Genomic DNA, 93,450 nt, shown 5'->3' with positions numbered 1-93,450 from the left:
AAGCGTTTATTTTCGCTTTCGTCTGACTGACTACCGGGTTGTTAAGCCGCTTTCGAAGCCGCTTCGCCGTGTCAGTGGAGGCGCATTATAGGGAGTTCTCAGAGCCTGACAACCCCTAATTTGAAAAAACTTTCTGACCGCGTACTTTTTAATCGTAACGCTTATTTTTGGCGCTGTTTAATGGCTTTTGGCAGGTCTGCAAGGCTATTAATCACCAAATCTGCAGTCGCCTCCCCCTCTTCGGTCACTGATTTGCCGCTGCGAACCAGAACTTTTGTTCCTACCATTGCCGCAGCCGCTGCCTGCATGTCTTCGATTTTGTCGCCAACCATATAAGAAGAAGCCATATCGATGTGCAGGAAGTCCCGTGCAGAAATCAGCATCCCCGGCTGCGGCTTACGGCAGTCACAGTTCTGGCGGAACTCTTCCACGCTTCCTTCCGGGTGGTGCGGACAATAATAGATACCGTCGAGATCGACACCACGGTCAGCCAGCGACCAGTCCATCCACTCGGTCAGGTTTTCAAAATCTGCCTCAGTGAACATCCCGCGAGCAATGCCGGACTGGTTGGTTACCAGTACCAGAGCGAAGCCCATCTCTTTTAACTCACGCATTGCTTCTATAACACCATCAATAAACTCGAATCGGTCAACTTCATATACATAGCCATGATCGACATTAATGGTGCCATCGCGGTCGAGAAAAATAGCGGGTACGGACTGTGCCACTTGAGAACTCCTGAAACGGGTTAATTGCGTCTAGTATCGCATGATTTAGTAATAAGGAGAGAGCTGTCCTTCACTCCCTGATTGATTTAGACGTCTGGATGCCTTAACATCCAGATCGATTACGGTAACTTTGGTTACCGGTAGCAGATAATTCCACGGCGTATACATAAACGATAATAAATAACTCAATGATTAAACTTTCAAATATCACCAAGGTGTTCAAGCAGGGCAACCGCAGCATACAGGCATTAAACAATGTCAGCCTGCATGTGCCTGCCGGGCAAATTTATGGCGTGATTGGCGCATCCGGGGCCGGTAAAAGTACCCTGATCCGCTGCGTAAACCTGCTCGAGCGCCCAACGGAAGGCTCGGTGCTGGTTGATGGCCAGGACCTGACCACGCTTTCTGAAAGCCAGTTAACCAAAGCTCGTCGCCAGATTGGCATGATCTTCCAGCACTTTAACCTGCTCTCTTCGCGCACCGTATTTGGCAACGTGGCTTTGCCGCTGGAGCTGGATAATAAGCCAAAGGAAGAAATTCAACGTCGCGTGACCGAGCTGCTTGATTTAGTCGGCCTGGGCGAGAAACATGATGCGTGGCCAGCAAACCTTTCCGGTGGTCAGAAACAGCGTGTGGCGATTGCCCGTGCTCTGGCAAGCAACCCGAAAGTTCTGCTGTGTGATGAAGCCACCAGCGCGCTCGATCCGGCAACCACTCGCTCCATTCTCGAATTACTGAAAGACATTAACCGCCGCCTGGGGCTGACGATTCTTCTTATTACTCATGAGATGGACGTCGTTAAGCGTATTTGTGACTGCGTTGCGGTTATCAGTAATGGTGAGCTGATAGAACAAGATACGGTGAGTGAAGTCTTCTCTCATCCTAAAACGCCGCTGGCGCAGCAGTTTATTCAGTCCACGCTGCACCTGGACATTCCCGAAGACTATGCGCAGCGCCTGAGCGCAGAGAATAAGGATAAAGCAGTACCTTTATTACGCCTTGAGTTTACCGGCCAGTCGGTCGATGCCCCACTGCTCTCAGAAACCGCACGTACCTTCAACGTGAACAGCAACATTATTAGCGCGCAGATGGATTATGCCGGCGGCGTGAAATTCGGCATCATGCTGTGCGAAATGCACGGCGAGCCAAAAGATACGCAAGCGGCTATTGCCTGGCTGCAGGAGCAACACGTCAAAGTAGAGGTGCTGGGTTATGTCTGAAGCAATGATTTGGTTACTGGCCCGCGGCGTGTATGAAACGCTAGCCATGACCTTTGTTTCTGGTTTCTTCGGGTTCGTGCTCGGTTTGCCTGTTGGTGTACTGCTCTATATCACTCGTCCGGGGCAAATCAGCGCCAACGCGAAGCTTTATCGCAGCCTCTCAGCGATAGTTAACATCTTCCGTTCCATTCCGTTCATTATCCTGCTCGTCTGGATGATCCCCTTTACCCGCGTCATCGTAGGAACCTCTATCGGCCTGCAGGCCGCGATCGTTCCGCTGACCGTGGGCGCCGCGCCGTTTATTGCCCGTATGGTTGAAAACGCCCTGCTGGAAATCCCAACCGGCCTTATTGAAGCCTCACGCGCGATGGGTGCTACGCCGCTGCAAATCATCCGTAAGGTATTACTGCCGGAAGCGCTTCCAGGCCTGGTGAATGCCGCCACCATTACCCTTATTACCCTGGTAGGCTATTCTGCTATGGGCGGTGCCGTGGGCGCAGGCGGTCTGGGTCAGATCGGTTATCAGTACGGTTACATCGGCTACAACGCTACCGTAATGAACACCGTACTGGTTCTGCTGGTTGTACTGGTTTACTTAATTCAATTCTCTGGCGATCGCATCGTCCGGGCTGTTACACATAAATAAACACAACTGCATTCATACAAGGAAAAGGACATGGCTTTTAACTTTAAAACGTTCGCTGCGGTCGGCGCTCTGATTGGCTCTCTGGCCCTGGTGGGTTGCGGTCAGGAAGAAAAAGATCCAAACCACATTAAAGTCGGCGTGATCGCCGGTGCAGAACAGCAGGTTGCCGAAGTGGCTCAGAAAGTCGCCAAAGAGAAATATGGCCTCGATGTTGAGCTGGTGACCTTTACCGACTATGTGCTGCCAAACGAAGCGCTGAGCAAAGGCGACATCGACGTTAACGCCTTCCAGCACAAACCTTACCTGGATCAGCAGATCAAAGATCGCGGCTATAAGCTGGTTTCCGTAGGCAATACTTTTGTTTACCCAATTGCCGGTTATTCCAAAAAAATCAAATCTCTGGATGAACTGCAGCCGGGTTCTCAGGTCGCGCTGCCAAACGATCCGACGAATCTCGGCCGCTCTCTGCTGCTGCTGCAGAAAGAAGGTCTGATTAAACTGAAAGACGGTGTTGGCCTGCTGCCAACCGTTCTGGATGTGACCGAGAACCCAAAAAATCTGAAGCTGGTTGAGCTGGAAGCACCGCAGCTGCCACGTTCTCTGGATGACGCGCAGATTGCCCTGGCAGTCATCAACACCACTTATGCCAGCCAGATTGGCCTGACGCCAGCGAAAGACGGCATCTTCGTTGAAGACAAAAACTCTCCTTACGTGAACCTGATCGTTTCTCGTGAAGACAACAAAGATGCAGAGAACGTGAAGAAATTCGTTCAGGCATATCAGTCTGACGAAGTGAACGAAGCGGCCAACAAAGTCTTTAACGGCGGTGCGGTTAAAGGCTGGTAAGTTTCCATTCTTCAGTTTTACGTAAATAATTTAAGGCGGGCGCAAGCCCGCCTTGTTATTTTGGTTCGAGCTTGCTTCAATGTTCCCCGTTTTACATTCATTGAGGAAAAATTATGCGTGCTTTACCGATCTGTTTATTAGCATTCATGCTGAGCGGCTGTTCAATGCTAAGCAGATCTCCAGTAGAACCCGTTCAAAGCACGGCAGCTGCGCCGAAGACAGAAACCGAGAAACCTAAAGCCCCTCGCCCTGCCCCTGTCAGAATCTACACCAACGCAGAAGACTTAGTGGGTAAACCGTTCCGCGATTTAGGCGAAGTCAGCGGAGAGTCTTGCCAGGCCAGCAATCAGGATTCGCCTCCGAATATCCCGACCGCACGTAAACGCATGCAGATCAACGCTTCCAAAATGAAAGCCAATGCGGTTCTGCAGCACAGCTGTGACATCACCACGGGTACGCCGGGGTGCTACCGTCAGGCCGTTTGCGTAGGCTCCGCGCTGCAAGTTTCGGCGCAATGACCCCTTTTCAGTTTGCGCAAATAGGCGTAGTCCGTTCTCCTTATAAAGAAAAGTTCGCCGTCCCGCGTCAGCCAGGTCTGGTAAAAGATGGCGGCGGTGAACTGCATCTGCTCGCCCCCTACAACCAGGCCGATGCGGTTCGCGGGCTGGAAGCTTTTAGCCACCTGTGGCTGCTGTTTGTTTTCCATCAGACAATGGAAGGTGGGTGGCGCCCGACGGTACGCCCTCCGCGGCTTGGCGGTAATGCGCGAATGGGCGTGTTTGCAACGCGCTCAACTTTCCGTCCCAGCCCTATTGGCATGTCGCTGGTTGAGCTGAAAGGCATTCGCTGCCAGAAAGATGAAGTGATTTTGCAGCTTGGCAGTCTGGATTTGGTAGACGGCACGCCCATTGTGGATATCAAACCGTATCTACCCTTTGCGGAAGCCTTGCCGGACGCGCGTGCCGGCTATGCGCAGCAGGCCCCTCAGGCGGAAATGAACGTGACCTTTACTCCCGAGATTCAGCACCAGCTGGCCGGACTAGAAGGTCGCTATCCGCATATTGCGCGTTTTATCGGCCAGGTACTTGCTCAGGACCCTCGTCCTGCTTATCGTAAAGGTGAGGATGTCGGGAAGACTTATGCGGTTCTGTTGCTGGACTTTAACGTCCGCTGGCGCATCACAGAGCAAGGCTTTGAGGTGTTTGCGCTCGAAGCGCGTTAATTTAGCCCCCCTCTCTTTTGACATCTCTGCCACACTGGTAAACTAAACCACTTTTTTTGAAGCAGGCCGTCTATGGCCTGTTATCCGCCGTTCAAATGGAACCGTAACAACATGCGTACTAGCCAATATCTGCTCTCCACCCTGAAGGAGACACCTGCCGACGCCGAAGTGGTCAGCCACCAGCTGATGCTGCGCGCCGGGATGATCCGTAAGCTGGCCTCCGGTTTATACACCTGGCTGCCGACCGGTTTGCGCGTCCTGAAGAAGGTCGAAAACATCGTGCGTGAAGAGATGAACAACGCCGGTGCTATCGAAATGTGCATGCCGGTGGTTCAGCCAGCAGACCTGTGGCAGGAGAGTGGGCGTTGGGAGCAATATGGTCCAGAGTTGCTGCGCTTTGTTGACCGCGGCGAGCGTCCTTTCGTCCTGGGTCCAACTCACGAAGAAGTGATCACCGACCTGATTCGCAACGAGCTGAGCTCCTACAAACAGCTGCCGCTGAATTTGTTCCAGATCCAGACCAAATTCCGTGACGAAGTGCGCCCACGCTTTGGCGTGATGCGTTCCCGCGAATTCCTGATGAAAGACGCCTACTCGTTCCATACGTCTCAGGAATCCCTGCAGGAAACCTACGACAAAATGTATGAGGCTTACAGCAAGATCTTCTCCCGCATGGGTCTGGACTTCCGTGCGGTGCAGGCGGACACCGGCTCTATCGGCGGCAGCGCCTCCCATGAGTTCCAGGTGCTGGCACAAAGCGGTGAAGATGATGTGATCTTCTCTGACAGCTCAGAGTATGCAGCAAACATTGAGTTCGCTGAAGCTTTAGCGCCGGCAGCAGGCCGCGCAGCGCCAACCGCTGAAATGAGCCAGATTGATACCCCGAACGCCAAAACCATCGCCGAGCTGGTAGAGCAATTCAACCTGCCGGTTGAGAAAACGGTTAAAACTCTGCTGGTAAAAGCGACCGAAGGCAGCGCTTATCCGCTGGTTGCTTTGCTGGTTCGTGGCGATCACGAGCTGAACGAAGTGAAAGCCGAGAAGCTGCCACAGGTAGCAAGCCCGCTGACGTTCGCAACCGAACAGGAAATTCGCGATATCGTGAAAGCTGGCCCTGGCTCCCTGGGTCCGATCAACCTGCCGGTTCCGGTTGTTATTGACCGCAGCGTTGCCGCTATGAGCGATTTCGCCGCTGGCGCAAACATCGACGGCAAACACTTTGTCGGTATTAACTGGGAACGCGACGTTGCGCTGCCGGAAGTTGCGGACATCCGTAACGTGGTTGCCGGCGATCCAAGCCCGGACGGCAAAGGCACATTGATGATCAAGCGCGGTATCGAAGTCGGCCACATCTTCCAGCTCGGCACCAAGTATTCTGAAGCGCTGAAAGCAGCCGTTCAGGGCGAAGATGGCCGTAACCAGACGCTGACAATGGGCTGCTACGGTATCGGTGTTACCCGCGTGGTAGCCGCCGCTATTGAACAGAATTTTGATGACCGCGGTATTCTGTGGCCGGATGCTATCGCCCCGTTCCACGTTGCGATTCTGCCAATGAACATGCACAAGTCCTTCCGCGTGCAGCAGCTGGCCGAAGAACTGTATACCACGCTGCGTGCGCAGGGTATCGATGTGCTGTTGGACGATCGTAAAGAGCGTCCAGGCGTGATGTTTGCCGATATGGAGCTGATGGGTATTCCTCACACCATCGTCATCGGCGACCGCAATCTCGATAACGAAGAGATCGAATACAAACATCGCCGCGCCGGCGAGAAGCAGATGATCAAGGTCAACGAAATCGTTGATTTTTTAGTCAAAAGTATCAAGAGTTGATACTCTCTATGCCGTAAATCAACGCCCTGTAAAACAGGGCGTTTTGCTTATTAAAAGCCGACATAAAGGATTATGTTATGAAATGGTGCGCCTGGATTGCGACACTCTCTTTACTCGTTTCGGGCTGTAGTATGGATATTGCCCTTCCTTCTAAAACAACAAACAAAATCACAAACACACCTCCCTCAGTACTCAAACTTCAGCGCATCAGTTCAGCACCCAATGAAACATTGAAAGAAATTTATCAGCAGGATTTGCAACCAGGGGATCTATTGCTGTCTTCAACGATCAGCCTGACCTCTGTCGGTATTCGCCTCTTCAGTACTTCAGCGGTAAGCCATGTTGCAATTTATATTGGCCAGGGCGAAGTGGCTGAAGCCGTTGGATCTGGCGTGCAGATAGTCACGCTTGAAGAAGTCATGCAGCATAGTGATAAGCTTCTGGCTTTGCGTTTTCCTGAACTCACGACGGCACAGGCTGCCAGCATCAGAGAATTTGCCCACAGCAAATCTGGTAAGGGTTATAACTATAAAGGGATTATTGAAATGGCTCCCTTCATGGTGACAAAACAGCTTTGCTCGCTAAATCCGTTTTCGAAAGAGTTTCGCCAGCAATGTATAAAAGGTCTCGCTGCTTCTCAACTCAGTACCCCGGATGGCAATAAAGCGAACTACTTTTGCTCCGAGTTTGTTCTTGCCGCCTATGAGCACGCAGGCACACCGTTGACGCAAGCCTCTCCTGGCTGGGTAAGCCCGGCAGATTTGCTTCATATGCGTGAGGGAGATGTTGCAACGTTGGCACCAACGATGCCGCTCAGCTACGTCGGGCACATTAAACCCGGCATTTACCTGAAGGCTCGCAGGCTGGCAACGCTGTAAAAAAGCCCTGCAATTGCAGGGCTTTTCGTTTTAGTCGTTACAGTCTTTGCCGGGCTTAAACTTCGCGCCCTTGTCGGCCACCAGCGCTTTTTGCAGCTCACCGCTGTCTGGTGAAGCCTGAAGCGTAAAGTGCCCTTCTACTACCAGCAAAATTGGCGCATTGTTCTTACCGCGCGCCGCCGCATAGCCTTTTTCCAGCTCGGCGTTATCCGCTATGGCAAAAGTTTTACCGGTGGCGCAATCTTCGAATACAGCGGCGTCAGCCATGTATTTGTACTTACCTTTCATCGGCATTGGCGTTGAAGGCAACTTCGCATCCACCGCTTTCAGCGTGTAGTTGAACTGCGATTCGATCGGGTTGCCTTCGCGATCCAGCATCACCAGGCTGTCGCCCTTTGGATGGAAGTACTGCTTTTCACCTTCGCTGTCGGTTAAGACCAGCTTATCGGCCGTACGTGCCCATTTACCGTAGCTGGCAAACGAGGCTCCCTTACCCTGGTAAGTCTGGTTCATCACCCAGGTGCCGTCCTTTTCCAGGAACAGAGAGGTTTCAATCCCTTCACAGTCTGCGCAAGGCACTACGCCGCGATAGCTTTGCTGCATTGGTTTCAGTTCCGCCGCCTGAGCCGGGATCAGGGTCTGCGTTTCCGTACGATTATTACAGCCAAATAGCGTGAACAGGCTAAGCGCTGCCAACGCTGCCAGAAGACTCTTCTTCATGCTTTATTCCTTATGCCGTTGTCCCAATATTCGCCGCTAGTCCGGATGACGGCGAACTTTGCCGCGTAGTGCCTTGGTTGTCGACTTCTGCGCCTTTGAGGCCAGACGCCGCTCTTTAGAAGCCCGCGTCGGCTTTGTCGCGTAGCGGCTCTTCTGCACTACGGTGAGTTCTTGTATCAGTGAAACCAGGCGAGCAACCGCGGCTTCGCGGTTCATCTCCTGGCTTCGGTATTCCTGGGCCTTAATCACCACCACACCTTCAGGCGTGATTAAGTGATGGCTTACCGCCAGCAGACGTATCTTATACGACTCCGGCAGGCTGGAGGCAGGGATATCAAAGCGTAAGTGAATAGCCGTTGAGGTTTTATTCACATGCTGCCCCCCGGCCCCCTGGGCGCGGATAGCGCTAATCGTCACTTCATTGTCCGGGATGGATACCGTCCGCGACACCGAAATCATCGCTGCTGCCAGGCCGTAAAGTGGATTTCCAGATTATTCTCGCTGTCCGACAGCCAAATCGCGCCATCCTGAATGGTCGCCTGCAGGTTCATGGTGCGTGTGCCAAACTCGCTTAGCTTCGCCAGCTGAGCATCATCCAGATACCAGATAGACAGGTTTTTAAACTGGCTCAGGCGATTCTGGTTTTGCTGCCACCAAATTTCCGCCGCCCGACTATTATAGGTAAACAATGCCACCTCAGCTGCCTGGCTGCAGGCTTTTTTCACGCGGCGCTCTTCCGGCAACCCAAGCTCTACCCACAAATCAATGCCAAGATGGTCATTTTTTCGCCAGATCTCCGGCTCTTCTTCCGCGCTGAGCCCACGCGTAAATTCCAGACGTTCATCCGCATATTTAATCCACGCCAGCAGGCGAAGCATCATGCGTTCCTGCGTTTCCGAAGGGTGGCGTGCCAGTGTCAGGCTGCTGTCCATAAACCGATTACGATCGAGATCGGCTACATTCACCGTCGCCTTATAAATTGTCGCTTTTAACGCCATCACACTTCTCCATACACAATTGCGCGCTATTGTAGCGAAATAACACACCTGCGGCTCGAAGTATGGCGGGTATACCCTAAATAATTCGAGTTGCAGGCAGGCGACAAGCTCGTGAATCCCCAGGAGCTTACACAAAGTAAGTGACTGGGGTGAGCGAGTGCAGTTAACGCACCTGCGGCTCGAAGTATGACGGGTATATTTGCGTGGCTGATATCGGTTACATTGCTGTGGTATAGTCACCTTGCTAAACAGAGTTTATCTTCGTAGGCTTAGACTTGACCCCACGAATAGGTCTGAAGTCGGGACTCTGAGAGGAGGGTATGTGGAAAAGTATTGTGAATTGGTACGACAACGCTACGCGGAAATTGCCAGCGGTGATTTAGGCTACATTCCTGATGCCTTAGGATGCGTATTGAAGGCTCTGAACGAAGTTGCCTCCAGCGAGGCCGTCTCGGAGTCGGTCAGGGAACAGGCGGCTTATGCTGCCGCGAACTTACTGGTGAGCGATTATGTCAATGAATGATGCGTATCAACCCATCAACTGTGATGATTATGACAATCTCGAGCTCGCCTGCCAGCATCACTTGTTACTTACGCTGGAATTAAAAGACGGGGAGATTTTCAAGGCCAAAGCGAGCGATCTGGTTTCTCGTAAAAACGTTGAATACCTGATTGTCGATGACGCCGGCGCCTCGCGTGAATTACGCCTTGATAAGATTAACAGCTTCAGTCACCCTGAAATTGGCACCATTGTAGTCAGCGTTGAATAACGGTTGTCACCGCATATAACACAAAACGGGCAGCCAGGTTGGTTGCCCGTTTTGTTTACGGCTTCATTGAGGCGTAGTACGCCGCCAGATTACTGATATCCTCATCCGAAAGCCCGCTGACGTAAGCCTTCATGATTTCTGCCTGCCCACCGCTCCGCTCCCCTTTTTTGTAAGCCTGAAGCGAGTGTTCGAGATAGGCTTCGCTCTGCCCGCCGATGTTTGGATAGAGCGGCGCAGACGCTTTACCGTTCATCCCATGGCAGGCGACACAGGTCATCGCCTTCGCTTCTCCAGCTTGGGCATCTCCTTTAGCGAGAGCGGGTAAACTGCAGGCCATTAGCCCAAGCAGCAGTACGATTTTTTTCATTGCTCAACTCCCTTTTGCCAGTCTATATGCCAGCATGAATGATCCGTTGCCTGTCCTTCACGGGTGACAAAAACGCCTGGTGCAGCAATAAGCTGTTCGCCATAAAACAGCAGCGGCGTGGCATCACGCTGCCACGGTGGAATACGCAGTTCCTGCCAGATTTTTTTCAGCGTTCGGCCTTTATCTCTGCCGACAATATGCAGCAGACCTGAGGCCTTAAAGCGAACGCTAACAGCCTCATCCGCCAGAGGTTTTCGCACCGCAATACCGTTTTCGCTAACAGACAGGGTTCCCATGCCTGGAAGAGAGAGCGGTTGATACGGTACGAGCCATGAATAAACGGTCTCTTTGTCTATTTCCTGCAGGGGCACCCAATACAACGCCCCCTGGAAACGCCTGATTTCATGAGCCCCCAGGCGCAGGCGAGGGTTTGCATCTTCCCGGCTCAGGGCAACTTCCTGCCAAAGACGCTCGAGCGCCGCGCGCGAAGGCATTGCCGCACGGTGATAAGCCAGCCAGCGGCGCAGTAAAGCAAAACGTCGGGCCTCGCTCACCTCCGCCAATGGCTCAATACGCAACGCTCCCTGCCGCGACATCAGTCCGCCGAGCTGTTCAGCTAAAAGTTCATCCAGCAGTTGTTCCTGCTCGCCACACAACTCAGCGCTCCGGGCAACGCTTCGTGAAAAGTGAGGCCACCTCTGCAGCAGCAGGGGAACCACCCTCAGGCGCAGGAAATTCCGGTCATATTTATCATCCTGATTACTTTCGTCTTCAATCCAGTTTAACTGGTGAACCCGCGCCCACTCTTCAAGCTCAGAACGGGACGTCGCCAGCAGTGGGCGCAATAATGAGGTATCGCCAAAAGGTAAGATAGAGGGCATCGACGCCAGCCCCGCCGGGCCGCTTCCGCGTTTAAGCGCCAACAGGAAGGTCTCACACTGATCGTCCAAATGCTGTGCCGTCAGCAGGACTTCACCTGCCAGAAGCGAACCTGATAGCGCCTGATAGCGAGCGATTCGCGCTTCCCCTTCGATACCCTGCCCACCGGGTGGAAGCTGCACATGAGCCACATCGAACGGCACGCGCCATGCCACACAAAGCGCCCGGCAGTGCTCCACCCAGCTATCCGCCCGCGGGCTAAGCCCATGATGAATATGCATCGCCCGGATCTTAAGCGCAGGTTGCAGCGTATCGCGAAGGGTCACCAGCTGATGCAGCAGAACGGTCGAATCCAGCCCACCGCTAAACGCCACCAGCAACTGGCGGTGAGGATGCAGAAAGGACTGAAGTTCGCGGATAGTCATAGTTCGCCATTACAAAGGGTTTGCCCGGCAAATTACCGGGCATTAACCACGCTGGCAAGGCTTACTGCTGATAAAGTTCCAGCGGTAGGCCGTCAGGATCGCTGAAGAAGGTGAAGCGTTTATCCGTGTAGGGGTCGATGCGAATGGGTTCGCATTTTACGCCATGGCTTTCAAGGTGAGCGATCGCCTGGTCGATATTCTCCACGTTGAATGCCAGGTGGCGAAGCCCGCAGGCCTCCGGGCGGCTTGGCCGCGCTGGCGGGAACGGGAAAGAGAACAGCTCAATAACGTACTGCCCGTTCAGCGCAAGGTCACCTTTCCAGGAGTCTCTCTCCTTGCGATAAACTTCCGCTTCGAGCGTAAACTCCAGCACATCACAATAGAACTGCTTACTGCGCTCGTAGTCCGACGCGATAATCGCGACGTGATGAATTTGCTTTAAACCCAGCATAAAATCTCCTTAGTCACTGCAGGCAAGGTAATCACCGTTTCCCCGCAAAGCAAGCACTCAGGCTTCTTTTAGGACTCGTACTCTGTAGATCCCATCCTCACCGAGTTTTGCCCCGTGAATATCCGTTTCAAAGCCCGGATAATGCTCCCCGACCGAACACAGCATCAGCAGGAAGTCGAGCACCGCACGGCTCTCCCTGGCGATCACTTCTCCGGGCATCACCACCGGCACGCCGGGAGGATAAGGCAGGATCATGTTAGCCGAGACTCGCCCAAGCAGCTCTTCAATCTCCACCGTTTCTACATTGCCTTTTACCTGCTGCTGATAAGCTTCGTGCGGCGTCATACGCATTTCCGGCAGCACATCAAAGGCGCGCAGCATCAGATCCGGCAGGTTATGCTGTTTGATCAGTTTATGGATCCCCTGCGCCAACGTTTGAATACGCATGTTGCGATAAAAATCAGGATCTTCCGCGTACAGATCCGGCAGCATGTTCTTCACCCGTAGGTTAAGATCGTAAGCGCGTTTGAACTCCGTCAGCCCGCGCAACAGGCTTAGTGCTTTGGTTTTATCAATACCGATACTGAATAAGAACAGCAGGTTATACGGGCCTGTTTTTTCTACCACGACGCCGCGCTCGTCCAGGAACTTAGCCACCAGCGCTGCCGGGATCCCCTCCTCCGCCATCTCCCCCAGCTCGCTCATTCCCGGCGTCAGGATGGTCACTTTGATCGGATCGAGGAACATATGATCGGCATCCGCGTCCCGGAAGCCGTGCCAGTCTTCCTCACCGGGCGCTATTGGCCAACACTCGGCCTCGTCAACACGATCGGGCTACCAGATATCGAAGAACCAGTCTTCTGACTCTTCGCGTAAACGCTGTACTTCACGACGGAAATGCAAAGCCCGCTCCACGGAACGATTAATCAGCCGTTTTCCCGGATTGCCTCGCAGCATGGCGGCCGCGGTTTCAATCGAGGCCACCAGCGGGTAGCTTGGCGACGTTGTGGTATGCATCATGTAGGCTTCGTTAAAGGTCTCTTCGTCGTAGTCGCCTTTAATATGGATAAGCGAAGCCTGAGAGAATGCCGCCAGCAGCTTGTGGGTCGACTGGGTTTCATAGATAACCTTGCCCGGTACACGATCGCCGCTCATGCCGCTTTTCCCCTGATAGATCGGGTGAAAGTTGGTATAGGGCACCCAGGCAGAATCAAAATGAATAGACGGCACATCCAGCGTTTTCTTGATGAAGTCGGTGTTATACAGCAGACCGTCATAGGTTGAGTTGGTGATCACAGCGTGTACCGGCCACCGGGCATCTGGCGTCGCCGCCACTTTCTGCTCGATAATTTCACGAGTGAACTCACGCTGAGGAATTCCACCGAGAATACCCAGCGCGTTGCGCGTAGGCTTCAGCCAGATCGGCACCAGGTTAGTCATCATCAGCAAGTGGGTCAGCGATTTATGGCAGTTGCGGTCCACGAGGATCGTACTGCCGGACGGCGCGGCATACATGCCGACAATCTTGTTGGACGTCGAAGTGCCGTTGGTCACCATATAGCTTTGCTCAGCGCCAAAAGTGCGGGCGATATACTCTTCCGCCTCAAGATGAGGGCCGGTATGGTCAAGCAGCGATCCCAGTTCCGTGACCGAAATCGATACGTCAGCCTTCAGCGTATTGCCGCCAAAGAAGTCGTAAAACAGGCAACCAACAGGACTTTTTTGGTAGGCGGTACCGGCCATATGTCCTGGCGTACAGAAGGTATATTTCCCCTCTTTAACATAGGTGAACAGCGCTTTGGTCAGCGGCGGCGTAATCGTATCCAGGTACTCATCGGTGTACTGGCGAATACGCAGGGCGATGTCGTCGGCGGCGCTAAGCGCATATTCGAAGAACCACAGCGCCATGCGCATTTCATTCACGCTAACGTTCAAAGAGGAGTGAGTATTGATAAACGCATACAGCGGCAGGTTTTCATTTAGCAGGTTAATTTCACTGCACAAATCGAGGCTGTATTCGTCCCAGTCAAAGACAACGCCGCAGATGCGTGGATTGTGTTCAATCAGCTTGAGAAGATCGGTGCTGTTAGTCGGGTAGATGAGCTGAAAGCCTTGCAGCTCCAGGGCGCGGTGAAGTTCCTTGATGGGCTCGTCTTTGTAGAAAACGCTGTGCGGCCCCATGATCGCAATAGTATTCAATGTTCACCTCCTGGAAAAAGACTTTGCTAAGCATAGCGCAATGGGGTTTTCCAGGAAGCGATAAATGCAAAAAGGGCCGGAAAATCCGACCCTTATCGCTATTTTACAGCATAAAATCAGGCGTAGCCGTAGCTCATCAGGCGCTGATAGCGACGGTTTAACAGCTCGTCTTTATTCAGCACATCGAGGTCAGCCAGGTCAGCCAGAAGCTGTGCACGCAGGGAAGCAGCCATCACTTCCGGATTGCGGTGTGCGCCGCCAAGCGGTTCTGGAATAACGGTATCGATAAGCTTCAACTCTTTCAGACGAGGAGCAATGATGCCCATCGCTTCTGCCGCCAGCGGAGCTTTATCTGCGCTTTTCCACAGAATGGACGCGCAGCCTTCCGGAGAGATAACCGAATAGGTGCTGTACTGCAGCATATTCACTTTGTCGCCCACGCCAATGGCCAGCGCACCGCCGGAACCCCCTTCACCAATCACGGTGCAGATAACCGGCACTTTCAGACGAGACATTTCACGTAGGTTACGGGCGATCGCTTCTGACTGGCCACGCTCTTCAGCGCCAACGCCAGGATAAGCACCCGGCGTGTCGATGAAGGTAATGATTGGCATATTAAAGCGTTCAGCCATTTCCATCAGACGCAGCGCTTTGCGGTAGCCTTCAGGCGCCGGCATCCCAAAGTTACGACGGATCTTCTCTTTGGTTTCACGCCCTTTCTGATGACCAATGATCATCACCGGACGGCCGTCCAGACGAGCGGTCCCCCCGACAATGGCTTTATCGTCAGCATAAGCGCGGTCACCCGCCAGCTCATCGAACTCGTCAAAAGCCAGGCGCAGATAATCCAGCGTGTACGGGCGCTGCGGGTGACGCGCCAGTTGCGCGATCTGCCATGCGCCTAAATCAGCGAAGATCTTGCGGGTCAGCTCAACGCTTTTCTCGCGCAGACGCTGCACTTCTTCGTCCAGATTAATATCCAGTTTTTCATCCTGGCGGCTAACGGCCGTCAGGGAATCGATTTTCGCTTCCAGCTCTGCAATCGGCTGTTCGAAATCAAGGAAATTCAGACTCATAATATTCCTGTTTTAGTCAAACTCCAGTTCCACCTGCTCCGAACCAATCAGCGTTCGCAAATCGTTAAGTAACCGATCGCTAGGGGAAACACGCCATGCTGCGCCAAAACGCAAACGAGCGCGTGCATCCGCCCTCTGATAGTAGAGATGTACTGGAATTGTCCCCGAACGATGGGGTTCCAGAGACTGACGGAGACGGTTTAAAAGCTGGTCATCAATTTGCCTGTCCGTCAGCGAGATAGCAAGCCCACGCGCGTACTTTTCACGGGCTTCGTCGATGTCCATCAGCTCGCGGGCCGTCATTTTAAGCCCTCCGCTGAAGTCATCAAAGCTGACCTGTCCGCTGACGATCAGGATACGGTCTTTTTCCAGCAGATGCTGGTATTTTTCTAGTGCATCTGTGAATAACATCACTTCCAGACGACCAGAACGGTCATCCAGCGTACAGATGCCAATGCGATTACCCCGCTTGGTGACCATAACCCGCGAAGCAATCACCAGACCCGCAGCCGTGGTCACTTTACCACGATCTGTCGGGTGCATCTCTTTCAGGCGCATGCCACCGACATAGCGCTCAATTTCTTTCAGGTACTGGTTAATTGGGTGACCGGTAAGATACAGTCCAAGAGTTTCACGCTCCCCTTCCAGCACCACCTGTTCCGGCCATGGGATCACGCTGGCATAGGACTTTTCGACCTGCTCAGGCTCTTCAGCCAGGACGCCAAACATATCCGCCTGGCCGATAGCCTCCGCTTTCGCATGCTGGTCGGCCGCTTTCAACGCATCAGCCAGCGCGTTCATCAGCGCAGCACGGTGCGGCCCGAGGCGGTCGAATGCCCCGGACATAATCAGTTTTTCAAGCACCCGGCGATTTAGCTTTTTGATATCGGAACGCGCGCACAAATCAAAGAGATCGAGGAAATGCCCGCCCTGATTACGCGCCTCGATAATGGCTTCAATTGGGCCTTCACCCACGCCTTTGATCGCGCCGATACCGTAAACAATTTCCCCGTCATCGTTGACGTGGAAATGATAAAGACCAGAGTTAATATCCGGCGACAGGACTTTCAGCCCCATGCGCCAGCACTCATCCACCAGGCCAACCACCTTTTCGGTATTGTCCATATCCGCGGTCATCACCGCCGCCATAAACTCGGCCGGATAGTGAGCCTTGAGCCAGAGCGTCTGGTAAGAGACCAAAGCATAGGCGGCGGAGTGAGATTTGTTAAAGCCGTACCCGGCAAACTTCTCTACCAGGTCAAAGATTTTCATCGACAGCTCGCCGTCGACGCCGTTATTTATCGCGCCCTCTTCAAAGGTGCCGCGCTGCTTGGCCATCTCTTCCGGTTTCTTTTTACCCATCGCACGACGCAGCATATCTGCGCCGCCGAGGGTATAACCTGAGAGCACCTGAGCAATCTGCATAACCTGTTCCTGGTACAGGATGATGCCGTAGGTTGGCTCCAGTACCGGTTTAAGGCTTTCGTGCTGCCATTCCACGTCCGGATAAGAAATCGCTTCACGGCCGTGCTTACGGTCAATGAAGTTATCTACCATCCCTGACTGCAGCGGGCCCGGACGGAACAGGGCCACGAGGGCGATCATATCTTCGAAGCAGTCGGGCTGCAGACGCTTAATCAGGTCCTTCATGCCGCGGGATTCAAGCTGGAAGACTGCGGTGGTTTCCGAGCGCTGCAGCATGTCGAAGCTTTTCTTGTCGTCGAGCGGGATGGCGGCGATATCAATCGGCTCCAGCCCTTGTTTTGCCCGACGCGGGTTGATCATTTTCAGCGCCCAGTCGATGATCGTCAGCGTACGCAGCCCCAGGAAGTCAAACTTCACCAGGCCGGCATATTCAACGTCGTTTTTATCGAACTGGGTAACCGGATGCTGCCCCTGATCGTCACAGTAAAGCGGCGCAAAATCGGTAATTTTGGTCGGCGCAATAACTACGCCCCCGGCATGCTTACCGGCGTTACGCGTGACGCCTTCCAGCTTGCGCGCCATGTCGATCAGTGCTTTAACTTCTTCGTCAGCGTCGTAGATCTCCGGCAGCTGAGGCTCTGCCTCGAAGGCTTTCGCCAGCGTCATGCCAGGATCCGGTGGTACCAGCTTGGAAATACGGTCGACAAAACCGTAAGGGTGGCCGAGCACGCGGCCTACGTCACGAATAACCGCTTTTGCCGCCATCGTACCGAAGGTAATGATCTGTGAAACGGCTTCGCGACCATACATCTCTGAAACGTGGTCGATAACCTGGTCGCGTTTCTCCATGCAGAAGTCGACGTCGAAGTCGGGCATGGAAACACGTTCCGGGTTAAGGAAACGTTCGAACAGCAGGTCAAATTCCAGCGGATCGAGGTCGGTAATTTTTAGCGCATAGGCCACCAGCGAGCCTGCGCCGGAGCCACGGCCCGGCCCTACCGGCACGCCGTTATCCTTCGACCACTGGATAAACTCCATTACGATCAGGAAGTAGCCGGGGAACCCCATCTGGTTGATAACCTGCAGCTCGATATCCAGACGCTCGTCGTATTCAGGGCGTTTTTCAGCGCGAACTTCAGGATCCGGGAACAGGAACTCAAGACGCTCCTCCAGCCCCTCTTTGGATTTCATGACCAGGAAGTCTTCAGTGGTCATTTCACCGGTAGGGAACTGCGGCAGGAAATACTCGCCAAGGCGCACGGTGACGTTGCAGCGTTTGGCAATTTCAACGCTGTTTTCCAGCGCTTCAGGGATGTCCGAGAACAGCTCGCACATCTCTTCTTCGCTACGCATATATTGTTGAGCTGAATAGTTGCGCGGACGTTTAGGGTCGTCGAGCGTAAAGCCATCGTGGATCGCTACGCGAATTTCGTGCGCGTCAAAGTCACCCGGTTCGAGAAAACGAACATCGTTGGTTGCAACGACCGGCAAGCCTCGTTCATCGGCGAGCGCCACTGCGGCGTGAAGGTAGCTCTCTTCATCAATCCGCCCGGTGCGAATCAGTTCCAGATAGAAGCGATCGGCAAAATGCTGCTGATAGAACGCCAGACACTGATCGACCAGCGGCTGGTTCCCACGAAGCAGGCTTTTGCCAATATCTCCCATGCGCCCGCCGGAAAGCAGGATCAAACCGTCATTGAGCTCGACCAGCCATTCACGATCGATAATCGGGCCCGCTGCGCCGTAGCCGCGCTGGTAGGCGCGAGAAATCAGTAAGGTAAGATTCTGATAGCCTTCATTGTTCGTGGCCAGCACCGTCAAATGACTCAATTCGTCACCCAACAGCTCGTTAGCCACGTTGAAGTCAGCACCGATGATAGGCTTAATGCCGGCGCCATGGCCGGAACCGTAGAATTTCACCAGGCCGCAAAGGTTGGTGAAATCGGTGATAGCGAGAGCAGGCATGCCCAGCGCCGCGGCTTTTTTTACCAGCGGCCCGGTTTTTGCCAGCCCATCAATCATGGAATAGTCACTGTGCACCCGAAGGTGAATGAAACGTGGTTCAGCCATCTCTCACCAATTACTCTGTATCAGCTACTTGCGGGTCAGGACAGCAGTCCAAGCGCGCGTTTAACAGGGGCAAAGCTGCGGCGATGGTGCTCAGTAGCCCCATGCTCGGCAAGCTTCTCAAGATGAAAAGCGGTCGGATAGCCCTTGTGTTGGGCAAAGCCGTATTGTGGGAAGCTAACGTCCAGCTCGGCCATTTCACGGTCGCGCGTAACTTTGGCCAGTATTGACGCCGCGCTGATTTCTGCCACCCGGCTGTCGCCTTTTACTACCGCCAGCGACGGCACAGGTAACGCAGGGCAGCGGTTGCCGTCGATCAACACATATTCCGGAACGACGCTCAGGCCCGCAACCGCACGCTGCATTGCCAGCATCGTGGCGTGCAGAATATTGAGTTGATCAATCTCTTCCGGCTCGGCGCGGCCCAGACTCCAGCTTAATGCCTTGTCGATAATCTCGTCATACAGCGCCAGCCGACGCTTTTCTGATAATTTTTTCGAATCCGCCAGCCCCACGATCGGCCTTGCTGGATCAAGGATCACCGCCGCGGTGACAACCGCGCCGACTAACGGGCCACGGCCAACCTCATCGACGCCAGCGACCAAATGAGTATGGGGATAAATAAAGTCCATCATTCTGCCAGCTCCAGCACGGCATCCGCCGCCTGTTTATCCGCGTTGCAACGGATCTGCCGGTGCAAATCCCGAAAAGTATCATGCACCTGGTGACTGACCGCGCCGTCTTCCAGCAGCGGCTCCAGCGCGCATGCCAGTCCAACAGGCTCACACTCGTTCTGCAGCAGCTCTTTGACCAGTTCGCGCCCGGCCAGCAGATTCGGCAGCGAGACATAATCGGTTTTCACCAGGCGCTTCGCCAGCCAGAAGGTGAAAGGCTTCATGCGGTAGCCTACAACCATCGGGCATTTCGCCAGCATACATTCAAGCGCAGCTGTCCCGGAGGCCAGAAGCGCGGCATCGCTGGCGATCATTGCTTCACGCGCTTTTCCATCAAGCAGATGGACGTGAAGCTCTGGGGCAACCTCAGCCTTAATCTTTTCAAACTGCTCGCGGCGCTTTGCATTCACCAGCGGCACGACAACGTCAAGTGCGGGCCAGCGTTTACGCAGTAGCTGTGCGGTTCTCAGGAAGTCTGCGCTTAGCATTTCGACTTCAGCCCCACGACTGCCAGGCAGCAGCGCCAGGCATTTTGCATCAGGCGCGATGCCTAATGCTGCACGAGCAGCTTTTTTATCCGGATCGAGCGGCATAGCGTCCGCCATGGTATGCCCGATGAAGCGACACGGTACATTAAACCGGTCGTAAAACGCTTTTTCGAAAGGCAGAAAAGCCAGCACCAGATCGGTCGCTCTGCCAATTTTGAAAACGCGTTTTTGCCGCCATGCCCAAACAGACGGGCTGACGTAGTGGATCGTACGGATCCCCTGCTTTTTAAGGTTGCCTTCGAGGGTAATGTTGAAATCCGGGGCATCGATGCCGACAAAGACATCGGGCTGCAGTTCGGTGAAGCGCTTCGTGAGGTCACTGCGAATATGCAGCAGGCGACGCAGGCGACCGAGCACTTCAACAATGCCCATGACCGCAAGCTCTTCCATCTCATACCAGGCTTCGCAGCCTTCGGCCTGCATAAGTGGCCCTGCCACGCCAACAAACCGCGCGTCGGGAACGCGAGCTTTCAGTTCGCGAATAAGACCGGCACCAAGAATATCGCCGGAAGTTTCTCCGGCGACCAGGGCAATCGTAAGGGGACGACCAGGCTTCATTTAGCGAATCAAGCCGCGCGTTGAGCGCGCAAAGAATTCAACAAATGCATTTACTTCCGGATGCTGAGCTGCAATTTCAGCGATTTCCGGCTTCGCCTCTTCAAGCGTTTTGCCACTGCGATAGAGGATCTTATAGGCGTTACGAATCGCGTGCAGCGCCTCTTTGCTGAAACCACGTCGCTTCAGGCCTTCAATGTTCACGCCAAACGGTGTCGCATGGTTACCCTGTGCGATAACGTAAGGAGGAACGTCCTGCGCGACGCCGGAGCAGCCGCCAACCATAACGTGAGCACCGATGATGCAGAACTGATGCACCGCGGTCATTCCACCAATGATAGCGTGATCCCCAATTTGTACGTGACCCGCGAGCGTTGCATTGTTCGCGAGGATAACGCGATCGCCAATCTGGCAATCATGCGCAACGTGCGCATTGATCATCAGCAGGTTGTCGCTACCCACCTTCGTCAATCCCTCGTCTTGCACCGTACCACGATGGATGGTGACGCTTTCGCGAATGCGGTTGCGATCGCCAATTTCCACACGAGTAGGCTCGCCCGCATATTTCAGATCCTGGTTAACTTCACCGATAGACGCGAACTGATAAATCTCGTTATCACGGCCAATTTTAGTATGGCCATTCACGACAACGTGAGATTTCAGTACCGTGCCTTCGCCGATTTCAACGTTTGGACCGACGAGACAAAACGGACCAATGTGGACGTTAGCACCAATAATGGCACCCTCTTCCACGATAGCGGTTGGATGAATAAAGGCGGACTTATCAATCACGTATTAGGCCTCCCGGCTGCGTGCGCACATCATGGTTGCTTCGCAGACAATTTTTCCGTCAACGGTCGCAACGCCTTTGAAACGCGTCAGACCACGACGAGTTTTCTCAAAGGTCACTTCCATAACCATCTGATCGCCAGGCACCACCGGGCGCTTGAAGCGCGCTTCATCAATGCCGGCAAAGTAGTACAGTTCACCCGGTTCAAGTTTACCCACGCTTTTAAACGCCAGAATACCGGTAGCCTGCGCCATCGCTTCCAGAATCAGCACGCCAGGGAAAATCGGCTTGCCCGGGAAGTGGCCCTGGAAAAACGGCTCATTTACAGAGACATTTTTTACTGCGCGCAGAAAACGACCTTCTTCAAAATCCAGCACGCGGTCAACCAGCAAGAACGGATAACGGTGCGGCAGAAGCTCTAAAATCTCTTCAATGTGCAGAGTATGAGTGTCAGTTGTCAAAATACTCTTCCTGTCTAAATATTCTAAATGACAATAATAACACGGCCTGCGGCTATCTTAAGGAAAGCCAGCAGGCCGCAAATCAAATCGCGCGGCTCACGCTTCAGCCCTTATGGCTGGAAGCACGGCAGCGCAGGGAGCAGGCGACGATCAGTCTTGTTGATTGACCTTACGTTCGATGGTTTTTAAGCGTTTGCTCATTTCATCGATGTTCATCACCAGGGCAGCGGTTTTACGCCACGCTTTATTAGGCTGCAGCGGAATACCCGAGGAGTAAACTCCCGGTTCGGTGATAGGACGCATCACCATACCCATGCCGGTCACAGTCACCTTGTCACAGATTTCCATATGACCATTGATCACGCTGGCACCGCCAATCATGCAGTAACGGCCAATTTTCAGGCTGCCTGCCATGATAACGCCACCCGCAACCGCAGTATTGTCGCCAATCACAACGTTATGTGCAATCTGGCACTGATTATCAATGATAACACCATTGCCAATAATCGTGTCATCCAGCGCACCGCGATCGATAGTTGTACAGGCACCGATCTCAACCCGATCGCCAATAATCACCCGGCCAAGCTGGGGGATTTTCACCCAGTTGCCACGATCGTTAGCGTAACCGAAACCGTCTGAGCCAATCACCGTGCTGGATTGGATCAGGCATTGAGCACCGATCTCGATGTCGTGATAGATGGAGACGTTCGCCCATAGACGGCTACCGGCACCAATTTTGGTATTTTTGCCAACAAAGCAGCCAGCACCGATAACGACGTTATCGCCGAGCACAACGCCGGATTCGATAACGGCATTCGCACCGACAGAAACATGCGCACCCAGCTTCGCCGAGGGATCGATCACCGCACTTGGGGCGATGTCACTTGCAGGCTGAGGCGTGGTATCGAGAATTTGTGCCATACGAGCATAGGTCAGATAGGGATTCTTCACTACCAGCGCTGCGCTTTTAGCGTATGGAAGGTCGGCTTCGGTCATAACGACGGCAGAAGCCTGGCAGGCCGCCAGATGTTCACGATAGCGAGGATTAACCATGAACGTAATGTGGCCAGACTGGGCAGTTTGCATAGATGCAACGCCGGTGATGACGATATCGCCATCACCGTGCAATTCTGCATCCAACTGCTGGGCTAATTCAGCCAGTCGAATCGAAGACATTACTTATTTAACCTGTTTCAGTACGTCTGCAGTGATGTCTTTCACGTCGTTACCTGCGTAAGCAACGGTGTTTGCATCCAGAACAACATCGTAACCTTTATCATCTGCAACTTTCTTCACAGCGGCCTGGATACGGGTAACCAGTTTGCTGCGCTCTTCGTTGGAACGACGGTTGCGATCCTGCTCAAAAGCCTGTGCTTTTTCGGAGAACGACTGGCGCTGAGCCATCACGTCTTTTTCCATTTTGCTGCGATCTGAAGCTTTCATGGTTGAACCATCGCGCTGCAGGCGCTGCATTTTGGATTGCAGATCGTTTTCCATGCCCTGCAGTTCGCCGGCACGGCCTTTGAACTCATTTTCCAGGGTTTTAGAAACACCGGTGTTTTGTGCTACCTGTTGGAACAGGTTGCCCATGTTAACTACTGCGATGCTGGAGGCAGCCTGAGCGCCGGCTGAAGCAACCATAGCAATCCCGAGACCTGCGGCAACTAACCACTTTTTCACAATAAACTCCTTACCATCCCATAGGTGTCCGAAGACACTGTTTTTTTGCGAGCACCCGCAAACTGGCTAAGCGGCTAACAGGTGCAACGCCTCACTGCTGTTGCGTTCCGTCGCGCAGAACAAATTACCAGGTTTTACCAATGTTAAACTGGAACTGTTCTGCCTTGTCTCCATCATATTTCTTAAACGGCTGGGCATAAGAGAACACCAGCGGCCCCAGAGGAGACATCCACTGCAATGCCAAACCTGCAGACATACGAATATTACTTGGGTTGCTGTAATCAGGTATACCGGCAGCTCTGGTGTCGGCGGTATTCTGCCATTTGGTATCCCAAACGGTACCCGCATCGACGAACAGAGAAGTACGAACAGAGTTCGAGTACTTCTCGCTCAGGAACGGCGTCGGGGTGATCAGCTCAAAGCTGGCAACGCCCATGGCGTTACCGCCCACCGCATCGTTAGAGTTACACAGGTTACCGGTTCCACAGTTACGCTGGTTCGGACCGAAGTAAGCGGCTTTCGGGCCGATGTTGTTCGACTGGAAGCCACGCACGGTACTTGAACCACCGGCGTAGAAGTTCTCGTAGAACGGCAGCTCTTTGCCCCCCAGACCATCACCATAGCCCCAACGGGTACGGCCAAGCATTACCCAAGTGTGATCGTCGTTGATCGGGAAATAGGTCGCCGTATCTAACGTCACTTTATAGAACTCATTATCAGAGCCTGGGATGGTGACTTTACCATTCAGGTTGACGCGAGAACCATCCGTCGGGAAGTAACCGCGGTCGAGGTTGTTGTATGTCCAACCATAGTTCAGAGTGAAGTCATCCGCCGAGAAACTGTTGTCACTGGCGTTCATATTCGGGTGTTGGCCCACAGAATCCAGATAACGCCACATTGCTATCTGCGGTTGCATATTCGACAGGTCGTTATGCACATAACCCACACCAAGACGCAGCGTGTTGTACTCATTCACCGGGAAGCCCAGCGTGGTATCTACACCGTAGCTTTTGTTGGTGTAGTCGGACAGGTCCGCATCATCCGCTTTAAAGTCGTTGTAGAAGATACGTCCACCGAGACTCACACCATCAACCGTGAAGTATGGATCGGTCGCGGAGAGTTCTGCATACGTTTGGTAGTCGTTTTTGGTTCCGCTGATACCAACAGAATAGCCGGTGCCCAGCCAGTTGTCCTGCTGAACCCCAACCTGGAAGCTGACGCCACTTTCAGTACCGTAACCGACACCAAAGTTGAAGCTACCGGTGTTACGTTCTTTAACCTTATAGACTACGTCAACCTGATCCGGGCTACCGGATACGCGCTGGGTGTCCACATCAACGGTTTCGAAGTAGCCGAGACGGTTCAGACGCTCTTTACCGGCATCAACCAGGTTGCTTCCCAGCCAGGCCCCTTCCATCTGACGCATTTCGCGACGCAGAACGGAATCCTTACTGGTATCGTTACCTTCAAAGCGGATCTTACGCACGTAGTAACGGTTGCCGGAATCGACGTTAACGTGCAGCTTAACGGTCTTATCGCTGTCGTTAATTTCTGGCTGAGTCTGTACGCGCGGATAAGCATAGCCATAGCGACCCAGCAGTTTCTTAATGTCGTCTTCCATTTTGGTGACTTTGGTGCCGTTATACAGCTCACCCGGCTTTAGCTTGGTCAGGCTCTCGATTTCCGCCGAGTGGCCTGCCAGATTGCCTTTCACATCCACGCCAGCAATCTTGTACTGATCGCCTTCGGTGATGTTGATGGTCACATAAATGCTTTTCTTGTCCGGCGTCAGGCTAACCTGCGTGGAATCAATGTTGAAACGCGCATAACCGCGATCCAGATAGTAGCTACGCAGGGTTTCAAGGTCACCCGCCAGCTTCTGTTTCTGGTATTTGCGATCGCCCACTACGTTCCACCACGGCACTTCATCACGTAACTGGAAGTGGGAGATGAGCTCATCCGTGGTAAACGCATGATTACCGACGATGTTGATCTGCTGGATTTTCGCGGAGACCCCTTCCTGGAACACCAGTTTCAGGTCAACACGGTTACGCGGCAGCGGCGTGACGACAGCTTTAACGCTGGCGCTGTATTTACCGACGCTGTAGTAGAAATCTTCCAGCCCTTTTTCGATGTCGCCAAGGGTAGTACGGTCAAGGGATTCCCCTACGCGTACGCCTGAAGCTTCAAGGTTCTGCTTGAGCATGTCATCTTTCACCGACTTGTTGCCGGAGAAGGTGATGCTGGCAATGGTTGGACGCTCTTTTACCTGCACCAGCAGCGTATTGCCATCACGCAGAACCCGCACATCTTCAAAGTTGCCGGTGGCAAACAGTGAGCGGATAGTATTACTGATATCCTCGTCAGAGACGGTGTCGCCTACGCGCACCGGCATACTGAGGAGGGCCGCACCGACGGCGACTCGCTGCAGGCCTTCGAAATGAATGTCTTTCACCACGAACCCGTCTGCACCGTATACGGTGGCGCTGCTAAACAGCAGCGACGCTATGAGGAGCTTTTTCATCGCCATCGTTGTTATGCGTTCTTCCTAACCTAATTCTCTCTATAAACGAGAGAAATCATTGAAAAGTGCAAGCCCCATTAATAGCACCAGCAAGATAGAGCCAATGCGATAACTGAAGTCCTGAACTCGCTCGGAAACCGGTGTGCCTTTCAGTTTCTCAACCGCCAAAAAGAGCAGGTGTCCACCGTCAAGGACGGGGAGTGGAAACAGATTGATAATCCCTAAGTTGACGCTGATAAGCGCCAGGAACATCAGGAAGTAGATCAATCCATATTCCGCCGACATACCTGCACCTTGAGCTATGGAGATTGGCCCACTGAGGTTGTTCAGTTTTACATCACCGGTTATTAATTTCCCCAGCATATTGACCGTCAGCTTCATCAGTTGCCAGGTTTTATCCGTGGCTTCTGCTACAGCGGTAAACGGCCCATACTGGCGCACTGTTTTATACTCATCGGGCAGCGGGATAATTTTGGGAACAACCCCTGCAAACCCTTCAGCCTTCGCTTTACCCGGTTTTGTATCCGGTATCAGCGTCAAAGACAAGGGGCTACCCTGCCTTTCAATTTGTACAGCCAGCGCTTGCCCTGGATTATCACGAACCAGGTTAACAAACGTGCTCCATTGAAGGAGCGGCTGATCGTTGACTTTAACGATCCTGTCCCCGGCTTGCAAACCGGCCTTACTTGCCGCTGATTGCGGCTGGACTTCATCCAGCACATTTTCAATCTGCGGGCCACGAGGCCTGAACCCCAGCGATGTTACCGGATCCTGCTTGTCCGGCTCAAACTGCCAGTGGCTCAGATCAAGGGTGACGTCACGCGTTTGATTAGTCCCAAACGGAGCATAAGACACTCGCGCGCTGGCATCGCCAATCTTGCCGATGAGCGCCAGGCGAACCGCATCCCAATCAGGCGTTTCGATGCCATCTATCGCTTTTAGTTCCATGCCGGCGGTAATTTGTGCTTCGGCCGCGATAGAGTTGGGGGTTATTTCACCGATCACCGGGCGCAGGCTCGGTATACCGATGATAAACACCAGCCAATAGGCAAAGATAGCGAAGATAAAGTTGGCAATCGGGCCAGCGGCAATGATGGCTGCTCGCTGGGAAACCGTTTTATTATTGAACGCAGCATGACGCATTTCCGGCAGCACCGGCTCAACGCGTTCATCCAGCATTTTGACGTAACCGCCCAGCGGTATCAGAGCAATGACAAACTCGGTTCCCTGGCGGTCAGTACGACGCCATAGCGCCTTACCAAACCCAATAGAAAAGCGTTCCACGCGAACGCCGCAGCGGCGAGCAACCCAAAAATGGCCGAACTCATGCACGGTAATCAAAACACCCAGTGCAACGATAAACGCAGCCAAATTCCACAGTATGCTCAGCATAAAACCTTCCGTTAAATCGTCCTGAATACCAGAAGCAGCAGACACGCAAACACCGGCACCGCCGCTGTCAGACTGTCAATGCGGTCAAGAATACCACCATGTCCTGGGATCAGGTGACCACTATCTTTAATACCTGCCTCGCGCTTGAACATACTTTCGGTTAAATCACCCAAAACAGAGGCCAGCGCGGCAACAATGGAACAGGTTAACAGAACCGCGGGCGCAACGTTTAAATCCGCCCACATGCCAAACAGCAAAGAGATAACCGCAGAGGTTGCCAGTCCGCCAATAAAGCCCTGCCAGGTTTTACCCGGGGAAACTTTCGGTGCCAGCTTATGCTTACCAAACATCTTCCCAAAGATATAAGCGCCTGAGTCCGCGCCCCATACCAGGAACATCACATACAGTAGCCATACCGAGCCGCTGTAGTGATTGATATCATAATGCCAGCTGCGCAGCGCCACCATTCCCCAGAAAAAAGGGATAATGGTCAACAGACCAAAAACCAGACGTATCGGCTTAGAATTGCGCCACAGCGCCGCAGAAGAGGGATAAAACAGCACCAGCAGTAGTGCAGCAACCCACCAGCCCAGCGAGGCCCAAAGCGACATCTCTATCACCGGCAAATGAACCGTGTGACGATACTCGGGCAACGTAAACAGCATCACGGCCAGCAGCAGGCCACACAGGACGGCAAGCCAAATACGCTGTGAACGAGCAACGAAACCAGCAAGTTGCCCCCATTCCCACGCTGCCAGCATGCAAATCACCAACGTAGCAATCGCAAATCCTGGTGGCGGAAGCCAAAACAGCGCCGCGATAACAATGGGAATCATAATAAACGCGGAAATCAGGCGATACTTCAGCAAAAGTGACCCCCAACAGGCTTATTCACCACCAGGTGCTGTGCCACCAAAACGACGCTCTCGGTTTGCAAAAGCATTTAGTGCACCTTCAAAGTCTTGTTCATCGAAATCAGGCCAAAGAACATCGGTAAAATAAAGTTCCGCATAGGCAATTTGCCAGATGAGAAAATTACTGATGCGATGCTCTCCCCCTGTCCTAATTACTAAATCTACGGGAGCCAGTTCATGCATGCAGATCTGCTGACCGAGCAGTTCTTCATCTATCTGTTCCGGGCGCAATGAGCCTTCCTGCACCTGCGACGCAAGCTGTCGCACTCCCTGAATGATATCCCAACGCCCGCCATAATTCGCGGCGATATTGAGCGTCAACCCGGTATTGTCACTGGTTAATGCTTCGGCTTTTTTGATACGTTCTTGTAGGCGTGAGTTGAATCGGCTGGTATCACCAATCACCCGTAGACGCACATTATGACGATGTAAGCTTTTGACTTCGCTGTCTAATGCCCACACGAATAGCTCCATCAACGCGGTCACTTCCTGAGCCGGGCGATTCCAGTTTTCGCTACTAAAAGCGTAAAGCGTCAGCGCATCGATACCGTTATTTGCTGCAAAAGTAACAGCACGGCGGACCGATTTTGCTCCAGCCTTATGACCGAAAACCCTCATTTTCCCTTGTCGCTTAGCCCAGCGGCCATTGCCATCCATAATAATGGCAACATGGCGGGCGCCATGAGCAGGTAAGGATTCGCTTAATTGTTGATTAGCAGACAACATAACGCGTAATGATTCCCTGAAAAGAATTAAGCGGTACTCAGGAATACTGAAGCCTTTCGCATAAAAAAGCCGTGTTGTGACACGGCTTTCCACTTAACGCTCAGTCACATCTGGCGATTAAGTGGCGCAGACTATATCACTGAAGCACAAAGCGAACAAATGGCGGCACTTCAGCCGACTGAATTATCACCGGCTTGCGAGTTGCATCACTTGTTTTTTGGCGATTTCACGAGCAATTGCATCCACGCGGAGCACCTCTTCCACACTTTGAGGTTCGGTTAAGTTCATTTGCTCAAGTACACTGCGATTTAGCACCGCAATGTCGGTAAAACGCACCTGCTGATTCAGGAAGGCCTCAACGACCACTTCGTTAGCCGCATTCAGCGCGGTGGTGGCCGCCTGCCCTTGCTCACTGGCATCAATGGCCAGCTTGAGGCATGGATAGCGCTCAAAGTCCGGCTGCATAAAGGTCAGCGTGCCGATTTTGCAGAAATCGAGCGGCGCAACACCTGATTCAACACGCGCAGGATAGGCCATGGCATGCGCAATCGGCGTGCGCATATCGGGAGCCCCCAGCTGCGCCAGTACGCTGCCGTCACGGTAGCGCACCATTGAGTGAATGACCGACTGAGGATGAATCAGCACTTCCATCTGTGCCGCAGAGGCGTTGAATAACCAACGCGCTTCAATATATTCGAGACCTTTATTCATCATGGTGGCTGAATCAACGGAGATTTTACGCCCCATTGACCAGTTCGGGTGGCTGCATGCCTGATCGGGCGTCATTGCCGCTAAATCCGCATAAGCCGTTTCCCGGAACGGGCCACCCGATCCGGTGAGGATAATTGACGATACGCCATTATCTTCAAGGCTAGCGTATCCCAGGTTCCGCTGAATTGTTTCCGGTAAACTCTGAAAAATAGCGTTATGTTCGCTGTCAATCGGCAACAATTGTGCTTTGCTGCGCGCTACTGCTTCCATAAACAGACGCCCGCAGGTAATCAGCGACTCTTTGTTAGCCAGCAACACCTGCTTACCCGCAGAGATAGCGGCAAGCGTGGACGGCAATCCTGCTACGCCGACAATGGCCGCCATAACCTGATCCACTTCACTCAGCGCCGCCACCTCACAGGCCGCCTGCACACCTGCCAGTACCTCGGTTTTCCCGCCCTGCTCTCTTAACGTACGACGCACTTCTGAAGCCGCTGACTCAGTGGCCATTACCGCAAATCGCGGTGAGAACGCCAGGCATTGCTCCACCATTTTCCCGACGTTGCTGCCCGCAACCAAAGCCGTTACGGAAAATTTTTCAGGATTATGACGAACGACGCTCAGCGTGCTGACGCCAATAGAGCCGGTGGAACCAAGAATAGTGAGCTGCTTCATGAGTTACTCAGGGTCGTAAAATGAGGGATTAATGACGCATTAGTTTGCGGCGACGGGGGCGTATTGTCTACGCCTTTGCTCTGTGTTTATCAAAGCAAAACGCCGCACAGCAAACGCCACGCTTCACGCGAGGGCTTGCTGTGCGGCGTATTATCCACCAATGGGTGGATTAGAACTGCATCAGCTCGGCTTCTTTTTCAGACAGAGCCGCATCCACTTTCTTGATGGCTGCATCAGTCAGCTTCTGAACGTCGTCCTGGGAACGACGATCGTCATCTTCGCTGATCTCTTTGTCTTTGAGCAGGGCTTTTACTTTGTCGTTTGCGTCACGACGAACGTTACGTACCGCTACCCGAGCGCCTTCTGCTTCACCGCGCACAACTTTGATCAGGTCTTTACGACGTTCTTCGGTCAGCGGAGGCAGCGGAACACGGATATCGGTACCCGCAGAGCTTGGGTTCAGACCGAGGTCAGAAGCCATAATCGCTTTTTCAACCGCCGGGCCCAGAGAACGATCGAACACGTTGATCTTCAGAGTACGGGTATCTTCAACCGTGACGCTTGCCAGCTGACGAAGCGGAGTTGGCGTACCGTAGTATTCCACTACGATGCCGTCCAGCAGGCTTGGGGAAGCACGACCGGTGCGGATTTTGCTGATTTGGTTTTTAAACGCTTCGACGCATTTATCCATACGTACTTCAGCATCTTTTCTGATATCGCTAATCACGTTACGAATCCTTGAAAACGGGTTTAAGGCAGACCACGCTTATTCTCTGCAGCGTTTACGCTGCTGGCTAAGTATAGTCCTGTTTATTCCTGGCTGTAGATAAAGCCAAATCTTACCCTGATTAAGGGGTAACTGAAATTATTCAGTAATTAAAGTGCCTTCTTTCTCACCCATTACTACGCGACGCAGCGCACCCGGCTTGTTCATGTTGAACACGCGGATCGGCAGTTTGTGGTCGCGAGCAAGCGTGAATGCGGCAAGATCCATAACTTTGAGTTCTTTATCAAGAACTTCAGTGTAGGTCAGCTGCTCGTATAAGGTGGCAGCAGGATCTTTTACCGGATCGGCGGTAAATACGCCATCCACTTTGGTGGCTTTCAGTACCACGTCTGCTTCAATTTCAATCCCACGCAGGCAGGCTGCGGAGTCGGTGGTAAAGAACGGGTTGCCGGTACCGGCTGCGAGGATAACGACGCGGTTAGCGCGCAGGAGGCTAATTGCTTCTGCCCAGCTGTAGTTATCGCAAACGCCATTCAATGGAATAGCGGACATCAGGCGGGCGTTCACATAGGCTCGGTGGAGCGCATCGCGCATCGCCAGGCCGTTCATGACGGTTGCCAGCATGCCCATGTGGTCGCCCACGACGCGGTTCATACCGGCTTTTGCCAGGCCTGCGCCACGGAATAAGTTGCCACCGCCGATTACCACCCCGACCTGGATGCCAAGTTCCACCAGCTCTTTAATCTCCTGAGCCATACGGTCCAGAATACTCGCGTCAATACCAAAGCCTTCTGTGCCTTGCAGAGCTTCGCCGCTCAGTTTGAGCAGAATACGTTTGTAGACGGGTTTTGCATTGGTAGCCATGTTTCTTTCCTGAGAACAGTCAACGAATGGGGGATGGTTAATTCTGGCGACATTCTGTCGCATTTCAGCTACTCGCCAATCGGAGATAACTGAAACTATAAGGCTGGATAAAAAGGAACCGCCGGTTGGCGGTTCCTTTTAAACCATTAAGACTGCTTGGACATCGCAGCAACTTCTGCTGCAAAGTCAGTCTCAACTTTCTCGATACCTTCACCCACTTCGAAGCGGATGAAGTTAGTCACGTCAGCGTTGTGCTCTTTCAGCAGCTGAGCAACAGTTTTGCTTGGATCCATCACGAACGGCTGACCGGTCAGAGAAACTTCGCCGGTGAATTTCTTCATGCGGCCTTCAACCATTTTCTCTGCGATTTCTTTCGGCTTACCGGATTGCATCGCGATGTCCAGCTGAACCTGGTACTCTTTCTCTACAACTTCTGCAGACACGTCTTCAGGCTTAACGAACTCAGGCTTGCTTGCTGCGATGTGCATTGCCAGCTGCTTAACCAGCTCTTCGTCAGCGCCTTTAGCGGCAACCAGAACACCGATACGTGCGCCGTGCTGGTAAGAACCCAGAACTTCGCCTTCCAGGGAAGCAACGCGACGGATGTTGATGTTCTCACCGATTTTAGCAACCAGTGCAACGCGCTCTTCTTCGAACTGCGCTTTCAGAACGTCAACATCAGTGATTTTGCCTGCAACTGCTGCGTCCAGAACTTTATTAGCAAATGCCTGGAAACCGCCATCTTTAGCAACGAAGTCGGTCTGGCAGTTAACTTCCAGGATCACGCCGTAGTTGCCGTTGATCTTAGTGATGATCACGCCGTCAGCAGCAACGTTGCCTGCTTTTTTAGCTGCTTTGATCGCACCGGATTTACGCATGTTCTCGATTGCCAGCTCGATGTCGCCGTTGGCTTCGGTCAGCGCTTTTTTACAATCCATCATGCCAGCGCCAGTACGCTCACGCAGCTCTTTTACCAGGGATGCGGTAATTTCAGCCATTCTAAAATCCTCGGAGATGTTGCCTGCCCGGCGCGTTGGCCAGACGGGCTTAAAAGTGAAAAAGGGGCCATAAAAAGGCCCCTAACCAAACGAGATACTACCTGGTTAAATAAGGGCTTTCCCCTTTATATTTCGAGCCGCAGGTGCGTTACCTTCACTCGCTCATCCTGGTCACTTACTGATGTAAGCTCCCAGGAATTCTCGAGTTTGCCGCCTTGCTGCAACTCGAACTATCTTGGGGAATCATCAAACCTTATTATTCTGCTTCTACGAAGCTTTCTTCCGCCTGGGAAGCCAGATCCTGAGAACGGCCTTCACGAACGGTTGCAGCTACAGCGCCCAGGTACAGGCTAACAGCACGGATTGCGTCGTCGTTACCAGGGATAACGAAATCAACACCGTCCGGATCAGAGTTGGTATCAACGATAGCAAATACTGGGATACCCAGGTTGTTTGCTTCTTTGATAGCGATGTGCTCGTGATCGGCATCGATAACAAACAGTGCGTCCGGCAGGCCGCCCATGTCTTTGATACCGCCCAGGCTGTTTTCCAGCTTGTCCAGCTCACGAGTGCGCATCAGCGCTTCTTTCTTAGTCAGCTTGTCGAAAGTACCGTCCTGAGCCTGAGTTTCCAGGTCTTTCAGACGTTTGATGGACTGACGAACGGTTTTCCAGTTAGTCAGCATGCCGCCCAACCAGCGATGGTTCACGAAGAACTGGTCGCAGCTGTTAGCAGCGTCTTTCACCGCTTCGCTTGCAGCGCGTTTAGTACCAACGAAAAGGATTTTGCCTTTACGAGAAGAAATCTTGTTCAGCTCAGCCAGGGCTTCGTTGAACATTGGTACAGTTTTCTCAAGGTTGATGATGTGAACTTTGTTACGTGCGCCGAAGATGAAAGGCTTCATTTTCGGGTTCCAGTAACGGGTCTGGTGACCGAAGTGAACACCAGCCTTGAGCATGTCGCGCATGGAAACAGTAGCCATGTTTTAAAACCTCTATATAAGTATGGGGTTATGCCTCCACGTATCCCATATTGCCGACCCCAAAGGGCACCCCGGAATATGTGTCGATACGTGTGTGTTATTTACACAAAGTGAGCGTATTTGGCTGTACCCGAAAAATCGGAATACAAGTCCGGCGCGCTTTATACCATAAACAGCGCCTGGACTCCAATAGTTGTTGCCTTACTGCGCGCTTGATGATTCTCAATTTTGCAGGGAGACGCCCCCCCTGATACCATTACAGCAACTTCCCTGCTCATTTCATGTCGACGTTAACGACATCTGCGGATCTGATATGGCTATCTCAATTAAGACACCTGAAGAAATCGAAAAAATGCGCGTCGCCGGCCGCCTGGCTGCCGACGTGCTGGAAATGATCGAACCCCACGTTAAACCGGGTATCACCACCGGCGAGCTGGATCGCATCTGTAATGATTATATCGTGAATGAACAGCAGGCCATTTCCGCCTGTCTGGGCTATCACGGCTTCCCAAAATCCGTCTGTATTTCCATCAATGAAGTGGTTTGCCACGGTATCCCTGACGATGAAAAAGCGCTGAAAGATGGCGACATCGTCAATATCGATGTCACGGTCATTAAAGACGAATACCACGGCGACACCTCAAAAATGTTTATCGTCGGCAAGCCGACTATTCTCGGTGAGCGTCTGTGCCGCATCACCCAGGAAAGCCTCTACCTGGCGCTGCGCATGGTGAAACCAGGCATCCGTCTGCGCACCCTTGGCGCGGCTATCCAGAAGTTCGTTGAAGCCGAAGGTTTTTCCGTTGTTCGCGAGTACTGTGGCCACGGCATCGGCCGTGTATTCCATGAAGAACCGCAGGTTCTGCACTACGATGCAGACGACGGCGGCGTGGTACTGCAACCGGGGATGACTTTCACCATCGAACCGATGGTCAACGCCGGTGACTACCGCATTCGTACCATGAAAGACGGCTGGACGGTGAAAACCAAAGATCGCAGCTTGTCTGCTCAATACGAGCATACTATTGTGGTGACGGAGAACGGCTGCGAGATTATGACCCTGCGTAAAGATGACACCATCCCTGCAGTGATTTCGCATAACGAATGATGCCCTGACGAAAGTCAGCAATCTAAGCCGGCCCTGAGCCGGCTTTTTTTATGGGTAGCGTACAATGAGTCCAGCTTTACCAGAGCAGTTTGCCAACACCACAGAACCCGAGATCGCCGGCCAGCCGGACTATCCCAACAGTTGGCAGGAAGCCGAACTTAATTGCGCGGACATCAAGTCGCACTTAGACACCTTCCAGAAATGGCTGGGCACGGCCTTCGATAGCGGCATTTCCGCTGAACGGCTCATTGAAGCCCGTACCGAATTTATCGATCAACTGCTCCAGCGGCTGTGGATAGCCTACGGCTTTGCCGATGTCCCGGAAGCCGCGCTGGTTGCCGTGGGCGGCTATGGCCGCGCTGAGCTACACCCGCTGTCGGATATCGACCTGCTTATCCTGAGCCGCAAGCGATTGACCGACGCCCAGGCGCAGAGAATTGGCGAGCTGTTGACCCTGCTCTGGGACGTGAAGCTGGAAGTGGGCCACAGCGTACGTACGCTGGAAGAGTGCCTGCTGGAAGGATTATCAGACCTGACGGTCGCCACCAATCTTATCGAATCACGCCTGCTGATTGGCGATGTTGCCCTGTTCCTTGAGCTACAAAAGCATATCTTCAGCGAAGGTTTTTGGCCGTCAGCGAAGTTCTTTGCCGCCAAAATTGAAGAGCAAAACGAGCGTCACCAGCGCTACCACGGTACCAGCTACAATCTTGAACCCGATATTAAAAGCAGCCCCGGCGGCCTGCGTGATATTCACACGCTGCAATGGGTTGCCCGCCGTCACTTCGGCGCAACCTCAATGGGTGAGATGGTCGACTTTGGCTTTCTGACCGAGGCGGAGCGCAAAGAGCTCGACGAGTGCCAGCACCTATTGTGGCGCATTCGCTTTGCCCTGCATCTTGAGGTTAATCGCTACGATAACCGCCTACTGTTTGACCGCCAGCTTAGCGTGGCCCAACGCCTGCACTACAGCGGCGAAGGCAACGAGCCGGTCGAACATATGATGAAGGATTTCTATCGCGTAACCCGCCGCGTAGGAGAGCTGAATCAAATGCTGCTGCAGCTGTTCGACGAGGCGATTCTGGCGCTGGATGCCAGTGAAAAACCTCGCCCGCTGGACGATGATTTCCAGCTGCGCGGCACGCTCATCGATCTGCGGGATGAAACCCTGTTTATGCGCGAGCCGCAGGCCATCCTGCGCATGTTCTATATGATGGTGCGTAACCGCGACATCACCGGTATTTACTCGACCACGTTGCGCCATCTGCGCCATGCCCGTCGTCATCTGACCCAGCCGCTTTGCTACATTCCGGAAGCCCGCGAGCTGTTCCTGGTCATGCTGCGCCATCCCGGAGCGGTAAGCCGTGCGCTGGTGCCAATGCACCGCCATAGCGTGCTGTGGGCCTATATGCCGCAGTGGTCACATATCGTCGGCCAGATGCAGTTCGATCTGTTCCACGCCTACACGGTTGACGAACACACCATCCGCGTCCTGCAAAAATTAGAAAGCTTCTCCAAAGAAGAGACGCGTTCGAAGCACCCACTGTGCGTCGATCTCTGGCCTCGCCTTTCACACCCGGAGCTGATTTTAATTGCTGCCCTGTTCCACGACATCGCAAAAGGGCGAGGCGGCGATCATTCAGTACTTGGTGCTCAGGACGTGCTGAAGTTTGCCGAACTTCATGGACTCAATTCACGAGAAACCCAGCTCGTTGCCTGGCTGGTTCGTCAGCATCTACTGATGTCGGTTACCGCCCAGCGCCGTGATATTCAGGATCCGGAAGTCATTAAGCAGTTCGCTGAAGAAGTTCAGACCGAAAACCGGCTGCGCTACCTGGTCTGCCTGACGGTTGCCGATATTTGCGCGACTAATGAAACGCTCTGGAACAGCTGGAAGCAAAGTCTGCTGCGCGAGCTCTATTTCGCCACCGAAAAACAGCTGCGTCGGGGCATGCAGAACAGCCCGGATATGCGCGAGCGCGTGCGCCATCACCAGCTTCAGGCACTTGCGCTATTGCGGATGGATAATATTAATGAGGAAGCCCTGCACCACATCTGGGCGCGCTGCCGCGCCAACTATTTTGTGCGCCATACGCCAAACCAGATTGCCTGGCACGCAAGACACTTGCTGAAGCACGATCTCAGTCAACCGATGATCCTGCTTAGCCCGCAGGCGACGCGTGGCGGCACCGAGATCTTCATCTGGAGTCCGGACAGGCCTTATCTGTTTGCCGCCGTTTGCGCCGAACTGGACAGGCGTAACCTCAGCGTTCACGACGCGCAGATCTTTACGACGCGCGACGGCATGGCGATGGACACCTTTATCGTGCTTGAGCCTGACGGCAGCCCACTGTCTATCGACCGGCATAATATTATTCGCCACAGCCTCGAGCAGGCGATCACCCAGACAACCTGGCAACCGCCTCAGCCTCGCCGCCAGTCGGCAAAACTGCGTCACTTTACCGTCGATACCGAAGTCAACTTCCTGCCAACCCACACCGACCGGCGTACGTTCCTTGAGCTGATTGCGCTCGATCAGCCAGGCCTGCTGGCGAGGGTGGGTGAAGTGTTTGCCGACCTCGGGATTTCGCTCTACGGGGCGAGAATTACAACAATTGGTGAGCGAGTAGAAGATTTATTTATAATCGCGACCGCAGACCGGCGTGCACTTAATAATGTGCTCCAGCAGGAAGTGCAGCAACGGTTGACAGCGGCCCTTAATCCAAACGATAAATAACGGTCTTTTATTTTTTACCTTTTTAGCCTGTGGGCGGCAGTCAAGTTGATTGTCGCCCAAAAGTTGAAAGGTAAGTCACAATCAGGAAATATTCATCATGCAGCAGCTACAAAATGTAATCGAATCCGCTTTCGAGCGTCGCGCCGAGATCACCCCGGCAAATGTTGATACCGTCACCCGTGAAGCGGTGAATCAGGTGATTGCCCTGCTCGACAGCGGTGCGCTGCGCGTTGCTGAAAAAATTGACGGCCAGTGGGTCACTCACCAGTGGCTGAAGAAGGCCGTACTGCTTTCTTTCCGCATTAACGACAATAAAGTCATCGAAGGTGCTGAAAGCCGTTATTTCGATAAAGTTCCGATGAAATTCGCCGACTACGACGAAGCCCGCTTCCAGAAAGAAGGCTTCCGCGTTGTGCCACCTGCTGCGGTGCGCCAGGGCGCTTTCATCGCACGTAACACCGTGCTGATGCCTTCCTACGTCAACATCGGCGCCTACGTCGATGAAGGCACGATGGTCGATACCTGGGCGACCGTTGGCTCCTGCGCGCAGATTGGTAAAAACGTTCACCTGTCCGGCGGCGTCGGCATTGGTGGCGTACTTGAGCCGCTGCAGGCTAACCCAACCATCATCGAAGACAACTGCTTTATCGGCGCGCGCTCTGAAGTGGTAGAAGGCGTGATCGTCGAAGAAGGTTCCGTTATCTCCATGGGCGTTTACATCGGCCAGAGTACCCGTATCTACGATCGCGAAACCGGTGAAGTGCACTACGGCCGCGTACCTGCAGGCTCGGTTGTTGTTTCCGGCAACCTGCCTTCTAAAGACGGTTCTTATAGCCTGTACTGCGCGGTAATTGTGAAGAAAGTGGACGCAAAAACCCGCGGTAAAGTGGGCATCAACGAACTGCTGCGCACCATCGACTGAGTTTTTTGCACCAAAAGGCGGGTTACCCCGCCTTTTTTGCATCTGGCACTAGCGGAAAAGGAATTTTCCGTTAACGCTCTAATGGTTATTGATATTTAAGGGTACCGCTTATGTACGATAATTTAAAAAGCCTGGGTATTACCAATCCTGATGAAATCGATCGTTACAGCCTCCGGCAGGAAGCCAACAACGATATCCTGAAAGTCTATTTCCAGAAGGATAAGGGCGAATTTTTTGCCAAAAGCGTGAAGTTTAAATACCCACGTCAGCGCAAAACCGTGGTGGCCGATGGCGTAGGCCAGGGTTACAAAGAAGTGCAGGAAATCAGCCCAAACCTGCGCTATGTCATCGACGAACTTGATCAGCTCTGCCAGCGCGATCGTACCGAAATCGATCTGAAGCGTAAGATCCTCGACGATCTGCGCCATCTCGAGTCCGTGGTGACCAACAAGATCAGCGAAATTGAATCCGATCTGGAAAAACTGACCCGCAACAAGTAAGCCAGTCAGCAATAAAAAAGGGCCGCTCTTGCGGCCCTTTTTCTTTTCAGGTTAACGCTTACTGCATCAGCAGGTAAATCTGCGAATCACCACGCTGGATGCTTAGCGCCATAACAGACGGCTTGCTGTCCATCACTTTACGCAGCTCGGCGATGTTGTTCACCGCCTGCTGGTTCACACCGACGATGATGTCACCTTTTTTCAGGCCAATACGCGCTGCCGGAGTGTTCGGCTTCACGCTGGTAACCTGCACGCCTTTCTGGTCCTTACCGCCGCGGTTGCTCATCTCAGCACCTTCAATACCGGTAAAGATAGTGGCAGCATCCACCTGGTTCTGAGTGCTTTGCTGCAGCTCCAGGCTTACCGTAACCGGTTTACCATCTCGCAGCAGGCCCAGCGAGATTTTGCTGCCTACAGGCATAGAACCGACTTCCGCACGCAGCGCCGCGAAGCTGCTAATAGGCTTATTATTCAGGGATGTAATCACATCTCCGGCCTTAATGCCCGCTTTTGCCGCGGAGGAATTAGGCATGACCTGGCTGACAAACGCCCCGCGCTGAGCGTCGACCTTCATCGCTTTCGCCAGCTCGGAGTTCAGCTCGGTGCCCATAATCCCCAGCTCGCCACGGCGAACCTGGCCATATTGAACCATCTGAGCGGTCAGGTTTTTCACCATGTTGCTCGGGATAGCGAAGCCGATACCGATGTTGCCGCCGTCCGGCGCCAGAATCGCGGTGTTGATCCCGATAAGCTCGCCGTTCAGGTTAACCAGCGCGCCGCCGGAGTTGCCGCGGTTAATTGCCGCATCGGTCTGGATAAAGTTCTCGTAGTTTTCCACGTTCAGGCCGCTACGACCCAGCGCCGAAACGATACCGGAGGTTACGGTTTCACCCAGGCCATACGGGTTACCAATAGCCACGGTGTAGTCCCCTACGCGCAGCGCGTCGGAGTCGGCAATTTTAATCGCCGTCAGGTTTTTCGGATCCTGCAGCTGGATAAGCGCGATATCGGAGCGTGGATCTTTACCGACGACTTTGGCATCAAACTTACGGCCATCGCTCAGCTGAACTTTGATCACGCTGGCGTTATCTACCACGTGGTTGTTGGTGACGACATAGCCTTTCGCGGCGTCAATGATGACGCCAGAACCCAGCGCCATAAATTTCTGCTGTTGGCTTCCGCCGTCGGCTCCGCCTTGACCACCGCCCTGACAGAACGGCGAACTCTGGAACGGTGAACCGTCCTGGCAGAATGGCGAGTTATCGCCGAAGAATTGCTGGAAATTACGCCCCATACGCGGAGTATTTACCGTTGTGCTCCCTTCAACGTTGATACTCACCACTGAAGGCATTACCTGTTCCAGCATCGGCGCAAGGCTTGGCAGCGGCTGCGCAGCAGATGCAGAAGAGGCCGTCTCAGCGGCGGAGGCAGACATCGGACTCAGCGCCAAACCCAGACTAAGAGCCAGCGCACTCATTGCTAACGTGGTTTTTTTCATGGAATCATCTCAACTTTCAAATAACGCAAAATTGCTGTGTTGGTACACCATTCAGAGTGAAGTTTACGCGCTAAGTTCAGCGCTTAAGTGCATGGAAAAAGTAAAAATTTATTGGTCATCTTTACAAAACTCGCGAAAACCTCACTCCACCGCCATCAGGCGTCGATACTCATCCCAGGCATATAAATCGGTCATTCCGCTGATGTAATCCTGGATAAGCCTTGCACGGAAATAGTATTCCCAAACGGAAAAATCAAGGCTAGCCGGGTGCAAAGCGTTCACCGCTTCCACATAGGCAAGCCTATGTTTGGTTGAGAGTTTGTGGAACAGGCGCGACGCGATTGGCAGGCGGCGCAAGCTCTCTTTGCTGACCAGTTCCGAGAAATCCTCGGTTGAAAGCTCAAGTAAGGGACTGTAAATATCCAGTAAGCCACTGATAACCCGATAGCCCTGCAGTTCCAGCTGTTCCACATCAGGATGGCTGAATACCTGGCGTACGGCCACCTGCTTATACAGCTCCAGCAGCCGGGCAAACGGGCTATCGTCCTCCAGCAACGCATGGTTAAATTCGCCGGAATAGATTTCGGACAGATTGTCGATAAAGCGCTGGGCAGCGTACGGTGCCAGCTTATTTAGCGTGTTGACGCGCAGGTACATAAAGAACTGATCTTCTGCGCTGCGGCGCATTTGATTGGTGCGGGATTTATCCCAGGCATCTTTTACCACCAGCTCAAAGAGATCGCCCTTCTCCTCTTTGCCCCAGGACTCACACAGATGCTGATACAGCTGCTCAACGCTGAAAATGCGTTTCTCGACGGCGTCTTCGAGATCCGCCACGCAGTAAGAAATGTCGTCTGCTGCCTCCATGATCCAGGTGAGCGGAAAACGACTGTATTCGCCAAGATCCAGCTCTTTACGCAAACGCGCAATGTATCCTTCCTCAGAGAGATAAAAACCCGGTTTTTTCATTAAATAAGCATGGCTGGCCGGCGGTGTTTCGGCAAACCAGGCCGGACGGGTGTACTTGAGGATGCAGCCGACCTGCGCCCAGGTCAGGTTCATCCGCAGCAGGCTATGTACCAGTCGAATACCCTGCGCGTTTCCCTCAAAGTGACAGAGATCCTGACGGACTTTGCTGCGTAACGTATTTAATGACTCTTCGCCTTCACGCAACCGCAAAACGTCGACCTTACAGCGATCGTCGCTGTGGGGCAGGCTACCGCTATCTTTCGGCCGCAGGCGCTGGCGAAACCAGTCATTAATCGCTGACTCACCAAAATGGCCAAACGGTGGGTTGCCAATGTCATGCATCAGGCAAGCCATTTCCACTATGCTTTCAAACGGGCCGGTCAGCTCATCCAGACCATATTTTTCCAGCGCCTTTTGCTCTTTCAGGCGGCTGAGAATCTCCTTGGCAATGTAGCGCCCAACCTGCTGCACCTCCAGCGAGTGGGTGAGACGGGTGCGCACGGCGGCATTACGCTCAAGCGGGAAGACCTGGGTTTTCTGCTGCAGGCGGCGGATGGCAGGAGAATTGATGATCCTGCCGCGGTCGCTTTCAAAGATGCGCAGGATCTCATGCTCGTTCTTCTCCCCTTCGGGCGAGCGGAAGCGTCGATGCCAGTTAATTTTTTTGCGGAAGTCTATTTCGCTCATGCCCACTCCTGTTCCGTTGATAAGGAGACTGCTTGCCATGATAGACTATGCCCCGAAAATTGAGTCATGTTCCACCACATTAGCGAGTATCTCTATGAAAGCAGGCATTATTGGTGCAATGGAAGAAGAAGTTACGCTGCTGCGTGACAAAATCGAAAACCGTCACACTCTGAGCATCGCCGGTTGCGAAATTTATACCGGTACGCTGAACGGCGTTGAGGTAGCGCTGCTGAAGTCCGGCATCGGCAAAGTTTCTGCCGCCATGGGTGCTACGCTGCTGCTGGAACACTGCAAGCCGGACGTCATCATTAACACCGGCTCAGCTGGCGGCCTGGCGCCAACGCTGAAAGTGGGCGATATCGTCGTTTCGGATGAAGTGCGCTACCACGACGCGGATGTTACCGCCTTCGGTTATGAATATGGCCAGATGGCGGGCTGCCCGGCAGCTTTCGTTGCCGATAAAAAGCTTATCGACGCAGCGGAAACCTGCATCAAAGAATTGGATCTGCATGCGGTTCGCGGCCTGATCGTCAGCGGCGATGCGTTTATTAACGGCTCCGTTGCGCTGGCAAAAATTCGCCACAACTTCCCACAGGCCGTTGCGGTAGAAATGGAAGCGACGGCTATCGGCCACGTATGCCATAACTTCAACACGCCTTTTGTGGTGGTACGCGCCATCTCCGACGTTGCCGATCAGCAGTCTCATCTCAGCTTTGAAGAGTTCCTGGTCGTCGCTGCCAAGCAATCCACCCTGATGGTGGAGAAACTGGTTCAGCACCTGGCCCGTGGCTAAGGTCATCCCTTGGCGCGGGGTAACTGCCCTGCTCCTTTGCCTCCCGGCGCTGCTGTTTGCAGCGCCTCGGGTAATCTCCCTCTCCCCCGCGAATACTGAACTGGCGTTTGCTGCCGGTATCACTCCCATTGCGGTGAGCGCTTACTCTGATTATCCGCCGCAGGCAAAGCAGATTGAACAGCTGGCCAACTGGCAGGGCATGAATTTCGAACGCATCGTAGCGTTGAAGCCGGATGCCGTACTGGCATGGCGTGGCGGCAATCCGGACAGGCAGGTTAACCAGCTTATTTCGCTGGGGATCAAGGTCATCTGGCTGGATCCTAAAAGCGTGGCCGACGTAGAAGCCGCCCTGCGCCAGCTGGCTCCGCTAAGCCCTACGCCAGAAAAGGCGCTGAAGGCAGCAGATACGCTATCTCGCCAGTATGCTGAGTTGAAAGCTCACTACGGCCACGCTCAAGCTAAGAAAGTGTTTCTGCAGTTCAGCCAGCAGCCGCTTTTTACTACCAGTAAAGATTCGATTCAGAACGAGGTCGTTGAGCTATGCGGTGGGCAAAATATCTTTGCCGACAGCCGTGTGCCCTGGCCGCAGGTGAGCCGTGAACAGGTTCTGACGCGCCAGCCGCAGGTTATTATTATTGCTGGCGATGCGAGCAATATTCCGTCGGTTCGGCAGTTCTGGAGTAATCAGTTGAAAGTTCAGGTTATTGCCGTCAATGATGACTGGTTTACTCGCTCTGGCCCGCGTATTATCCTCGCCGCAAAACAGCTCTGCGAAGAGCTGGCAAAAGCTTAACGTCACGCTCTGAGGGTCATGAATGCTGGTCTATTGGCTGGATATTGTCGGTACCGCCGTGTTTGCTATTTCCGGCGTTTTATTGGCCGGAAAGCTGCGTATGGATCCCTTTGGCGTACTGGTGCTTGGAGTAGTAACCGCAGTAGGCGGCGGTACAATCCGCGATATGGCGTTAGCTAACGGTCCGGTGTTTTGGGTGAAAGATCCTACGGACCTGGTCGTCGCCATGGTGACCTGCATGCTCACCATTGTACTGATACGTCAGCCGCGCCGTTTGCCTAAATGGGTACTCCCGGTGCTGGATGCCGTTGGCCTGGCGGTATTTGTAGGTATTGGCGTCAATAAAGCCTTTCTGGCCCACGCCAGCCCGCTGGTCGCTATTTGCATGGGCGTGGTGACCGGCGTAGGCGGTGGGATTATCCGCGACGTGCTGGCACGTGAAATTCCAATGATTTTGCGCACTGAGATTTACGCCACCGCCTGTATTATCGGCGGTATTGTCCACGCGACGGCTTACCATACCTTTAACATACCGCTGGAGCAGGCCAGTATGATTGGCATGGTGGTAACGCTGGGGATTCGCCTGGCGGCCATCCGCTGGCACCTCAAATTGCCCACGTTTGCGCTAAATGACCGACAATAGCGATAAAAAAAGCCGCGTACTAAACGCGGCTTTTTTGTTTCAGCAGCTCATCAGATGCTGAAGGAGGAACCACACCCGCAGGTGCTTTTCGCGTTCGGGTTGGTCACCACGAAGCGGGAGCCTTCCAGGCCTTCGCTGTAATCTACCGCGCCGCCGACCAGGTATTGCAGGCTCATCGGATCCACAACCAGAGCAACGCCCTGTTTCTCGATGGTCATGTCGCCGTCGTTGATCTGGTCGTCAAAGGTAAAGCCATACTGGAAGCCGCTGCAACCACCACCGGTGATATAGACGCGAAGTTTCAGATCAGGGTTCTCTTCGTCTGCAATCAGACTTTTCACTTTATTGGCGGCCGCTTCGGTAAACTGCAGCGGCAGCGCTACGTCATCACTCATTTTTTGCTCCCAACAATTAACAAGTCGGGCAGAAAATAACCCGCACTTTAGCGGCATTATCTAATACCCTGGTAAATCGTTCAAGTATTCTGCCCGGCCGCCGCACGCTCTGCTTCCTGCGCCTTCATAGCTTCTTGTTTTGCCAGCGTTCTGGCCAGGATCACAGAGTATAACGGTTTTCCTCCCAGGAATTGTGCCAACAGTGTCGCCCCGAGGCAGGTGATTATCATTGGCAGAATGAGCTGGTAATTATCCGTCATCTCCAGAACCAGTACGATGGCGGTCAAGGGCGCGCGCAGTGACGCAGCCAGCAGCGCCCCCATACCGGCAATAGCAAAGGTTCCCATATCCAGATGGTATGCAGGAAACCACGCGGCGCAGGCCGTGCCGAATGCCGTTCCCAGCAGCGTACCCAGTGCAAGCATCGGAGCGAAAATACCGCCCGGTGCGCCGGAGGAAAAGCAGAGCAGCGTCGTAATAACGCGAGCCACAAACAGAAACAGCAGCATGCCGATGGTGTAGTTTCCCATTGCCGCAATCGGGATCAGGCTAAAGCCACCGCCGGACGCCGCCTGCTGGATAAGCCCCAGCACGCCGCACAGCCCACCAATGAGGCCGCCAATCAGCACCCACTTCTTCAGGTTACCGCCGTGAATACGCTGGAACATATCCTGAGCGCCAATCACCAGCCGGTTAAACGCCACGCCGACGATGCCAAACACCATGCCCAGGATCAGATACAACCACAGCGTGTTGACCGGCGCATCCGCCAGCTTGCCCACCTGAATCACCGTCGTTTCGGTATTAAAAATGCGAAACACGATGCTCGACATAATCACGCCAATAAACACCGCTTTTATCGAAATCAGGTTGTAGCGAAACTGGGTACGCATCTCTTCGATGATAAACAAAATCCCGGCCAGCGGCGCGTTAAACGCGGCGGACAGCCCGGCAGCGGCACCGGTGGCCAGTAGAGAGTGGCGAGCCTCCGCCCCGCGCTGGCGAAAGAGATCGCTAACCATGCGCCCAATATTGCCACCGAGCTGGACGGTTGGCCCCTCGCGTCCCAGCACCATTCCCGCGCCGAGCGTGCCCATCCCACCGATGAATTTAACCGGGATAACGCGCCACCAGCGCACCGGCCGCAAATCTTCCAGCGCGCCTTCTATTTCCGGGATACCCGAACCACCGGCCTCTGGCGCAAAGCGGCGCACCAGGAAGTAACCGACCATCGCCAGCAGCGCCGAGCTAATAAACGCCAGCGGCCACACCAGCCAGGCACTGTCGGCGACCTGTGCCAGCATGCCGATACGGTGCTGAAGCACCCAGTTGACGGATTTTTCAAACGCCACGCCGACCAGGCCCGCCAGCGTCCCGACGATGGCCGCCATTAATAAAATCATCAACGGCATTTTATCCTGGCCAATCAGGCGACGCAGGATAGCACCGCGGCGTTGGCGTACGCTTTGCGGCGTTTCACGTGTAGAGTTTGCGGAGTTCATGGGCTCAAATTGTTTAGTCATACAAATAAGGCGGGCATTTTACCCACGGATCTCACCGACGTCCTGTTAATTTCATAAATAAACCGTAACGTTTGAATTTGGGCAAATATTTCAACCCTGCGTGGGTTTCACATAGAATAGCCCGCTGTCACCATTTCCACGAATCAGGAGCCGATTCATGAGTAAGTCTGAAAACCTGTACGCTGCAGCCCGCGAAGTCATTCCCGGTGGCGTTAACTCCCCGGTACGCGCCTTTACCGGCGTCGGCGGTGTGCCGCTGTTTATTGAGCGTGCGGACGGGGCTTACCTGTATGACGCGGACGGTAAAGCCTATATCGATTACGTTGGCTCATGGGGCCCAATGGTTCTGGGACACAACCATCCGGCAATCCGCAACGCGGTCATTGAAGCCGTGGAACGTGGTCTGAGCTTTGGCGCGCCGACCGAAATGGAAGTAAAAATGGCTCAGTTGGTGACCGAACTGGTGCCGACCATAGATATGGTCCGTATGGTTAACTCCGGTACCGAAGCCACCATGAGCGCTATCCGCCTGGCCCGTGGCTATACAGGCCGCGATAAAATTATCAAATTTGAAGGCTGTTACCACGGCCACGCGGACTGCCTGCTGGTAAAAGCCGGTTCCGGCGCGTTGACCCTCGGCCAGCCGAACTCTCCGGGCGTGCCGGCAGACTTTGCAAAACATACTCTGACCTGTACCTACAACGATCTGACCTCCGTGCGTGAAGCCTTTGAGCAATATCCGCAGGATGTGGCCTGTATCATCGTTGAGCCGGTTGCCGGCAACATGAACTGCATTCCGCCTCACGCAGACTTCCTGCCGGGCCTGCGCGCGCTGTGCGACGAATTCGGCGCACTGCTGATAATCGATGAAGTGATGACCGGCTTCCGCGTGGCGCTGGCTGGCGCTCAGTCTTACTATGACGTCGAGCCAGATTTGACCTGCCTCGGCAAAATCATCGGCGGCGGAATGCCGGTAGGTGCTTTCGGTGGCCGCCGTGAAATCATGGACGCGCTGGCGCCCACTGGCCCGGTTTACCAGGCGGGTACGCTGTCCGGTAACCCGATTGCGATGGCCGCAGGCTTTGCCTGCCTGACCGAAGTGTCACAGCCGGGCGTTCATCAGACCCTGACTGAATTGACGGAGATGCTGGCAAATGGCCTGCTGAATGCAGCGAAAGCAGAGAACATTTCTCTGGTGATCAACAATGTCGGCGGCATGTTCGGCCTGTTCTTCACCGATGCAGAAACCGTAACCTGCTATAAAGAGGTGGTTGCGTGTGACGTTGAGCGCTTCAAGCGCTTCTTCCACCTGATGCTGGAAGAAGGCGTTTACCTGGCACCGTCTGCGTTTGAGGCGGGCTTTATGTCAGTTGCCCACAGTAAAGAAGATATCCAGAGAACCATCGACGCGGCACGCCGGGTGTTTGCGAAGCTGTAATCTTTCCCCTCACCCCAACCCTCTTCCTGAAAGGGAGAGGGGGAAAACAGCTGATTTATGTTCGTTCCGGTTCCCTCTCCCCTTTGGGGAGAGGGACAGGGTGAGGGGTTATCGCCCCTGCTTTCTCAGCAGATAAACGAAGTAAGGCGCACCGATAAACGTTGCCAGCAGCCCCGCAGGCACCTGATTCGGGAACAAAATCATCCTGCCGCACCAGTCAGCCAGAATCATTAGCACCCCGCCCAGAATCCCGGCAATCACTATCTGCGGCATCGCCTTGCGGAACCCAAGCATGCGCGCAATATGGGGCGCCATCAGCCCGACAAAGCTTAATGGGCCAACGATTAACGTTGCCGTAGCGGTCAGCGTTGCTGCCAGCAACAGCAGCGCAAAGCGCGAGGGCGTTAACGCCATACCAACCGCTCTCGCCGTCGCACCACCCAGCGGCAAAATCACCAGCCAGCGGCGCAGCAGCGGCGTGATGGCTAACAGCACAACCATCACCACCAGCGTCCTCACGGCCTGCTCACCGGTTACGTTATAAGTCGAGCCTGAAATCCAGGTCAGCAGCGTCGCCATACGCGGATCGCCGCTTGCCATCAGCATCATCAGCAGCATGGTAAAGGCGGTGCTTAGCGCCATCCCGGCCAGCAGCATACGCTGAGGTGAAAAGCCCCCGCGCCCGGCGGCAAGCATGATAATCAGTAACGTCACCGCTGCGCCAAGACTGCCTGCTGGCAGAAGCCAGACAAAGGCATTCCCCGGCACGATAAACAACATAAGTACAACGCCGAACGCCGCACCGGAGCTTATTCCCAGCACTTCCGGGCTGGCCATCGCATTGCCGGTTAACCGCTGGATCAGGCAGCCCGCAACCGCCAGCATCACGCCTGCGGTCAGAGCAGCCATAACTCGCGGCCAGCGCCACGGCAGGACGTCATCAAAAAGCGCGCCGCTCAGCCAGCGCCAGCCATGAGCATCGCGCCCCAGAGCCAGCGCGGCGGTAATCACCAGCAGCAGAACGCCAAGGCTTATCGCCACCCACAGCAGAACGCGCTGACGTTCGGCCTGCACGTGGTCTCCCGCACTCATTGACGGCGCACCGCTGGTACGCAGGCGAGGCAGCAGCCACAGCAGGATAGGTGCGCCAATCAGCGCGGTGATGGTACCGGTTGAAACCTCACCCCACACGCCGGAGAGCCAGACCACAACCTGGTCGGAAAGCCAGAGAATCAACGCGCCAATCAGCGGCGCCAGGAATAAACGAGCAGCCAGGCGACGAGCGCCCAGCATTTTTGCCAGCAGAGGCGCGAATAGCCCGATAAAACCGACAATACCGACCGCGTTAACCAGCTGGGCGCTGAGAACAATCGCCAGCGCCAGCGTTGCCAGCCGTACAAGAGAAAGCGCCAGGCCGAGGTTGCGGGCTACGCCATCATCCAGCCCCATCAGCGTCAACGGGCGTAGCAACAGCAACGTTAGCAGCAGCCCGCCCAGCAAACGTGGCCACAGGCTTTCAACGCTGCTCCAGTCCTGCTGGTTGAGCGAGCCGGTGCTCCACAGGAACATATTCTGCAGCTGGTCATGATGGAAAATAGCCAGCAGCTGGTTGACCGCGCCGCAGTAGAGGCTCAGTACCAGCCCCGCGAGAATCAGCGTGACCGGCGACATACGCTTGCTCCAGGCTACGCCGAAAACCAGCAGGCCAACCGCCGCCGCGCCAATCAGCGCCGCAAACGGCTGGGCCGCCTGAGGAAGCACCCAAAGCGTGGCGACCGTGACGCCAAGCTGAGCGCCGCTGGCTACGCCAAGCGTTGTCGGCTCCGCCAGCGGATTTCGCAGCACCTGCTGGAATAACACGCCAACGAGTCCCAACCCGGCACCGACCAGCAGCGATATTGCGAGGCGCGGCAGCAGGCTGAAGTGAAAGAGCATCTGTTGAATATTGTCGATATCCGGCGCGACAAAGGCACTACTCCATTGCCCGGAAGGCAGCACGCCGCTCATGTTATGCAGCGTCAGCCAAAACGCACCGACAAACAGAGCCAGCAGCAGGCAGGCCGGGAAGATGACGTGGCGTCTGTTCATGCCAGGCTCCTCAGGCCGTCATCCAGCACGCGGGCAAAGTGCATCGCCGACATCGTCGTGCCATAGAGCCAAACGGCGGGAACCTGCTGGAAACGGTTCTGGCGGATAAACGGCATCGCTTTCCACAGCGGCGTCGCGGCAACCTGGCGGGCTATCGCTTCGTTTTTATGATCAAAGCACAGCACATCGGCGTCTTTAATCGCCGCCAGACGCTCAATCCCCACCACTGCGGTTCCCCAGAAATTGGTCTCTTCCTGCCAGGCATTCTTCACCCCCAGCAGATCCATCACCTGCTGGAACAAACTGTGTTTGCCCACCACCAGCGCATGGCGATTATCCAAAAATGACATCAGCAGTACCGGGCGGCTACCGCGAGCGGCAAAGCGGGGCTTCATGCCGGCAATAAAGGCATCAAACCCGGCCAAATGTTGGCTGGCGGCCTGCTGCATGCCCAGCGTGTCGCCCAGCTGAATTAACGATTTACGCGCGATGTCCAGCGGTTTGCCGGAACCGTCGTTGAAATTGAAACCCAGTCCGGGCGCAATACGAGTGATTTTTTCCGGCGAAGGCCCGTAGCCAGCAGAATAGAGAATCAAGGACGGTTTTAGCTGCGCCATCAGCTCAAGATTGGGCTCGGTGCGCAGGCCAACGTCAACGACATCTTCCGGCAGCTTAGGCTCGTTAACCCAGATCTGGTAATTAGGAATATCGGCGACGGCCATCGGCGTCACGCCCAGCGCCATCATCAGCTCAACGGGCAGCCATTCCAGCGCGATGATGCGTTTTGCATCCGGTACCGCCGCCTGCGCCGCTGGAAGCTTCAGCAGCAGCGGTGAAAGCGCCATCGCCGCCAGAAGGCGGCGACGGGTCAAAAGAAAGTCATTCATACGGCTCATCAATAAACAAAACTTACCGGCGCAGCCCCCGCCGGGTGCGGCAGGATGCCCATCGGAATACCGTAGATGTGTTCCAGCGTATCGCTTTGCATCAGCGCCTCTGGCGTACCCTGGGCGATCATTTCCCCGCCGCGTAGCGCAACCAGGTTATCGCAATAGCGTGCGGCCATATTGATATCGTGCAGAACAGCAATCACCGTCAGACCACGCTCCTGGCTCAGGCGATGAATCAGCGCCAGCACGTCCACCTGATGGGCAATATCCAGCGCGGAGGTGGGTTCATCGAGCAATAAACAGCGGCTATCCTGCGCCACCAGCATCGCAATCCACGCCCGCTGACGTTCACCGCCGGACAGGCTATCCACCAGACGATGCGCAAACGGCTTCAACCCAACCAGGCTAATTGCCTCATCGACCAGCTCGCGGTCAGCCACGCCAAAGCGCCCTAATGCCCCATGCCACGGATAGCGGCCAATCGCTACCAGCTCGCGAACCGTCATACCCTCAGCGGCCGGGAGCTGCTGGGGAAGATAGGCGACCTGACGGGCAAAAGCTTTGCTGCTCCAGCTGTCCAGCGGCTGCGCGTTAAGCAGGATCTCACCGTCCGACGGCTTCTGGTGGCGACCCAGCATTTTCAGCAGCGTCGATTTACCAGAACCGTTGTGGCCAATCAGACCGGTCACTTTTCCCACCGGGAAGGTGATGGAAAGCGGATGAAGCAACGTGCGACCGGGCACGCGGAAGGTCACATCAGTGAGGCTAAAAGTGGTGTCGGGCTGAAGGTGTTTATCCTGCATGGTAGCCATCTTAGTGAAGGGCACGGCGAACCGTGCCCGGGAGACAAGTTAGAAGCGGAAGGTCGCGGTAGCGACCACCTGACGTTCAGCGCCCCAGAAGCAGCCATAAGTTTCGAAGCAGCTGGCAACGTATTCACGGTCAAGCAGGTTATTCACGTTGACTGCAATACTGGAACCGTTCAGGCCAAAGCGACCGAGGTCATACTTCACAACTGCATCCATAACGGCCGCGCTACCCACCTTGAAGGTGTTCGCCGGATCGCCATAGCTTGAGCCGATGAATCGACCACCGGTGCCCAGAGTCAAGCCGCTCAGCACGCCGCTGTTGAAGGTGTAATCCCCCCACAGGGAAGCCATGTGTTTAGGGACCTGAACCGGGCTATTTCCCTGAAGGGTTGTGTCTTTGGTGTACTGCGCATCGGTATAAGTGTACGACGCCGTTACGTTGATATTGGCGTTAACCGCCGCCTTCGCTTCCAGCTCTACGCCGCGAGCGCGAACTTCACCGGCCGGAACCTGGTTAAGCGCGTTTGTCGGGTCCGTCATCAAGGTATCAGTTTTGGTCAACTGATAGACCGCACCGGTAACCACAACTGGCATATCCTTCGGCACATATTTCACACCAGCTTCGTACTGTTCACCTTTAGATGGCTTGTAGGCCACACGAGGCGTGCTGTAGAGGCTAAATGCGTTAGGCTCAAAGGATTGGCTGTAGCTGACGTATGGTGAAATACCATTTTCAAACAGATAGTTAACACCACCACGCCAGGTAAACTGATGATCGTTGCGCTCAATATAACCGTTATCACTACGCACAGTTGTCGCCTGCTTAGACCAGTCGTAGCGGCCGCCCAACGTCATGACCCACTTGTTCCATTCTGCCTGGTCCTGTACGTAAAGACCCGTTTGCTTGCTTTCATTCATCTGGTAAGGCACTGCATTGCCGAAATCGACGTCGCTCATTGAACCCAGATTATTAAGATCCAGAGCCGGAGCATTGCCAAACAGAGCGCTGATGTCGTTACGCATACGCATGTAATCAATCCCGGTCAGCAGGGTATGATCAACATCACCGGTCGCAAATTTACTTTGCAGTTGCGTATCAACGCTGAAGTTTTGCAGCCTTTCATTATCAACGACGGTTCCGCGCCCCAGATAGTGAGCTTTTTGCTCAGCCGTCAGCGCCTGACAATAGGTGTTAAACAGGTTCATGCTGTTGTTGCACAGACCGGTACCATATGCGCTTTGCTGAGCCACTTTCATTTCTGAGAAGCGCAGGTTCTGACGCACGGTAAAGGTGTCGTTGAAGCCGTGTTCAAAACTATAGCCAACCATTTTCTGGTTACGGGAATAGCTATTGTTGGTTGCCCCTTCATTGAAGCTGGTTGGCAGACGTCCACCGTTTGGCAGCGGCTGAACGGTCCCCTCTTTTGGCAACCAGCCGTAGTAACCTGTTTGAGGTTCATTCTGGAAGTAGGACAGGAAGGTGAAATTGGTTTTGTCGTCAGGACGCCAGGAGAAGGATGGCGCAATCGCGTAACGTTTCTGTTTCGCGCCTTGTTGCTGTTCATCATTAGAACGCGCAACGCCGGTCAGGCGGTAGGAATATACGCCAGCATCATCCAAGGCATCGCTGAAGTCGAAGCCGGTCTGGTACAGGTTATCCGTACCCATTTTAAATTGAACTTCATGCAGCGGCTCGGTGGTCGGGCGCTTGCTGACCATATTCACAATACCACCCGGGCTGCTTTTGCCGTACAGCACGGAAGTTGGGCCGCGCATCAGCTCTACGCGCTCCAGCATATAAGGGTCGATTACCGCATCGTTATAGAAATCGCCCTGCATTTTCAGACCGTCCAGATAGTTATTCTGGCTCAGGCCAACGGAAGAGAAACCACGAATGATAACAAAGTCATAGTTATTTGAGGCACCACGACTGTTTACCGTCACGCCCGGCGTATAGCCCAGCGCTTCTTTCACGGACTGGAATTGATGCATCTGCATCTCTTCACTGGTCACCACCGAGATAGACTGTGGCGTCTTTTCAATCGGGGTATCCGTTTTCGTCGCCGTGGCGCTGCGTTTGGCCGCGATAGTTGGCGAGGGCCCCCATGCGCTTTCTGCCGGCGCTGCGCTGGCAGAAACGGTAATGGTGTCTTCTTTTTTGCTCGTACCGGAATCCGCAGCGAAGCTATTTACGCTGAGGGTTCCCACCGCTGCTGCAACAAACAGGGCAAGCTTACGGACAGGGGTTTTGGCTGGCTGACCAGTGAGTGAACGCGCCATGATATTTTCTCTGGTGAAGTAGTAAATGATAACGTAAACGATAATTATTATTATGCCCGCAGAATAATAGACGAAACGAATGATTCATAGCAAGCGCTTCACATCCGTAGGGTTATTAAGGGAATAAGAAATAACCTGATGGTTTATGAGGTGTTATTGGCGTGTGAAATTTAAGATAAGGAACGCGCTATTTTGGGCGGATAAAGCGGAAATGTGGCTTTTCAGAGAAAGGCCCCTCTCCCATTAGGGAGAGGGGTGAGGTAAAGATAAAACTTAGTTACTGCCGAACATATCCTTAATCCAGCCTGCAACGCCATCGCTCTTCTGTTCCTGAGCGGGCTGTTGCTGCTGTTGAGGCTGCTGCTGTGCCGGCTGCTGACCTGCTGGCGTCTGACTAAACGGGTTCGCCGACTGTTCTTCCTGTTGGCTCTGTTGGCAGAGCGCATCAGGGTTCGTCGTCCACACCGGCAGAACACGATCGCCACCGCCGCTGCACTGGAAGTAACCCGCGCTGTTTACGCTCATATCAACAATATCTTCAGGCTCTGTCAGGTCCAGCGGGATCGGCGACTGATTTGACAGATAACGCTGGTACAGCGACATTGCACCACTTGCGCCGTAAAGCTTGGTCGGCTGGTTGTTATCGCGGCCTACCCAGGTAATGGTCACTTCACGACCGTCAATACCGGCAAACCAGGTATCGATATTGTTGTTGGTGGTACCGGTTTTACCCGCCAGGTGCAGGTTCGGGTATTTCCCGCCCAGCGCACGCCCTGTACCGCGAGCCACCACCTGCTGCATACCAAACAGCGTCAGGTAAGCGGCCTGCGCAGGCACCGCCTGCTCGGCCTGCGGGAAGCTCTGGTACAGCACGGTGCCGTCTTCAGCAATCACCGAGCGCAACGCGGACAGCGTGGCGCGATTACCGCCGCTGGCGATAGTCTGGAATGCCTGTGCTACCTGAATAGGCGTCAGGTTCAGCGCACCCAGAATCATTGCCGGAACCGGACTAAGCTGGTCTTTTGGCACCCCGAGCTTCGTCCAGGTATCGGTAATAGCCGGTAAGCCAAGCGTCATCCCCAGGTTAACGGTCGGCACGTTCATCGAGCGCGTCAGCGCGTCAACCAGCATCACCTGCCCGCTATACTGATGGTTATCGTTCTGCGGCGACCACACCTGGCCATTCGACAGTTTGATACCAACCGGAGCATCGGCAAGCCAGGTATTCAGGCGGAATTTATCCGGCTGGCTCAGCGCCGTCAGATAGGTGGCGGGTTTTGCCAGCGAGCCAATCGAACGGCGAGCCTGCAGCGCACGGTTAAAGCCAGCAAACTGGGGTTCAGCCCCGCCGACAACCGCACGAACTTCACCGGTAAAGCGGTCAACAATCACCATCGCCGCTTCCAGATCGTTCAGCTTACGGGAAGCCCGCAGCACCGGAACCCCTTCGGTAACCGCTTTTTCCGCCGCATCCTGAGACACGGAATCAAAGGTGGTAAAGATCTTCACGCCGGACAGGTCTTTCACCTTGTCGCCCAGCTTGTCCTGAAGCTCCTGACGCACCATCTGCATAAAGGCTGGCTGTGGGGATATAACGCCACCGCGCGGCTGTACGCCCAGAGGACGCGCGCTCAGCATATCGTACAGCTCCTGATCGATAACCTTTTGTTCCTGCAGCAGGCGCAGGACCAGGTTACGACGTTCGAGCGCCAGCTTCGGATTGCGCCACGGGTTATACAGCGATGCCCCTTTTACCATCCCCACCAGCAGCGCCTGCTGGTCGAGGCTCAGCTCATCCACCGGACGACCGAAGTAATAAAGGCTGGCCAGCGGGAAGCCACGGATCTGATCGTCACCACTCTGACCGAGATACACTTCGTTCAGGTACAGCTCAAGGATGCGATCTTTGTCGTAGCGCGCATCCATAATCAGCGCCATATAGGCTTCGTTAGCTTTACGCCACAGCGTACGCTGGTTACTCAGGAAAAGGTTTTTTACCAGCTGCTGAGTGAGCGTACTGCCGCCCTGCACCGCGCGCCCTGCCGTCAGGTTGGCGACAACGGCACGGCCAATGGAATAAATGCTGATCCCGTCATGCTCATAGAAATGGCGGTCTTCGGTGGCGATAAGCGTGTCTACCAGCAGGTCCGGGAAACCGGAGCGCGGCACAAACAGACGCTGCTCACCGTTTGGCGAAGAGAGCATGGTAATCAGGCGCGGGTCGAGGCGGAAAATACCGAAGCTACGGTTATTATCCATGTTCTGGATAGATTCCAGACGACCACCGTCAAACACCAGGCGTGCGCGAATCTGCCCTTCTTTACCATCCGGGAAGTCAAACGGGCGGCGAATCAGCTCAATGTTGTTCCCCTGGACGGTAAACTCACCCGGACGCGTCATGCTCGACACCTGCCGGTACTGCGTGGCCTCCAGAAGCTTCACCATCTCCGCTTTGCTGTAAGGCATATCCGGCTCAAGGTTCACCATCCGGCCATACACCGCCGCCGGTAGCTGCCAGACCTTACCGTCAATGCGGCTGCGGATCTGCTGATCGAGATACACGCCGTAAATAACCAGCGCCACAAAGAAGATGATTGCCAGCTTCACTAACAGCCAGAAGAAACGGCGTTTTTTCGACGGGCGGCCCGATCCTTTCCCCTTACCTTTTCCCTTACGCGGCGGCATTGGTTCCTCGTCTTCGTAGTCATCGTCTTCGTACTCGTCGTCATAATCCTCTTCCCTGAGTCGACGACGGCTCACCTTCTCTTTCGCCGGACGCGTTGGTTTTCCTTTACGTCCAATCGGCTCGCGGTCATTCCCCGCCATGCATCTTCTCCACAAAAGTTCAGGCGCAAGGGCCCGATTCTCCGTTCTTCCGCGTAATACGAAAGAAGAAATCTCTCAAAAAAACAGCCAGACATTCTTATCAGGAATGTCTTTTCGTGTTTGCTCCCTCACCCATTGGGAGAGGGTATCAGGAATACTTTTTCGTCCGGCGCGTCGGGGCTGTATTCGCCGGATCGTCCGGCCAGACGTGCTTCGGATAACGTCCCTTCATCTCTTTCTGCACTTCGCGCCAGGCCCCGTTCCAGAACGCCGTTAAATCACGGGTGATCTGCAACGGCCGCTGCGCCGGAGATAATAGCTCAAGCACCAGCGGAACGCGCCCCTCGGCAATGCAGGGCGTCTGCGCTTCACCGAACATCTCCTGGATACGTACAGCCAGCACCGGTGGATTGTCGCTGTCATAGCGAATCGCAATCTGGCTTCCGGTCGGCACAGTGTAATGAGTTGGCAGGGCACTATCCAGCCGTTGACGCATTGGCCAGTCAAGCAAATGACTTAACGCCCGGCTAAGATCGATATTTTTCAGCGCCCGCAGCGAATGCACGCCGCGCATTTCCGGCAGCAACCATTCTTCGAGCGTTGCCAGCAGAGATTCATCGTCTACCGCCGGCCACTTTTGTTCCGGCAGCCAGCGAGCGGCACAGGCCAGGCGCAACCGCAGTTGCTCAGCCGGAACGGACCACTCGAGTAGCCCAAGCCCGCGTTCACGGATCCCGTTTAAAATTGCCTGCTGCATTTCCTCTTCTGAAGGCTTCGCTAACAGCTGCGTTTTCACCACCAGTCTGCCTATCTGACGACGGCGATACGCTTTTAACGAGCCCCGCTCTTCATCCCATTCTACGGAATCACTTTCCGTTAGCAGGTGCGGCACGCGAGCGACAAGCTCTTCGATATCCAGCGGTAGCGCCAGTAGAATACGGGCGTCCGGCGACTGGCTGCCCTGCAGCAGCAGAGGGGCAATTAGCCATTCATGCCGCGTCATGGCGTCGTCCTGCTCCAGCATGGCGCCCATGCCGTTCGCCAACTGATAACGCCCCTCAGCCCCGCGCCGCCGGGCGACACGATCGGCAAATCCGCTGGCCAGCAGCGGCATCGCCAGTGAAATGTCAGGTTCACCACCTCGCGCATTGACCCTTTTCAGCAGCTGCGCCGCTCGCTGCCGCCAGTTGCCATTTCTGCTGTCGAAGATAGACCGCAAATCCCCGCCGCCCTGAGTACGCGGTGGTTCTTCAAGGATCGCTGCCAGTAACGCCGCCGTAGCTTGCTCGTCCGGTGTTTTTGCCGCGATCAGCATTGAGGCGAGGCGGGGCTCGTTGCCCATCTGTGCCATTTTTTGGCCTTCAGCCGTTATGCGCTGATGGTCGTCAACGGCCCCTAGCTGGCACAGGAGGCGACGAGCTGCGGCCAGATTTACTTCAGGCGGAGCATCAAGCCAGGTCAACTGATTCACCTCCTGGCAGCCCCACTGCAGCAGTTCAAGCAACAGACCGGACAGATCGCTTTGCAGGATTTCTGGCTCACTTTGCATGGCCGCACGTTCGGCCTGCTCGGCGGCAATAAGATGCAAACAAATCCCCGGCTCCAGACGTCCGGCACGCCCTGCCCGCTGGGTCATTGAGGCCTGGCTGACGCGCTGGGTTATCAGACGAGTAAGCCCGGTGCGAGCATCAAAACGCGCGACGCGTTCCTGGGCCGCGTCCACCACCAGGCGGATCCCTTCAATGGTCAGGCTGGTCTCCGCGATGTTAGTCGCCAGCACCACCTTACGCGTGCCCGCAGCGGCGGGCAGAATCGCCTTACGCTGCTCGCTAAGAGGCAAGGCGCCGTACAACGGACAAAGCTGAACATCGCTCGCCACGCGTTCTTTTAGCTGCTCCTGCACGCGCTGAATTTCACCGACGCCGGGTAAAAACAGCAGCAGCGATCCTGACGCTTCACGCAGTAGCCCGGCCACGGCGGTGGCTACGGCTTCATCAAAGCGCTGGTGCGCGGGCAATGCGCCGTAGCGTCGCTCAACCGGGAACGCTCGCCCATCTGAAGTAATGACGGGCGCATCCGGGAGGCATTGCTGCAGACGCTGATTGTCCAGCGTCGCCGACATAATCAGGATCTTAAGGTCATCGCGCAGCCCGGCCTGTACGTCCAGCAGCAATGCCAGAGCGAGATCGGCCTGCAGGCTTCGCTCATGAAATTCATCGAGGATCACAAGCCCAATGCCGCTAAGTTCGGGATCCTGTTGGATCAGCCGCGTTAAAATTCCTTCGGTAACCACCTCAAGCCGGGTATTTGGCCCCACGCAGCTGTCAGCACGCATCCGGTAACCCACCGTTTCACCCGGTTTTTCCCCTAGTAATTCGGCCAGCCGTTGCGCAACGTTGCGGGCGGCAAGGCGGCGAGGCTCAAGCAGTAAAATACGGCCTTCCAGCCGACTCTGCTGAAGGATTTGCAGCGGCAGCCAGGTGGATTTACCTGCGCCAGTAGGGGCATTGAGCAAAACTTGTGGCGCGTACTCGAGCGCCTTAAGCACTTCCGGCAGTACGGCCGCAACCGGTAATGACGACACAAACGGCTCCAAAGGGTTAACATCGGCAGTCGCGCATTGTAGCATCCCGCCAAACCATAACCGAGAGACAACCATGGCCGAGAGTCGCCGCCTGTTTTTTGCCCTGACGTTGCCTTCCGAGATGCAACAACAGATTATCCACTGGCGCGCCGCACAGTTCCCGGCGGATGCAGGTCGACCGGTAGCAGCGGCCAATCTTCACCTCACGCTGGCGTTTTTGGGTGATGTTTCTGACGAAAAACGTCAGGCGCTTTGCCGCCTCGCCGGACGTATTCGCCAGCCTGGCTTTACGCTGCGACTGGATGATGCCGGGCAGTGGCTGCGATCGAGCGTCGTGTGGCTGGGCCCACGCCAGGCCCCGCGCGGCTTATTGCAGCTGGCGAATATGCTGCGCGCCCAGGCTGCACGCAGCGGCTGCTACCAGTCTCCACAGCCGTTTCATCCCCACGTCACGCTGTACCGCAACGCGATTCGTTCTGTCGCACTCCCGGCTCCGGGCTTTAGCTGGCAGTTCCAGGTGAATGAGTTTTCACTGTACGAATCCCTCTTTGAACGGGGCAGAACCCGCTATCAGGCGCTTGAACACTGGCCGCTGACTAATAAGGAAGAGTAGATGGAGTTTTCACCTGCACTGCAGCCCGCAACGCTCATCAAGCGCTACAAGCGCTTCCTGGCCGATGTGGTGACAGCCGACGGCAAAACCATGACGCTGCATTGCCCCAATACCGGCGCAATGACCGGCTGTGCCACCCCCGGCGATACCGTCTGGTACTCCACGTCCGCCAGCGCAACGCGTAAATACCCTCATACATGGGAGCTTACGCAGACGCAAAAGGGTGAGATAATTTGCGTCAATACGTTACGTGCGAACACGCTGGTCAAGGAGCTGCTTATAACAGCGCCTCCCGCAGAGCTGGCGGGCTATAGCGAGATACAGGCCGAAGTAAAATACGGTGAAGAACGCAGCAGAATTGACTTTATGTTACAAGCGTGTAACAAGGTTAACTGCTATATTGAAGTGAAATCAGTCACGTTACTTGAGCAGGATAAAGGCTATTTTCCCGATGCCGTTAGCCTGCGAGGCCAGAAGCATTTAAGAGAGTTAATGAATGTGGTTCAGCAAGGAGAGCGCGCGGTGCTACTGTTTGCGGTATTGCATTCTGCTATAAATAGCGTCTCGCCAGCCCGCCACATTGATGAGAAGTATGCGCGGCTGTTAAGTGAGGCACAGCAGTGTGGGGTTGAAATTATCGCCTGGAAGGCAGAACTTTCTGCCACAGGGATGACTCTAACTACGCCGTTGCCTGTCTATTTATAATCATCATCTGGTTAAGGACAGATAACGTATTGTCTTTTTTATAGTCGGGTCGTTTCGCAAATAAGCTTTTCTTCACACGGTTGTCAAGAGAGGAGTTTATATAATTGCCATCCTGAAAAGCATCTGCTATTTATAGCGGCCTGATTTTACCCCGACAGGGGACCGATAAGTGCGTGTTAAGGAGAAACAACATGCAAGAAGGGCAAAAGCGTAAAACATCGTCCCTGAGTATTCTCGCCATCGCTGGGGTGGAGCCATACCAGGAGAAAACGGGCGAAGAGTACATGAACGAAGCCCAGCTGTCGCACTTCAAGCGCATTCTTGAAGCATGGCGTAATCAGCTCATGGATGAGGTAGATCGCACCGTTTCGCATATGCAGGATGAAGCGGCTAACTTCCCGGACCCGGTTGACCGTGCAGCCCAGGAAGAAGAGTTCAGCCTCGAATTGCGTAACCGCGATCGTGAACGCAAACTGATCAAAAAGATCGAGAAAACGCTCAAGAAAGTGGAAGACGAAGATTTCGGCTACTGCGAATCCTGCGGTGTAGAAATCGGCATTCGTCGCCTTGAAGCACGTCCGACAGCTGATTTGTGTATCGACTGCAAAACGTTGGCAGAAATCCGCGAAAAACAGATGGCCGGCTAACGGCTAACGGAATTGCCAGACCTCTATGGCGGGAGCACTCTCCCGCCATATTACTTTATAGCTCCCCGAAAACATGTCAGCTCAACTCTACATTGGCCGTTTTGCCCCCTCCCCCTCAGGGGAACTGCATTTTGGCTCATTGATTGCCGCTCTCGGCAGCTACCTTCAGGCTCGCGCTCAACAGGGTCGCTGGCTGGTACGCATCGAAGATATCGATCCCCCTCGTGAAATTCCCGGCGCCGCAGACACCATTCTCAAACAGCTTGAGCACTACGGCCTGCACTGGGATGGCGACGTTTTGTGGCAATCTCATCGTCACGATGCCTATCGCGCCGCGCTGGCCTGGCTGCAACAGCAGGGGCTGAGCTATTACTGCACCTGCACCCGCAGCCGTATCCAGCAGATCGGCGGTTTCTACGATGGTCATTGCAGAACGCTTGGCAACGGGCCACAAAACGCCGCGATGCGTCTGGTGCAAAATAACCCGGTGCTGAGCTTCCTGGACGGCCTGCGCGGACAATTGCACGCCGATGAGGCTCTGGCGCGGGAAGATTTCATCATTCACCGCCGCGACGGCCTGTTCGCCTATAATCTTGCTGTCGTCGTGGATGACCATTTCCAGGGCGTGACGGAGATCGTGCGCGGCGCGGACTTGATTGAGCCAACGGTAAGGCAAATCTCGCTGTATCAACAGTTTGACTGGCCTGTTCCTGATTATATTCACCTGCCGCTGGCGCTGAATGATCAAGGCGCTAAGCTTTCGAAACAGAATCACGCCCCCGCGCTGCCGCAAGGCGATCCTCGTCCACTGCTGGTAGAAGCGTTGCGCTTTTTAAATCAACAGGTAGCAGACGGCTGGCAGGATCTGACGCTGGAGATGCTGCTTGAACAGGCAGTGGCTAACTGGTCGCTTAATCGCGTGCCTGTGAATACATCATTCTCAAATGCGCCGCACTGAGCTATGATTAGCCGCTGTTTTTTTTGTCCCTATGATTGACACTGCCGAGGTGGACTATTTTTACCCGAGTCGCTAATTTTTGCCGCAAGGTGCTTAACCGCGATGACGTCGTGGTCGAGGAGAATGAAACTCTCCCGCACATTACTGTTATTCCGCGTGACCAGCACGCTATTTCCCGCAAAGATATCAGTGAAAATGCCCTCAAGGTGCTCTACCGTTTGAACAAAGCAGGCTATGAGGCTTACCTCGTCGGCGGTGGCGTCCGCGACCTGTTGCTGGGCAAAAAACCCAAAGATTTCGACGTTACGACCAGCGCAACGCCCGATCAGGTTCGTAAACTGTTCCGCAACTGCCGCCTGGTCGGTCGCCGTTTCCGTCTGGCGCACGTGATGTTCGGCCCAGAAATTATCGAAGTGGCCACCTTCCGCGGACATCATGAAGAACAGCAGTCTGCCGACCGACAGACCTCACAGCGCGGCCAAAACGGCATGCTGCTACGCGACAACATCTTTGGATCCATCGAAGAAGATGCTCAACGCCGCGACTTCACCATCAACAGCCTTTACTACAGCGTTGCCGATTTCTCCGTACGTGATTACGTCGGCGGCCTGAACGATTTGAACAAAGGCATTATCCGTCTGATTGGCGATCCGGAAACACGCTACCGCGAAGACCCCGTGCGTATGCTGCGTGCGGTCCGCTTTGCCGCCAAGCTGAACATGACCATCAGCCCGGAAACCGGTGAACCAATCCCGCGCCTGGCAACGTTGCTTAATGATGTTCCCCCCGCGCGCCTGTTCGAGGAATCACTTAAACTCCTGCAGGCCGGGTATGGCTTTGAAACCTACCAGCTGCTGCGTGAATATCAGCTGTTCCAGCCACTGTTCCCGATCATCACCCGCTACTTTACCGAGCAGGGTGACAGCCCGATGGAACGCATCATTGCGCTGGTTCTGAAGAATACCGATAACCGCATTCATAACGATATGCGCGTGAACCCGGCGTTCCTGTTTGCGGCAATGTTCTGGTATCCACAGCTGGAAATGGCGCAGAAAATCGCGCAGGAAAGCGGCCTCGCTTACTATGACGCTTTCGCGCTAGCGATGAACGATGTGCTGGACGAAGCCTGCCGCGCGCTGGCGATTCCAAAACGCATCACCACGCTGGTTCGCGATATCTGGGGTCTGCAGCTTCGTCTGTCTCGCCGCCAGGGGAAACGCGCCTGGAAGCTGATGGAGCACCCTAAGTTCCGTGCGTCTTACGACCTGCTGGCGCTGCGTGCAGAGGTGGAGAACAACCAAGAACTGCTGCGTCTGACCAAATGGTGGGGCGAATTCCAGGTGGCGGCACCGCCTATGCAAAAAGATATGCTGAACGACCTTGGCGATGAGCCCGCCGTTCGCCGCCGTACGCGTCGCCCGCGCAAACGTGCGCCACGCCGCGAAGGCAGCGCATGACCCTCGCGTATATCGCGCTGGGCAGTAACCAGGCGTCACCGCTGGAGCAGGTTTCTTCAGCTCTTGACGCCCTTGCCGCCATTCCACAAAGCCGAATGGTGGCAACTTCTTCGTTTTACCGCACTCCCCCGCTGGGCCCGCAGGATCAGCCAGATTATCTGAATGCTGCCGTGGTACTTGATACCGACCTGTCTGCCGAAGCCCTGTTAGACCATACTCAACGTATCGAACTTGAGCATGGTCGCGTTCGCAAAGAAGAGCGCTGGGGACCGCGTACGTTAGATCTCGATATTATGTTGTTTGGCAATGAGGTGATTCACACCGACCGCCTGACCGTACCCCATTACGATATGAAGAACCGCGCGTTTATGCTGGTTCCATTACTGGAAATAGCACCTGAATGCCGCTTTCCTGACGGGCGATCTGTTGCTGAAATACTGGCTCGCCTTTCTCAGGAGGGCATTACCCGCTGGTAATCAGCGCGCCCGTATCCTGTTCAAACCTTTCTCCGGGGATGATGATGAAACCCACTACCACCTCCACCCTGCGTAAACTCAAGCAGGACAAAAAGAAATTCGCCACCCTTACCGCTTATGACTTCAGCTTCGCCAAACTGTTTGCTGACCAAGGCGTCGGCGTTTTGCTGGTTGGCGACTCGCTGGGCATGACGGTTCAGGGCCACGACTCTACGCTGCCGGTCACGGTGGAAGACATTGCGTATCACACCCGCGCGGTTCGCCGCGGCGCACCAAACTGCCTGCTGCTGGCCGACCTGCCGTTTATGGCCTACGCCACGCCGGAGCAGGCGTTTGCCAACTCTGCTGAGGTGATGCGTGCCGGCGCTAACATGGTCAAAATCGAAGGCGGACGCTGGCTGGCTGAGACGGTGAAAATGCTGACTGAGCGCGCCGTTCCTGTTTGTGGCCATTTGGGATTAACGCCGCAGTCGGTCAATATTTTTGGCGGTTATAAAGTTCAGGGCCGTGACGAACAGGCCGCGCAAACGCTGCTGGACGACGCCCTGGCGCTCGAAGCTGCTGGCGCACAACTGCTGGTGCTGGAATGCGTTCCCGTCGAGTTGGCCAAACGCGTCACCGAAGCGCTGACTATTCCGGTAATTGGCATCGGCGCGGGGAACGTCACGGACGGGCAAATATTGGTGATGCATGATGCCTTTGGGATTACAGGCGGCCATATTCCTAAGTTTGCGAAGAATTTCCTTGCTGAAACCGGCGATATTCGCGCCGCGGTGCGCCAGTACATTAATGAAGTCGAGTCCGGCAGCTACCCGGGCAACGAACACAGTTTTTACTGACAGGAGACAGGTTGTGCTGATTATCGAAACGTTACCGCTGCTGCGTCAGCAGATTCGCCGCTGGCGCCAGGAAGGCAAGCGCATCGCTCTGGTGCCGACCATGGGCAACCTGCACGATGGGCACATGACGCTGGTTGAAGAAGCTAAAGCCGTTGCCGATGTGGTAGTGGTCAGTATTTTCGTCAACCCAATGCAGTTCGACCGCCCGGACGATTTGGCCCGCTATCCGCGTACGCTGCAGGAAGATTGCGAGAAGCTGAACCGTCGTAAAGTTGATATGGTGTTCGCCCCGGCACCGGTAGATGTTTACCCTCAGGGTCTCGACACACAAACGTTCGTGGATGTACCAGGTCTCTCCACCATGCTCGAAGGCGCCAGCCGCCCGGGCCATTTCCGAGGCGTGTCCACCATCGTCAGCAAGTTGTTCAACCTGGTTCAGCCCGACGTTGCCTGCTTCGGCCAGAAGGATTATCAGCAGCTAGCGTTGATCCGTAAGATGGTTGCCGATATGGGGTACGATATTGAGATTGTTGGCGTACCGACCGTGCGCGCTAAAGACGGCCTGGCGCTCAGCTCTCGCAACGGCTACCTGACCGCCGATCAGCGTAAAATTGCGCCTGGATTGAGCAAAGTGATGAATGGCCTTGCCGATAAACTGCGCAATGGCGAGCGTGATGTGGAAGAGATGTTGATCCTGGCCGCCACTGAACTTAACGAAAAAGGCTTCCGTTCGGACGACCTGCAAATCCGCGATGCGGACACGCTGCTGGAGCTTTCTCCTGAAAGCAAACGCGCGGTGATCCTGATGGCGGCCTGGCTTGGCCAGGCACGACTGATTGATAACGTTACCGTCAGTCTGGCGCAGTAGACAGCCCAAATAAAAAGGGCAATACTGCCTCGAATATCCACGGCGCTGAGAATATCAGCGCTTTTTAAGCCCAGTAACAAAGGTTCAAGTTTATGATTCGCACCATGCTGCAAGGTAAGTTACACCGTGTCAAAGTGACTCAGGCGGACTTGCATTACGAAGGCTCCTGCGCCATCGATCAGGACTTCCTTGAGGCGGCAGGCATTCTGGAATATGAAGCCATCGACATTTACAACGTCACCAACGGTAAGCGTTTCTCTACCTACGCTATCGCCGGTGAGCGCGGCTCTAAGATTATCTCCGTTAACGGTGCAGCGGCACACTGTGCTGACGTCGGCGACATTCTGATTATCGCCAGCTACGTCACCATGCCGGACGAACAGGCACGCAGCTGGCAGCCAAAAGTGGCCTACTTTGACGGTGAGAATGAGATGAAACGTCTCGCGAAAGCGGTGCCGGTTCAGGTCGCGTAATAACCGCCCCTTATCCTCTCCCCACGTGGGAGAGGGAATCGAACAAACCCACTTTAGCTCACGTTACGGAACCGGAGTTAACTCACGACTCAGGCTGATTGGTAATCGTCCTCGACATCGTTTCCAGCGAATCCGTCCTCATAATATAAAGCCGCTTCAACAAGAACGGGTTATCGCCCGGTTTCACCTTCCCACGTACTGTCGTCACGGCCATATGAAAACCTGCGTCATTCGCCGCCTTCACCGCGATATCGTTATAGCCGCCGAACGGATAGGACAGGTAAAGCACGTGCGGATTGAACTGCGACAGCGCGCGGCGCGAGTGCTCAAAATCAAACAGGATATTGTGGTAGCTACGGCTCAGAAGAATCGGGCGGCGATAGTTATCAACGCGATGCAGGAAATGCGTGTGTGACTGAATATCAAACACGCTCTGAATCGCCTCCAGCTCAGAAATACTCATAAACTGTAGAGACTTTGGATTCCACGGCTGTGGATGGCGTTTAATACGTGACGAGATGATGTATGCCGTCGCTTTAAAACCGTACTGTTTAAGAATCGGGAATGCGTAGCGATAGACTGATTTCAGCCCGTCATCGAAGGTGATCACCACCGAGCGAGCCGGGAGGTTCATACGGTTACGCACGTAGCCTTCCAGCTGGTACATCGTCAGCGTGGTGTAACCCATATCACGCAGCCAGGTCATCTGGTTGCTGAATGCCACAACCGACGTAGTTGTTGAGGTATGGCGGAAACGCGTATTTTCTTCATCACGCAAAATATGGTGATAGGTCAGCACCGGAATACCGTTATCCGGCTGCGCGTCCAGACTGCTGATGTATCCTAGCCGGTTGCCGATGCGGATCTGGTACCAGGTCTGGTTCAGGCGATCTTTCAGTTTCCCGATAATCGGGTAGCGGAGGTTATCTGCCAGGGTCCCAAACACTTCTGAGGAAGTTGAAGGGTCGCTATAGATAGCCACATCACGGAAGGTTATCAGGTTCTGGTTGCTTAATGGCTTATTAAGATCGCCAAGCCGGTCTTCCACCCGCCGCTTACCTTTGACCGGGGCAAGATGCGCCTTGTCGATAAAACCGGTGCCAAAACCAAAGTTAAATTCATAGTAATCCGCCACGGTAGGCACCACCGCCAGGATCTGGCCCTGACCGATACGACCGACGGAGATTACGTCATCGCCGACCTGCGCCCAGATGTCGGCGTCCTCGGTCGTTTGCATATATTGGGCAGGTGTGTCGTGGCTGCTGAGTAGGCTAGCCTGGGTGGTACCGATGCTGATGACCAGCATCACGCAATAAACGAGGCGAGTTAACATGGCAAATTGTCAGTTTTTTGTCGGGAAGACGGAAGGAATTCATTATTTTAGCAAAAGATAGGTGAATACCAACCTGAATAGATAAATACCCTCAATATTCGTGCAGCAATACGAACGGCGGATTCTTTTGCTGCTGATGCCAAAGGCTGGTCACCGCTTCCCCACCCCGCTCAACGATAAGCTGCCGAAACGCCTCACTGGATACATTTTCACGCTGTTCCTGCATGGCTAAAAGCAGCGGGAGCGTTACGCCGGAGATCACCTCGCAGTGCTTATGTTTATGGTTAAGTAACGCCGCGGTACGATACGGTGCCGCACCGGTAATATCAGTCAGAAAGATGACGCCGTCACCCGAGTCACAATGGTGGAGTGCGTCGCACATCATTCGGCTAAGCATATTGGTGCTTAACCCTTTCCAGAAATTGACCGCGTAGCACTGCGGCTGCGGGCCAAAGCGCTGCTCGATGGCATCCAGCATCTTTTGTGCATAGTCGTCGTGTCCGGCGATGACCCAACCCAGCATAAAACATCTCCTGTTAATGGAGCGACAGTGTGCCAGAACGCCGAATAAGTAGCCTGATGCGTATCAATTTGGCGTGAGTTAACGGGGAGAAACCCTCCCCTTTTGGGGAGGGTTGGGGACAGCCTTTTTAGGTACGCAGACCGCGACCGCGCTGGATGAGATACCAGCACAGCAGGTAAAACACGACGATAAAGATTGCCAGCACGCCAACGGTGGTCACCAGCGGCACATCGGTAATGCCCAGGAAACCAAAACGGAAGCCGCTGATCATGTAAACAATCGGGTTCAGGTGCGACAGCGCCTGCCAGAACGGCGGCAGCAGGGTCAGGGAGTAAAATACCCCACCCAGATAGGTCAGCGGCGTCAGCACGAAGGTCGGGATCAGGCTGATGTCATCAAACGTTTTGGCAAACACCGCATTCAGCAGGCCGGCCAGCGAGAACAGCACCGCCGTCAACACCAACGTCAGCGCCACGAACAGCCACGAGTGAACCTGGAACGGGACGAAGAACAGAGACACCGCCGTCACCAGCACGCCCACGCACAGGCCGCGCGCAACGCCGCCGCCGACATAGCCCGCGATGATCACGTGCGTCGGCACCGGCGCCACCAGCAGTTCTTCAATGTTGCGCTGGAATTTGGCGCTAAAGAACGACGAAGCGACGTTCGCATAAGCGTTAGTGATCACCGCCATCATGATCAGGCCCGGCACGATAAACTGCATATAGGTGAAGCCGTGCATTTCGCCGATACGCGACCCAATCAGGTTCCCAAAGATAATAAAGTACAGGGTCATGGTGATGACCGGCGGAACCAGCGTCTGGATCCAGATACGGGCGAAGCGGTGAACCTCTTTGGTCCAGATGCTTTTCAGCGCCACCCAGTAAAGCTGCATCATGACCGATCCCCTTGTTTACCGTTTACCAGCGTCACGAACAGCTCTTCGAGACGGTTAGCTTTGTTACGCATACTTTGCACCTGAATACCCTGCGCGCTAAGCTGGCTGAACACGCTGTTAATCCCCTGTTCCCGCAGCACTTCCACCTCAAGCGTGGAGGTATCCACCAGACGATACTGGTAGCCATCGAGCTTAGGTAATGGGCTTTTAGGGGCCAAATCCAGGATAAAGGTTTCTGATTTCAGTTTGGAAAGCAGTGACTTCATCGAGGTATTCTCCACCAGTTCACCGCGCTGAATAATACCGATATTACGGCACAGCATTTCGGCTTCTTCCAGATAGTGGGTAGTCAGAATAATGGTGGTGCCTTTGTCGTTGAGGTCTTTCAGGAACCCCCACATCGAACGGCGCAGCTCGATATCCACGCCTGCGGTGGGCTCATCAAGAATCAGCAGCTTCGGCTCATGCATCAGCGCACGAGCGATCATCAGGCGGCGCTTCATCCCACCGGAAAGCATACGGGCACGTTCGTTGCGTTTTTCCCACAGATCGAGCTGTTTTAAATACTTTTCGCTACGGGCTATCGCTTCACTGCGCTCAACGCCGTAGTATCCCGCCTGATGGACAACTATCTGCTGTACCGTCTCAAACGGATTAAAGTTGAATTCCTGCGGGACCAGTCCGAGCTGGCGCTTAGCGTTGACCACATCTTTTTGCAGGTCGTAGCCAAACACCCGCACGCGGCCGGAGGTTTTATTCACCAGAGAGCTGATGATGCCGATGGTGGTAGATTTACCCGCGCCGTTAGGGCCGAGCAGCGCATAGAAATCGCCGGCCTCAACACGAAGATCTATCCCACGCAGCGCCTGAACGCCGCCGGGATAGGTTTTCGTTAACTGTTCCAGTTCCAATGCAATTGTCATGGATATTCGCTTACCTTAGTTCGGTACTTGTTTGAAAATTCGTTGAGTTACCCTATATTACCCCATCGCACTTCTCGGGTGACAGGCGTTAACCTCACATGAAAGATATTGATTCCCTTATCAGCAATAATGAACTTTGGTCAAAAATGCTGGTTGAGGAAGACCCCGGTTTCTTCGAAAGACTTGCCCAGGCACAAAAACCCCGCTTTCTCTGGATTGGCTGCTCTGACAGCCGCGTTCCCGCTGAACGGCTCACCGGCCTGGAGCCAGGCGAACTCTTTGTTCACCGCAATGTCGCGAACCTGGTTGTTCATACCGATCTGAACTGCCTTTCCGTCGTCCAGTACGCCGTTGACGTGCTTGAAGTTGAGCACATTATTATTTGCGGCCACTACGGCTGCGGCGGCGTGCAGGCTGCGGTAGAGAACCCTGAGCTTGGCTTAATCAACAACTGGCTGCTGCACATTCGCGATCTGTGGTTCAAGCATAGTTCGCTCCTGGGGGAACTGGCACCGGAACAGCGCATGGATACGCTCTGTGAACTGAACGTCATGGAGCAGGTGTACAACATCGGCCATTCCACCATCATGCAGTCTGCCTGGAAGCGCGGCCAGAAAGTCACGGTGCATGGTTGGGTGTATGGGATTCACGACGGGCGTCTGCGCGACCTTGAAGTCACGGCCACCAGCCGCGAATCACTTGAGCAGGGTTACCGCAGCGGGATATCCAACCTGAAAAATACCCATCATAGCCACCGGAATCGCGCAGCTTCGCAGTAATCCCACCAAAAGTGGATAGCAAAAAGGGCCCTTAAGGCCCTTTTTTGTTAGCTAGCGACTTTTACTCGTCGAGCATGACCACTTTGCCGACAAACGGCAGGTGGCGATAGCGCTGGGCATAGTCGATGCCGTAGCCCACAACGAACTCGTCCGGAATGGAGAAGCCAACGTATTCAACGTTAACGTTCACTTCGCGGCGGGTTGGTTTGTCCAGCAGCGTACAGATGGCCAGAGATTTTGGCTCGCGCAGGCTCAGGATTTCACGCACTTTGCTCAGGGTGTTGCCGGAGTCGATAATGTCTTCGACGATCAGCACGTCTTTCCCGCGAATGTCCTCATCCAGATCTTTAAGGATCTTCACGTCACGGGTGGTGGACATGCCGCTGCCGTAGCTGGAGGCGGTCATAAAATCGACTTCATGGGACACCTGCACTTCACGGCACAGATCGGCCATAAACATAAATGAACCGCGCAGCAGACCTACCAGCACCATGTCACTGCCGCTGTCGCGATAGTGCTCGGTGATTTGACGACCCAGTTCAGCAACACGGGCTTTGATCTCCGCTTCCGGGATCATCACTTCAACAGTATGTTTCATATCTCTAACCATATGATTTAAAAACAAATCATTTAATGCTGGTTTACCTGCAGCCAACACAAAATATTGAGGCGAGGAGTATACCAGCAAATCACTTTCACATCCGCACTCTAAAAAAAAGCCATAAATGTGACAACTATCACACTTGTTAATAACTATAATTGAATGCTATCAAACCTTTATGAGTGTGATAATTGTGAATACAAATAAAACCGGATCGCAACTATTTGTGACCCTCTCAGCCCTCTTTGCCGTTCTTTGCGGGCTCTATTTACTCTTTGGCGGGATATGGTTAGTGACTATCGGCGGATCGTGGTATTACCCGATCGCCGGACTGGTGATGCTCGGCGTCGCCTGGCTGCTGTGGAAAAGTAAAGCTTCGGCTCTCTGGCTCTACGCTGCCCTGTTGCTGTGTACTATGGCCTGGGGCGTGTGGGAAGTTGGCTTTGACTTCTGGGCGCTGACGCCGCGCTGCGACGTGCTGGTGTTCTTCGGCGTCTGGCTCCTGCTGCCGTTTGTGTATCGCCGCCTGGTGATCCCAGCAAGCGGCGCGGCTGCATCGCTGGTGGCTTCACTGCTGATCAGCGCCGTTGTGCTGGTCTGGGCAGGCTTTAACGACCCTCAGGAGATAAACGGTACACTGCAGCTGGATAACGCTTCCACCACCGCAGCGTCTTCCATCCCTGATGCCGACTGGCCTGCCTATGGCCGTAATCAGGAAGGCCAGCGTTTCTCCCCGCTCAAGCAGATAACCACCCAAAACGTGGGCCAGTTGAAAGAAGCCTGGCGCTTCCAGACCGGTGACGTGAAGCGTGCTACCGACCCGGGTGAAATCACCAACGAAGTCACCCCGATCAAAATTCGGGACATGCTTTACCTGTGTACCGCACACCAGCAGCTGTTCGCGCTGGATGCGTCTACCGGGAAAGAGAAGTGGAAGTTTGACCCTCAATTAAATACCGATCCTTCGTTCCAGCACGTGACCTGCCGTGGCGTTTCTTACCACGAGGCCACCGCGGATAACGCCTCCCCGGACGTTGTTGCAGACTGCCCTCGCCGCATCATTCTGCCGGTAAACGACGGTCGCCTGTTTGCGCTCAATGCCGACACCGGCAAGCTGTGTGAAAGCTTTGCGAACAAAGGCATCCTGAACCTGCAAACCAATCAGCCGGTGACCACACCGGGGATGTATGAGCCGACGTCACCGCCTATCATTACCGATAAGGTCATTGTGATTGCCGGTGCGGTAACCGATAACTTCTCCACCCGTGAGCCTTCCGGCGTGATCCGTGGTTTTGACGTTAATACCGGTAAACTACTGTGGGCGTTTGACCCAGGCGCGAAAGATCCAAACGTTATTCCGGATGACGAGCATCATTACACGCTGAACTCCCCGAACTCGTGGGCGCCGGCGGCATATGATGCAAAACTGGATCTGGTTTACCTGCCGATGGGCGTGACTACGCCAGACATTTGGGGCGGCAACCGCACGCCTGAGCAGGAACGTTACGCCAGCAGCATCGTGGCGCTGAATGCCACCACCGGTAAGCTGGCCTGGTCCTATCAGACCGTACACCACGACCTGTGGGATATGGACATGCCTGCCCAGCCAACCCTTGCGGATATCACCGACAAGAACGGCAATACGGTTCCGGTTGTCTACGCTCCGGCCAAAACCGGCAACATCTTTGTGCTGGACAGGCGCGACGGTAAATTAGTGGTTCCTGCACCGGAACAGCCGGTCCCGCAGGGCGCCGCCAAAGGTGACCATGTTTCCCCTACTCAGCCGTTCTCCGAGCTGACCTTCCGTCCGAAGAAAGATCTGAGCGGCGCGGATATGTGGGGCGCAACCATGTTTGACCAGCTGGTGTGCCGCGTGATGTTCCACAGCATGCGTTATGAAGGCATCTTTACCCCACCTTCAGAAAAAGGAACGCTGGTGTTCCCGGGTAACCTGGGGATGTTCGAATGGGGCGGGATTTCCGTTGACCCGAATAATCAGGTCGCGATGACCAACCCGATGGCGCTGCCGTTCGTGTCGAAGCTGATTCCACGTGGCCCTGGCAACCCAATGGAGCCGCCAAAAGACGCCAAGGGTTCAGGCACTGAATCCGGCGTTCAGCCACAGTACGGCGTGCCGTATGGCGTAACGCTGAACCCGTTCCTGTCGCCGTTCGGCCTGCCGTGTAAACAGCCAGCCTGGGGCTATATCTCCGGCGTTGATCTGAAAACCAACGAGATCGTGTGGAAGAAACGTATTGGTACCGTGGAAGACAGCATGCCGTTCCCAACCGGCATCCCAATGAAATTCCGCATGGGGATGCCTATGCTGGGTGGCCCAATCTCCACCGCCGGTAACGTGATGTTTATTGGCGCAACGGCAGATAACTACCTGCGCGCGTTTGATATGCGTGACGGTAAACAGCTGTGGGAAGCGCGTCTGCCGGCAGGCGGACAGGCTACGCCGATGACGTATGAAGTTAACGGTAAGCAGTATGTGGTGATTTCCGCAGGCGGCCATGGCTCCTTCGGAACGAAGATGGGTGATTATATCGTGGCGTACGCTCTGCCGGACGAGGCGAAATAACGCATTGCGGGTGGCTCAGGCCACCCGCTCTTGCTTTTACGCGACGGTAAAACCGAGCATCATCCCGGTATCTTCATGCTCCAAAAGATGGCAGTGCGCCATATAGGCCGCTTCCTTCGGTGCGGCATGATCGAACTTCACCAGCACTTCGCTGCGCGCGCCTTCCACCTTCACCGTGTCTTTCCAGCCCTGACGATGCGCTGCCACCGGCCTGCCGTTCTCTGACAGAATGCGGAACTGGGTACCGTGAATATGGAACGGGTGCAGCATCATGTCGCCTTCCCCTGAAATAGTCCATTTCTCGTATTTCCCCTTTTGCGCAGCAAACGCCGGGGTTGCCATATCAAAGGCTTTCCCGTTGATTTTGTTGGCGTTGTGGAAATCAAACCCGTGGCTCATGCCACCGTGGTTCATATTTTTCATGTTGCCATGATCCATATTGCCCATACCACCGTGGCCGTCCATCGACATGCCGGCCATAGCCTGCATCCCGTATTTATCCATCAGCGCCTGCATGCCCATCATGTCGAGCATCGGATCCATCATCAGCTGCAGCCAGCGTTCGGTCACGCCCTCCAGCGACGGTAGCGCTGGCACGTTGACCAGCTTGTCCGGCAGCGTGCCAGAGGCGGCAATAATCAGCGGCTGGATGCGAACCACTGGTGCGGGTTTATCAAAGGGCGCAACGGTCATGCCCATTTGCTTCACCGGCAGGGTGACGATATCAAATGGCTTGCCGTCACGGGTATCCACCAGCACTTCAAACCGTTCGCCCATCAGCAATTCCAGCTCGGTGACTTTCACCGGCTCCGCCAGAAGCCCACCGTCGCTGGCGATCACGTAGAGAGGACGATTATCGCTGGCGGCAATATTCAGAGAGCGGGCATTGCAGCCGTTAAGCAAGCGCAGACGCAGCCAGCCGCGCGGATTGGAATGCTGCGGATAAACGGCACCGTTGCACAACAGGGTATCGCCGAACCAGCCTACGGCCGCGCTCATGACGTCCAGTTGGTAGTCAATCTCGCCGTCTTTACCGAAACGTTTGTCCTGGATAATCAGCGGAATATCATCGATGCCCCACTGCTTCGGCAGCATTAACTGCGCGCTTTCGTTATCCTCAATCAGCACCAGCCCGCCAAGTCCCATGGCCACCTGATGCCCGGTTTTACCGTGCTGATGCGGGTGAAACCAGCAGGTCGCCGCACGCTGCTGCGGCGTAAAGGTCACGCTCCGCTTCCCACCCGCCGCGATAACGCCCTGCGGGCCGCCGTCAACTTCACCGCCTACCTCAAGCCCATGCCAGTGCACCGTGGTTTCTTCTGTCAGGTTATTATGAATTTCAACCCTTACCGCTTCGCCCTGGGTCAGCTTTAGCGCCGGACCCAGCAGCGAACCGTTATAACCCCACGTCGTGGCCGATTTGCCGGCAAAAACGCGCTTTCCCGCGTTAACGGTAAGGCGGATGCTATTTTTAGCATCCGGGGCAAGCAAAGGTGGGATCGGCAGCGCCGGGAGGCCGGCTGCCAGTGCGGCTCGGCTCCAGAGTGGCAATGCGCTGAAAGCCCCGAGTGCCGCGGTATATTTAAGAAAATTACGGCGATGCATAGTCAGTTCCTTTCGTTGGCATACTTATCGGCGAGCATAAACCTTTCCCCAACGGTAAGGTCAAGTTTTAAGCTCATAATAAATATCGTCGGTGCCTATTTAACTGTGTTAACGTTTCGTATCTGAGAAAAAGTGGTAGACGTGATGAAGATGGGAGTTAGGGCATTATTACTGGGCGTATTGCTGGCTTTTTCTACCAGCAGCCTGGCGCTAAGTGAATCTGAAGCAGAGGATATGGCCGATCTGACTGCGGTATTTGTGTTCTTAAAAAATGATTGTGGCTACCAGAATCTCCCTAACGGCCAGATCCGACGCGCTCTGGTATTTTTTGCCCAGCAAAATCAATGGGATCTTAGTAATTACGATAGCTGGAATATGAAAGCATTGGGTGAAGACAGCTATAAAGATTTGAGCGGTATCGCTATCCCCACTGCAACAAAATGCAAATCTCTGGCAAGGGACTCCTTAAGCCTGCTGGCCTACGTCAAGTAACCTTCCCTCTCTCGCCGATGCTGAAATGTTGACCGTGCACCCACGGTCAATGTTGGCTATTATGTTACGCCAGATTGACCACGGTGTTAACAGAGGAGGCATCCCCGATGACCCACCCAACCGTGTGGCAAGAGACGCTGCATGACAAGTTTGGCCAGTACTTTGCCATCGACAACGTTCTTTACCACGAAAAAACCGACCACCAGGATCTGATCATCTTTGAAAATGCGGCTTTTGGCCGTGTGATGGCGCTGGACGGCGTGGTTCAAACTACCGAACGCGATGAATTTATCTATCACGAAATGATGACCCACGTTCCACTGCTGGCGCACGGCAAGGCGGAGCACGTGCTGATTATCGGCGGTGGTGACGGCGCTATGCTGCGCGAGGTGTCCCGGCATCAAGGCGTGAAGACGATAACCATGGTGGAGATCGATGCTGGCGTTGTGGCCTTCTGCCGCCAGTATTTACCGAACCATAATGCCGGCAGCTATGACGACCCGCGTTTTACGCTGGTTATCGACGACGGCGTCAACTTTGTTAACCAGACCACCCAGACCTTCGATGTGATTATCTCGGACTGCACCGATCCTATCGGGCCGGGAGAAAGCCTGTTCACCTCTGATTTTTATCAGGGCTGCAAGCGCTGCCTGAATCCTGGCGGGGTCTTCGTTGCCCAGAACGGCGTTTGCTTCCTGCAGCAGGATGAAGCCATCGACAGCCACCGCAAGCTGGGCCACTACTTTGGCGACGTCAGCTTTTACCTGGCGGCTATACCGACCTATTTTGGCGGCATCATGACCTTTGCATGGGCAACCGATAACCCGGCGCTTCGTCACTTATCGAGCGAAATCATTCAGGCACGCTTTCATAAAGCCGGCATTTCCTGCCGCTACTATACCCCTGCAGTCCACACGGCCGCGTTTGCGCTACCGCAGTATTTGCTGGATGCGCTCTCCTGACAGCCGCCCTCTGGAGACGATAAAAAATTGAAAAAACTGAAACTGCACGGCTTTAACAACCTGACCAAAAGCCTGAGTTTTTGTATCTACGATATCTGCTATGCCAAAACCGCCGACGAGCGTGACGGCTACATCGCCTATATCGACGAGCTGTATAACGCTAACCGCCTGACGGAAATCCTCAGCGAGACCTGCTCCATCATCGGCGCCAATATCCTGAACATCGCCCGTCAGGATTACGATCCCCAGGGCGCAAGCGTCACTATTTTGGTGAGTGAAGAGCCCGTCGACCCACAGAGTATCGACCAGTCAGAGCATCCAGGCCCGCTACCGGACGCGATTGTCGCGCATCTTGATAAGAGCCATATCTGCGTTCACACCTACCCGGAAAGCCATCCTGAAGGCGGCCTGTGCACCTTCAGGGCCGATATAGAAGTGTCGACCTGCGGGGTGATTTCTCCGCTGAACGCGCTCAATTACCTGATTCACCAGCTAGAAAGCGATATCGTGACCATCGACTATCGCGTACGCGGCTTTACCCGCGATGTGAACGGCCTGAAGCATTTCATCGACCACGAGATAAACTCAATTCAGAACTTTATGTCCGACGATATGAAGGCGCTGTACGACATGGTGGACGTCAACGTGTACCAGGAGAACATCTTCCATACCAAGATGTTGCTGAAAGAGTTTGACCTCAAACACTACCTGTTTAACGCCAAACCTGAGGAGTTGAGTGCCGAAGAACGAAAAACGATCGCCGACCTGCTGTGGAAAGAGATGCGCGAAATCTACTACGGCCGCAACATTCCGGCTGTATAAATCTTGATGACGTGGAGCGCCCGGGGCTCCACGTTACTCAACGCTGCTGCAGGAATTCCCGGTAAGCGTTAACCACCTGCAGAAAATCCTCTACGCCGCAAAAAGAGAGGCTTTCTTCGTCGTAATAGCTCATCCCCTCTTCTATCTCATCGCCGGAGATTTCCAGCTGATTGGCACGGACGATCACCTCTTCTTCGTCCAGCCACAGGGTATATTCATGCCCGGCACGCTGCCACTGACGTTCGCTGCCTTTCACCGAGAGTACGGCCTGCTCGACTTCATCCAGAAGCGCCAGGTTGCCCTTCACTTCTTCATTAAACCAGTGGCCGACAACCTCGTGCCCCATCGACATACGCACCTTCACCACGCCGGTGATGTCACGCAGAAATTCATAGTCCATCGCTGTTTCCTCTACATCGCGGGGGAAATCCTCACCCACGCTTATAGGCTTAATTATCGCAGTCGAGAGGAAGAAAAAAAGCGTGGGAGGTGGGAGGAATGAAAATAAAAAGGTGAGAGCGGGACCCTGCGGTCTGATGCCCTCACCCCGTCCCTCTCCCGTAGGAGAGGGTGCAAACACTAAAAACAGTCTCTTCAGAGATGGTTTTGCTGTTTATACCGCGGTCTGGAAGATAACGCCGTCCGCTTTCTCAGTGTACTGAGAAAGCTGGTCAAAGTTGAGATAACGGTAGGTATCTACCGCCGTTTTATCAACCTGAGCCATAAAGGTCTGGTACTCGTCAGGCGTTGGCAGCTTGCCCAGCAGGGAAGCAACGGCGGCCAGCTCTGCGGACGCCAGGAAGACGTTCGCCCCGGTGCCCAAACGGTTCGGGAAGTTACGGGTTGAAGTCGACACGACCGTCGCGCCATCTGCCACGCGCGCCTGGTTGCCCATACACAGGGAACAGCCAGGAATTTCGATACGCGCCCCGCTCTTACCGAACACGCTGTAATAACCTTCTTCCGTCAGCTGAGCCGCGTCCATACGGGTTGGCGGAGCCACCCACAGGCGAGTTGGCAGCTGACCTTTGTGGCTGTCCAGCAGCTTACCGGCAGCACGGAAGTGGCCGATGTTGGTCATGCAGGAACCGATAAACACTTCGTCAATCTTCTCACCGGCAACGTCGGACAGCAGACGAGCATCGTCCGGGTCGTTTGGTGCGCAGAGGATAGGCTCTTTGATGTCGTTAAGATCGATCTCGATCACTGCCGCGTATTCTGCGTCAGCGTCAGCTTCCATCAGCTGCGGATCGGCCAGCCATTTTTCCATGCCCTGAATACGGCGCTCAAGCGTACGACGGTCGCCGTAACCTTCGGCAATCATCCACTTCAACAGCACGATGTTGGAGTTCAGGTACTCTTCGATCGGCTCGCGATCCAGCTTAATGGTACAACCTGCGGCGGAACGCTCGGCGGAAGCATCGGTCAGCTCAAACGCTTGCTCAACTTTCAGCGTCGGCAGACCTTCGATTTCCAGGATGCGGCCAGAGAAGATGTTTTTCTTACCTTTCTTCTCAACGGTCAGCAGGCCCTGTTTGATAGCGTACAGCGGAATAGCATGCACCAAATCACGCAGGGTAATGCCCGGCTGCATTTTGCCTTTAAAACGAACCAGCACGGACTCCGGCATATCCAGAGGCATAACGCCGGTCGCGGCGGCAAACGCCACCAGGCCAGAACCCGCCGGGAATGAAATCCCGATAGGGAAACGGGTGTGGGAGTCACCGCCGGTGCCAACGGTATCCGGCAGCAGCATGCGGTTCAGCCACGAGTGAATGACGCCATCGCCCGGACGCAGAGACACGCCGCCACGGTTCATGATGAAATCAGGCAGGGTGTGGTGAGTCGTCACGTCAACCGGCTTCGGATAAGCGGCGGTGTGACAGAAGGACTGCATCACCAGGTCAGCGGAAAAGCCAAGGCAAGCCAGGTCTTTCAGCTCATCACGGGTCATTGGGCCGGTGGTGTCCTGGGAGCCTACGGAAGTCATCTTCGGCTCGCAGTAAGCGCCAGGGCGCACGCCATCTACGCCACAGGCGCGACCAACCATTTTCTGCGCCAGCGAGTAACCACGGGTGCTGGCAGCAACGTCTTTCGCCTGAACGAAGACTTCGCTGTGCGGCAGGCTCAGCGCTTCACGCGCTTTGGTCGTCAGGCCACGGCCGATGATCAGCGGAATACGGCCGCCGGCGCGAACTTCGTCCAGCAGCACGTCGGTTTTCAGTTCAAAGTTGGCGATCACCGCGTTGGTGTCGTGATTACGCACTTCGCCTTTGTACGGGTAAATGTCGATCACATCGCCCATATTCAGGTCATTTACGTCAACTTCGATCGGCAGTGCACCGGCATCTTCCATGGTGTTAAAGAAGATTGGGGCGATTTTGCCGCCGAGCACGACGCCGCCGCCGCGCTTGTTCGGCACGTTCGGGATGTCGTCACCCATAAACCACAGCACGGAGTTGGTGGCGGATTTACGGGAAGAACCGGTGCCCACAACGTCGCCCACGTAGGCCAGCGGGAAACCTTTTTTCTGCAGCGCTTCGATCTGCTTGATCGGGCCAATAGCTCCAGCCTGATCCGGTTCAATGCCTTCGCGGGCGTTTTTCAGCATCGCCAGGGCGTGCAGAGGGATGTCCGGGCGGGACCATGCGTCCGGCGCAGGAGACAGGTCATCGGTGTTGGTTTCACCGGTGACTTTAAAGACGGTAACGGTGATTTTCTCGGCCAGTTTAGGGCGAGACAGGAACCACTCGGCTTCAGACCAGGACTTCAGCACTTGCTGAGCGTAGGTGTTGCCCGCTTTGGCTTTCTCTTCTACGTCGTAGAAGTTATCGAACATCAGCAGCGTGTGGGACAGCGCTTTGGCGGCAATCGGTGCCAGCTTTTCGTTATCCAGCGCGTCAATCAGCGGATGAATGTTGTAGCCACCCTGCATGGTGCCCAGCAGTTCAATGGCTTTTTCAGGGGAGATCAGCGGGGAAGTGGCATCGCCTTTGGCAATGGCAGCAAGGAAACCTGCTTTCACGTAGGCGGCTTCGTCAACGCCCGGCGGTACACGGTTAGTAATCAGATCTAACAGGAATGCTTCTTCACCTGCGGGTGGGGTTTTCAGCAGCTCAACCAGTGCGGCCATTTGGGTGGCATCTAAGGGTTTTGGAACAATCCCTTCTGCGGCACGTTCAGCTACGTGCTTACGGTATTCTTCTAGCACGACGGTTCTCCTCGCTCTCATTGTCATTTGGCGCCACCGGATCTCTCTCTTCACGCTCCTGTGAGACAGCAGTTTGTAGGGTAAATGCCCGGTACCGCGTCGGGCAGCATAGCAGGATTTTCAGGGGGTGTTAATCTGTTTACAAAAAAGCAACATTAAAACGTTGCTGAATCGTTAAGGGGGAATAGATTACTTTTTGATATGACGTTCAGGCCCAAAAAAACCGCCTTTCGGCGGTTCGTTTGCCCTGACAAAGTGGTAGCACACGATGACAGGAGATGTTTTGTGGCAAGTCCAGTACGAGGACGATAATGCCCTTATCAGTTTGTGGTTGCAAGGCATCTTGTTTATTTTGCGAACAAACATCTAAAAGAGGATGCAAGCCACTGCAAACTTAAAATACCCATATCTGAGCGCACTCTTATAACCTACATTCGACGACGGCCTGCTTCGCTGGTGTAGCAGCCAGTCATCGGGTTCGGGAGCAGCTCAACCGCTCTACGTGGTAAGTCCTGTACACTTGCCTGATTCTGCCTTTCCCGGTGAAGAAGGAATCGCCGTAGCCCAAAAGGGTATACACGCAATGGAAATGCGTTTGCTGTACGCGCTGCTTCTGTTGTTAGGTTCGCTGCTTTCGCTGAGCCAGGGTGGCTGGAATATTTCAGACATTAGCGTTCAGTTCGTTTTGAACCTGGGCAATTAAGCTACTGGCCGCTCGCAAGGGCGGCCTTTTACAGGCAAAAAAAACGGCCCCGGAGGGCCGCTTTATCAAACGCAGAAAGTTACTTTTTCTTCGCTTTCGCGTTTGGCAGGTCGGTGATGCTGCCTTCGAACACTTCAGCCGCCAGGCCAACGGATTCGTGCAGCGTCGGGTGAGCGTGGATGGTGAGCGCGATGTCTTCTGCGTCACAGCCCATCTCGATAGCCAGACCGATTTCGCCCAGCAGCTCGCCGCCGTTGGTCCCGACAATCGCCCCACCGATAACGCGGTGAGTCTCTTTGTCGAAGATAAGTTTGGTCACGCCGTCTGCGCAGTCGGAAGCGATAGCACGGCCAGAAGCTGCCCACGGGAAGGTGGCGGTTTCGTAGCTGATGCCTTTTTCTTTCGCTTCTTTCTCGGTCAGACCAACCCATGCAACTTCTGGCTCGGTGTAAGCGATAGATGGGATCACTTTCGGGTCGAAGTAGTGCTTCATCCCGGCGATAACTTCTGCGGCAACGTGGCCTTCGTGAACACCTTTGTGTGCCAGCATTGGCTGACCGACGATGTCGCCGATAGCAAAGATATGAGGAACATTGGTGCGCAGCTGCTTGTCAACGCGGATAAAGCCACGGTCGTCCACTTCAACGCCGGCTTTGCCTGCATCAAGGTTTTTACCGTTCGGCACGCGGCCGATAGCCACCAGAACCGCGTCGTAACGCTGTGGTTCTGCAGGGGCTTTTTTGCCTTCCATGGAAACGTAGATGCCGTCTTCTTTCGCTTCAACGGCAGTCACTTTGGTTTCCAGCATCAGGTTGAATTTCTTGCTGATGCGTTTGGTGAAGACCTTAACGATGTCTTTGTCTGCAGCCGGGATAACCTGGTCGAACATTTCAACCACGTCAATGTCTGAACCCAGCGCATGGTACACGGTGCCCATTTCCAGACCGATGATACCGCCACCCATTACCAGCAGGCGTTTAGGTACGGATTTCAGCTCCAGCGCATCTGTGGAATCCCACACGCGTGGATCTTCATGAGGAATGAACGGCAGCTCGATCGGACGGGAACCCGCCGCGATGATAGCGTTGTCGAAGTTGATCACGGTTTTACCGTTTTCGCCTTCCACTTCCAGGGTGTTAGCCCCGGTGAATTTACCCAGACCGTTTACCACTTTCACTTTACGGCCTTTGGCCATACCCGCCAGGCCGCCGGTCAGCTGAGTGATAACTTTTTCTTTCCAGGTACGAATTTTGTCGATATCGGTTTTCGGCTCACCGAAAACGATGCCGTGCTCGGCCAGTGCTTTTGCTTCTTCGATAACTTTAGCAACGTGCAGCAGCGCTTTAGAAGGGATACAGCCGACGTTCAGACAAACACCGCCGAGGGTGCTGTAACGCTCTACGATGACGGTTTCCAGACCTAAATCCGCGGCGCGGAATGCTGCGGAGTAACCTGCCGGGCCTGCCCCAAGTACTACGACCTGAGTTTTGATTTCTGTGCTCATCATGACCTCTTAATTTATACCCGTCGTCCACCGGGTCGTTCTATCCGCCCGCAGTTTACAAAATTGTTAACAATTTTGAAACAACAAACGGCTCACGAATTGTCGCTTTCGCCAATAACCTCACAAACCACATGAGATTATCAGAAAAAAGCCGGCCGATTGGCCGGCTTTTCAATTACATCACCAGGCGGCGAATATCAGACAGCATATTGTTGATGATGGTGATAAAGCGAGCCCCATCAGCGCCGTCGATTACGCGGTGGTCGAAGGAAAGAGACATTGGCATCATCAGACGCGGCGTGAACTCTTTACCGTTCCAGACCGGCTCCATTGCAGACTTGGAGACACCCAGGATAGCCACTTCTGGCGCGTTAACAATCGGCGCGAAGTGAGTTGTCCCGATACCACCCAGGCTGGAGATGGTGAAGCAGCCGCCCTGCATTTCGCCAGCGGTCAGCTTGCCGTCGCGAGCTTTCTTGGAGATAGCCATCAGTTCGCGAGACAGCTCGGTGATGCTCTTCTTGTTCACGTCTTTGAAGACCGGAACAACCAGACCATTTGGGGTATCAACCGCCACACCGATGTTGATGTATTTTTTCAGCGTCAGCTTCTGGCCATCTTCGGACAGGGAGCTGTTGAAGCGAGGCATCTGCTCCAGCGCGGCCGCAACGGCTTTCATGATGAACACCACAGGGGTGAACTTCACGTCCAGCTTACGCTTAGCGGCTTCGTCGTTCTGCTGCTTACGGAACGCTTCCAGATCGGTGATATCGGTTTTGTCGAAGTGGGTAACGTGCGGGATCATCACCCAGTTACGGCTCAGGTTAGCACCAGAGATTTTCTGGATGCGGCCCATTTCCACTTCTTCGATTTCGCCGAACTTGCTGAAGTCTACTTTCGGCCATGGCAGCATGCCCGGCAAACCGCCGCCGGTCGCAGCCGGAGCTGCTTCAGCGCGCTTAACAGCGTCTTTCACGTAAGCCTGAACGTCTTCGCGCAGGATGCGACCTTTACGGCCGGTGCCTTTCACTTTCGCCAGGTTAACGCCGAACTCGCGAGCCAGACGACGGATCAGCGGAGTCGCATGAACGTACGCGTCATTTTCAGCGAATTCAGATTTGCCTTCTGCTTTAGCAGCTGGCGCCGCGGCTTTTGCTGCCGGGGCTGGTGCCGCAGCGGCTGGAGCTGGTGCAGCAGCCGGGGCCGCAGCAGGCGCAGCGCCTTCCACTTCGAAGACCATGATCAGGGAGCCGGTTGACACTTTGTCGCCGGTGCTGATTTTGATTTCTTTCACGGTACCGGCGAATGGCGCAGGCACTTCCATGGAAGCTTTGTCGCCTTCAACGGTGATCAGTGACTGCTCAGCGGCAACTTTGTCGCCCACTTTGACCATCACTTCAGTGACTTCAACTTCGTCACCACCGATGTCCGGCACGTTAACTTCTTTAGAACCGGAAGCCGCAGGTGCGGCAGCAGCAGCCGGAGCAGCAGCCTGTGCTGGAGCGGCAGCAGGTGCAGCACCCGCCACTTCGAAGACCATGATCGGGGAGCCGGTAGACACTTTGTCGCCGGTGCTGATTTTGATCTCTTTAACCACGCCCGCGAACGGAGCAGGGACTTCCATAGAAGCTTTGTCGCCTTCTACGGTGATCAGAGACTGTTCAGCGGCAACGGTGTCGCCCACTTTCACCATGATCTCGGTAACTTCTACTTCGTCACCGCCGATGTCCGGCACGTTAACTTCTTTTGCAGCAGCGGCAGCAGGTGCTGCGGCCGGCGCGGCTTCTTTCTTCTCTTCTGCCTTAGCAGGTGCAGCGGCTGCTGCACCTTCGGCGGAATCGAAAATCATAATCAGTTTGCCGGTCTCGGTTTTGTCGCCGACAGAGACTTTGATCTCTTTTACGACGCCAGCCTGTGGAGACGGAACTTCCATAGAGGCTTTGTCGCCTTCTACAGTGATCAGCGACTGTTCAGCTTCAACTTTGTCGCCAACTTTGACCAGGATCTCGGTGATTTCAACTTCATCAGCGCCGATGTCTGGTACTTTGATTTCGATAGCCATTGTCTCTTTACCTCTTACGCCAGACGCGGGTTAACTTTTTCTGCATCGATGTTGAATTTGGTAATTGCGTCTGCAACTACTTTCTTATCGATTTCGCCACGTTTAGCCAGTTCGCCCAGGGCCGCTACGACCACGTAAGAAGCATCAACTTCGAAGTGGTGACGCAGGTTTTCGCGGCTGTCAGAACGACCGAAGCCGTCGGTGCCCAGTACGCGATAATCATCAGCCGGTACGTAAGTACGAACCTGCTCGGCGAACAGTTTCATATAGTCAGTGGAAGCTACCGCTGGAGCGTCGCTCATCACCTGAGCGATGTAAGGAACGCGCGGAGTTTCCATTGGGTGCAGCATGTTCCAGCGCTCACAGTCCTGGCCATCACGTGCCAGTTCGGTGAAGGAAGTTACGCTATACACGTCGGAGCCCACGCCGTAGTCGTTCGCCAGGATCTGCGCTGCTTCACGCACGTGACGCAGGATAGAACCGGAGCCCAGCAGCTGAACTTTACCTTTGCTACCTGCAACGGTTTCGAGTTTGTAGATACCTTTACGGATACCTTCCTCGGCACCTGCTGGCATCGCCGGCATGTGGTAGTTTTCGTTCAGGGTGGTGATGTAGTAGTAAATGTTCTCTTGCGCTTCACCGTACATACGGGTCAGACCGTCGTGCATGATGACGGCCACTTCGTACGCGTAAGACGGGTCGTAAGAGATACAGTTAGGGATAGTCAGAGACTGAATGTGGCTGTGGCCATCTTCGTGCTGCAGACCTTCACCGTTCAGGGTCGTACGACCGGAAGTCCCGCCGACCAGGAAGCCGCGAGCCTGTTGGTCGCCAGCCTGCCAGCACAGGTCACCGATACGCTGGAAACCGAACATGGAGTAGTAGATGTAGAACGGAATCATCGGCAGGTTGTTGGTGCTGTAAGAGGTCGCAGCAGCCAGCCAGGATGCGCCAGCACCCAGTTCGTTGATCCCTTCCTGCAGAATCTGACCTTTCTCGTCTTCTTTATAGTATGCAACCTGCTCACGGTCCTGCGGGGTGTACTGCTGACCGTTCGGGCTGTAGATACCAATCTGACGGAACAGACCTTCCATACCAAAGGTACGCGCTTCATCGGCGATGATTGGAACCAGACGGTCTTTGATAGACGGGTTCTTCAGCATCACGTTCAGGGCACGAACGAAGGCGATGGTGGTGGAGATTTCCTTGTTCTGCTCTTCCAGCAGCTGAGAGAAGTCTTCCAGCGCAGGGAGTGCCAGTTTTTCGGAGAAGTTTGGCTGACGAGCTGGCAGGTAGCCTTTCAGCGCCTGACGACGTTCGTGCAGGTACTTGTGCTCTTCAGAGCCTTCCGGGAAGGTGATGTAAGACAGGTTTTCTACCTGCTCATCGGTCACTGGAACGTTGAAACGGTCGCGGATGTAACGCACGCCGTCCATGTTCATTTTCTTCACCTGGTGAGCGATGTTTTTACCTTCAGCGGTATCGCCCATGCCGTAACCTTTGATGGTGTGGGCCAGGATAACGGTCGCTTTACCTTTGGTGTCCTGCGCTTTTTTCAGTGCAGCATAGACTTTCTTCGGATCGTGACCACCACGGTTCAGCGCCCAGATCTGCTCATCAGTCCAGTCAGCAACCAGTGCGGCGGTTTCAGGATATTTACCGAAGAAGTGCTCACGTACGTAGGCGCCGTCTTTGGATTTGAAGGTCTGGTAGTCGCCGTCAACGGTTTCGTTCATCAGCTGGATCAGTTTACCGCTGGTGTCTTTACGCAGCAGCTCATCCCAACGACCGCCCCACATCACTTTGATAACGTTCCAGCCAGCACCGCTGAAGATGCCTTCCAGTTCGTTGATGATCTTACCGTTGCCGGTGACCGGACCATCCAGACGCTGCAGGTTACAGTTGATGATGAAGCACAGGTTGTCCAGCTTCTCACGGGTCGCGATAGTGATCGCCCCTTTAGATTCTGGCTCATCCATTTCACCGTCGCCCAGGAAGGCGTAAACGGTTTGCTCGGAGGTATCTTTCAGACCACGGTGTTCCAGATATTTCAGGAATTTAGCCTGGTAGATCGCACCGATTGGGCCCAGACCCATAGAAACGGTCGGGAACTGCCAGAATTCTGGCATCAGTTTAGGGTGCGGGTAAGAAGACAGGCCTTTACCGTGAACTTCCTGACGGAAGTTGTTCATCTGCTCTTCGGTCAGACGTCCTTCCAGGAAGGCACGTGCATAGATGCCCGGAGAGATGTGGCCCTGGAAGTACACCAGATCGCCGCCGTCTTTCTCGTTGGCAGCACGGAAGAAGTGGTTAAAGCACACTTCGTAAACGGTGGCAGAAGACTGGAAGGAAGCCATGTGGCCGCCAAGCTCCAGGTCTTTCTTGGACGCGCGCAGAACGGTCATGATGGCGTTCCAGCGGATAGCTGAACGAATGCGGCGCTCCAGATCCAGATTGCCCGGATATTCCGGCTCATCTTCAACGGCAATGGTGTTCACATAGTTACGAGCACCTGCAGAAGCTGCAACTTTCACGCCGCCTTTGCTGGCTTCGGACAGCAGCTGATCGATCAGATACTGTGCACGCTCAACACCTTCTTCACGGATAACCGATTCGATCGCCTGTAGCCAGTCGCGAGTTTCAATCGGATCCACGTCATTTGGGAAACGTTCTGACATGGGGGTATTCCTTATCTGTCTAATACGTTGATTTATCTGGAACCTGTCCCATTGCACTCTTTGTTCTTCATTCTTTCGGCTGTCTCTTTGTTGGCTGCGCTTCCTCACCCCGGTCACATAGTTAGCTATGCTCCCGGGGATTCACGCGCTTGCCGCCGCGATACAGCCAAAATTATTTTGAACAACTAAAAGCACAATAAGACAGGTTCTGGTTTAGTTGCCGCGCTCTAAAATTGGGCGCTTAATCCTTACGTTGCTGAAGGAGACGGAGAGAACGTTCACGACGACTCTGCTCACGGCTGCGATCCAGCAATATTTCCTCAATAAACGCCAGGTGACGATGCGACGCTTCTCGCGCCTGCTCCGGCTGGCGAGCCATAATCGCCGCAAAAATGCTGGCGCGATGGCTGCTCACTTGCGCCAACATCTCGCGGCGCGCGTAGAGCAATTCAAAATTCTGGCGAACGTTTTGTTCGAGCATCGGCTCCATGCAGCGCAGTAAATGCAGAAGCACCACATTATGGGCGGCTTCGGTTACGGCAATTTGATACTGCATGACGGCATCGGCTTCGGCGTCTAAATCGCCGGATTCCTGAGCCTGCTGGATAGCGATATGGCAATCGCTGATGCGCTTAAGATCTTCCTCTGTACCACGCAGGGCTGCGTAATACGCAGCAATTCCCTCAAGTGCATGACGGGTTTCTAGCAGATCAAACTGGGATTCGGGGTGGTCAGAAAGCAGCTCGACCAGCGGGTCGCTCAGGCTTTGCCAAAGGCTGTTCTGGACAAAAGTGCCGCCGCCCTGGCGACGAAGCAGCAAACCCTTCGCTTCGAGACGCTGAATGGCCTCGCGTAGTGAAGGACGGGAAACATCAAATTGTTTCGCCAGTTCGCGTTCAGGTGGAAGTTTTTCGCCGGGGCGCAGAGTGCCCTCAAGGATGAGAAACTCCAGCTGCTGCTCAATCACATCGGATAATTTTGGTTGGCGGATTTTGCTGTAGGCCATCGTTCCCTATCTCTGCCATTAGCCCGGAGTCAATTGGTAAGACCAATTTCACGTTCGTGGGGCTAAAAGTAACAAAGTATTCACCTTCTGTCCATATTGGTTTTGATTGAAATCATGAAAGCAGGCACATTTTAACAATAACAAAAGAAGGGCTTTTCAAAACCATAACCTGCCGACTAACTCGTGTTTACCCCCAAAGCGGTAAGTTAACGTTTATGAAACGATATATTTTTCAAAAACAACCGAGAGAAGCGGCTAATAAACGTCTTTTTCAGCGTTCAACACAACCGGCATGGGGGTATCCCGCCAGCGCATTTTCCTCCTCCCTTTTTTACAAATGGTTTCTTTTTATCCAACTCGTCAGAGCAGTGGCAGAAAGCAGGTGCAAACGCCTCCGCTTATCACTATTCTTTGCGGTGCGGTAGCCCTATCCGCAAAATTCATAATTGATAGCCGTAAAAAAAAGACTACACCTTACGGAATAGTACAATTACATCCGCGTCAATGTAGCGCAGACATTAACCATAACGAGGTTACATGATGGAAGGTCAACAGCACGGCGACACGCTGAAACGCGGCCTAAAAAACCGCCACATTCAGCTTATCGCGCTGGGTGGAGCTATCGGGACGGGCCTGTTTCTGGGCAGTGCATCCGTCATCCAGTCCGCAGGTCCGGCAATTATTCTCGGCTATGCTATCGCCGGATTTATTGCTTTTTTAATTATGCGCCAGCTTGGTGAAATGGTCGTTGAAGAGCCGGTAGCCGGGTCATTCAGCCATTTTGCTTATAAATACTGGGGCGGTTTCGCAGGCTTCGCTTCAGGTTGGAACTACTGGGTACTGTACGTCCTGGTTGCCATGGCGGAGCTGACGGCGGTCGGTAAATACATCCAGTTCTGGTGGCCGGAGATCCCCACTTGGGCCACGGCGGCGGTGTTCTTCGTTGCTATCAACGCCATCAATTTAACCAACGTTAAAGTCTTTGGTGAGATGGAGTTCTGGTTCGCCATCATTAAAGTCGTGGCCGTTATTGCCATGATTCTGTTCGGCGGCTGGCTGTTGTTTAGCGGCAACGGCGGCCCGCAAGCCTCTGTCAGCAACCTTTGGGATCAGGGCGGCTTTCTGCCGCACGGCATCACCGGGCTGGTCATGATGATGGCTATCATCATGTTCTCCTTCGGCGGGCTTGAGCTGGTGGGCATTACCGCTGCCGAAGCAGACAATCCGGAAGTGAGCATTCCAAAAGCGACCAACCAGGTTATCTACCGTATTCTGATTTTCTATGTGGGTTCACTGGCGATTCTGCTGTCTCTGCTGCCGTGGACGCGCGTCACCGCAGATACCAGCCCGTTTGTACTGATCTTCCATGAGCTGGGCGATACCTTCGTTGCCAATGCCCTGAATGTTGTGGTGCTCACCGCTGCGCTGTCGGTTTACAACAGCTGCGTTTACTGCAACAGCCGTATGCTGTTCGGCCTGGCCCAGCAGGGTAACGCGCCTAAGCTGCTGAAAAGCGTCGACAAGCGCGGCGTACCGGTGAACACCATTCTGGTTTCCGCCGGTTTTACCGCGCTCTGCGTGCTGATTAACTACCTGGCACCGGAGTCCGCGTTTGGTCTGCTGATGGCGCTGGTGGTTTCCGCGCTGGTAATCAACTGGGCGATGATTAGCCTGGCACACATGAAGTTCCGCCGTGCAAAACAGCAGCAAGGGGTCAAAACCCGCTTCCCTGCTCTGTTCTATCCGTTAGGAAACTGGGTCTGCCTGCTGTTTATGGTTGCGGTGTTGGTCATCATGCTGATAACGCCGGGCATGGCTATCTCGGTTTACCTGATTCCGGTATGGATCGTTATTCTGGGGATCGGCTACTTCATTAAACAGAAGAGTCTAAAAACCGCTAAAGCCTGATAACCACAAAGAGGCAAAGCCACGCTTTATCTCTTTGTCTGTAAGCAAAACGCCCCGCAAATGCGGGGCGTTTTAGTGTAAGCCAGATTACGCTAAACCAACGTACCGTAGATAGTCAGTAAAGCCACCACCACAACAATCACCAGCGAAACCTTCTTCGCCAGAGAAACCGCGGCCTTCGGCGTTTTCATCTTATCCTGATGCGGTTCTCGTGCCAGCGAGTACTGCGCCAGCTGCGTCAGGACCTGATACTGAGAAGTATGCCTGTCGGCAAGAGAAGCAAACCACGCGGGAAGCGCCCGCTCGCCGTGGCCCAGCAGAGCATAAGCGACCCCAACCAGGCGAACAGGCACCCAGTCCAGAACGTGAAGAATGCCATCAATTCCCGAGAGCAGGCGCTCATGCGGCGTATGATGCCGGGCAAGCCAAGTCTGCCATGCTCGTAAGAAAGCATAGCCCGCAAGCGTGACCGGCCCCCAGACTCCGCCAACCACAAACCAAAATAACGGGGCAAGATAGAAACGGAAGTTAATCCATAGCAGCGCGTTTTGCAGCTCACGCAGGTATTCACGTTCGCTACACTCTGGCGGAACACCATGAATCAGCGTGAGCTCGCTCGCCATTGCATCACGGGCATGCACGTCATCATGGCTCGCGGCTTTAAGGTAAGAATGGTAATGCAGCCTGACCTGTCCGGCCCCGATACACAGCACGCCGAGCGCAATCCAGAACACCAGCAGCGGGACGTTAAACAGCAGCCCATGCAGGGCGCGGGTAATCAGGAAAACCACGGCCATAAACGCGGCTGTCATCAACAGCGTTCTCAGCAGAGAAAAATGCTTCACCCGCCCAAACAGCACTTCAAGACGGTGATCCAGCTGCCAGTGTTCGCCCATCTTGAACAATCGCTCGCCCATCAGGACCAACAGCAAGGTAAACAGGGTCATGTGCTCTCCTTGTCAGTAGTCTTTTCAACCGCTCCCAGAAAGCGCGGCCAGTCAAACGAAGGGCCTGGGTCGGTCTTACGACCGGGAGCAATATCGCTGTGGCCCGTGATGTTTTTCGCTATATCAGGATAGTGCTGAATCAGTAACTTAGCTAAAGCTGTCAACTGGTTATACTGCGCATCGGTATAGGCCAGCGTATCCGTCCCCTCAAGCTCAATACCGATGGAAAAGTCGTTGCACTTTTCTCTTCCCTGATAGCTTGAAACGCCCGCATGCCAGGCTCGCTTATCGAAAGGCACGTACTGAATAATTTCACCGTTCCGGCGAATCAGGCAATGGGCAGAGACGCGTAAATGTGAAATACCGGCAAAGTAAGGATGAGCCTCAGGATCGAGCGTTCCGGCAAATAACGCATCAATCCATGGGCCACCGAACTCACCCGGTGGCAAACTGATATTGTGCACCACCAGCAACGAGGGATTTTCCTCTTCCGGTCGGCCGTCAACATGCGGGGATGGCAGATGTTTTACCCCCACCAGCCAGCCGTCTTTAAGCTGCATTAGAGGTTCTCCTTAGAGTGGTACTTGAGGTCGCATCAGAGTAGCATGAAACGATACTAACTTATTCATTCCGGAGTTTTACCATGCCGCCCCGCCGTTATAACCCTGACCGCCGACGTGACGAGCTACTCGAACGGATTACTCTCGATATTCCCCGCGCTGTAGCGCAGGCGCTGCGCGAAGATCTGGGTGGTGAGGTCGATCCTAATAACGACATCACCGCGCAATTATTGCCACCAGAAAGCATGTCACACGCGGTCGTCATCACGCGAGAAAATGGCATTTTTTGTGGAAAACGCTGGGTAGAGGAAGTCTTCATTCAGCTCGGTGGAGATGTCACGGTGACCTGGCATGTAGAAGACGGGACAGAAGTGACCAGTAACCAGCCGCTGTTTGAGCTTAACGGCCCTGCCCGCGTTCTGTTAACCGGCGAACGGACGGCGCTTAACTTTGTACAAACGCTTTCTGGCGTCGCCAGTGAAGTCCATAGTTACGTCGCGCTGCTAGAAGGGACGAAAACAGAGCTGCTGGATACGCGTAAAACTCTGCCAGGCCTGCGTACCGCGCTGAAATATGCCGTACTTTGTGGGGGAGGCAACAACCACCGTCTTGGGCTTTCTGATGCCTTCCTGATCAAGGAAAACCACATCATTGCCTCCGGCTCTGTTCGTCAGGCGGTGGAAAAAGCCTTCTGGATGCACCCGGACGTTCCGGTAGAAGTCGAAGTTGAATCGCTGGATGAACTGGAGCAGGCGCTGAAAGCCGGTGCCGACATCATCATGCTCGACAACTTTACCGTTGAGCAGATGCGCCAGGCCGTCGCGCTGACCCGGGGTAAAGCCCGCCTTGAAGTCTCCGGCAA

The 93,450-nt window shown here is 54.4% G+C and carries 81 protein-coding genes and 1 pseudogene (1 of these 82 running past the window's edge); 33 read left to right on the top strand and 49 right to left on the bottom strand.

The window, feature by feature from the left end:
- Window positions 1-161: 161 nt before the first annotated feature.
- Entirely contained in the window at window positions 162-728 is a 567-nt protein-coding gene (gene gmhB / locus VGM55_RS19905; protein WP_331636424.1) for a D-glycero-beta-D-manno-heptose 1,7-bisphosphate 7-phosphatase, read from the bottom strand.
- Window positions 729-916: 188 nt separating this feature from the next.
- Here gmhB and metN point away from each other — a divergent pair, with 188 nt between their 5' ends.
- The 7 genes from metN to VGM55_RS19870 all read left to right on the top strand — a co-directional run bounded on the left by metN (window position 917) and on the right by VGM55_RS19870 (window position 7,370).
- A complete protein-coding gene (gene metN, locus VGM55_RS19900; RefSeq protein WP_154187255.1) occupies window positions 917-1,948 on the top strand; it encodes a methionine ABC transporter ATP-binding protein MetN in 1,032 nt (343 codons plus the stop codon).
- Window positions 1,941-2,594, top strand: a complete 654-nt coding sequence (locus tag VGM55_RS19895; protein WP_008456980.1) for a methionine ABC transporter permease MetI — start codon at window positions 1,941-1,943, stop codon at window positions 2,592-2,594. Before metN ends, VGM55_RS19895 begins: the two co-directional genes overlap by 8 nt.
- Window positions 2,595-2,624: 30 nt before the next feature.
- Window positions 2,625-3,440 carry a methionine ABC transporter substrate-binding lipoprotein MetQ gene (metQ, locus tag VGM55_RS19890; protein WP_038475398.1) on the top strand — a complete coding sequence of 272 codons (816 nt, stop codon included), beginning with the start codon at window positions 2,625-2,627 and terminating at the stop codon, window positions 3,438-3,440.
- A gap of 113 nt (window positions 3,441-3,553) precedes the next feature.
- Entirely contained in the window at window positions 3,554-3,958 is a 405-nt protein-coding gene (gene rcsF / locus VGM55_RS19885) for an Rcs stress response system protein RcsF (RefSeq protein WP_045781421.1), read from the top strand.
- Window positions 3,955-4,662: a tRNA (N6-threonylcarbamoyladenosine(37)-N6)-methyltransferase TrmO gene (gene tsaA, locus VGM55_RS19880; protein ID WP_331636423.1), complete on the top strand. Its 708-nt coding sequence runs from the start codon at window positions 3,955-3,957 to the stop codon at window positions 4,660-4,662. Before rcsF ends, tsaA begins: the two co-directional genes overlap by 4 nt.
- A 111-nt stretch (window positions 4,663-4,773) precedes the next feature.
- On the top strand, window positions 4,774-6,492 hold the full coding sequence (gene proS / locus VGM55_RS19875) for a proline--tRNA ligase (RefSeq protein ID WP_154187252.1): 1,719 nt from the start codon (window positions 4,774-4,776) through the stop codon (window positions 6,490-6,492).
- Between the two features lie 77 nt (window positions 6,493-6,569).
- Entirely contained in the window at window positions 6,570-7,370 is an 801-nt protein-coding gene (locus tag VGM55_RS19870; protein ID WP_331636422.1) for a YaeF family permuted papain-like enzyme, read from the top strand.
- A gap of 30 nt (window positions 7,371-7,400) precedes the next feature.
- Here VGM55_RS19870 and nlpE read toward each other — a convergent pair whose 3' ends face one another.
- The 3 genes from nlpE to VGM55_RS19855 are packed head-to-tail and all read right to left on the bottom strand — an operon-like array spanning window position 7,401 to window position 9,088.
- A complete protein-coding gene (gene nlpE / locus VGM55_RS19865) occupies window positions 7,401-8,090 on the bottom strand; it encodes an envelope stress response activation lipoprotein NlpE (RefSeq protein ID WP_154187250.1) in 690 nt (229 codons plus the stop codon).
- A 36-nt stretch (window positions 8,091-8,126) separates the two neighbouring features.
- On the bottom strand, window positions 8,127-8,549 hold the full coding sequence (gene arfB, locus VGM55_RS19860; RefSeq protein ID WP_331636421.1) for an alternative ribosome rescue aminoacyl-tRNA hydrolase ArfB: 423 nt from the start codon (window positions 8,547-8,549) through the stop codon (window positions 8,127-8,129).
- Entirely contained in the window at window positions 8,546-9,088 is a 543-nt protein-coding gene (locus VGM55_RS19855; protein ID WP_154187248.1) for a YaeQ family protein, read from the bottom strand. Before VGM55_RS19855 ends, arfB begins: the two co-directional genes overlap by 4 nt.
- A 322-nt stretch (window positions 9,089-9,410) precedes the next feature.
- Here VGM55_RS19855 and VGM55_RS19850 point away from each other — a divergent pair, with 322 nt between their 5' ends.
- Complete coding sequence (locus VGM55_RS19850; RefSeq protein WP_008456963.1) at window positions 9,411-9,611, top strand: YaeP family protein; 201 nt, start codon at window positions 9,411-9,413, stop codon at window positions 9,609-9,611.
- A complete protein-coding gene (gene rof, locus VGM55_RS19845; protein WP_154187247.1) occupies window positions 9,598-9,858 on the top strand; it encodes a Rho-binding antiterminator in 261 nt (86 codons plus the stop codon). Before VGM55_RS19850 ends, rof begins: the two co-directional genes overlap by 14 nt.
- Window positions 9,859-9,913: 55 nt before the next feature.
- On the opposite strand, the gene VGM55_RS19840 is transcribed toward rof, so the two are convergent.
- From VGM55_RS19840 to rpsB, 21 genes and pseudogenes are all read right to left on the bottom strand, one after another.
- Window positions 9,914-10,225, bottom strand: a complete 312-nt coding sequence (locus VGM55_RS19840; protein ID WP_154187246.1) for a c-type cytochrome — start codon at window positions 10,223-10,225, stop codon at window positions 9,914-9,916.
- Window positions 10,222-11,529: a tRNA lysidine(34) synthetase TilS gene (gene tilS, locus VGM55_RS19835; RefSeq protein WP_331636418.1), complete on the bottom strand. Its 1,308-nt coding sequence runs from the start codon at window positions 11,527-11,529 to the stop codon at window positions 10,222-10,224. Before tilS ends, VGM55_RS19840 begins: the two co-directional genes overlap by 4 nt.
- A 61-nt stretch (window positions 11,530-11,590) precedes the next feature.
- On the bottom strand, window positions 11,591-11,980 hold the full coding sequence (locus VGM55_RS19830) for a VOC family protein (protein WP_154187244.1): 390 nt from the start codon (window positions 11,978-11,980) through the stop codon (window positions 11,591-11,593).
- Between the two features lie 57 nt (window positions 11,981-12,037).
- A pseudogene (locus VGM55_RS19825) lies at window positions 12,038-14,179 on the bottom strand (lysine decarboxylase LdcC).
- Window positions 14,180-14,295: 116 nt separating this feature from the next.
- On the bottom strand, window positions 14,296-15,255 hold the full coding sequence (gene accA / locus VGM55_RS19820; protein ID WP_154187242.1) for an acetyl-CoA carboxylase carboxyl transferase subunit alpha: 960 nt from the start codon (window positions 15,253-15,255) through the stop codon (window positions 14,296-14,298).
- 12 nt (window positions 15,256-15,267) lie between these two features.
- The gene (gene dnaE, locus VGM55_RS19815; protein ID WP_154187241.1) at window positions 15,268-18,750 is read right to left on the bottom strand and encodes a DNA polymerase III subunit alpha; all 3,483 of its coding nucleotides are present in this window, start codon (window positions 18,748-18,750) and stop codon (window positions 15,268-15,270) included.
- A gap of 35 nt (window positions 18,751-18,785) precedes the next feature.
- On the bottom strand, window positions 18,786-19,382 hold the full coding sequence (gene rnhB / locus VGM55_RS19810; RefSeq protein ID WP_154187240.1) for a ribonuclease HII: 597 nt from the start codon (window positions 19,380-19,382) through the stop codon (window positions 18,786-18,788).
- A complete protein-coding gene (gene lpxB, locus VGM55_RS19805) occupies window positions 19,379-20,527 on the bottom strand; it encodes a lipid-A-disaccharide synthase (RefSeq protein WP_331636417.1) in 1,149 nt (382 codons plus the stop codon). The genes rnhB and lpxB overlap by 4 nt, the downstream gene beginning before the upstream one ends.
- Complete coding sequence (gene lpxA, locus VGM55_RS19800) at window positions 20,528-21,316, bottom strand: acyl-ACP--UDP-N-acetylglucosamine O-acyltransferase (RefSeq protein WP_331636416.1); 789 nt, start codon at window positions 21,314-21,316, stop codon at window positions 20,528-20,530. It lies immediately after the preceding gene.
- 3 nt (window positions 21,317-21,319) lie between these two features.
- Complete coding sequence (gene fabZ / locus VGM55_RS19795) at window positions 21,320-21,775, bottom strand: 3-hydroxyacyl-ACP dehydratase FabZ (protein ID WP_016534975.1); 456 nt, start codon at window positions 21,773-21,775, stop codon at window positions 21,320-21,322.
- Window positions 21,776-21,925: 150 nt separating this feature from the next.
- Window positions 21,926-22,951, bottom strand: a complete 1,026-nt coding sequence (gene lpxD, locus VGM55_RS19790; RefSeq protein WP_331636415.1) for a UDP-3-O-(3-hydroxymyristoyl)glucosamine N-acyltransferase — start codon at window positions 22,949-22,951, stop codon at window positions 21,926-21,928.
- A 3-nt stretch (window positions 22,952-22,954) separates the two neighbouring features.
- Complete coding sequence (gene skp, locus VGM55_RS19785; protein ID WP_061273709.1) at window positions 22,955-23,455, bottom strand: molecular chaperone Skp; 501 nt, start codon at window positions 23,453-23,455, stop codon at window positions 22,955-22,957.
- A 124-nt stretch (window positions 23,456-23,579) separates the two neighbouring features.
- Entirely contained in the window at window positions 23,580-25,985 is a 2,406-nt protein-coding gene (gene bamA, locus VGM55_RS19780) for an outer membrane protein assembly factor BamA (protein WP_154187237.1), read from the bottom strand.
- Between the two features lie 33 nt (window positions 25,986-26,018).
- Window positions 26,019-27,371, bottom strand: coding sequence for a sigma E protease regulator RseP (gene rseP / locus VGM55_RS19775; RefSeq protein ID WP_331636414.1), 1,353 nt, complete (start codon window positions 27,369-27,371; stop codon window positions 26,019-26,021).
- 11 nt (window positions 27,372-27,382) lie between these two features.
- A complete protein-coding gene (gene cdsA / locus VGM55_RS19770) occupies window positions 27,383-28,240 on the bottom strand; it encodes a phosphatidate cytidylyltransferase (protein ID WP_154187236.1) in 858 nt (285 codons plus the stop codon).
- 18 nt (window positions 28,241-28,258) lie between these two features.
- Window positions 28,259-29,011, bottom strand: a complete 753-nt coding sequence (ispU, locus tag VGM55_RS19765; protein WP_154187281.1) for a (2E,6E)-farnesyl-diphosphate-specific ditrans,polycis-undecaprenyl-diphosphate synthase — start codon at window positions 29,009-29,011, stop codon at window positions 28,259-28,261.
- Between the two features lie 186 nt (window positions 29,012-29,197).
- Entirely contained in the window at window positions 29,198-30,397 is a 1,200-nt protein-coding gene (gene ispC, locus VGM55_RS19760) for a 1-deoxy-D-xylulose-5-phosphate reductoisomerase (RefSeq protein ID WP_154187235.1), read from the bottom strand.
- A 169-nt stretch (window positions 30,398-30,566) separates the two neighbouring features.
- Window positions 30,567-31,124, bottom strand: coding sequence for a ribosome recycling factor (gene frr / locus VGM55_RS19755; RefSeq protein ID WP_331636413.1), 558 nt, complete (start codon window positions 31,122-31,124; stop codon window positions 30,567-30,569).
- Between the two features lie 138 nt (window positions 31,125-31,262).
- Window positions 31,263-31,988 carry a UMP kinase gene (pyrH, locus tag VGM55_RS19750; protein ID WP_038475448.1) on the bottom strand — a complete coding sequence of 242 codons (726 nt, stop codon included), beginning with the start codon at window positions 31,986-31,988 and terminating at the stop codon, window positions 31,263-31,265.
- A gap of 146 nt (window positions 31,989-32,134) precedes the next feature.
- Window positions 32,135-32,986 (bottom strand): translation elongation factor Ts, encoded by an 852-nt coding sequence (tsf, locus tag VGM55_RS19745; protein WP_154187234.1) that lies wholly within the window; start codon window positions 32,984-32,986, stop codon window positions 32,135-32,137.
- A 256-nt stretch (window positions 32,987-33,242) separates the two neighbouring features.
- Window positions 33,243-33,968 (bottom strand): 30S ribosomal protein S2, encoded by a 726-nt coding sequence (gene rpsB, locus VGM55_RS19740; RefSeq protein WP_008456923.1) that lies wholly within the window; start codon window positions 33,966-33,968, stop codon window positions 33,243-33,245.
- A 313-nt stretch (window positions 33,969-34,281) separates the two neighbouring features.
- Here rpsB and map point away from each other — a divergent pair, with 313 nt between their 5' ends.
- The 4 genes from map to VGM55_RS19720 all read left to right on the top strand — a co-directional run bounded on the left by map (window position 34,282) and on the right by VGM55_RS19720 (window position 39,235).
- The gene (gene map, locus VGM55_RS19735) at window positions 34,282-35,076 is read left to right on the top strand and encodes a type I methionyl aminopeptidase (protein WP_154187233.1); all 795 of its coding nucleotides are present in this window, start codon (window positions 34,282-34,284) and stop codon (window positions 35,074-35,076) included.
- A 64-nt stretch (window positions 35,077-35,140) separates the two neighbouring features.
- Complete coding sequence (gene glnD / locus VGM55_RS19730; protein ID WP_154187232.1) at window positions 35,141-37,813, top strand: bifunctional uridylyltransferase/uridylyl-removing protein GlnD; 2,673 nt, start codon at window positions 35,141-35,143, stop codon at window positions 37,811-37,813.
- 97 nt (window positions 37,814-37,910) lie between these two features.
- On the top strand, window positions 37,911-38,735 hold the full coding sequence (gene dapD / locus VGM55_RS19725; protein WP_016534961.1) for a 2,3,4,5-tetrahydropyridine-2,6-dicarboxylate N-succinyltransferase: 825 nt from the start codon (window positions 37,911-37,913) through the stop codon (window positions 38,733-38,735).
- A 110-nt stretch (window positions 38,736-38,845) separates the two neighbouring features.
- Window positions 38,846-39,235, top strand: coding sequence for a DUF3461 family protein (locus VGM55_RS19720; protein WP_331636412.1), 390 nt, complete (start codon window positions 38,846-38,848; stop codon window positions 39,233-39,235).
- 58 nt (window positions 39,236-39,293) lie between these two features.
- Here VGM55_RS19720 and degP read toward each other — a convergent pair whose 3' ends face one another.
- Together degP and dgt are read right to left on the bottom strand one after the other, a co-directional pair.
- On the bottom strand, window positions 39,294-40,733 hold the full coding sequence (degP, locus tag VGM55_RS19715; protein WP_154187231.1) for a serine endoprotease DegP: 1,440 nt from the start codon (window positions 40,731-40,733) through the stop codon (window positions 39,294-39,296).
- A 141-nt stretch (window positions 40,734-40,874) separates the two neighbouring features.
- Window positions 40,875-42,389: a dGTPase gene (gene dgt / locus VGM55_RS19710; protein WP_154187230.1), complete on the bottom strand. Its 1,515-nt coding sequence runs from the start codon at window positions 42,387-42,389 to the stop codon at window positions 40,875-40,877.
- A gap of 94 nt (window positions 42,390-42,483) precedes the next feature.
- Here dgt and mtnN point away from each other — a divergent pair, with 94 nt between their 5' ends.
- Genes mtnN through VGM55_RS19695 form a run of 3 tightly spaced genes read left to right on the top strand, consistent with a single transcriptional unit; the run spans window position 42,484 to window position 44,618 of the window.
- Window positions 42,484-43,182, top strand: coding sequence for a 5'-methylthioadenosine/S-adenosylhomocysteine nucleosidase (mtnN, locus tag VGM55_RS19705; RefSeq protein WP_154187278.1), 699 nt, complete (start codon window positions 42,484-42,486; stop codon window positions 43,180-43,182).
- Window positions 43,175-43,975 (top strand): vitamin B12 ABC transporter substrate-binding protein BtuF, encoded by an 801-nt coding sequence (gene btuF, locus VGM55_RS19700; protein WP_331636411.1) that lies wholly within the window; start codon window positions 43,175-43,177, stop codon window positions 43,973-43,975. Before mtnN ends, btuF begins: the two co-directional genes overlap by 8 nt.
- 22 nt (window positions 43,976-43,997) lie before the next feature.
- Entirely contained in the window at window positions 43,998-44,618 is a 621-nt protein-coding gene (locus VGM55_RS19695; protein WP_154187229.1) for a TRIC cation channel family protein, read from the top strand.
- Window positions 44,619-44,668: 50 nt separating this feature from the next.
- On the opposite strand, the gene erpA is transcribed toward VGM55_RS19695, so the two are convergent.
- Both erpA and clcA read right to left on the bottom strand, forming a co-directional pair.
- Complete coding sequence (gene erpA / locus VGM55_RS19690; protein WP_038475460.1) at window positions 44,669-45,013, bottom strand: iron-sulfur cluster insertion protein ErpA; 345 nt, start codon at window positions 45,011-45,013, stop codon at window positions 44,669-44,671.
- 80 nt (window positions 45,014-45,093) lie between these two features.
- Window positions 45,094-46,515 (bottom strand): H(+)/Cl(-) exchange transporter ClcA, encoded by a 1,422-nt coding sequence (clcA, locus tag VGM55_RS19685; RefSeq protein ID WP_154187228.1) that lies wholly within the window; start codon window positions 46,513-46,515, stop codon window positions 45,094-45,096.
- Between the two features lie 178 nt (window positions 46,516-46,693).
- Between clcA and hemL the strand changes: the two genes are divergently transcribed.
- Entirely contained in the window at window positions 46,694-47,974 is a 1,281-nt protein-coding gene (gene hemL / locus VGM55_RS19680; RefSeq protein WP_331636410.1) for a glutamate-1-semialdehyde 2,1-aminomutase, read from the top strand.
- A gap of 108 nt (window positions 47,975-48,082) precedes the next feature.
- Here the strand turns inward: hemL and fhuB are convergent, their stop codons facing one another.
- The 6 genes from fhuB to hrpB form a co-directional block, all read right to left on the bottom strand.
- Window positions 48,083-50,062, bottom strand: a complete 1,980-nt coding sequence (gene fhuB / locus VGM55_RS19675) for a Fe(3+)-hydroxamate ABC transporter permease FhuB (protein ID WP_331636409.1) — start codon at window positions 50,060-50,062, stop codon at window positions 48,083-48,085.
- Window positions 50,059-50,958 (bottom strand): Fe(3+)-hydroxamate ABC transporter substrate-binding protein FhuD, encoded by a 900-nt coding sequence (gene fhuD / locus VGM55_RS19670; protein ID WP_331636408.1) that lies wholly within the window; start codon window positions 50,956-50,958, stop codon window positions 50,059-50,061. Before fhuD ends, fhuB begins: the two co-directional genes overlap by 4 nt.
- Entirely contained in the window at window positions 50,958-51,755 is a 798-nt protein-coding gene (fhuC, locus tag VGM55_RS19665; RefSeq protein WP_154187224.1) for a Fe3+-hydroxamate ABC transporter ATP-binding protein FhuC, read from the bottom strand. Before fhuC ends, fhuD begins: the two co-directional genes overlap by 1 nt.
- A 48-nt stretch (window positions 51,756-51,803) precedes the next feature.
- On the bottom strand, window positions 51,804-54,041 hold the full coding sequence (gene fhuA, locus VGM55_RS19660; protein ID WP_331636406.1) for a ferrichrome porin FhuA: 2,238 nt from the start codon (window positions 54,039-54,041) through the stop codon (window positions 51,804-51,806).
- A gap of 273 nt (window positions 54,042-54,314) precedes the next feature.
- Entirely contained in the window at window positions 54,315-56,867 is a 2,553-nt protein-coding gene (gene mrcB, locus VGM55_RS19655) for a bifunctional glycosyl transferase/transpeptidase (protein WP_154187222.1), read from the bottom strand.
- A 148-nt stretch (window positions 56,868-57,015) separates the two neighbouring features.
- Window positions 57,016-59,451 (bottom strand): ATP-dependent helicase HrpB, encoded by a 2,436-nt coding sequence (gene hrpB / locus VGM55_RS19650; RefSeq protein ID WP_331636404.1) that lies wholly within the window; start codon window positions 59,449-59,451, stop codon window positions 57,016-57,018.
- Between the two features lie 73 nt (window positions 59,452-59,524).
- Here hrpB and thpR point away from each other — a divergent pair, with 73 nt between their 5' ends.
- From thpR to panD, 9 genes are all read left to right on the top strand, one after another.
- On the top strand, window positions 59,525-60,064 hold the full coding sequence (thpR, locus tag VGM55_RS19645) for an RNA 2',3'-cyclic phosphodiesterase (protein WP_154187220.1): 540 nt from the start codon (window positions 59,525-59,527) through the stop codon (window positions 60,062-60,064).
- Entirely contained in the window at window positions 60,065-60,769 is a 705-nt protein-coding gene (sfsA, locus tag VGM55_RS19640; RefSeq protein ID WP_154187219.1) for a DNA/RNA nuclease SfsA, read from the top strand.
- A 191-nt stretch (window positions 60,770-60,960) separates the two neighbouring features.
- Window positions 60,961-61,416 carry an RNA polymerase-binding protein DksA gene (dksA, locus tag VGM55_RS19635; RefSeq protein ID WP_038475474.1) on the top strand — a complete coding sequence of 152 codons (456 nt, stop codon included), beginning with the start codon at window positions 60,961-60,963 and terminating at the stop codon, window positions 61,414-61,416.
- Window positions 61,417-61,489: 73 nt separating this feature from the next.
- Window positions 61,490-62,374: a tRNA glutamyl-Q(34) synthetase GluQRS gene (gene gluQRS, locus VGM55_RS19630; RefSeq protein WP_331636402.1), complete on the top strand. Its 885-nt coding sequence runs from the start codon at window positions 61,490-61,492 to the stop codon at window positions 62,372-62,374.
- A 56-nt stretch (window positions 62,375-62,430) separates the two neighbouring features.
- Window positions 62,431-63,831: a polynucleotide adenylyltransferase PcnB gene (gene pcnB, locus VGM55_RS19625; protein WP_331636426.1), complete on the top strand. Its 1,401-nt coding sequence runs from the start codon at window positions 62,431-62,433 to the stop codon at window positions 63,829-63,831.
- The gene (folK, locus tag VGM55_RS19620) at window positions 63,828-64,307 is read left to right on the top strand and encodes a 2-amino-4-hydroxy-6-hydroxymethyldihydropteridine diphosphokinase (RefSeq protein WP_154187216.1); all 480 of its coding nucleotides are present in this window, start codon (window positions 63,828-63,830) and stop codon (window positions 64,305-64,307) included. The genes pcnB and folK overlap by 4 nt, the downstream gene beginning before the upstream one ends.
- A 44-nt stretch (window positions 64,308-64,351) precedes the next feature.
- Window positions 64,352-65,146, top strand: a complete 795-nt coding sequence (panB, locus tag VGM55_RS19615; RefSeq protein ID WP_154187215.1) for a 3-methyl-2-oxobutanoate hydroxymethyltransferase — start codon at window positions 64,352-64,354, stop codon at window positions 65,144-65,146.
- A 13-nt stretch (window positions 65,147-65,159) separates the two neighbouring features.
- Window positions 65,160-66,014: a pantoate--beta-alanine ligase gene (gene panC / locus VGM55_RS19610; protein WP_331636400.1), complete on the top strand. Its 855-nt coding sequence runs from the start codon at window positions 65,160-65,162 to the stop codon at window positions 66,012-66,014.
- Window positions 66,015-66,106: 92 nt separating this feature from the next.
- Window positions 66,107-66,487: an aspartate 1-decarboxylase gene (panD, locus tag VGM55_RS19605; protein WP_008461846.1), complete on the top strand. Its 381-nt coding sequence runs from the start codon at window positions 66,107-66,109 to the stop codon at window positions 66,485-66,487.
- Window positions 66,488-66,569: 82 nt separating this feature from the next.
- Here the strand turns inward: panD and VGM55_RS19600 are convergent, their stop codons facing one another.
- The 4 genes from VGM55_RS19600 to VGM55_RS19585 form a co-directional block, all read right to left on the bottom strand.
- Complete coding sequence (locus VGM55_RS19600) at window positions 66,570-67,820, bottom strand: polysaccharide deacetylase family protein (RefSeq protein WP_331636399.1); 1,251 nt, start codon at window positions 67,818-67,820, stop codon at window positions 66,570-66,572.
- A 91-nt stretch (window positions 67,821-67,911) separates the two neighbouring features.
- The gene (locus VGM55_RS19595) at window positions 67,912-68,343 is read right to left on the bottom strand and encodes a PTS sugar transporter subunit IIA (protein ID WP_154187213.1); all 432 of its coding nucleotides are present in this window, start codon (window positions 68,341-68,343) and stop codon (window positions 67,912-67,914) included.
- Window positions 68,344-68,470: 127 nt separating this feature from the next.
- Complete coding sequence (locus VGM55_RS19590; protein WP_038475492.1) at window positions 68,471-69,241, bottom strand: ABC transporter permease; 771 nt, start codon at window positions 69,239-69,241, stop codon at window positions 68,471-68,473.
- On the bottom strand, window positions 69,238-70,164 hold the full coding sequence (locus VGM55_RS19585) for an ABC transporter ATP-binding protein (protein WP_154187212.1): 927 nt from the start codon (window positions 70,162-70,164) through the stop codon (window positions 69,238-69,240). Before VGM55_RS19585 ends, VGM55_RS19590 begins: the two co-directional genes overlap by 4 nt.
- Window positions 70,165-70,262: 98 nt before the next feature.
- Here VGM55_RS19585 and can point away from each other — a divergent pair, with 98 nt between their 5' ends.
- Entirely contained in the window at window positions 70,263-70,943 is a 681-nt protein-coding gene (gene can, locus VGM55_RS19580) for a carbonate dehydratase (protein ID WP_038475498.1), read from the top strand.
- Window positions 70,944-71,004: 61 nt separating this feature from the next.
- Here can and hpt read toward each other — a convergent pair whose 3' ends face one another.
- On the bottom strand, window positions 71,005-71,541 hold the full coding sequence (gene hpt / locus VGM55_RS19575) for a hypoxanthine phosphoribosyltransferase (protein WP_008461837.1): 537 nt from the start codon (window positions 71,539-71,541) through the stop codon (window positions 71,005-71,007).
- Window positions 71,542-71,722: 181 nt separating this feature from the next.
- On the opposite strand from hpt, the gene VGM55_RS19570 reads away from it, so the two are divergent.
- Window positions 71,723-74,128 carry a glucose/quinate/shikimate family membrane-bound PQQ-dependent dehydrogenase gene (locus VGM55_RS19570; RefSeq protein WP_331636397.1) on the top strand — a complete coding sequence of 802 codons (2,406 nt, stop codon included), beginning with the start codon at window positions 71,723-71,725 and terminating at the stop codon, window positions 74,126-74,128.
- 36 nt (window positions 74,129-74,164) lie between these two features.
- Here VGM55_RS19570 and cueO read toward each other — a convergent pair whose 3' ends face one another.
- On the bottom strand, window positions 74,165-75,733 hold the full coding sequence (cueO, locus tag VGM55_RS19565) for a multicopper oxidase CueO (RefSeq protein ID WP_331636396.1): 1,569 nt from the start codon (window positions 75,731-75,733) through the stop codon (window positions 74,165-74,167).
- Window positions 75,734-75,877: 144 nt separating this feature from the next.
- On the opposite strand from cueO, the gene VGM55_RS19560 reads away from it, so the two are divergent.
- The 3 genes from VGM55_RS19560 to speD all read left to right on the top strand — a co-directional run bounded on the left by VGM55_RS19560 (window position 75,878) and on the right by speD (window position 78,009).
- On the top strand, window positions 75,878-76,225 hold the full coding sequence (locus VGM55_RS19560; protein ID WP_154187209.1) for a YacC family pilotin-like protein: 348 nt from the start codon (window positions 75,878-75,880) through the stop codon (window positions 76,223-76,225).
- Between the two features lie 107 nt (window positions 76,226-76,332).
- A complete protein-coding gene (gene speE, locus VGM55_RS19555; protein WP_331636395.1) occupies window positions 76,333-77,187 on the top strand; it encodes a polyamine aminopropyltransferase in 855 nt (284 codons plus the stop codon).
- Between the two features lie 27 nt (window positions 77,188-77,214).
- Window positions 77,215-78,009: an adenosylmethionine decarboxylase gene (speD, locus tag VGM55_RS19550; RefSeq protein WP_331636394.1), complete on the top strand. Its 795-nt coding sequence runs from the start codon at window positions 77,215-77,217 to the stop codon at window positions 78,007-78,009.
- Between the two features lie 37 nt (window positions 78,010-78,046).
- On the opposite strand, the gene yacL is transcribed toward speD, so the two are convergent.
- The 6 genes from yacL to pdhR form a co-directional block, all read right to left on the bottom strand.
- The gene (yacL, locus tag VGM55_RS19545; RefSeq protein WP_038475512.1) at window positions 78,047-78,409 is read right to left on the bottom strand and encodes a protein YacL; all 363 of its coding nucleotides are present in this window, start codon (window positions 78,407-78,409) and stop codon (window positions 78,047-78,049) included.
- A gap of 213 nt (window positions 78,410-78,622) precedes the next feature.
- Window positions 78,623-81,220 carry a bifunctional aconitate hydratase 2/2-methylisocitrate dehydratase gene (gene acnB / locus VGM55_RS19540; protein WP_331636393.1) on the bottom strand — a complete coding sequence of 866 codons (2,598 nt, stop codon included), beginning with the start codon at window positions 81,218-81,220 and terminating at the stop codon, window positions 78,623-78,625.
- Between the two features lie 782 nt (window positions 81,221-82,002).
- Window positions 82,003-83,427, bottom strand: a complete 1,425-nt coding sequence (gene lpdA / locus VGM55_RS19535; protein ID WP_154187276.1) for a dihydrolipoyl dehydrogenase — start codon at window positions 83,425-83,427, stop codon at window positions 82,003-82,005.
- A gap of 175 nt (window positions 83,428-83,602) precedes the next feature.
- The gene (aceF, locus tag VGM55_RS19530; RefSeq protein WP_331636392.1) at window positions 83,603-85,489 is read right to left on the bottom strand and encodes a pyruvate dehydrogenase complex dihydrolipoyllysine-residue acetyltransferase; all 1,887 of its coding nucleotides are present in this window, start codon (window positions 85,487-85,489) and stop codon (window positions 83,603-83,605) included.
- A gap of 14 nt (window positions 85,490-85,503) precedes the next feature.
- Window positions 85,504-88,167 (bottom strand): pyruvate dehydrogenase (acetyl-transferring), homodimeric type, encoded by a 2,664-nt coding sequence (gene aceE / locus VGM55_RS19525; RefSeq protein ID WP_331636391.1) that lies wholly within the window; start codon window positions 88,165-88,167, stop codon window positions 85,504-85,506.
- A 241-nt stretch (window positions 88,168-88,408) separates the two neighbouring features.
- Entirely contained in the window at window positions 88,409-89,173 is a 765-nt protein-coding gene (gene pdhR / locus VGM55_RS19520) for a pyruvate dehydrogenase complex transcriptional repressor PdhR (RefSeq protein ID WP_154187203.1), read from the bottom strand.
- A 537-nt stretch (window positions 89,174-89,710) separates the two neighbouring features.
- Here pdhR and aroP point away from each other — a divergent pair.
- On the top strand, window positions 89,711-91,081 hold the full coding sequence (gene aroP, locus VGM55_RS19515) for an aromatic amino acid transporter AroP (RefSeq protein WP_331636390.1): 1,371 nt from the start codon (window positions 89,711-89,713) through the stop codon (window positions 91,079-91,081).
- Window positions 91,082-91,173: 92 nt separating this feature from the next.
- Here aroP and ampE read toward each other — a convergent pair whose 3' ends face one another.
- Window positions 91,174-92,028, bottom strand: a complete 855-nt coding sequence (gene ampE / locus VGM55_RS19510; protein ID WP_154187202.1) for a beta-lactamase regulator AmpE — start codon at window positions 92,026-92,028, stop codon at window positions 91,174-91,176.
- Window positions 92,025-92,588, bottom strand: coding sequence for a 1,6-anhydro-N-acetylmuramyl-L-alanine amidase AmpD (ampD, locus tag VGM55_RS19505; protein ID WP_331636389.1), 564 nt, complete (start codon window positions 92,586-92,588; stop codon window positions 92,025-92,027). Before ampD ends, ampE begins: the two co-directional genes overlap by 4 nt.
- A gap of 83 nt (window positions 92,589-92,671) precedes the next feature.
- On the opposite strand from ampD, the gene nadC reads away from it, so the two are divergent.
- A protein-coding gene (gene nadC, locus VGM55_RS19500) for a carboxylating nicotinate-nucleotide diphosphorylase (RefSeq protein ID WP_154187200.1) crosses the window boundary here: on the top strand, window positions 92,672-93,450 show its 5' portion. It continues 112 nt past the right edge of the window; the window shows 779 of its 891 coding nt (coding positions 1-779); its start codon is at window positions 92,672-92,674; its stop codon lies off the right edge, out of view.

It is taken from the genome of Cedecea sp. (genome assembly GCF_036500665.1).
In the GTDB taxonomy this organism is placed as follows: domain Bacteria; phylum Pseudomonadota; class Gammaproteobacteria; order Enterobacterales; family Enterobacteriaceae; genus Cedecea.
Note: the sequence above shows the minus strand (reverse complement) of the source record. Positions and strands in the feature narration are given on the sequence as shown.

What these genes read in the sequence shown, in the direction of transcription:
- fhuA (WP_331636406.1), bottom strand. Translation starts at nt 54,041, where the DNA reads ATGGCGCGTTCACTCACTGGTCAGCCAGCCAAAACCCCTGTCCGTAAG.
- cueO (WP_331636396.1), bottom strand. Translation starts at nt 75,733, where the DNA reads ATGCATCGCCGTAATTTTCTTAAATATACCGCGGCACTCGGGGCTTTC.
- rpsB (WP_008456923.1), bottom strand. Translation starts at nt 33,968, where the DNA reads ATGGCTACTGTTTCCATGCGCGACATGCTCAAGGCTGGTGTTCACTTC.
- fhuB (WP_331636409.1), bottom strand. Translation starts at nt 50,062, where the DNA reads ATGAACAGACGCCACGTCATCTTCCCGGCCTGCCTGCTGCTGGCTCTG.
- VGM55_RS19830 (WP_154187244.1), bottom strand. Translation starts at nt 11,980, where the DNA reads ATGCTGGGTTTAAAGCAAATTCATCACGTCGCGATTATCGCGTCGGAC.
- VGM55_RS19855 (WP_154187248.1), bottom strand. Translation starts at nt 9,088, where the DNA reads ATGGCGTTAAAAGCGACAATTTATAAGGCGACGGTGAATGTAGCCGAT.
- dksA (WP_038475474.1), top strand. Translation starts at nt 60,961, where the DNA reads ATGCAAGAAGGGCAAAAGCGTAAAACATCGTCCCTGAGTATTCTCGCC.
- ispC (WP_154187235.1), bottom strand. Translation starts at nt 30,397, where the DNA reads ATGAAGCAGCTCACTATTCTTGGTTCCACCGGCTCTATTGGCGTCAGC.
- ampD (WP_331636389.1), bottom strand. Translation starts at nt 92,588, where the DNA reads ATGCAGCTTAAAGACGGCTGGCTGGTGGGGGTAAAACATCTGCCATCC.
- ispU (WP_154187281.1), bottom strand. Translation starts at nt 29,011, where the DNA reads ATGTTGTCTGCTAATCAACAATTAAGCGAATCCTTACCTGCTCATGGC.
- dnaE (WP_154187241.1), bottom strand. Translation starts at nt 18,750, where the DNA reads ATGGCTGAACCACGTTTCATTCACCTTCGGGTGCACAGTGACTATTCC.
- panB (WP_154187215.1), top strand. Translation starts at nt 64,352, where the DNA reads ATGAAACCCACTACCACCTCCACCCTGCGTAAACTCAAGCAGGACAAA.
- arfB (WP_331636421.1), bottom strand. Translation starts at nt 8,549, where the DNA reads ATGATTTCGGTGTCGCGGACGGTATCCATCCCGGACAATGAAGTGACG.
- pyrH (WP_038475448.1), bottom strand. Translation starts at nt 31,988, where the DNA reads ATGGCTACCAATGCAAAACCCGTCTACAAACGTATTCTGCTCAAACTG.
- VGM55_RS19720 (WP_331636412.1), top strand. Translation starts at nt 38,846, where the DNA reads ATGTACGATAATTTAAAAAGCCTGGGTATTACCAATCCTGATGAAATC.
- metQ (WP_038475398.1), top strand. Translation starts at nt 2,625, where the DNA reads ATGGCTTTTAACTTTAAAACGTTCGCTGCGGTCGGCGCTCTGATTGGC.
- VGM55_RS19595 (WP_154187213.1), bottom strand. Translation starts at nt 68,343, where the DNA reads ATGCTGGGTTGGGTCATCGCCGGACACGACGACTATGCACAAAAGATG.
- tilS (WP_331636418.1), bottom strand. Translation starts at nt 11,529, where the DNA reads ATGACTATCCGCGAACTTCAGTCCTTTCTGCATCCTCACCGCCAGTTG.
- rof (WP_154187247.1), top strand. Translation starts at nt 9,598, where the DNA reads ATGTCAATGAATGATGCGTATCAACCCATCAACTGTGATGATTATGAC.
- sfsA (WP_154187219.1), top strand. Translation starts at nt 60,065, where the DNA reads ATGGAGTTTTCACCTGCACTGCAGCCCGCAACGCTCATCAAGCGCTAC.
- lpxB (WP_331636417.1), bottom strand. Translation starts at nt 20,527, where the DNA reads ATGAAGCCTGGTCGTCCCCTTACGATTGCCCTGGTCGCCGGAGAAACT.
- yacL (WP_038475512.1), bottom strand. Translation starts at nt 78,409, where the DNA reads ATGGACTATGAATTTCTGCGTGACATCACCGGCGTGGTGAAGGTGCGT.
- lpxD (WP_331636415.1), bottom strand. Translation starts at nt 22,951, where the DNA reads ATGTCTTCGATTCGACTGGCTGAATTAGCCCAGCAGTTGGATGCAGAA.
- panD (WP_008461846.1), top strand. Translation starts at nt 66,107, where the DNA reads ATGATTCGCACCATGCTGCAAGGTAAGTTACACCGTGTCAAAGTGACT.
- hemL (WP_331636410.1), top strand. Translation starts at nt 46,694, where the DNA reads ATGAGTAAGTCTGAAAACCTGTACGCTGCAGCCCGCGAAGTCATTCCC.
- thpR (WP_154187220.1), top strand. Translation starts at nt 59,525, where the DNA reads ATGGCCGAGAGTCGCCGCCTGTTTTTTGCCCTGACGTTGCCTTCCGAG.
- hpt (WP_008461837.1), bottom strand. Translation starts at nt 71,541, where the DNA reads ATGAAACATACTGTTGAAGTGATGATCCCGGAAGCGGAGATCAAAGCC.
- folK (WP_154187216.1), top strand. Translation starts at nt 63,828, where the DNA reads ATGACCCTCGCGTATATCGCGCTGGGCAGTAACCAGGCGTCACCGCTG.
- rseP (WP_331636414.1), bottom strand. Translation starts at nt 27,371, where the DNA reads ATGCTGAGCATACTGTGGAATTTGGCTGCGTTTATCGTTGCACTGGGT.
- VGM55_RS19600 (WP_331636399.1), bottom strand. Translation starts at nt 67,820, where the DNA reads ATGTTAACTCGCCTCGTTTATTGCGTGATGCTGGTCATCAGCATCGGT.
- aceE (WP_331636391.1), bottom strand. Translation starts at nt 88,167, where the DNA reads ATGTCAGAACGTTTCCCAAATGACGTGGATCCGATTGAAACTCGCGAC.
- VGM55_RS19840 (WP_154187246.1), bottom strand. Translation starts at nt 10,225, where the DNA reads ATGAAAAAAATCGTACTGCTGCTTGGGCTAATGGCCTGCAGTTTACCC.
- bamA (WP_154187237.1), bottom strand. Translation starts at nt 25,985, where the DNA reads ATGGCGATGAAAAAGCTCCTCATAGCGTCGCTGCTGTTTAGCAGCGCC.
- mtnN (WP_154187278.1), top strand. Translation starts at nt 42,484, where the DNA reads ATGAAAGCAGGCATTATTGGTGCAATGGAAGAAGAAGTTACGCTGCTG.
- tsf (WP_154187234.1), bottom strand. Translation starts at nt 32,986, where the DNA reads ATGGCTGAAATTACCGCATCCCTGGTAAAAGAGCTGCGTGAGCGTACT.
- VGM55_RS19695 (WP_154187229.1), top strand. Translation starts at nt 43,998, where the DNA reads ATGCTGGTCTATTGGCTGGATATTGTCGGTACCGCCGTGTTTGCTATT.
- dapD (WP_016534961.1), top strand. Translation starts at nt 37,911, where the DNA reads ATGCAGCAGCTACAAAATGTAATCGAATCCGCTTTCGAGCGTCGCGCC.
- degP (WP_154187231.1), bottom strand. Translation starts at nt 40,733, where the DNA reads ATGAAAAAAACCACGTTAGCAATGAGTGCGCTGGCTCTTAGTCTGGGT.
- VGM55_RS19560 (WP_154187209.1), top strand. Translation starts at nt 75,878, where the DNA reads ATGAAGATGGGAGTTAGGGCATTATTACTGGGCGTATTGCTGGCTTTT.
- erpA (WP_038475460.1), bottom strand. Translation starts at nt 45,013, where the DNA reads ATGAGTGATGACGTAGCGCTGCCGCTGCAGTTTACCGAAGCGGCCGCC.
- rcsF (WP_045781421.1), top strand. Translation starts at nt 3,554, where the DNA reads ATGCGTGCTTTACCGATCTGTTTATTAGCATTCATGCTGAGCGGCTGT.
- VGM55_RS19570 (WP_331636397.1), top strand. Translation starts at nt 71,723, where the DNA reads ATGAGTGTGATAATTGTGAATACAAATAAAACCGGATCGCAACTATTT.
- VGM55_RS19590 (WP_038475492.1), bottom strand. Translation starts at nt 69,241, where the DNA reads ATGATGCAGCTTTACTGGGTGGCGCTGAAAAGCATCTGGACCAAAGAG.
- speE (WP_331636395.1), top strand. Translation starts at nt 76,333, where the DNA reads ATGACCCACCCAACCGTGTGGCAAGAGACGCTGCATGACAAGTTTGGC.
- fhuD (WP_331636408.1), bottom strand. Translation starts at nt 50,958, where the DNA reads ATGAGCCGTATGAATGACTTTCTTTTGACCCGTCGCCGCCTTCTGGCG.
- VGM55_RS19585 (WP_154187212.1), bottom strand. Translation starts at nt 70,164, where the DNA reads ATGACAATTGCATTGGAACTGGAACAGTTAACGAAAACCTATCCCGGC.
- nlpE (WP_154187250.1), bottom strand. Translation starts at nt 8,090, where the DNA reads ATGAAGAAGAGTCTTCTGGCAGCGTTGGCAGCGCTTAGCCTGTTCACG.
- map (WP_154187233.1), top strand. Translation starts at nt 34,282, where the DNA reads ATGGCTATCTCAATTAAGACACCTGAAGAAATCGAAAAAATGCGCGTC.
- clcA (WP_154187228.1), bottom strand. Translation starts at nt 46,515, where the DNA reads ATGAACTCCGCAAACTCTACACGTGAAACGCCGCAAAGCGTACGCCAA.
- VGM55_RS19870 (WP_331636422.1), top strand. Translation starts at nt 6,570, where the DNA reads ATGAAATGGTGCGCCTGGATTGCGACACTCTCTTTACTCGTTTCGGGC.
- can (WP_038475498.1), top strand. Translation starts at nt 70,263, where the DNA reads ATGAAAGATATTGATTCCCTTATCAGCAATAATGAACTTTGGTCAAAA.
- pdhR (WP_154187203.1), bottom strand. Translation starts at nt 89,173, where the DNA reads ATGGCCTACAGCAAAATCCGCCAACCAAAATTATCCGATGTGATTGAG.
- tsaA (WP_331636423.1), top strand. Translation starts at nt 3,955, where the DNA reads ATGACCCCTTTTCAGTTTGCGCAAATAGGCGTAGTCCGTTCTCCTTAT.
- glnD (WP_154187232.1), top strand. Translation starts at nt 35,141, where the DNA reads ATGAGTCCAGCTTTACCAGAGCAGTTTGCCAACACCACAGAACCCGAG.
- gluQRS (WP_331636402.1), top strand. Translation starts at nt 61,490, where the DNA reads ATGTCAGCTCAACTCTACATTGGCCGTTTTGCCCCCTCCCCCTCAGGG.
- proS (WP_154187252.1), top strand. Translation starts at nt 4,774, where the DNA reads ATGCGTACTAGCCAATATCTGCTCTCCACCCTGAAGGAGACACCTGCC.
- aroP (WP_331636390.1), top strand. Translation starts at nt 89,711, where the DNA reads ATGATGGAAGGTCAACAGCACGGCGACACGCTGAAACGCGGCCTAAAA.
- ampE (WP_154187202.1), bottom strand. Translation starts at nt 92,028, where the DNA reads ATGACCCTGTTTACCTTGCTGTTGGTCCTGATGGGCGAGCGATTGTTC.
- lpdA (WP_154187276.1), bottom strand. Translation starts at nt 83,427, where the DNA reads ATGAGCACAGAAATCAAAACTCAGGTCGTAGTACTTGGGGCAGGCCCG.
- fhuC (WP_154187224.1), bottom strand. Translation starts at nt 51,755, where the DNA reads ATGCAGGATAAACACCTTCAGCCCGACACCACTTTTAGCCTCACTGAT.
- mrcB (WP_154187222.1), bottom strand. Translation starts at nt 56,867, where the DNA reads ATGGCGGGGAATGACCGCGAGCCGATTGGACGTAAAGGAAAACCAACG.
- rnhB (WP_154187240.1), bottom strand. Translation starts at nt 19,382, where the DNA reads ATGATGGACTTTATTTATCCCCATACTCATTTGGTCGCTGGCGTCGAT.
- metN (WP_154187255.1), top strand. Translation starts at nt 917, where the DNA reads ATGATTAAACTTTCAAATATCACCAAGGTGTTCAAGCAGGGCAACCGC.
- VGM55_RS19895 (WP_008456980.1), top strand. Translation starts at nt 1,941, where the DNA reads ATGTCTGAAGCAATGATTTGGTTACTGGCCCGCGGCGTGTATGAAACG.
- accA (WP_154187242.1), bottom strand. Translation starts at nt 15,255, where the DNA reads ATGAGTCTGAATTTCCTTGATTTCGAACAGCCGATTGCAGAGCTGGAA.
- dgt (WP_154187230.1), bottom strand. Translation starts at nt 42,389, where the DNA reads ATGAGCGAAATAGACTTCCGCAAAAAAATTAACTGGCATCGACGCTTC.
- aceF (WP_331636392.1), bottom strand. Translation starts at nt 85,489, where the DNA reads ATGGCTATCGAAATCAAAGTACCAGACATCGGCGCTGATGAAGTTGAA.